98 protein-coding genes and 1 pseudogene (1 of these 99 cut by a window edge) are annotated in these 109,545 nt (G+C 62.9%); 51 read left to right on the top strand and 48 right to left on the bottom strand.

The genetic code is table 11. From position 1 onward, the window contains the following. A pseudogene (locus ACN50D_RS11395) lies at window positions 1-1,073 on the top strand (isopeptide-forming domain-containing fimbrial protein); the annotation flags it as partial. Window positions 1,074-1,152: 79 nt separating this feature from the next. Here the strand turns inward: ACN50D_RS11395 and ACN50D_RS11390 are convergent. Then, window positions 1,153-3,234, bottom strand: coding sequence for a PhoX family protein (locus ACN50D_RS11390; protein ID WP_208690036.1), 2,082 nt, complete (start codon window positions 3,232-3,234; stop codon window positions 1,153-1,155). 234 nt (window positions 3,235-3,468) lie between these two features. Between ACN50D_RS11390 and ACN50D_RS11385 the strand changes: the two genes are divergently transcribed. From ACN50D_RS11385 to ACN50D_RS11355, 7 genes are all read left to right on the top strand, one after another. Next, window positions 3,469-3,705 carry a hypothetical protein gene (locus tag ACN50D_RS11385; RefSeq protein WP_228401538.1) on the top strand — a complete coding sequence of 79 codons (237 nt, stop codon included), beginning with the start codon at window positions 3,469-3,471 and terminating at the stop codon, window positions 3,703-3,705. Beyond that, a complete protein-coding gene (locus tag ACN50D_RS11380) occupies window positions 3,702-4,640 on the top strand; it encodes an ABC transporter ATP-binding protein (RefSeq protein ID WP_007735263.1) in 939 nt (312 codons plus the stop codon). The genes ACN50D_RS11385 and ACN50D_RS11380 overlap by 4 nt, the downstream gene beginning before the upstream one ends. Then, a complete protein-coding gene (locus ACN50D_RS11375; RefSeq protein ID WP_211921819.1) occupies window positions 4,637-5,428 on the top strand; it encodes an ABC transporter permease in 792 nt (263 codons plus the stop codon). The genes ACN50D_RS11380 and ACN50D_RS11375 overlap by 4 nt, the downstream gene beginning before the upstream one ends. Window positions 5,429-5,449: 21 nt before the next feature. Then, window positions 5,450-6,592 carry a sensor histidine kinase gene (locus ACN50D_RS11370; RefSeq protein ID WP_054782137.1) on the top strand — a complete coding sequence of 381 codons (1,143 nt, stop codon included), beginning with the start codon at window positions 5,450-5,452 and terminating at the stop codon, window positions 6,590-6,592. Further along, complete coding sequence (locus ACN50D_RS11365) at window positions 6,589-7,203, top strand: response regulator transcription factor (RefSeq protein WP_003946002.1); 615 nt, start codon at window positions 6,589-6,591, stop codon at window positions 7,201-7,203. The genes ACN50D_RS11370 and ACN50D_RS11365 overlap by 4 nt, the downstream gene beginning before the upstream one ends. Window positions 7,204-7,355: 152 nt before the next feature. Beyond that, window positions 7,356-7,763, top strand: coding sequence for a YciI family protein (locus ACN50D_RS11360; RefSeq protein ID WP_003945999.1), 408 nt, complete (start codon window positions 7,356-7,358; stop codon window positions 7,761-7,763). A gap of 8 nt (window positions 7,764-7,771) precedes the next feature. After that, window positions 7,772-8,956 (top strand): RNA polymerase sigma factor, encoded by a 1,185-nt coding sequence (locus ACN50D_RS11355; protein WP_073513548.1) that lies wholly within the window; start codon window positions 7,772-7,774, stop codon window positions 8,954-8,956. Here the strand turns inward: ACN50D_RS11355 and ACN50D_RS11350 are convergent. The 11 genes from ACN50D_RS11350 to ACN50D_RS11300 all read right to left on the bottom strand — a co-directional run bounded on the left by ACN50D_RS11350 (window position 8,942) and on the right by ACN50D_RS11300 (window position 21,129). Next, window positions 8,942-9,688, bottom strand: coding sequence for an amino acid ABC transporter ATP-binding protein (locus tag ACN50D_RS11350; RefSeq protein WP_003946070.1), 747 nt, complete (start codon window positions 9,686-9,688; stop codon window positions 8,942-8,944). The genes ACN50D_RS11355 and ACN50D_RS11350 overlap by 15 nt on opposite strands. Before the next feature lie 4 nt (window positions 9,689-9,692). Then, the gene (locus ACN50D_RS11345) at window positions 9,693-11,510 is read right to left on the bottom strand and encodes an ABC transporter substrate-binding protein/permease (protein ID WP_208690038.1); all 1,818 of its coding nucleotides are present in this window, start codon (window positions 11,508-11,510) and stop codon (window positions 9,693-9,695) included. Window positions 11,511-11,661: 151 nt separating this feature from the next. Further along, window positions 11,662-12,576 (bottom strand): SMP-30/gluconolactonase/LRE family protein, encoded by a 915-nt coding sequence (locus tag ACN50D_RS11340; protein ID WP_208690039.1) that lies wholly within the window; start codon window positions 12,574-12,576, stop codon window positions 11,662-11,664. Between the two features lie 31 nt (window positions 12,577-12,607). Next, the gene (gene zigA / locus ACN50D_RS11335; RefSeq protein WP_050655935.1) at window positions 12,608-13,807 is read right to left on the bottom strand and encodes a zinc metallochaperone GTPase ZigA; all 1,200 of its coding nucleotides are present in this window, start codon (window positions 13,805-13,807) and stop codon (window positions 12,608-12,610) included. Between the two features lie 98 nt (window positions 13,808-13,905). Beyond that, window positions 13,906-14,544: a nitrile hydratase subunit beta gene (gene nthB, locus ACN50D_RS11330; protein ID WP_208690040.1), complete on the bottom strand. Its 639-nt coding sequence runs from the start codon at window positions 14,542-14,544 to the stop codon at window positions 13,906-13,908. 26 nt (window positions 14,545-14,570) lie between these two features. Then, a complete protein-coding gene (nthA, locus tag ACN50D_RS11325) occupies window positions 14,571-15,194 on the bottom strand; it encodes a nitrile hydratase subunit alpha (protein ID WP_003946052.1) in 624 nt (207 codons plus the stop codon). Window positions 15,195-15,267: 73 nt separating this feature from the next. Then, entirely contained in the window at window positions 15,268-16,833 is a 1,566-nt protein-coding gene (locus ACN50D_RS11320; protein ID WP_208690041.1) for an amidase, read from the bottom strand. Window positions 16,834-16,947: 114 nt separating this feature from the next. Then, a complete protein-coding gene (locus ACN50D_RS11315; protein WP_208690042.1) occupies window positions 16,948-18,354 on the bottom strand; it encodes a substrate-binding protein in 1,407 nt (468 codons plus the stop codon). A 44-nt stretch (window positions 18,355-18,398) separates the two neighbouring features. Then, window positions 18,399-18,767 carry an ArsR/SmtB family transcription factor gene (locus ACN50D_RS11310; protein WP_007735244.1) on the bottom strand — a complete coding sequence of 123 codons (369 nt, stop codon included), beginning with the start codon at window positions 18,765-18,767 and terminating at the stop codon, window positions 18,399-18,401. A 115-nt stretch (window positions 18,768-18,882) separates the two neighbouring features. Beyond that, the gene (locus ACN50D_RS11305; RefSeq protein WP_007735242.1) at window positions 18,883-19,944 is read right to left on the bottom strand and encodes a phenylacetaldoxime dehydratase family protein; all 1,062 of its coding nucleotides are present in this window, start codon (window positions 19,942-19,944) and stop codon (window positions 18,883-18,885) included. 204 nt (window positions 19,945-20,148) lie between these two features. Next, complete coding sequence (locus ACN50D_RS11300) at window positions 20,149-21,129, bottom strand: helix-turn-helix domain-containing protein (protein WP_047270147.1); 981 nt, start codon at window positions 21,127-21,129, stop codon at window positions 20,149-20,151. Between the two features lie 176 nt (window positions 21,130-21,305). Here ACN50D_RS11300 and ACN50D_RS11295 point away from each other — a divergent pair, with 176 nt between their 5' ends. The 3 genes from ACN50D_RS11295 to ACN50D_RS11285 are packed head-to-tail and all read left to right on the top strand — an operon-like array spanning window position 21,306 to window position 25,185. Next, window positions 21,306-21,941, top strand: a complete 636-nt coding sequence (locus tag ACN50D_RS11295) for a TetR/AcrR family transcriptional regulator C-terminal domain-containing protein (RefSeq protein ID WP_030537647.1) — start codon at window positions 21,306-21,308, stop codon at window positions 21,939-21,941. A gap of 36 nt (window positions 21,942-21,977) precedes the next feature. Beyond that, window positions 21,978-23,483, top strand: coding sequence for a class I adenylate-forming enzyme family protein (locus tag ACN50D_RS11290; protein WP_020971425.1), 1,506 nt, complete (start codon window positions 21,978-21,980; stop codon window positions 23,481-23,483). A gap of 10 nt (window positions 23,484-23,493) precedes the next feature. Further along, window positions 23,494-25,185, top strand: a complete 1,692-nt coding sequence (locus ACN50D_RS11285; RefSeq protein ID WP_211921817.1) for an acyl-CoA dehydrogenase family protein — start codon at window positions 23,494-23,496, stop codon at window positions 25,183-25,185. On the opposite strand, the gene ACN50D_RS11280 is transcribed toward ACN50D_RS11285, so the two are convergent. Then, a complete protein-coding gene (locus tag ACN50D_RS11280; RefSeq protein WP_003946037.1) occupies window positions 25,182-26,060 on the bottom strand; it encodes a LysR family transcriptional regulator in 879 nt (292 codons plus the stop codon). The two genes, ACN50D_RS11285 and ACN50D_RS11280, sit on opposite strands and share 4 nt — an antisense overlap. Window positions 26,061-26,206: 146 nt before the next feature. Between ACN50D_RS11280 and ACN50D_RS11275 the strand changes: the two genes are divergently transcribed. Genes ACN50D_RS11275 through ACN50D_RS11265 form a run of 3 tightly spaced genes read left to right on the top strand, consistent with a single transcriptional unit; the run spans window position 26,207 to window position 30,518 of the window. Next, entirely contained in the window at window positions 26,207-27,577 is a 1,371-nt protein-coding gene (locus tag ACN50D_RS11275) for an MFS transporter (protein WP_211921815.1), read from the top strand. Next, window positions 27,577-29,292 carry an acyl-CoA dehydrogenase family protein gene (locus tag ACN50D_RS11270; protein WP_211921813.1) on the top strand — a complete coding sequence of 572 codons (1,716 nt, stop codon included), beginning with the start codon at window positions 27,577-27,579 and terminating at the stop codon, window positions 29,290-29,292. Before ACN50D_RS11275 ends, ACN50D_RS11270 begins: the two co-directional genes overlap by 1 nt. Next, window positions 29,289-30,518 carry a CaiB/BaiF CoA transferase family protein gene (locus ACN50D_RS11265; protein WP_211921811.1) on the top strand — a complete coding sequence of 410 codons (1,230 nt, stop codon included), beginning with the start codon at window positions 29,289-29,291 and terminating at the stop codon, window positions 30,516-30,518. Before ACN50D_RS11270 ends, ACN50D_RS11265 begins: the two co-directional genes overlap by 4 nt. Here ACN50D_RS11265 and ACN50D_RS11260 read toward each other — a convergent pair. Further along, window positions 30,440-31,234: an LLM class F420-dependent oxidoreductase gene (locus ACN50D_RS11260; protein ID WP_030537640.1), complete on the bottom strand. Its 795-nt coding sequence runs from the start codon at window positions 31,232-31,234 to the stop codon at window positions 30,440-30,442. The two genes, ACN50D_RS11265 and ACN50D_RS11260, sit on opposite strands and share 79 nt — an antisense overlap. A gap of 280 nt (window positions 31,235-31,514) precedes the next feature. Here ACN50D_RS11260 and ACN50D_RS11255 point away from each other — a divergent pair, with 280 nt between their 5' ends. Continuing rightward, window positions 31,515-32,123 carry a ClpP family protease gene (locus ACN50D_RS11255; RefSeq protein ID WP_007735229.1) on the top strand — a complete coding sequence of 203 codons (609 nt, stop codon included), beginning with the start codon at window positions 31,515-31,517 and terminating at the stop codon, window positions 32,121-32,123. A 4-nt stretch (window positions 32,124-32,127) separates the two neighbouring features. Then, window positions 32,128-32,715 (top strand): ATP-dependent Clp protease proteolytic subunit, encoded by a 588-nt coding sequence (locus ACN50D_RS11250; RefSeq protein ID WP_211921809.1) that lies wholly within the window; start codon window positions 32,128-32,130, stop codon window positions 32,713-32,715. Here the strand turns inward: ACN50D_RS11250 and ACN50D_RS11245 are convergent, their stop codons facing one another. From ACN50D_RS11245 to ACN50D_RS11235, 3 genes are read right to left on the bottom strand one after another with little or no spacing between them, the layout of a single operon-like run. Beyond that, window positions 32,716-33,084 carry a helix-turn-helix domain-containing protein gene (locus tag ACN50D_RS11245; protein ID WP_003946041.1) on the bottom strand — a complete coding sequence of 123 codons (369 nt, stop codon included), beginning with the start codon at window positions 33,082-33,084 and terminating at the stop codon, window positions 32,716-32,718. Window positions 33,085-33,142: 58 nt separating this feature from the next. Further along, on the bottom strand, window positions 33,143-33,640 hold the full coding sequence (locus ACN50D_RS11240; protein ID WP_211921807.1) for a TIGR04338 family metallohydrolase: 498 nt from the start codon (window positions 33,638-33,640) through the stop codon (window positions 33,143-33,145). After that, the gene (locus ACN50D_RS11235) at window positions 33,637-34,461 is read right to left on the bottom strand and encodes a DUF2786 domain-containing protein (RefSeq protein ID WP_211921805.1); all 825 of its coding nucleotides are present in this window, start codon (window positions 34,459-34,461) and stop codon (window positions 33,637-33,639) included. Before ACN50D_RS11235 ends, ACN50D_RS11240 begins: the two co-directional genes overlap by 4 nt. A gap of 114 nt (window positions 34,462-34,575) precedes the next feature. On the opposite strand from ACN50D_RS11235, the gene ACN50D_RS11230 reads away from it, so the two are divergent. The 6 genes from ACN50D_RS11230 (at window position 34,576) to ACN50D_RS11205 (ending at window position 41,672) form a co-directional block, all read left to right on the top strand. Beyond that, window positions 34,576-35,649 (top strand): ABC transporter ATP-binding protein, encoded by a 1,074-nt coding sequence (locus ACN50D_RS11230; protein ID WP_003946073.1) that lies wholly within the window; start codon window positions 34,576-34,578, stop codon window positions 35,647-35,649. Between the two features lie 170 nt (window positions 35,650-35,819). Continuing rightward, window positions 35,820-37,109, top strand: a complete 1,290-nt coding sequence (locus tag ACN50D_RS11225) for an ABC transporter substrate-binding protein (protein WP_007735225.1) — start codon at window positions 35,820-35,822, stop codon at window positions 37,107-37,109. A gap of 20 nt (window positions 37,110-37,129) precedes the next feature. Next, window positions 37,130-38,305 carry a carbohydrate ABC transporter permease gene (locus tag ACN50D_RS11220; RefSeq protein ID WP_007735224.1) on the top strand — a complete coding sequence of 392 codons (1,176 nt, stop codon included), beginning with the start codon at window positions 37,130-37,132 and terminating at the stop codon, window positions 38,303-38,305. Continuing rightward, a complete protein-coding gene (locus ACN50D_RS11215) occupies window positions 38,302-39,138 on the top strand; it encodes a carbohydrate ABC transporter permease (RefSeq protein WP_003946046.1) in 837 nt (278 codons plus the stop codon). Before ACN50D_RS11220 ends, ACN50D_RS11215 begins: the two co-directional genes overlap by 4 nt. A 22-nt stretch (window positions 39,139-39,160) precedes the next feature. After that, window positions 39,161-39,370: a hypothetical protein gene (locus ACN50D_RS11210; protein ID WP_019746112.1), complete on the top strand. Its 210-nt coding sequence runs from the start codon at window positions 39,161-39,163 to the stop codon at window positions 39,368-39,370. A gap of 112 nt (window positions 39,371-39,482) precedes the next feature. Continuing rightward, window positions 39,483-41,672: a transglycosylase domain-containing protein gene (locus ACN50D_RS11205; RefSeq protein WP_054187244.1), complete on the top strand. Its 2,190-nt coding sequence runs from the start codon at window positions 39,483-39,485 to the stop codon at window positions 41,670-41,672. 24 nt (window positions 41,673-41,696) lie between these two features. Here ACN50D_RS11205 and ACN50D_RS11200 read toward each other — a convergent pair whose 3' ends face one another. Beyond that, window positions 41,697-42,995: a T3SS (YopN, CesT) and YbjN peptide-binding chaperone 1 gene (locus tag ACN50D_RS11200; protein ID WP_063315383.1), complete on the bottom strand. Its 1,299-nt coding sequence runs from the start codon at window positions 42,993-42,995 to the stop codon at window positions 41,697-41,699. A 139-nt stretch (window positions 42,996-43,134) separates the two neighbouring features. Then, window positions 43,135-44,193, bottom strand: a complete 1,059-nt coding sequence (locus ACN50D_RS11195; RefSeq protein ID WP_211921803.1) for an SDR family oxidoreductase — start codon at window positions 44,191-44,193, stop codon at window positions 43,135-43,137. Between the two features lie 90 nt (window positions 44,194-44,283). Here ACN50D_RS11195 and ACN50D_RS11190 point away from each other — a divergent pair, with 90 nt between their 5' ends. After that, window positions 44,284-44,595 (top strand): ArsR/SmtB family transcription factor, encoded by a 312-nt coding sequence (locus ACN50D_RS11190; RefSeq protein ID WP_007735219.1) that lies wholly within the window; start codon window positions 44,284-44,286, stop codon window positions 44,593-44,595. Between the two features lie 150 nt (window positions 44,596-44,745). After that, window positions 44,746-46,137 carry an amidase gene (locus tag ACN50D_RS11185; protein ID WP_211921801.1) on the top strand — a complete coding sequence of 464 codons (1,392 nt, stop codon included), beginning with the start codon at window positions 44,746-44,748 and terminating at the stop codon, window positions 46,135-46,137. Here ACN50D_RS11185 and ACN50D_RS11180 read toward each other — a convergent pair. Further along, a complete protein-coding gene (locus tag ACN50D_RS11180; protein ID WP_003946042.1) occupies window positions 46,129-46,860 on the bottom strand; it encodes an MBL fold metallo-hydrolase in 732 nt (243 codons plus the stop codon). The two genes, ACN50D_RS11185 and ACN50D_RS11180, sit on opposite strands and share 9 nt — an antisense overlap. Before the next feature lie 115 nt (window positions 46,861-46,975). Here ACN50D_RS11180 and ACN50D_RS11175 point away from each other — a divergent pair, with 115 nt between their 5' ends. Further along, window positions 46,976-47,521, top strand: a complete 546-nt coding sequence (locus ACN50D_RS11175) for a hypothetical protein (protein ID WP_307850511.1) — start codon at window positions 46,976-46,978, stop codon at window positions 47,519-47,521. Here ACN50D_RS11175 and ACN50D_RS11170 read toward each other — a convergent pair. From ACN50D_RS11170 to ACN50D_RS11160, 3 genes are read right to left on the bottom strand one after another with little or no spacing between them, the layout of a single operon-like run. Continuing rightward, entirely contained in the window at window positions 47,489-48,148 is a 660-nt protein-coding gene (locus ACN50D_RS11170; protein ID WP_007735215.1) for an enoyl-CoA hydratase-related protein, read from the bottom strand. The genes ACN50D_RS11175 and ACN50D_RS11170 overlap by 33 nt on opposite strands. Beyond that, a complete protein-coding gene (locus ACN50D_RS11165; protein WP_211921799.1) occupies window positions 48,145-48,804 on the bottom strand; it encodes a helix-turn-helix domain-containing protein in 660 nt (219 codons plus the stop codon). Before ACN50D_RS11165 ends, ACN50D_RS11170 begins: the two co-directional genes overlap by 4 nt. A 43-nt stretch (window positions 48,805-48,847) precedes the next feature. Beyond that, window positions 48,848-50,035, bottom strand: a complete 1,188-nt coding sequence (locus tag ACN50D_RS11160) for a CaiB/BaiF CoA transferase family protein (RefSeq protein ID WP_003946016.1) — start codon at window positions 50,033-50,035, stop codon at window positions 48,848-48,850. A 282-nt stretch (window positions 50,036-50,317) separates the two neighbouring features. On the opposite strand from ACN50D_RS11160, the gene ACN50D_RS11155 reads away from it, so the two are divergent. The 3 genes from ACN50D_RS11155 (at window position 50,318) to ACN50D_RS11145 (ending at window position 54,761) form a co-directional block, all read left to right on the top strand. Continuing rightward, window positions 50,318-51,433, top strand: a complete 1,116-nt coding sequence (locus ACN50D_RS11155; protein ID WP_007735213.1) for an XdhC family protein — start codon at window positions 50,318-50,320, stop codon at window positions 51,431-51,433. Between the two features lie 102 nt (window positions 51,434-51,535). Next, window positions 51,536-53,179 carry a PucR family transcriptional regulator gene (locus tag ACN50D_RS11150; protein ID WP_007735212.1) on the top strand — a complete coding sequence of 548 codons (1,644 nt, stop codon included), beginning with the start codon at window positions 51,536-51,538 and terminating at the stop codon, window positions 53,177-53,179. A 148-nt stretch (window positions 53,180-53,327) separates the two neighbouring features. Beyond that, on the top strand, window positions 53,328-54,761 hold the full coding sequence (locus tag ACN50D_RS11145; protein ID WP_136471107.1) for a uracil-xanthine permease family protein: 1,434 nt from the start codon (window positions 53,328-53,330) through the stop codon (window positions 54,759-54,761). Window positions 54,762-54,848: 87 nt separating this feature from the next. Here the strand turns inward: ACN50D_RS11145 and ACN50D_RS11140 are convergent, their stop codons facing one another. The 4 genes from ACN50D_RS11140 to upp all read right to left on the bottom strand — a co-directional run bounded on the left by ACN50D_RS11140 (window position 54,849) and on the right by upp (window position 60,286). Further along, window positions 54,849-56,360, bottom strand: a complete 1,512-nt coding sequence (locus ACN50D_RS11140) for a carboxyl transferase domain-containing protein (RefSeq protein ID WP_007735211.1) — start codon at window positions 56,358-56,360, stop codon at window positions 54,849-54,851. Beyond that, complete coding sequence (locus tag ACN50D_RS11135) at window positions 56,357-57,583, bottom strand: CaiB/BaiF CoA transferase family protein (RefSeq protein WP_030537716.1); 1,227 nt, start codon at window positions 57,581-57,583, stop codon at window positions 56,357-56,359. The genes ACN50D_RS11140 and ACN50D_RS11135 overlap by 4 nt, the downstream gene beginning before the upstream one ends. A gap of 289 nt (window positions 57,584-57,872) precedes the next feature. Then, window positions 57,873-59,570, bottom strand: a complete 1,698-nt coding sequence (locus ACN50D_RS11130; RefSeq protein WP_003946020.1) for a PucR family transcriptional regulator — start codon at window positions 59,568-59,570, stop codon at window positions 57,873-57,875. Between the two features lie 92 nt (window positions 59,571-59,662). Then, window positions 59,663-60,286, bottom strand: coding sequence for a uracil phosphoribosyltransferase (upp, locus tag ACN50D_RS11125; protein WP_007735207.1), 624 nt, complete (start codon window positions 60,284-60,286; stop codon window positions 59,663-59,665). A gap of 223 nt (window positions 60,287-60,509) precedes the next feature. Here upp and ACN50D_RS11120 point away from each other — a divergent pair, with 223 nt between their 5' ends. From ACN50D_RS11120 to ACN50D_RS11070, 11 genes are all read left to right on the top strand, one after another. Continuing rightward, complete coding sequence (locus ACN50D_RS11120) at window positions 60,510-61,619, top strand: ring-opening amidohydrolase (RefSeq protein ID WP_007735206.1); 1,110 nt, start codon at window positions 60,510-60,512, stop codon at window positions 61,617-61,619. A gap of 125 nt (window positions 61,620-61,744) precedes the next feature. After that, window positions 61,745-63,223 (top strand): amidase, encoded by a 1,479-nt coding sequence (locus ACN50D_RS11115; protein WP_211921797.1) that lies wholly within the window; start codon window positions 61,745-61,747, stop codon window positions 63,221-63,223. A 40-nt stretch (window positions 63,224-63,263) separates the two neighbouring features. Then, window positions 63,264-64,487, top strand: coding sequence for an aspartate aminotransferase family protein (locus ACN50D_RS11110; protein WP_211921795.1), 1,224 nt, complete (start codon window positions 63,264-63,266; stop codon window positions 64,485-64,487). A gap of 292 nt (window positions 64,488-64,779) precedes the next feature. Then, on the top strand, window positions 64,780-66,219 hold the full coding sequence (locus tag ACN50D_RS11105; RefSeq protein ID WP_211921793.1) for a uracil-xanthine permease family protein: 1,440 nt from the start codon (window positions 64,780-64,782) through the stop codon (window positions 66,217-66,219). A gap of 89 nt (window positions 66,220-66,308) precedes the next feature. Further along, complete coding sequence (locus ACN50D_RS11100; protein WP_042448023.1) at window positions 66,309-67,211, top strand: FAD binding domain-containing protein; 903 nt, start codon at window positions 66,309-66,311, stop codon at window positions 67,209-67,211. A 2-nt stretch (window positions 67,212-67,213) separates the two neighbouring features. Further along, entirely contained in the window at window positions 67,214-67,858 is a 645-nt protein-coding gene (locus ACN50D_RS11095; RefSeq protein WP_003946048.1) for a (2Fe-2S)-binding protein, read from the top strand. Beyond that, window positions 67,855-70,377, top strand: a complete 2,523-nt coding sequence (gene cutA / locus ACN50D_RS11090; RefSeq protein ID WP_211921791.1) for an aerobic carbon-monoxide dehydrogenase large subunit — start codon at window positions 67,855-67,857, stop codon at window positions 70,375-70,377. The genes ACN50D_RS11095 and cutA overlap by 4 nt, the downstream gene beginning before the upstream one ends. After that, on the top strand, window positions 70,374-71,045 hold the full coding sequence (locus ACN50D_RS11085; RefSeq protein ID WP_007735490.1) for an SRPBCC family protein: 672 nt from the start codon (window positions 70,374-70,376) through the stop codon (window positions 71,043-71,045). The genes cutA and ACN50D_RS11085 overlap by 4 nt, the downstream gene beginning before the upstream one ends. 281 nt (window positions 71,046-71,326) lie before the next feature. Beyond that, window positions 71,327-73,426: a hydantoinase/oxoprolinase family protein gene (locus ACN50D_RS11080; RefSeq protein WP_007735491.1), complete on the top strand. Its 2,100-nt coding sequence runs from the start codon at window positions 71,327-71,329 to the stop codon at window positions 73,424-73,426. Next, window positions 73,426-75,369 carry a hydantoinase B/oxoprolinase family protein gene (locus tag ACN50D_RS11075; protein WP_125052442.1) on the top strand — a complete coding sequence of 648 codons (1,944 nt, stop codon included), beginning with the start codon at window positions 73,426-73,428 and terminating at the stop codon, window positions 75,367-75,369. Before ACN50D_RS11080 ends, ACN50D_RS11075 begins: the two co-directional genes overlap by 1 nt. 14 nt (window positions 75,370-75,383) lie before the next feature. Continuing rightward, entirely contained in the window at window positions 75,384-76,217 is an 834-nt protein-coding gene (locus ACN50D_RS11070; RefSeq protein ID WP_125052440.1) for an NmrA family NAD(P)-binding protein, read from the top strand. 6 nt (window positions 76,218-76,223) lie between these two features. On the opposite strand, the gene ACN50D_RS11065 is transcribed toward ACN50D_RS11070, so the two are convergent. The 5 genes from ACN50D_RS11065 to ACN50D_RS11045 are packed head-to-tail and all read right to left on the bottom strand — an operon-like array spanning window position 76,224 to window position 80,648. Beyond that, on the bottom strand, window positions 76,224-77,234 hold the full coding sequence (locus tag ACN50D_RS11065; RefSeq protein ID WP_050656900.1) for a YdcF family protein: 1,011 nt from the start codon (window positions 77,232-77,234) through the stop codon (window positions 76,224-76,226). A 22-nt stretch (window positions 77,235-77,256) separates the two neighbouring features. Continuing rightward, a complete protein-coding gene (locus tag ACN50D_RS11060) occupies window positions 77,257-78,066 on the bottom strand; it encodes an ABC transporter ATP-binding protein (RefSeq protein WP_030537951.1) in 810 nt (269 codons plus the stop codon). Continuing rightward, a complete protein-coding gene (locus tag ACN50D_RS11055; protein ID WP_202426591.1) occupies window positions 78,066-78,848 on the bottom strand; it encodes an ABC transporter permease in 783 nt (260 codons plus the stop codon). The genes ACN50D_RS11060 and ACN50D_RS11055 overlap by 1 nt, the downstream gene beginning before the upstream one ends. A gap of 2 nt (window positions 78,849-78,850) precedes the next feature. Continuing rightward, a complete protein-coding gene (locus ACN50D_RS11050) occupies window positions 78,851-79,633 on the bottom strand; it encodes an ABC transporter permease (RefSeq protein ID WP_007735497.1) in 783 nt (260 codons plus the stop codon). A 10-nt stretch (window positions 79,634-79,643) separates the two neighbouring features. Next, complete coding sequence (locus tag ACN50D_RS11045) at window positions 79,644-80,648, bottom strand: ABC transporter substrate-binding protein (RefSeq protein ID WP_054781165.1); 1,005 nt, start codon at window positions 80,646-80,648, stop codon at window positions 79,644-79,646. 195 nt (window positions 80,649-80,843) lie between these two features. Here ACN50D_RS11045 and ACN50D_RS11040 point away from each other — a divergent pair, with 195 nt between their 5' ends. Genes ACN50D_RS11040 through ACN50D_RS11030 form a run of 3 tightly spaced genes read left to right on the top strand, consistent with a single transcriptional unit; the run spans window position 80,844 to window position 82,864 of the window. Next, window positions 80,844-81,620 (top strand): IclR family transcriptional regulator, encoded by a 777-nt coding sequence (locus ACN50D_RS11040; protein ID WP_007735498.1) that lies wholly within the window; start codon window positions 80,844-80,846, stop codon window positions 81,618-81,620. A 2-nt stretch (window positions 81,621-81,622) separates the two neighbouring features. Then, window positions 81,623-82,435, top strand: a complete 813-nt coding sequence (locus ACN50D_RS11035; protein ID WP_211921789.1) for an alpha/beta fold hydrolase — start codon at window positions 81,623-81,625, stop codon at window positions 82,433-82,435. 42 nt (window positions 82,436-82,477) lie between these two features. Then, window positions 82,478-82,864 carry a RidA family protein gene (locus ACN50D_RS11030; protein WP_211921788.1) on the top strand — a complete coding sequence of 129 codons (387 nt, stop codon included), beginning with the start codon at window positions 82,478-82,480 and terminating at the stop codon, window positions 82,862-82,864. A gap of 13 nt (window positions 82,865-82,877) precedes the next feature. Here ACN50D_RS11030 and ACN50D_RS11025 read toward each other — a convergent pair whose 3' ends face one another. The 9 genes from ACN50D_RS11025 to ACN50D_RS10985 form a co-directional block, all read right to left on the bottom strand. Next, window positions 82,878-84,128 carry a reverse transcriptase family protein gene (locus tag ACN50D_RS11025; RefSeq protein WP_007735500.1) on the bottom strand — a complete coding sequence of 417 codons (1,251 nt, stop codon included), beginning with the start codon at window positions 84,126-84,128 and terminating at the stop codon, window positions 82,878-82,880. A gap of 240 nt (window positions 84,129-84,368) precedes the next feature. Then, window positions 84,369-85,310, bottom strand: a complete 942-nt coding sequence (locus tag ACN50D_RS11020) for an ABC transporter substrate-binding protein (protein WP_003946000.1) — start codon at window positions 85,308-85,310, stop codon at window positions 84,369-84,371. A 41-nt stretch (window positions 85,311-85,351) separates the two neighbouring features. Further along, entirely contained in the window at window positions 85,352-86,059 is a 708-nt protein-coding gene (locus ACN50D_RS11015; RefSeq protein WP_047271865.1) for a class II aldolase/adducin family protein, read from the bottom strand. Continuing rightward, a complete protein-coding gene (locus tag ACN50D_RS11010) occupies window positions 86,056-87,210 on the bottom strand; it encodes an LLM class flavin-dependent oxidoreductase (protein ID WP_003946051.1) in 1,155 nt (384 codons plus the stop codon). Before ACN50D_RS11010 ends, ACN50D_RS11015 begins: the two co-directional genes overlap by 4 nt. Beyond that, window positions 87,207-88,316 (bottom strand): LLM class flavin-dependent oxidoreductase, encoded by a 1,110-nt coding sequence (locus ACN50D_RS11005; RefSeq protein ID WP_211921786.1) that lies wholly within the window; start codon window positions 88,314-88,316, stop codon window positions 87,207-87,209. Before ACN50D_RS11005 ends, ACN50D_RS11010 begins: the two co-directional genes overlap by 4 nt. Continuing rightward, a complete protein-coding gene (locus ACN50D_RS11000) occupies window positions 88,313-89,353 on the bottom strand; it encodes an ABC transporter substrate-binding protein (RefSeq protein ID WP_007735503.1) in 1,041 nt (346 codons plus the stop codon). Before ACN50D_RS11000 ends, ACN50D_RS11005 begins: the two co-directional genes overlap by 4 nt. Continuing rightward, complete coding sequence (locus ACN50D_RS10995; RefSeq protein ID WP_007735504.1) at window positions 89,337-90,179, bottom strand: ABC transporter ATP-binding protein; 843 nt, start codon at window positions 90,177-90,179, stop codon at window positions 89,337-89,339. The genes ACN50D_RS11000 and ACN50D_RS10995 overlap by 17 nt, the downstream gene beginning before the upstream one ends. After that, the gene (locus ACN50D_RS10990) at window positions 90,176-91,033 is read right to left on the bottom strand and encodes an ABC transporter permease (RefSeq protein ID WP_211921785.1); all 858 of its coding nucleotides are present in this window, start codon (window positions 91,031-91,033) and stop codon (window positions 90,176-90,178) included. Before ACN50D_RS10990 ends, ACN50D_RS10995 begins: the two co-directional genes overlap by 4 nt. A 4-nt stretch (window positions 91,034-91,037) precedes the next feature. Further along, entirely contained in the window at window positions 91,038-92,090 is a 1,053-nt protein-coding gene (locus ACN50D_RS10985) for an NrtA/SsuA/CpmA family ABC transporter substrate-binding protein (RefSeq protein ID WP_054187223.1), read from the bottom strand. Window positions 92,091-92,337: 247 nt separating this feature from the next. Here ACN50D_RS10985 and ACN50D_RS10980 point away from each other — a divergent pair, with 247 nt between their 5' ends. The 4 genes from ACN50D_RS10980 to ACN50D_RS10965 all read left to right on the top strand — a co-directional run bounded on the left by ACN50D_RS10980 (window position 92,338) and on the right by ACN50D_RS10965 (window position 95,786). Beyond that, window positions 92,338-93,087 carry an IclR family transcriptional regulator gene (locus ACN50D_RS10980; protein ID WP_030537941.1) on the top strand — a complete coding sequence of 250 codons (750 nt, stop codon included), beginning with the start codon at window positions 92,338-92,340 and terminating at the stop codon, window positions 93,085-93,087. 118 nt (window positions 93,088-93,205) lie between these two features. Then, window positions 93,206-93,676 (top strand): NfeD family protein, encoded by a 471-nt coding sequence (locus ACN50D_RS10975; RefSeq protein ID WP_064443446.1) that lies wholly within the window; start codon window positions 93,206-93,208, stop codon window positions 93,674-93,676. Next, entirely contained in the window at window positions 93,673-94,488 is an 816-nt protein-coding gene (locus tag ACN50D_RS10970; protein WP_003946040.1) for a slipin family protein, read from the top strand. The genes ACN50D_RS10975 and ACN50D_RS10970 overlap by 4 nt, the downstream gene beginning before the upstream one ends. A gap of 59 nt (window positions 94,489-94,547) precedes the next feature. Further along, the gene (locus ACN50D_RS10965; RefSeq protein WP_211921783.1) at window positions 94,548-95,786 is read left to right on the top strand and encodes an HNH endonuclease signature motif containing protein; all 1,239 of its coding nucleotides are present in this window, start codon (window positions 94,548-94,550) and stop codon (window positions 95,784-95,786) included. Between the two features lie 65 nt (window positions 95,787-95,851). On the opposite strand, the gene ACN50D_RS10960 is transcribed toward ACN50D_RS10965, so the two are convergent. Continuing rightward, window positions 95,852-96,559 (bottom strand): pyridoxamine 5'-phosphate oxidase family protein, encoded by a 708-nt coding sequence (locus ACN50D_RS10960; RefSeq protein ID WP_083058516.1) that lies wholly within the window; start codon window positions 96,557-96,559, stop codon window positions 95,852-95,854. A gap of 97 nt (window positions 96,560-96,656) precedes the next feature. Between ACN50D_RS10960 and ACN50D_RS10955 the strand changes: the two genes are divergently transcribed. Together ACN50D_RS10955 and ACN50D_RS10950 are read left to right on the top strand one after the other, a co-directional pair. Further along, window positions 96,657-98,042: a PLP-dependent aminotransferase family protein gene (locus ACN50D_RS10955; RefSeq protein ID WP_211921781.1), complete on the top strand. Its 1,386-nt coding sequence runs from the start codon at window positions 96,657-96,659 to the stop codon at window positions 98,040-98,042. A 59-nt stretch (window positions 98,043-98,101) separates the two neighbouring features. Beyond that, a complete protein-coding gene (locus ACN50D_RS10950) occupies window positions 98,102-100,219 on the top strand; it encodes an NAD(P)/FAD-dependent oxidoreductase (RefSeq protein ID WP_211921779.1) in 2,118 nt (705 codons plus the stop codon). A 7-nt stretch (window positions 100,220-100,226) separates the two neighbouring features. On the opposite strand, the gene ACN50D_RS10945 is transcribed toward ACN50D_RS10950, so the two are convergent. From ACN50D_RS10945 to ACN50D_RS10920, 6 genes are all read right to left on the bottom strand, one after another. Then, window positions 100,227-101,285, bottom strand: a complete 1,059-nt coding sequence (locus ACN50D_RS10945; RefSeq protein WP_223304565.1) for an isopenicillin N synthase family dioxygenase — start codon at window positions 101,283-101,285, stop codon at window positions 100,227-100,229. A 143-nt stretch (window positions 101,286-101,428) separates the two neighbouring features. Beyond that, window positions 101,429-102,532, bottom strand: coding sequence for an inositol-3-phosphate synthase (locus ACN50D_RS10940; RefSeq protein WP_003945979.1), 1,104 nt, complete (start codon window positions 102,530-102,532; stop codon window positions 101,429-101,431). Further along, a complete protein-coding gene (locus ACN50D_RS10935; RefSeq protein ID WP_003946014.1) occupies window positions 102,525-103,088 on the bottom strand; it encodes a PadR family transcriptional regulator in 564 nt (187 codons plus the stop codon). The genes ACN50D_RS10940 and ACN50D_RS10935 overlap by 8 nt, the downstream gene beginning before the upstream one ends. A 116-nt stretch (window positions 103,089-103,204) precedes the next feature. After that, complete coding sequence (locus ACN50D_RS10930; protein WP_054827438.1) at window positions 103,205-103,975, bottom strand: DUF1707 SHOCT-like domain-containing protein; 771 nt, start codon at window positions 103,973-103,975, stop codon at window positions 103,205-103,207. Window positions 103,976-103,984: 9 nt separating this feature from the next. Then, window positions 103,985-104,806 (bottom strand): DUF1707 SHOCT-like domain-containing protein, encoded by an 822-nt coding sequence (locus ACN50D_RS10925; RefSeq protein WP_050656990.1) that lies wholly within the window; start codon window positions 104,804-104,806, stop codon window positions 103,985-103,987. 9 nt (window positions 104,807-104,815) lie between these two features. Further along, entirely contained in the window at window positions 104,816-105,655 is an 840-nt protein-coding gene (locus ACN50D_RS10920) for a DUF1707 SHOCT-like domain-containing protein (RefSeq protein ID WP_211921777.1), read from the bottom strand. A gap of 128 nt (window positions 105,656-105,783) precedes the next feature. Between ACN50D_RS10920 and ACN50D_RS10915 the strand changes: the two genes are divergently transcribed. From ACN50D_RS10915 to ACN50D_RS10905, 3 genes are all read left to right on the top strand, one after another. Continuing rightward, window positions 105,784-106,203 carry a DUF5318 family protein gene (locus ACN50D_RS10915; protein ID WP_042448217.1) on the top strand — a complete coding sequence of 140 codons (420 nt, stop codon included), beginning with the start codon at window positions 105,784-105,786 and terminating at the stop codon, window positions 106,201-106,203. Window positions 106,204-106,789: 586 nt separating this feature from the next. Further along, window positions 106,790-108,940, top strand: coding sequence for a transglycosylase domain-containing protein (locus tag ACN50D_RS10910; protein WP_064689047.1), 2,151 nt, complete (start codon window positions 106,790-106,792; stop codon window positions 108,938-108,940). 39 nt (window positions 108,941-108,979) lie between these two features. Then, window positions 108,980-109,545 carry the start of a glycosyltransferase family 87 protein gene (locus tag ACN50D_RS10905; protein ID WP_211921775.1) on the top strand. It continues 1,012 nt past the right edge of the window, so the window shows 566 of its 1,578 coding nt (coding positions 1-566); it begins with the start codon at window positions 108,980-108,982; the stop codon falls past the right edge of the window.

The following is a 109,545-nucleotide window of genomic DNA, read 5'->3' as shown; positions in this document are numbered from 1 at the left end:
ATGGCACACCCGCGATCGAGGTACTGAAGTCCTCTGTTCCGTCCACCACGAACCGTGTGGTTGGTGGCCAGGAGATCACGTACACGCTCACGTTCAAGAATGTGGGTACCGCGGATGGTGAGGTCAGCTTCTACGACGATCTCACCGACGTTCTCGACGATGCAGTAATGACGAAGGATCCGGCTACCACTTCCACGCTGGTCGTTTCGGGTGTCGTCGACAACGTCTTCACGGTCACCGGAAAGCTGGCCAAGGGCGAGACCGCGACAGTGACGTACACCGTCAAGGTCAATCCTGAGATCGGAACGTTGTCAGGTCCCGGATTCACTCCGGGTGTCCTGAACAACTACCTGGTGGTTGGTGGCGAGAAGCCGCCAGTGGACTGTGTCCCGGGCGACGCTCTCTGCACCGAACACCCGATAGACCCGCCGGAGACCACCACTACGGTGCCGCCGACGACCACCACGACGCCGCCGGTCACGACGGAGCCCTGTGTTCCTCCGACGACGACCACGCGGATGGTTCCGACGACAACGGTTGCGACGACGACGGCTAGCGCGATCACTGCCGGTGACGCTGATGTGACCGGTACGGAGGAATCCACCACCGCGGAGGAGACCACCACAGAGGAGACCACGACAGAAGAAGTTGTCGCGGAAGAGATTGTGGATCCGTGTGGCGTGACGACAACGACGCCGCCGACGACAACGCCGCCGGTCACAACAGTTCCGCCGACCACGACGGTTCCGACCACGACGGTGCCGGTTACACCGACGATCATCATTCCCCCGATCGTCGTTGTGCCTCCGATCGTCGTACCGCCGACGGTTCCGGGTCAGCCGGTTCCGAGCACGGTTCCGGGACAGCCGAAGCCGCCGACAGCAAACCCGGGTCAGCCGGGTCAGCCGAAGCCGTCTGCTCCTCAGGGCGGGACGATCAACTCGGGTGGTGGCGCTGGTGAGAGTGGCGTGAACACCGGGTTGCTCGCAGCAGGTGGATTGGTTCTGCTGCTGGCGCTGGGAACGGGTGTTGTTCTCCTGACGCGTAAGCGTCGCGAGGACGGTGACAACTGATTCTCTTGAGAATCTGAGGTAAACGACGTGGGGCAGATCGCAGAGTATGCGATCTGCCCCACAGTCGTTTTCGTGTGTGTTACGAGCCGAGCCGAGATCCGTCCTTCTTCCAGGCTGCAACTACCGACGGGCGAGGCTGGGAAGAACCACCGTCTGGCCAATGGGATGCGGGGCTTTCGATGCTGGCGTCGTCGGTCTCGCCGGGGTGCTGGACGCAGACGATGACGCGCTTCTCGTCCACGATGGGGCCGCAGGTTTCGGCGCCGACGGGAACGGTGAGGAACTGCTTTGTCTCACCGCGGTTTTCGCCTTCGAGGACAACGCTGAACAGCCCGTCGTTGGACTTGAGTGCGTTGCCGTCGGTGGAGATCCACAGGTTTCCGTGCGGGTCGAAGGCAAGGTTGTCCGGGCACGAGATGGGACTGACCTTGTTCTTGTCGAAACCGCCGAAGTAGGTATCGGCTGTGGCTGGATCTCCGCAGACGAGAAGGAGATTCCAGCCGAAGGTGGTGCCGGCGTGGTCGTCGGTGATTTCGAGGACCTGGCCGTTCTTGTTGTTGTTGCGCGGATTCGCTTCGTCGGCCGCTGCGCCGCCGTCGACTCCGCGCTTGGTGTTGTTGGTCAGCGCGACGTAAACCTTGCCGCTCTTCGGGTTTGCCTCGAAGTCCTCGGGGCGGTCCATCTTCGTTGCCCCCACCTTGTCGCCGGCCTGGCGGGTGAAGACGGCTACCTCTTCGGCGCTCATGCCGTCGACCAGCGATTCGCCCTTGCCGTCTTCGCCGGTGCGCAGGATGGCTACCCACTCGCCGGTTCCGTCGAACTTGCCGTCCGACGGAAGTTTGCCGCTGCCGTCGATCTCGCCGGCGGAGTTTCCGCTGAGCTTTGCGACGTACAGTGTTCCGGCGTCGAGCAGAGTCATGTTGTGGCGCATGGCTGCTTGACTCTTGCCGTCCTGCATCTTTCGGCTGGAGACGAACTTGTACATGTAGTCGAAGCGCTCGTCGTCGCCGCTGTAGGCGACGACGGTGCCGTCCGACGTGATGTAAATGGTGGCGGCTTCGTGCTTGAAACGTCCGAGCGCTGTGTGCTTGATCGGAGTCGACGACGGATCCCAGGGATCGATCTCGACGACGTATCCGAATCGGTTGACCTCGTTGGGTTCTGCGACCAGATCGAACCGCTTGTCGAATCGTTCCCACTTGCGCTCGGAAGCGGCACCGGCAAGACCGTAGCGCTTCAGTCGCGCTGCGACCGTGGGATCGGTGACACCCTCGGCGTTCGCGAAGTACTGGTTGAAGTTCTCTTCGCCGGAAAGCACTGTGCCCCAAGGTGTGACGCCGCCGGCGCAATTGTTGAGGGTGCCGAGCACTTTGGTTCCCGTGGGATCGGCACTCGTCTTGAGGAAGTCGCTGCCTGCAGCGGGGCCGGTCACGACAAATTCCGTGGTTCCGGTGATGCGGCGGTTGTTCGATCCGATCTCCGGTACGAGCTTGCCGTTGTCGGATTCGCCCTTGACCTGGACGACCGACAGTCCGTGGCTGGCGAGGCCGATCTTGAACTGCTCCTCGGTCGGGTTCTCCGCATCGTAGCCGCGGAACATCGCCGGCTCGGTGGAGTATTCGTGATTGACCACGAGTAGGTAGGTGTTGGGCTGCCCGTCGACCGGGAGCAATCCGGCGAAGTCGTTGTTGAATCCGAACTGCAGTTCCTGCGCTGCCGCAGTCTGCTTGTCGAAGTCGAAAGCCGGGGCGCCGGCGAGAACGGCGTCACCCCAGCGAATCACGACGGCTTGATCGTATCCGTCAGGGACGGTGACCTTGTCCTCCTTGTTGGGCGCGACGGCGCCGAAGTTCGTCCCCGCTGGTGTCGATCCGCTGCTGCTGCCGCTCGTCGATCCGGTTCCCGTTTCAGCACTTGCGGATTCGTCCGAACAGGCGACGAGGGCGCTGCCCGCTCCCACCGCGAGCACTGCCATGCCGCTGCCCCGGAGCAAGCCGCGACGACTCAGCGCTGTGCGTGCGATGTCGCGGAAGTACTCGCCGCCCGAGGTGTTGGGGACCTCGTGAGAGCACGCGTTTCCGCACTTGTACTGGCAGGTGATCGACGCGCGTGCAGACACGCCGTCGTGTTTGACGAACAAGGCCAAAGGCTTGATAGCCACCGTGAACTCCCGAGATTCGATGTACGGACTTCGGGAACCGTAGAAGCTCTAAGCAAGGGTAAAGGAACGTAAAAATGAACGGCAAAACAACGAGGTGACCCTTACCCGCGGTTTACGACGCGTCCCCGCGGGGACGTCGCATGACATTTGTCATCGCTGATCCGTGACGGTGTCACCGCAGGTGATGACGCTGTGCACTGTTTTCGGCTCTGACTTCCCGCGAAGCTTGGATGCATGAGAGAACCACATGAGGGAAGCCTCCTGACGGACCTGATGGACATCGGACCCGCACCCACGATGGGCCGCGAACTTGTTGTGATCGTCGTGAATATTGCGATCATCGGAGTGCTGTTCGCGATCATCGGCTCCAATCCCGTGTTCTGGATTCTTGTTGCCGCTCTCGCTGTCTATGCGGGTATCCGATTCGTGATCGGACTGCGCGGCTGGAACCGAGCGGAGGCGCAGCGATGAAGGGCGATCCCGTGATCGACGTAGTCGGAATGTCGCGGCGTTACGGCTCCGGTAAGGAGGCGTTCGATGCTGTTCGCAATCTGGATCTGAGTGTTCAGGAAGGCGAGCTGTTCGGCCTCCTCGGAACCAATGGTGCCGGCAAGACGTCCACTCTCGAAGTGATTCAGGGTCTTTCACGATCCAGTGCCGGAACGGTGCGCGTTCTGGGCATGGATCCGGTGCGCAACCGCAAGCAGATTCGCCCGTCGCTTGGCATCATGCTCCAGAAGGGTGGCTTGCCCCAAGACCTGACTGCTCGTGAGAGTTTGGCGATGTGGGCCGGAACCTGCTCGAATCCGCTGCCCGTGGACGAGGTGCTCGAGCGCGTGGACATGCGTGACCGTGGTGATACCCGCGTGAAGTTCCTCTCGGGAGGTGAGGCGCGGCGACTGGATCTGGCGTGCGCGATCATCGGCCGGCCACTCGTCCTGTTTCTCGACGAGCCGACTACTGGTTTGGATCCCGAAAGTCGACGTAACACTTGGCAATTGATCGCAGACTTGAAAGCGTCGGGCGTCACCATCATGTTGACGACGCATTACCTGGACGAAGCCGAGTCCCTGTGCGACCAGTTGGCGATCATGCACCGTGGATCGGTGGTGCGCAGCGGAACCGTGGCGGACGTCGTCGCGGATCATCCTGCCCAGATCAAACTGCACCGCCCAGGTCTTCCGCTCCCAGCGCTGGCCGGCGCCGAGGTACGCGTCGAAAACGATCTGGTGGTGATCACCACTCGCACAGTGCAGGAGACTCTGACGGAACTGCTGCTGTGGGCACAGCACAACAACATCCTGCTGACCGGCCTGGATGCCCGCGCGGCATCCCTGGAGACCGTATTCCTCTCCATTGCAGACCAATTCGATCATCACGCAGCTCTCGAAGGAGCGTCGGCATGAACCGCATAGCAACCCTGTCTCGTTCGGAGTTCACGCTCCTGGGACGAAATCGACTGTTGCTCTTCAACGCAATCGTCCTCCCGTTGATCTTTCCCGTGGGGATGCTGTACCTCTCACGCGATGGCGGGTTGTCCGACAAGTCGGTGTCGGCAGGCCTCGAGGTGTTTGCACTCTTCCTGCTCGTGTTCGTAGTCTTCTACAACCTCCTGTCGGTGTACGCGACGCGTCGTGACGAGTTGGTTCTCAAGCGACTACGGACAGGGGAATGCAGCGACGCCGAGATCCTCGCGGGCCCGACAGTGCCGTCGTGGGTTCTCACCGGCCTGTTGACGGTGGTGATCGGAATCGCCGTGATGGTTCTGGGCGGTAGTGCTCCGGTCAATCCGGTCCTGGTGCTGGTCGCGGTGATCGGCGGCGCCGCGCTCTTCACGGCGCTGGCGTTGATCACTTCGGCTGTCACGCGAAATGCAGAGGCGGCGCAGATCACCTGCATGCCGATTCTGATTCTGGCGACGGCAGGTATGTCCTCGATCAGGAATGTCGTGCCGGACAACGTTGCTCGCATTCTCGATTTCACTCCGCTGGCCGCAGTAGTGGACCTTCTCAATCTCGGATGGCTGGGGCGGACCACTGGCGAACTGGCTGATCTGGGCGATGCGCCCGGTGCGGCAGCGGGATTTGTCGACACCTTCGGTTCGGCTGTGCAACCGTTGTTGGTCATGCTGGCGTGGATCGTCGGTTCGGTTCTGATCGCGAACGTCCACTTCCGCTGGGAACCGCGTTCGTAGAACTCTGAGAAGGTAGTGGGCATGATCGCGCAGAACTTCGGACGCTGGAATCCGAGACGGACGTGGCGAACCGCGTCGAACGTCGACAAGGTTCGCCTCTACACGCGGCAATCGTTCATCATGGTCGCAGTGGTTTTCGGTGGCTTCGGTGCGGTCACCGAGGTCGTTGCGGATCGGTACCTGTCGGGTGTCTTCCTCGGAATCAGTGCCGTTGCGTGCGTCATCGCCGTGTCTCGGATGCCTGATCTGGGCGGAGTCGTGGCCAAGCCCGTCCAGATTCCTCTTGCCGTGATGACGTTGTCGGCGTTCTGCTCGGCGGGAATTGCCTTGGGAAGCAATGGCGAGAACGGCCCGTACTTCTGGCTGGCGGCAATCCTTGTCGTGCCCCTTGCGGGGTTGACGTCGTTGCGCTGGCTGATCGTGGGCTCGGTGGCCGCCGGGGTTGTACTGGGACTGCTTGCGGGTCCGGAAAGCGGCGTGTCCGTCGGAATCGTCGCCGCCTTCATGGGGCTGACCGTCTACATGTCGGTGTGGCTGCTGCGGATGGTCACCGAATTGGACGAGGCACGCGGAGCCGCTGCCGCTCTGTCCGTCGCCGAGGAACGGTTGCGATTTTCACGCGATCTCCATGACGTCGTCGGGCGGGCACTGTCTGCAATTGCGGTGAAAAGTGAACTTGCAGCTACTCTTTCACGACGCGGCGACGATCGTGCCGCCGCGCAGATGGACGAAGTACGCGAACTTGCGCAAGATTCACTCGACGAAGCGCGCGAGTTGGTTCGGGGATACCGGTCCATCGCCTTGGCGTCCGAGCTGGCCGGTGCGCAGTCTCTGCTCGAGGCCGCCGGAATCTCCACTGCGATACGTGGATCGGCAGATCAGCTGCCGGTGGAACTGGCCGAAGCTGCCGCCTGGGTCGTCCGTGAAGGCGTCACCAACATTCTCCGGCACTCCAGTGCCGAGAATTGCAGCATCGAAGTGTTCGCGGACGGCGTCGTGATCGCCAACGACGGCGCACGGATCGCAGAGCCGAACAACGGAACCGGCCTGAACGGATTGCGCGAGCGCGTCGGCGCCGTCGGAGGAATTGTCGAAACCGTGCAGGACGAAGATCGCTTCACCCTCACCGCCCACTTTCCGTCCCGAACGAAGGAGTCTCGGTGACCGAGCCGATCAAGGTACTGCTGGCCGACGACGAGAACCTGATCCGCTCGGCTCTGGCCATGATGTTGTCGCTCGAGGACGACATCGTTGTCGTCGCGGAAGCCGAATCCGGCGAGGATGCCGTGGTCGCTGCTGCAAAACATCAACCTGACGTAGCCGTGCTCGACCTTCAAATGGCAGGTATCGACGGCATCGAGACGGCGCAACAGATTGCGCAGACGGTCTCGGGGTGCGTCTCGATCATCGTGACGAGCCACGGGCGTCCCGGGTATCTGAAGAAGGCACTGTCAGCAGGCGTCCGAGGATTTCTGCCGAAGACGACGCCTGCGGCGACGCTCGCCGAGGTGGTCCGCAGCGTCCACGCGGGCGGGCGGTACGTCGATCCGTCGTTGGCTGCCGAGGCAATCGGCGCCGGCGACTCACCGCTTACTCCGCGCGAGGCGGACGTACTCGAATACGCGGCCGACGGGGCATCCATCGAGCAGATCGCTTCCCGGGCACACCTCTCGGCAGGAACCACCCGGAACTATTTGTCGTCAGCTGTCACCAAACTCGGTGCTGCCAACCGGCACGAAGCAGCGGTGATCGCCCGCCGGCAGGGGTGGATTTAGGGCCTTCGGCCCCGTGCGCCTTTCTGGTTGCGGGCACTACCAAAAAGGCGCACAGGGCCGAAGGCCCCGCAATGTCGAGAATCCCCGACTTGCTTCGTCCCTGTAGTGAAGTGCGACCAGAATGGGTGGCACCGACACAGAGGAGATTCACGATGGCCAAGTACTTGCTGCTCAAGCACTACCGCGGCGCTCCGGCTGCAGTCAACGACGTGCCGATGGACCAGTGGACGCCGGACGAGATCACTGCCCACGTGAAGTACATGCAGGACTTCGCGGATCGGCTCGAGAAGGCGGGCGAGTTCGTCGACGGTCAGGCTCTCGCTCCTGAGGGCACCTTTGTCCGGTACGACGGTGAGGGTCGCCCGCCGGTCACCGACGGTCCGTTCGCGGAAACCAAGGACCTCATTGCCGGCTGGATGGTGATCGACGTCGACAACTACGACCGTGCCGTCCAATTGGCCGGCGAGCTCTCGGCCGCGCCCGGCGCAGGCGGGAAGCCGATTCACGAATGGCTCGAACTGCGCCCGTTCCTGACCGAGCCGCCGACCATCACGGACTGAAACCTGTCATGGACGACGCCCTGCTTCGGAGTCTGACTCCGAGTGTGCTCGGCATCCTCGTCCGCCGCGGAGCAGATTTCGCGTCGGCCGAGGACGCCGTGCAGGACGCTCTGCTCGAGGCGGTCAGGGTCTGGCCGGACAACCCGCCGCGGGACCCGAAGGGCTGGCTGGTCACGGTGGCCTGGCGGCGGTTCCTCGACGGGATCCGGTCGGATGCGGCTCGCCGTAAGCGGGAGTTTCTGGCTGACGAGCAGCCAGGCGAGCGGCCGGTCAGCGGGTCGGTGCCGGGCGTGGACGACACACTCCAGCTCTACTTTCTGTGCGCGCACCCGTCGTTGACGCCGTCGTCCGCCGTCGCACTCACGCTGCGCGCTGTCGGCGGGCTGACCACCCGCCAGATTGCGCAGGCCTACCTGGTGCCCGAGGCGACTATGGCTCAGCGCATCAGCCGAGCCAAGCGCACGGTCTCCGGCGTCCGGTTCGAGCAACCCGGCGATGTCGCCACCGTCCTGCGTGTCCTCTATCTGGTCTTCAACGAGGGGTACTCCGGCGACGTCGACCTGGCTGCCGAGGCCATCCGGCTCACCCGGCAGTTGGCGGCCGCGATCGATCACCCCGAAGTCGCAGGGTTGCTCGCACTGATGCTGCTCCATCACGCTCGTCGAGCCGCGCGAACTGCCGCGGACGGCAGTCTGGTTCCGCTAGCCGAGCAGGATCGCAGCCGGTGGGACACCGATTCGATTGCCGAAGGAGTCGCAATCCTCCAGTCAGCTCTCGCCCGCGACCGGCTCGGTGAGTTCCAGGCCCAGGCCGCCATTGCCGCACTCCATGCCGACGCTTTCACAGCAGACGAGACCGACTGGGTGCAGATCGTGGAGTGGTACGACGAACTCGCAGCCCTGACCGACAGCCCGATCGTCCGGCTCAACCGAGCGGTGGCGGTCGGCGAGGCGGACGGGCCACGCGCCGGCTTGGCAGCTCTTGCAGCGCTCGACGATTCACTTCCACGCCATGCCGCAGTCGAGGCCTATCTCCGTGAACGCGACGGAGACCTGGAGACGGCGGCGAGGTTGTATGCCGATGCAGCGCACAAGGCATCCAACCTCGCCGAACGCGACCATCTGATGCTTCAGGCGTCCAGGATCAACGCCCGTCGATCTCCTGCAAGCGCCCCTGACTCAGAGAACCTGTGAGAGGAACGCTTGCAGTCGATCTGTTTCGGGATCGTCGAAAAGCTGTTCCGGAGTACCGGTTTCGACAACGGCGCCGCGATCCATGAACAGCACCTTGTCGGAAACGGAACGCGCGAAACCCATTTCGTGCGTCACGACGACCATGGTCATGCCGGACTTCGCGAGATCGGCCATCAATGCCAGAACACCCTTGACCAGTTCGGGGTCGAGAGCTGACGTCGCCTCGTCGAAGAACATGACCTCGGGCTTCATCGCCAGGGCGCGGGCAATGGCGACGCGCTGCTGCTGACCACCCGAAAGGTTGCCGGGCCGCGAGTCGGCCTTCTCCCTGAGCCCCACCAGATCCAGCTGCTCGAGCGCGAGCGCCCGAGCTTGCTCCTTCGACAAACCCTTGAGCTTGTTCGGCCCGAGTGCGATGTTCTCGGCGACGGTCTTGTGTGGGAACAGGTTGAAGTGCTGGAACACCATGCCGATCCGCTGGCGTAGCTCGTCGGGGTTGTCCTTCAGGACGGACTTCCCGTCGAGCAGCACGTCACCCTGCTCGGGCTCGTGCAGACGGTTCAGCACGCGCAGGAGCGTCGACTTGCCCGAACCGGAGGGCCCGATGACGGTGACGGTGTTTCCGGCGTCGACGTGCAGGTTGACGCCGCGAAGCACCTTGTTGGTGCCGAAGGACAGATGCAGGTCCTTGCCGGTGAGCGATACGGACTTCAGTTCAGAGCTGGTGGTCATGTCCTCAGCCCCTTTCCACGACGATGGCCTGCTCGAGCGGATCCAACGTGCCTGAAGTGTCGGCGCGTCCGGTCCGGAGTCGGTTGTCGATGTAGTTGACGAGGTGCGTCAGCGGGATGGTCAGAGCAAGGTAGAACAAGCCTGCCGCAACGAGCGGGGACAGGCTGCCGGTCTGGGCGTTGAGATCACGTCCGACGGCAAAGAGTTCCCGCTGGGTGACGAGGAGACCGAGGAAGTAGATCAGCGACGAGTCCTTGATCAGCGAGATGAACTGGTTCATCAACGCCGGCAGAACGCGTCGTACACCCTGCGGGATGACGACCAGCGACATGGACTTTCGGTAGCTGAAACCGAGGGCACGTGAAGCCTCGAGCTGCCCGGACTCGACGCTCTGGATTCCGGATCTGAAGATCTCACCGATGTATGCCGACGCGAGCAGGGACAGCGCCGCGACACCGAGCCAGTACGGATTGCTACCGGTGATTCCCTTGACGATCGGTCCGACGCCGAGCCCGATGATCAAGATGATGACGACTGCGGGCAGGCCACGGAAGATGTCGGTGTAGACGCGGGCCGGCCAGCGCAGCCAACGGGTGCGCGAGATACCGGCGACAGCGAGCAGCATGCCGAGGATCGTGCCGATGATGCCGGACGCGAGCGCAAGGATCAGGGTGTTGGGAAGACCGGTCTTGAGGAGATCGGGGAATGCCTTCTTGTACAGATCCCAGTCGAAGAACGTGTCCTTGAGCTGTTCGAGCGTCGACTTCGGTTGGTACGACGCGGTATCGCCACCGTCGCCGTTTGCTGCGTTTTCCGCGGCAATGGCTGCGAAGTCGGGCAGTTCCGGAGTGGCCGCGGCCTTGGATCCGGGCTTCCAGCCTTCAGGGAGTTGGCGCGGTACCCAGTCGGCGTACAGCTGAGACCAGGTTCCGTCGTCGATGACTGCGTCGAGGCCGGAGTTGAGGGCGTCGATCAGCGGCTGGTTTTCCTTGTTCACCGCCCAGCCGACGAAGTTGTTGACCGAGAAGGTGTTCTGGATGATCGAGGTCGGGTCACCGGGAGCGATTGCACCTTCGGCCTGCTGAGACGGAGCTACCCAGGCGTCGATCTGTCCGGACTTGAGGTTCGCGTACGCCGTGGCGTAGTCGGGAAACTTCACGGGATCGAGCTTGAGCGTGTTCACGACGTAGTCGTCCTGCACGGTTCCCTGCACGACGCCGATGCGCTTGGAGGCATCCAGGTCTCCGAAGCCGGTGATCGGGCTGCCGTTAGGCACGACGAGGGAGAAGTATCCGAAGTCGTAACCGTTGGTGAAGCCGACGGTGTTGCGACGGTCGTCCGTGGTGGTGATGGACGACGAGCCGACGTCGAAGCGTCGACCGGCAACCTGGGCGAGAAGCCCGGCGAACTCGGTGCCGACGAACTCGACCTTCAGGCCCAGCTTGTCCGCGACGGCCTTCAGGAGTTCGTTGTCGTAACCGGTGTACTGGTTCTCGGAGTTGACGCAGATGCTCGGGGGAGCGTCACCGAGCGTGCCGACCGTGATGACTCCGGGTTTGATCAGATTCAGCTTCGAGGTGTCGATCTGATTGACCGGGGTGACGGTGGCCGTGGTGTAGCGGTCTTCGGCGCCCGCACCCGCTGCCGCATCCAGGTTGGTGGGCGCCGCGGTTGCGGCTCCCACTCCTGGAGGTGCACACAGGTCTGTGGGGGCTGCCGACGAATCCGAGCCACTCGAGCACGATGACAGAGTCAGCGCCAGGAGGGCAGTGAGGAGCAGTGCCACCACCAGGCGGATCTTCGCTGCGACGGAAGAAAACATGCGTGCAGCGTAAACCTAAGGGTAGCCATTTCTCCGTGTAGAACTGTTGACAGTTTTCGGACAAGGGGCCGTTGCGCTGCGGGCATGCCTTCAAATCAGCGTGATTTTAAGTATCGCCAGGTCGGGGAATCTCGTGCCGAAGAGATCGGCATCAGCGGACGGGTGCGAGTTCGACGCCCGACGGAGGTACCAGGCGACGCAGCGTTCCGTCGAAGCCGGTGACGTAGAGCGCCCAGCCGTCGCCGTCCTGTCCTATACGTACTGAACTCGGCCCGTTCCACCCATTCGACAGACCCGAAGCGACGACGCAGGAAGTGCCGGTTTCAGGGTGTACGCGATAGATCGAGCCTTCGACGTGAGCAGCGGCGTAGAGCATTCCATCCTGCGACATGGTCAGATCGTCGAGGCCGGGTATCAGGCTCGGGACCGTCGCTACAACTGTCCACGCGTCAGGGGTATCCAAGGGCACTCGAATGATCTGACCGGTGAACAGGTCATCGGTGTACACGGCTCGATGATCCGGACTGAGCGCGAGTCCCTCCGAACGCGGCACTGTCGACCAATTGGGCACGACGGCTCCGGAGTCGTGCAGATAGCGCGAGACGCCCTTTGGCGGACCTCCTTCTGTTCCGACCCACGTGGTCAGCAGATCGCCGTCGGGAAGCCGGAGCAGGCCGTTGCCCGCGAAGTCGACGGGTGCGGACAGCTGATCCGTCGAGGTGTCCAGGTGCAACAGCTTGCCGTCCTGTCTGGTGAGGAAGGACAGCCTCGAACCGTCGAGTTGCAAACCGCCAGGGGCAGCCATGTCGTCGAGGACAGTTCGTACCTGTCCTGCGGCGTCGACGTGATAGATCTTCGACTCGCCGGAGAGGTAGAACCCGCCGTTGTCATCGGGCTCGAGGTTTTCGAGCTGTTCCAACCCTTGCGCTACGGTTTCGACCCGCCACTCGCCGCACATCGGCGCGACTGTCCAGGTGGCCCCCGCCGGCGTAGCTGCGGCCACGGTCCCGGCTGCGATCGCCGCGACGATCAACAACGCCCGAGTTCGGTTGCGTGATACCCCCATTGCGCACAACTTACGGCAAACCGGACCAATATCAAACGGTCTGGTCGGTATAGCCGACGCCCAGAGGGTCGCTCCAGGTGGTCCACACGTCTGGCCCGAGTTCGATCTCGGCTGTGGTGAGTAGACACGCGTCGAGTTCTCGGTGCAGTCGAGACGGGTCGATGGCTTGGCCGATGAAGACGAGTTCTTGTCGGCAGTCTCCGACGGGTTCTTCCCACTTGTCGAGGATTCCGTCACGACGGTAATCGTCGGCCGGCCACTCGTCACGGGGTAGAAACTTCCACCAACGGCCGACGTATCCGTGGCGAATGAGATGACCGGCCTGAGAAATACTCCCGATCTCGGTGAACCGACCGGCATTCCAGTAGTAGCCCTTGGCTCGAAGCAACTTTCCGTTGGTCCACTCGCTGCTTAGGAAATCATGCAGGCGTTGGGGGTGGAAGGGTGCGCGCTCGCGGTACACCACCGAACTGATTCCGTACTCTTCGGTTTCGGGGATGTGTTCACCTTGGAGTTCTTGTAACCATCCGGGGGCCTGTGCAGCCTTTTCGAGTGAGAACAAACCGGTGTCGAGAATCGTGTCGAGTGGGATGCGACCGAGCGTCATCGGAACTATCGCAGCGGATGCGTTCAAAGAGCGCAGGACTGCGGTCAATTCGACCAGGTGCTGGTGCGAGACGAGATCGGCCTTGCTCACCAGGATGACGTCGGCAAATTCGATCTGATCGACAAGCAGATCCGCGATGTCTCGTTCGTCTTCCGGGGCATCGGCTTCGACGCGGCCACCAGCCGTGTAGTCGCGCAGAAAACTGTGGCCGTCGACGACGGTGACCATGGTGTCGAGTCGGGCGACGTCGGCGAGGGCGTGGCCGTCGGTGTCGATGAATGTGAACGTCTCTGCGACAGGCAGCGGTTCGGAGATGCCCGAAGATTCGATGAGTAGGTAGTCGAATCGGCCATCGGCGGCCAAGGCACTGATCTCGGAAAGAAGATCCTCTCGCAGAGTGCAGCAGATGCAGCCGTTGGTCATCTCGACCAGTTTCTCTTCGGAGCGACTGAGCGAGATCTCACGCTCGACTTCTGCACTGTCGATGTTGATTTCGCTCATGTCGTTGACGATCACCGCGACCCGCCGACCCTCTCGATTTCGCAGGATCTCGTTGAGTAGTGTCGTCTTCCCGGCGCCCAGGAAACCTGACAGCACCGTGACCGGAAGTCGTGTGTCGACCATGATTTCCAGTGTCCTTCCGAATGAGAGAATTGCTGTGATCAGGCGGCGGTCACGCGAAACGCTGTGATCGCGTGACCGCCGCCCGGAATGTTGGACGATCAGGCCGCAGGCTCGAGGTAACCCTCGAAAAGGTCGACTACGACGCTGCCGCCGTCGGTGTCGCTACCGAACAATTCCTCGGCGTCGAACTTCACGTGGTACGTCGGTTCTTCGCCGGCGTCGTTGCGCCCGTGGCCGATTGCGTCGGGAAACGGCCACTTCTCGCTAGTCCGATGAGAGATGGTTCCCACTCGTCCGCGGCAGTACGCAGGCATTCGAATATGCCCCGGAACGTACTCGTCGCGCACGCGTACTCGCTGACCGATTTCGAAGGTGGTCGTCTCGACGGGTGCCGGACGCCCTTCGGATTCGCTGGGCCGCGACAGTGGGAACGGTCCCCCTGCAAGGCTTTCGAGTTCATCCTGCGTCAGGATCCCCTTTTCGACCATCAGTGTCGCGACGCCGATGACGTACCTCTCGTAGTACGGGGTCATCATGTAGTGGCGTGGTTCCATCCGCTCGACGACGTATCGAACTTCGTCGACGCTGAATGCCCCGAGTTCGGCGACACCGGCGAACATCAGGCTGTACGGCAGGTGTTCCCACTCGGCGTGGAAGGTGGGGCCGATGTCGGCGTTGACGGTATGCGGGACTTTGCCGAAGCCTTGAACTCCGGCAAGATCGTGTACTCCATCCATGGTGTGCTTCTTTCTTGTCGGGGTGATCAGACGGTGGGGACCTGCGGGACTGCGACGCCGATCAGGCAGTCCTTGGTGACGATTTCCTGCAGTTGTTCCTGGCTCCAGCCTTCGGTGCCTGCGGGACGTTGCGGGAGAACCATGTAGCGAGTTTCGGCGGTGGTGTCGTAGACGCGGATCTCGACGTCCGACGCGATCTCGGTTCCCATCTCGGAGAGAACCTTCCGTGGCTCACGCACCACTCGCGCACGGTATTCGAAACTCTTGTACCAGGTAGGGGGCAGGCCGAGAATGGGCCACGCGGTGCATGAACACAGCGAGCACACGATCACGTTCTTGAGGGTCGGGGTGTCTTCGACTGCCACGATGTATTCGCCCTGGGGGCCCAGATATCCGTACTGGGCAACCGCGGCGGTACCGTCGGTGAGAAGCAGTTGCCGGAAATCGGGGTCGGTCCAAGCCCGCGCGACCAATTCCGCTCCGCGCCTTGGACTGAAGTCCTCCTCGAAAGTTTTCTTCCATCCTTCGACGTAACCGTCGGGTACCAATCCCTTACCGTCGAGTGCGCGGAACAGGGCCCACGCGCGATCGGAGACCGGCGCCTGGGCCGGTGCGGCGTTCTCCGTTGTGTGGTCGATCGTTACTGACATCTGGTTCACCTTTTCTATGCGGGCTGATCATGTGTGAATCGGTGGAATTTGTTGTGCAAGTGCGGATACAGAACTAGGTGAGGCTGAGTTGTGGTGCAGAGTCGGAGATGTGGTCGGCAGGCGTCGGAAACGCGCCGCGAAGCTTTTCGAATGCGCGCCCGACCCGGAGGACCGTCGCATCGTCGAAGGTCTTGCCGGTGATCATCATTCCGACCGGAAGCCCGTTCACCAGGCCGGCGGGAACGGACAGGGACGGATGTCCGGTCACGTCGAATGGTGCTGTGTTGGCGATCATCCCGAGAGCTTTCGTGATGAAGGTTGCACGATCCACGTCGTTCGCCGGCAACTCGGATGCGACGTAGGGCAGTGTGGGCATCACCAGGACGTCGAATTGTCTCAAGGCAGTGTCGTAGGCGGCGCGGGCGAGCGGTACGAGGTTCCGGGCTTTGCCGTAGCTCGCGCCGCCGAGGGTGGTGATGCCGTGGTGGCCGGTCAGAGCCACCAGTTTGACGGTTTCGGACAGAGCGTCGGCGTGCTGAAGGCGTCGAGAAGCAAAGTGTGCCATCAGTTCCGGATCGTACAAACCTTCGGCGTTCATGCCGTATCCGTTGCCGTCCAACATCTGGTAGGCACCACCGTCCGTGGCGATCACGTTCCAGATGTGGAAAGCATGTAGGTGCCACGGGATGTTTACTTCCTCTACCGTGCAACCGATTTCGGCCAGACTATGTGCCGCTGCGCGGACTGCGTCGTCGACCTCGGGTTGTGAGACCGCGTGCCCGAAACCTTCTCGAACGATCCCGATTCGCAGACCATCCACATCGGAGTCGAGGGTGGACAGATAGTCACCTACTTCGACGCTGTCGGCTTGGCGTGGGTCGTTACCGTCGCGACCGGCGATGACCGAGAGCATCAGTGCGGCATCGTGGACCGTGCGTGTGATCGGGCCGAGATGGTCGATTGTTCGCTCGATGGGAAATGCCCCGGTATACGGGACGAGCCCGAACGTCGGCTTGTGTCCGACGACGCCGCAGAATGCCGCCGGGATCCGGATCGATCCGCCCTGATCCCCGCCGATGGCAAAATCGACGTCACCGTTTGCGACGAGAGCCGCACTGCCACCGGATGATCCACCTGCTTCACGCTGTGGGTCCCATGGATTGCGGACCGGTCCGCTTGCCGGTGTGAAGCTCGAACCGGAGAAACACAGGTCCTCACACACAGCTTTGCCCGCGACGGTTGCACCGGCCGCCAGTAGTCGAGTGACCACAGTCGCGTCGCGAGACGGAGTGAACCCCTCTACTGTCCGAGACCCGTTCATCATCGGAACTCCGGCCACGGTCACGTTGTCCTTGATCGCCACGCGTCGGCCGGTCAGGACGCCGTCCGACGTCGGCGGGATGCTTGTGGTCACATACCAAGCGCTCAAAGGATTTTCGCTCGCTGTTGGCACCGTGTGCTCACGTGACGTGGTCGGCGGGGTTGCCTCGTCGGCGTACAACTGGTCGACGACGTCGTAGGAGCCCAGTGCTCCGTCGATCAGTGCCGGCCACTCGAGCCGGGCTGATTGGTCGAGAGTGATGCCGTAATGCCTTGCGGCGGTGTCTATTGCATTGTCGTCAGGTCGGATTGTCGCCATGAGAAGTGTGCTCCTGATGTGATCGGCTTCACTTGTCTTTCAGACTAGGGCCGGATCCATAATTGCGTCAATAGGTATCGACATATTGACTCGTTAAGTTCGGGTTACGCGCGCTCAGAGAGAGCGGGGGTACAGGCGCCCACGGCGTGATTCAGCGAGCAGAATCGGTCGATGCAGTGGAACACCGTTGTTCGTAGAGCTTTTCGATGTCGTGACAAGCTGCCGAAGTACTGTTTCCGGATCGCCTGCCGACGTTCGTTCGACGGCGCGTGCGTAAGCGACGATCGCTTCGTACGTTGTCTCCGACAGGGAACTGAGCGGAGGCAGGAGTTCGTTCGAGCTCGCGCTGTATCGCTTTTCGAGGTCGTGATCGCCGGCTGCGGATTGAAAGTAGCCGAATGCCGCCCAGACTCCGTCGGCATCGGAATTGCCGATGAGCTGCTGAGTGGCCTCGTCGAGGACCAATGCAAACGTCCGCGTGGTGGCCCGCAGTCCGTGCTGGGCGCATTGTCGTTCGAAGAAGACCTCGTCATGGCCCACCAGGGTGGAAAGAATCAGTTCGGCCCCGGAGTCGGCTATCGACTCGATGATGCGTGAGAAGTCGGTTGTCCCCAACGGTACGTAGACTTCGCCGGCCACCGAACCTGTGGATTCGGCGATCACACGCCGGGCCGCCCAATGCGCTCCGAACGACCACGAATACTGCTGGCCGACCAGGAACCAAGTGCGAGAACCGGTCTCGGACATCATTGCGGGTATACCCGCTCGCGTCTGGTCGAGTGGGCGCTCACCCAATCGAAGGACTCCCGGACGCGATCGACCTCCCTCGTTGAGAACTGTGTGCACCAACAGCACACCGGTGTTCTGCAATGCAGATGCAGCGGCATTGAAGGTCGACGATGTCACGCACGCGAAAACGGCGCGACATCCGCTTTTCACCAATCGCAGTGCGGTCGCCGCTCCGGCCGCCGGGTCGGAAGCGTCATCGCCTGTCACCAAGTCGACGAGAACGCCGCCGATGCCGCCGTCGGCATTGATTTCTTCCACGGCCAGGGATGCGAGTGTTTCTGTCGCCTGGGCGAATACAGCTGCCGGGCCGGATTTGCTGACCAGCAGCCCGATCCGATGTCGGTCGGAACGCGGAGGTTCGGGTGGAGCGAATCCGCGCTTGTTGGCAAGCCAGGAAATGCCGTCCTGATCGAGGCTGGACTCGAGAACGATCCGGGTCCCGGCGCCGTCGGGAAAGAACCGGATCGTCAGGCGGCCGCGCCACGGTTGGTGGTGCACGATCACGACCGATCGGCCCCGCTTCACGCCGGCGACGTATCCCAACAGCGTGATCGGCATTCCGGCTGGCTCTGCGCGTGCGCCGTCGCCGACGGGAAGGGAGATGGCGGCAGCGGCCCCGACCGTCAGTTGCTCACATTCGAGTTCGAGCAGTTGCCCCGTTTCGAGGCGCTCGAAGGCTGACCCTGGTGGGTCGGTCGTCACGATCTGTGCCGTTACGGAGAGACCTGGCACGTTCTACTTCCTGCCTGAAATAGGTGCTGGGGCTCAACAAGGCCTCACGCTCGGCGACGCACCGATGCGACGTCTGAATCCTCAGTCGCAGTGGCCGGCAACTCGGAGGCGTTCGAACCTGCTTCCAGCGCTCGCCCGAGGACGTCGCGCAGGAACTGGAGTGCATCGTTGGCGGGCCCCGATGGATCTATCGAGAACAGGCGATGACGTCCTTGACGCCGTTCGACGATCACGCCGGACAACCGCAGCGCCTTGAGATGTGTGGATACCGTGGTGCGACCGACCGTCGAAATTTGATCGCTGATGAAGCCCGCGTTGCACTCGCCGTGTGTAGCCAGCGTGTCGAGAATCTGTCGACGCACTTGGTCGGCCAGCACAGCAAACGCCAACTCTTCGTTTCGTTGAGTAGTCACTGTCTGCTGTCCGCGCTTCCTCGATGGTCTCTACTGAGATATGTCGACACCCGTCAACATATCTCGAGTTGCCTCCGAGGGAAAGAATGTGGCCGAAGATTGCCGGCGACTTCGGTCAGTGCTCGGCGGTGATCACCGCGTCGCGCAGCATTCCGGTCCCGGGATGGCAATTGATGTACTCGTAGAGCTGATCGGCGGCATCGAATACCGAGACCTCATGGTAGAGACGCAATTTCGACAGGCCCTCGGCCACCCGGAAGAACGTCGTGAAGATCCGTAGATGGGTCGGGTGGGATTCCGACCACCGTTCGAGTTGGTCGAGGGAGGCCCAGTGGCCGATGTTGTAGCTCAAGTCGAGGAAGTTTCCGTCGATGTCGATATTGCGTACGAATCGGTTGCTGTAGCACCCGACGGCCGGGCCGTTGTCGCGGAGGAAGTCCATGCCCGATTGAAGAGTGGGCAGGATTTCGTCCAGGTAGAGGCTGCGCTCGTCTGCTTCCGCGTCGGCCCAGTCCTGCCCGGACCTGATCAGTGCGATGTTGTCGTGTCCCCGCACTACTACGCGTCCACCTACGGCGGGGTCACCGGCGACGACCCGCAGTTCGCCCGAGGCCTGCATCCAGTCGGTTTGGGAGATCGGAAACCGCTCGCGCATCGAACCCCAGTAGCCGTGCTCGTTGATTTCGCCGCTGACACCGTCCATGACAGCTCCCACCCCGGGGAGGTCGTCTTGGAACGCGTAGAGCGTTTCGAATTGTTCGGCTCTCGGTGCCACGATCTCGCGGAAGAACCCCAATCCGTCCGACAGGCGGTCTTCGGACTCCCACCAGGAGGACACTGGAGGTGATGTGCTCCAACGATGTTGGGAAGAAACATCTTTCCAGTAACCGACCACGATCAGGTTCTCGTAGCCCTGGTTGTCGATGTGATGGGTGAGATCGTGGTGTGCCGGTCCGTCCGGCAAGTCGAAGCCGGCGACGATATCCCGCATCGCCCGCAGTGCTGCCGGGCGCTGATCCTCGCCGCGGAACTGCACGCCGAGATAGCCCATCACGACCTGGTGCAATGTGTCGTCTGCGCGCCCGACCCACATGGGAAACGGTGGCGTATAGGTATCCGGGACCCGCCTGGTCAGAGTGCGCGGGCATTGAAGGTGTTCGCCGATTGCAGATTCCATGAGTGCTCCCTGTGATGTAGGTGGTCGAATCGGGTGCCTGGCACTTGGCAACGCCGTGCCGAAAATCTACGCCCGCTCAGCCGAGCAAACTTGGCCGTCAGCGCCCGATGCTTGGCCTACCGTGCCAAGAATTGTGGATACGCTTCGGCGACAGAAAATTTTGAACACCATGTTCAATGGGTAAGTGTCCGAAGATGTTACAGATCAGCGGGTAGTACTTGTGGGGGCCGCTGCTTGCGACCGGTACCGCCGCGGGCTGATCCCGAATTCCGCCTTGAAGGCTCGACTGAAGGCGGCCAGGTCGGTGAATCCCCAGCGGTGAGAAATCTGGGTCAGCGACCGCTCTACTCCGTGTCGTTGCACGATCTCACGACGGCAACCGTCGAGTCGACGGCTGCGAATCGACCGTGACACCGTCGTGCCGTGTTCGGCGAAGGCTCGGTGCAACTGCCGAATGGAGACTTTGACCGATCCCGCGATGTCCACCGGAGACAGGGCCGGGTCTGCGATGCGGGCGTCTATGACCGACAGGGCGGATTCGTAGAGGCTGGTTCGCCGCGAGGTGATCGGTCGCGCAGTTGTGTGAAGAACGGACTTGACCAGGTTGCCGATCTCGTTGACGACTTCCTCTTCGTCTCCGCTTGCGTCGGACGTCATGCGGACGGAGGCAAGATCGTGAAGAAAGCGACCAAGCAGGCCACTCAGGCCCGCGTGTCCGTCGAAGGCGATGGCGGTCAGGCTCGTGACCTCCGCGTCGCTGAGCGACAGGTACGACCGTGGCCAGGTGAACACCTCGAGTCCCCAGATGCCGTCGTGTGCGTGTCCCTCGATCTGCCAATCGAAGGGGCGCGTGGTGTCGTACAGGACGTAGTCGCCACGTCGCAGGACGCATTCGCGGTCGTCTTGGCGCACTACCGCGCTACCGCGGCGGATCATCCCGATCTGCAGATAGTCCGCGCCGTCGCTTTTGATGAGGCTGTTGCTACGGACTATTCGTTGTTCCATCGATTGAACTGCGGATACCCGAACGTGTGCGAGTTGGGCCGAGTGGACGGCCCCGCTGAATCGATCGCCGTCTCCGATATCGGATACGTCGAGCGCGACAAAATGCTCGCGCAACAAATCTGCCCAGTCGCCCGTGAGAGTCGTGCGTGTGGGCAGGGAGAAGCCGGATCGCGCGAGCATTGCAGGGCGCCTCCTCGCAGAAAAGCCGAAGTTCTCGGGTGCTCGATGTTCAGAGAGTAATCCCGCACATCAGACATGTCGATAGAAGTCGACATGTCATCGCGTCGGGAAGAAATTGTTTGCCATACAAACAACGCCGAGTTATTGTTTGTCGTACAAACAAGTAGGAGTTCGTGATGGCCACCGAGGCAGTTCCCGCAGCGCGCGCGACGCGTGAGTCGGGCAAGCAGACGCGCATGGCGCTGTTCAACGCCGCAACCGAGCTGTTCCTCGAGCACGGCGACAGCGTCTCCATCGCGCAGATCTGCACGGCCGCCGGCGCCCATCCCAACCAGGTGACCTACTACTACGGCTCCAAAGAAAAGCTCTTCGTCGAGGTGGCGTGCGCGGCCGTTCTGCGCGCAGGCAAGCGTGCCGAGGTCGATGCCGCCGACGCCGACACGGTCGGCGATTACACCGAGAAGCTGGTCGGATCCCTCCTGGGCTCGGGCGCTCCCAGCGTCGAACTCTTCGTGGAAGCGATGATGATGACGGGTCGTCGTGGTGAACTCCGCGACCTGATCTCCGAAACGCTTCGCACTCTGCACTCCTCGGGCGAAACCGCCCTCCTCCGTACCTTGATCCGCACCGGCTGGCAGCTGCGCGCGGGCATCGACGTCGAGTCCAAGGCCTTCTGGTCTGCGATCTTCGGCCTCGTCATCCAGAAGACTGCCACCGGCGAGAGCTTCGGCTACTCCCTCGAGGAGGCGGTTGCCGTCATCTTCGCCACCCTCCAGATACCCGACGCCGTACTCAACAGCTCGATGGAATGAACTCTCTTCGAGCGTGATTCTCCGACAAGGACTTCGATGAATATCGTTCGCGTATTCGACAGCAACGTCACCAAGACCCCGGACAAACCCTTCCTGATATTCGATGGTCACGATCACACGTACTCCCAGGTTCAGGACGGAAGTCGACGCGCCGCAGGCTATTTGCAGTCGCTTGGCGTGCAGCCGGGCGACCGCGTCGCGCTGATGTGTTACAACACTCCGGGATTCGTGTACGCGATGCTCGGTGCCTGGCGCTTGGGCGCCGTCGTGGTCCCCATCAACCACAAGATGCAGACTCCGGAAGTTGCCTACGTGCTGGGACACGCGAAGGTGTCGGTGTGCGTCTTCGACGGTGAGTTGGCGCCGGTTGTCGGTCGACTGGAGACAACGGCCAAGCTGATCAGCACGGACTCTGTCGCAGACGGTTTCGACTTCTTCGACGACGCCATCACCCGCCAGGAGGGCGTCGACGGTATCGACATCGACGAGAACGATCCGGCTGAAATCCTCTACACCTCGGGGACTACCGGCTCGCCCAAGGGCTGCGTCCACAGCCACCGCAACGTCGTCGGTGTTGCCGTCACCGCGGCCCTCGCCGTGTCGACGACTCGGGACGAGCGACTGCTCATGGCCGTGCCGATCTGGCATGCTTCCCCGCTCAACAACTGGTTCATGTCCACGCTCTACATGGGCGGAACCGTCGTGCTGCTGCGCGAGTACCATCCCGTCAAATTCCTGGAAACAGTTCAGGAACAACGCATTACCCTCTGCTTCGGCCCGCCGGTCATCTACACCACTGCACTCAACCTCGTGCCGAACTTTGCCGACTACAACCTCGGAAGCGTTCGTGCGTGGTTGTACGGCGGGGGACCGATCGGCGCGGATGTCGCTCGGCGACTGGTGGAGTCGTACGGCACCACCGAATTCCGGCAGGTCTACGGCATGACCGAGACCGGGCCAGTGGGCACCGTGCTGTACCCCGAAGAGCAGTTGAGCAAGGCGGGCTCGATCGGCCGCGTCGCGCTGGCCGGCGTCGACCTGCGCCTGGTTGCCGATGACGGCACCGACGCGGAGCCCGATCAGATCGGTGAGATCTGGCTGCGCGCCGACACCGTCATGCAGGGGTACCTCGACGACCCCGCTGCCACGAAGGCTGCATTTGCCGACGGCGGTTGGTATCGCACCGGCGATCTGGCGCGCAAGGATGCGGACGGCTACCTCTTCATCGTCGACCGCGCGAAGGACATGATCATCACGGGCGGTGAGAACGTCTACTCCAAGGAGGTCGAGGACGTGATCTCCGGCCACCCGGACGTCGTCGACGTCGCCGTTGTCGGAAAACCCAACGAAGAATGGGGCGAGACCGTCGTCGCGCACGTCGTCTGGCGTGAACCGGATGTCATCAGCGCCGACGACATCAAGGACTACCTCTCGGACAAGTTGGCGCGCTACAAGATTCCGCGTGAAGTGGTGTTCGCGACGATTCTTCCGCGTACACCGACCGGCAAGATCCAGAAGCACCTCATCCGCGCAGCGAGCTGAAAGGCCTGTCATGACTGATATTTCCGAGAAGACCGTCACCCACCCGGCTCCGCATCGCACCCATGCAGTGCTCAACCAGTCGGTACCGCGCACGGACGTCAACGAGTTCCTGCTCGATACGGTCCTGGCCGAAGGCGTCGCGCGTCACGACGCCGATTGGGCCACCAGTGAACTCACCGATATCGGTGAACTGGTCGGCAGTGCCGGGTTCCAGCACGACGCCGAGCTGGCCAACACGGTGATCCCCGAATTGAAGACCTTCGATCGCTGGGGAAACCGCATCGACGAGGTCGAATACCATCCGTCGTATCACCGGATCATCTCTGCCGCCGTTGCGCACGGTGCTCACACCTCTGCCTGGGCTGACCCCAAGCCGGGTGCCAACGTGGCTCGGGCCGCGGCATTCATGCTGTTCTCCCAGGTCGAACCGGGCCACGCGTGCCCGATCTCCATGACGCACGCTGTGATCCCCTCGCTCGAGCTGCAACCCGATGTAGCCGCCATCTGGACCCCGCGTGCCCTTTCTCGGAGTTACACCCCCGAGTTGGTTGCTCCCGGAAAGGCATCCGCGATCTTCGGAATGTCGATGACGGAAAAGCAGGGTGGCTCCGACGTGCGAGCCAACACGACCATCGCCAAGCCGGCCGGACGTGGCGGCCCGGGTGCGGACTACCTCCTCACCGGACACAAGTGGTTCTGCTCCGCGCCGATGTCTGACGCCTTCCTGGTTCTCGCTCAGGCCGAAGGTGCTGCCGGCGAGGGACTTTCCTGCTTCCTTCTCCCCCGCATCCTGCCTGACGGCACACGCAACGTCTTCCGCATCCAGCGTCTGAAGAACAAGCTGGGCAACAAGTCCAACGCGTCGTCCGAGATCGAACTCGACGGCACCGTCGGCACCATGATCGGCGAACCGGGACGTGGTGTGCGGACCATCATCGAAATGGTGTCCCAGACGCGACTCGACTGCATTCTCGGCAGCACGGCGGGTATGCGTCAGTCGGTGGCCGAAGCGGTGTGGCATGCACGGCACCGCAGCGCTTTCGGTGCCGTCCTGGCAGATCAGCCCGCAATGACGTCGGTGCTCGCCGACCTGGCTCTCGAATCCGAGGCCGCGACCATCACCGCACTGCGATTGGCCCGTGCGCAGGACGAGGACGCGAATGAGCAGGAAAAGGCGTTCCGCCGACTCGCGACAGCTGTTGCGAAGTACTGGATCTGCAAGCGCGGCCCGCACCACTCCTACGAAGCCCTCGAGTGCCTGGGCGGCAACGGTTACACCGAGGACTTCCCGCTTGCCCGTCGCTACCGTGAGCAGCCCGTCATGGCCGTGTGGGAGGGGTCGGGCAACGTCATCGCGCTCGACGTCCTGCGCGCGATGACCCGTGAACCCGACTCCGTTGCCGCCTTCGACCACGAGATCAACCTCGCCCGCGGCAACAACCCGGTCCTCGATCAGCACCTCGATCGGGTACGACGCCAACTCGGTGAGCTCGCCACGATGGCACCCGCCGACGCTCAGCTCCGCGCTCGGACCGTCGTCGAGGCTATGGCGTTGGCGCTGCAGGCTTCGCTCATGGTGCGCCACTCCCCGGCCGCCTCGTCCGATGCGTTCATTGCCGCTCGCCTCGGTGCCGACCGTGGTCACGAGTACGGAACTCTGTCTGTGGGAACAGATTTCGCCGGAATTCTCGCGAGAGCCTAAGGCTGCTCCCTCAGTACCCTGGTGACGGTGTGTACTGCCGGCGTCGGATTGTTCGGTCGCCATGCCATCGCGATTTTCAGCGTGGGCGTGGCCCCGGCGATCGGCAGGTACACGACCCCGTCCATGGACAGATGCGCCGTCGACTCCACGACGACGGCGATCCCGACCCCCGCTCCGACCATGGCCAACAGGCTGTACGGATCGGGGGCTTCGTGCGCGACGGTGGGCGTGAAACCTGCTGTGGCGCACACGGACAACGTCGCATCGCGCACCACCGAGCCGTGCTCGGCGGGATACATCACGAATCGCTCGGTTGCCAGGTCTTCCGGTGACACCGAGTCATGCGCACCGAGGTGATGCCTGGCAGGAACCGCGACCATCAAGGTTTCCTCCCGCACAGTGTGAGTCTCGAATCCGCGCGGAATGGGCAGGCCGACTATGCCCATGTCCAGTGCTCCGCGTCGGAGAGCGTCGAGCACCTCACCCGAGTACATCTGCGGCCGTAGTTCCAGTTCGATTCCCGGATGGGAGTCGGCCAAGGACCGTGTGAGGGCCGACAGGACGGTGTAGCCGCCCGTTCCGCCGAAACCCACTGTGACACGGCCCGTCTCGCCAGTCGACGCGGCCGATGCGATTTCTCGTACCACGGCGATCTGCGCTTCGATGATCCGTGCGGGCGTGACCAAGGCTTCGCCGGCGGCGGTCAGTTGCACTGATCTGGTGGTCCGGACGAACAGGTCGGTGCCCAGTTCACGCTCGAGCGCCCGAATGGTCTGGCTGAGCGGGGACTGCCCGATGTGGAGTCGCTCGGCGGCCCGGCCGAAATGAAGTTCGTCGGCGACTGCGAGAAACGCGCGCAGTTGACGCAGTTCCACGTCGCTCCTCCCGGGTTTCATTATGTGGTTCTCCCACATAAATAAGTCGAACTAAGTCTTGGACTCTACATGGATTTCGGACGATAGTGATTCACGCCTCACATTGCATCCCTTGGTGATGCCCGACGCGAGAATCAGGGAGAACCGTGGATCAACACCCAGGTCAAGACACCAATCCGCCTGAATACAACACCAAACAGGCACGCAAGGCCGGAATCACGGCGTTTGTCGGAACGACCATCGAATGGTTCGACTTCTACATCTACGGAACCGCATCCGCCTTGGTGCTCGGCCCGCTGTTCTTCCCGGATGCGTCGCCGGCGGTGGGGACACTCGCAGCCTTCGCGACTTTTGCCGTGGGATTCGTGGCTCGTCCGGTCGGCGGAGTGGTGTTCGGTCATTTCGGAGACAAGTTCGGTCGCAAGAACGCCGTGATCATCACCCTCGCGCTCATGGGGTTGGGAACTGTCGGTGTCGGTCTCCTCCCTACGTACTCCCAGATCGGGATCTGGGCACCGATACTGCTTGTGGCACTGCGTGTTCTCCAGGGCATTGCCATGGGCGGCGAATGGGGTGGCGCCGTATTGATCGCCACCGAGTTCGCTCCCCCGAAGAAAAAGGTGCTCTACGGTGCGTTTGCGCAGCAGGGTTCACCGGTCGGCAACCTGCTCGCGACGCTGGCCTTCCTCGGCCTGACGTTGATGTCGGATTCCGTGTTCGAGTCGTGGGGTTGGCGTCTGCCGTTCCTCGGATCCGCAGCTTTGGTGATCGTCGCTCTCTACATCAGGTTGCACATCTCCGAGACACCTGAGATGAAGAAGGCTGTTGCGGCACAGGAACGTACACGGATGCCGCTGGTCGAAGTGTTGCGTTCGCATCCCGTCGAACTTGCTCTCGGCGTCGGCGCTGTGGTTGCCGGTGTTGCCATCACGTACGTCAAGACAACCTTTGCGCTCTCATGGGCGACAAAGGATCTCGGCTTCGAGCGCAGTGACTTCCTCCTCGTGATCACCGTCGCACTGGTAGCCCAGGCGCTCGTACAGCCTTTCGGCGCTGTGCTGGCCACGCGGATCGATCCGTCGAAAGCGGTCCGTTGGATGCTGCTTCCGGAGATCGTGCTCCTACCACTGATGTTCGTGCTGGTTCAGACGGGTTCCGTGCCCTTGGCGATTCTGGGTATGGTCCTCGCGACGGCGCCTCACGCAATGTATTACGCCGCGTTGGCCGGCATCCTGGCGCAGGTTTTCCCCACCAATGTTCGGTATACCGGCATCTCTCTGTCGTACCAATTGTCGACCGCCGTTTTTGCCGGAACGGCCCCGATGGTCAGCCAGTATCTGCTGACGCGAACCAACTCGATCTGGCCGGTCGTAGCTCTCGGGCTCGTGTATGTCGTTCTCTCCCTTGTCTGTATGACTGCTTTGTTGCGCAGGAGTGCGCTGCACGCGCAAGGGCTGGAATCGACGAGCTCCTCGAACATGACCGATGTTTCCACCCTGAAAGGCGTTGACCACTGATGAACTTTGCACACACCGACCCCGCTCTGACAGCGGTAGTGGACAGATGGACCGCCGGGGCGGACCGAGAGACGTTGAACGGATTGCTCGACCGGCTGGGCCGAGATGCAGCCGGCCGTTTGTCCGAGCTTGCCGACATCGCAGACAAGAACCCGCCGGTGCTGCAGCAATTCGACAAGGCCGGTGACCGCGTCGACCGGATTTCCTATCACCCGGCCTACCTGGAACTGTGCCGGGCGGCGTACAACGAGTACGGCCTGTCCGCCATGTCGCACCGAAAAGGGTTGCACGGATGGGACTCCGTGCATCCGCCACTCGCGAAGTACCTCGCGTCGTACATCTTCGTGCAGGCCGAGTTCGGGCTGGCCTGCCCGGTGTCGATGACAGATGCTGCTGCGCGGACCCTGCGTATGTTCGGTGATCCGGCCGTGTTCGCGCCCTGGATCGACGCGTTGACGTCGACGGACCCCGAGCAGGCGAAGACGGGTGCGATGTTCATGACCGAGATTCAGGCAGGAACCGACATCGCCTGCACCGAAACACGCGCCGAGCGCGACGGCGACGGATGGGTTCTGACGGGCAAGAAGTGGTTCGCCTCCAACCCGGATGCCGATGTGATCATCACCCTCGCAAGATTCCCGGGCGGACAGGATGGTTCGACGCGTGGAGTCGGAATGTTCATGGTGCCCAAGACCTTGGGATCCGGCGAGCGCAACAACCTCACGATCGATCGTCTCAAGGACAAGCTGGGTACGCGTTCCATGCCGAGCGGCGAGGTGACGCTGAACCGGGCGCACGCACTCCAGGTCGGTGAACTCGATCGAGGGTTCCGCCAGATGGCTGAAATGGTCAACACGTCTCGCCTCTCCAATGCGATGCGTTCGAGCGCTCTCATGCGCCGAGCAGTCCGTGAAGCCGTCGAACATTCGAAGAGCCGAGTCGTGTTCGGTAAGAGGCTCTTCGACCAGCCGCTGATGCGGGCGACACTTCTTCCCCTTGCACTCGATGCCGAGGCTTCGCTGGCCCTGGTCGCGTACAGCGCACAGTGTCTTCAGGCAGCAGACGGCGGCGACGAACAGGCGCGCGCACTGATCAGGGTACTGACACCGATCGCCAAACACTTTGTCTGCAAACGCGCGCGGGTGGTCACCGGCGAGGCCATGGAGGTGCGCGGAGGAAACGGCTACATCGAGGAATGGGCCAACGCGCGACTAGTGCGGGATGCCCACTTGGGCTCGATCTGGGAAGGGTCGAGCAATGTCATTGCGCTGGACGTACTTCGGTGCCTGCGCAAGTTCGGCTCGCACCGCACCGTCGCGGGAGCGATGACGGACATCCTGTCCACCGTCGGACCGGACTGCGAGGCCGGTGCCGGAGTTCTGTTGCGGCGCTGGGAGGAACTGGTAGAGGAAGGAGATCGTCTGATCTCCGGATCTGACGATGCCGCCCAGGCCGCCAGCGCAAAGTATGCCGACGAGCTCGCTCGTGCCGTCATGGCGACCCTGCTTTTCGATCTTGCAGACCACGGCATCCGACACGGTAATGGGTACCGGTCACTGCTGGTGGCGAATTCCTACCTGGCCGGTCTTGTGGGGAAGGTGCCGTCGGCTGCACTCGGCAATCTCGACGTGATCACCGACGGCGGTGACGTCGAGCTGGATGATGCACGTGACGTCGTAGCCGAGTTCCTCTCCGTAGCAGGGGTTCACCAGTGAATTCTCCAACAGGCCCCACACCCTTGGCTGGTGTCCGCGTGCTCGATCTGTCGAAGATCCTTGCCGGGCCGTACGCAACCATGTCGCTTGCCGATCTCGGAGCCGACGTCACCAAGATCGAACACCCTGAAGGCGGCGACCCCACGCGTTCGTGGGGGCCTCCCTTCGTCGGCGTAGATGCCGCCTACTACCTCGCGATCAACCGCGGCAAGAAGTCGGTCACGATCGACCTCAAGTCCACCGAAGGACAGGAGATCATCCACCGCATGCTCGAAGAGACCGATGTGGTCGTGGAGAACTTCAAGCCGGGCAGCGGATTACAGAAGATCTTCGACTACCAGGCACTGTCCGAGCGATACCCGCATCTGATCACCCTGCACATCTCTGCCTTCGGTGAAGAAGGACCGCTGCGCGACGAACCGGGGTACGACATGATCGCGCAGGCCGCGGGTGGGCTCATGTCGCTCACCGGTGAACCCGGCGGCGCTCCGATGAAATCCGGGTTTGCGTTGGGAGACTTGGGCGCAGCGCTTTTCGGACTGGTCGGTGTCCTGGCTGCATTGGTCGAGCGAGGCCGGACCGGGCGCGGACAGTACGTGACCACGTCGCTGTACGAGTGCCAACTCGCGATGCACGTCAACTGGGCGACCAGTTACTTCGTCACCGGTGAGCGCCCGACTGCGTTGGGCTCCGGTCATCCGAATCTTGCTCCGTATCAAGCATTTCCTGCCAGCGACGGGTACTTCGTCGTCGCTGTCGGCAACGACGCGATGTGGGCGTCGCTGGCCGAGGCCATCGGAAGGAGTGAACTGGTCACCGATTCGCGTTTTGCCCACAACCGCGACAGAGTGGAGAACCGCGAGAGTCTGGAACGAGAACTCACCAGCGCCTTCGCATCGGCGACCGTCGAACACTGGTGCGCTCTTCTCGCCCAACGCGCCGTACCGGTCTCACCGATCCGGCATCTCGACGAGATCTACTCCGATCCCCACACCGCCGCGCTCGGCATGGTCGGAACCGTCGACCATCCGACGCTCGGACCGTTGAAGCAAGTGGCCTTTCCGGTCAACTTCTCCGGCCAGAGGCCACGTCTGACGTCGGCGCCGCCCGTTCTCGGCGCCGACAACGACGAAGTCCTTGGTACCGCTCAGGCCAGCCCGCTCAACGCAGGCGGCGTGTTGTCGTCGCGCCAACCGATGGCCTCGGCAAGCGTCGTGAGGTCGTAGTCCGGTCCGCTGACGCCGACGGTGAAGAGTGAGACACCGTCGGCGACCAGGTCGGCTGCATTTTCGAGCCCAGGCCACGGAACCGAGTGCTCTACTTCCAGCGGGTTCCGGCCCACGTCGGCGCAGTGGTCGGAGAGGATGTCTGACTTGCGCAGGTGTGTCTCACGGTCGCCGAAGCTGTGCCAGACGTCGGCGTACTCGGCGACCAAGCGCAGGGTCTTCTTCTCGCCGCCACCGCCGATGAGGACCGGGATGTTGCGCGTCGGCGGCGGGTTGCCCTTCGCCAGGCGCCCCGTGATGCGGGGGAGGTATTCGCCCAGCAGTTTCAGCCGTGAACCGGGAGTGCCGAAGTCGTATCCGAACTGGTCGTAGTCCTTCTCGAACCAGCCGGCACCGATGCCGAGGATCAGGCGTCCGCCGCTGATGTGGTCGACGGTTCGCGCCATGTCGGCCAGCAGATCCGGATTGCGGTAGCCACCACCGGTGACCAGGGCGCCGATCTCGACGCGTTCGGTCTGCTCGGCCCAGGCACCGAGCATGGTCCAGCATTCGAAGTGTGCGCCGTCGGGATCGCCGGTCAACGGGTAGAAGTGGTCCCAGTTGAAGACGATGTCCACCCCGGCGTCCTCGGACCGCAAGACGGCGTCGCGTATCAACCCGTAATCGGGTGCGTGCTGGGGTTGGAGTTGAACACCGATGCGTACCGGACGAGTCATGCCACGCTCCTGACGAGAGGAATGGTTGTCTTCTCCCATCATGGCCGGGTGTGCGCGGTACCGCTACCGCCGCCGTCGGTGACGGGTTTGCCCGATCTTGTGCCCACCCCTGTTCGAGCGAACGGTACTTTCGGCGCCTTAGATCGACTGAACGTGCCGTTCGCTCAAACAGGGGGCAGTCAAAGGGGGGCAGGCAACAGGGGGCGGGTAAAAACAGGGGTGGTCTGCCCACAGCAGACAAGCGGGGCCGCGGCACTGCCGCGCCGGTAGGAATGGATTCATGACTACTGAAGCTCCCACCGATACCGGCTACCGTGACCTGTTGACAGACAGGCTCTTCCGACAGCGAACCATTCTGCTCACCGGCGAGGTCAACGACGCCATGGCCGAACGTGTGTGTTCGGAACTGGTGCTCCTCGCCACCACCGACCCCAAGCGCGACGTCGTGCTCTACATCAATTCACCTGGCGGATCGGTGTTTGCCGGCCTGGCCATCTACGACACGATGAAGCTCATCCCCAATGACGTCGTGACGGTCGCGATGGGCTTCGCGGCCAGCATGGGCCAGGTGCTCCTCTGCTCCGGCACCCACGGCAAGCGAATCAGCCTGGCGCACAGCCGCATCATGATGCACCAACCTTCGGCAGGTATCGGTGGCACTGCGGTGGACATTGCGATCCAGGCCGAGAGCCTCGAGCTGATGAAGCGTCAATCGCAGGAAATCCTCGCCGCCGAAACGGGCCGGACCGTCGAAGAGATCGAGACCGACAGCGATCGAGATCGCTGGTTCACCGCCGAGCAGGCGCGCGAGTACGGAATCGTCGACCGCGTCGTTACGTCCTTCGCCGAGATCGCACCGCAAGCCACCTTCCCCAAGATCGGATTGTGACGTCATGTCCCAGTACACGATTCCCAGTGTCATCGAGCGAACACCAACGGGTGAGCGATCTTTCGACATCTTCAGCAGGCTGCTCAACGAGCGCATCGTCTTTCTCGGCACAGAGATCGACGACGGCGTCGCCAACGTCGTGATGGCTCAGATGCTGCATCTGCAAGCCGACAACCCGGATCGCGAAATCGGTTTGTACATCAACTCTCCCGGCGGTTACACCACGGCGATGCTCGCGATCTACGACACCATGCAGTTCTTGAAACCGACGATTTCGACGTACTGCATGGGTCAAGCGGCTTCGGCTGCTGCAGTGCTTCTGGCCGCCGGCACTCCAGGCCATCGGCATGTTCTTGCCCATTCGCGGGTGCTGCTGCACCAACCGTCGACGCAAGGTAGTGGCACCATCTCGGACCTCGCGCTTCAAGCAGCCGAGATCCTGAGAATCCGGGAGCAGACCGAGGCGATTCTGAGTAAGCACACCGGTCAGAGCGTCGAGCGGCTCCGTAAGGACACCGATCGCGACAGGATCTTCACTGCCGACGACGCTATCTCCTACGGACTGGCTGACACCCTCATCGAAGGGAACTGACTAGGCCGCCATCAGGACGGGACCTGAGATCGGTGCGGGAGAGTGCCCGAAGGTGAGGGAGTTGAGCGCAACGATCCGGTTGCCCGCTCGGAACAGCAGATGCTCGAGCGGCATCCCGAGCGCTTCGCAGATTGCGCGCAGAATTTCCGACGACGGTTCCTTCTTGCCCCGTTCGATCTCGGAGAGGTATTGCTTCGACATCCCGACCTTTGCGGCTACGTCGTCGAGAGTTCGGTCCTGATCGCGTCGAACCTCCCGCAGCACTCGTCCGTAGGCTTCACGAATCAGTGGGGGTTTGCGCACGGCAACAGCCGGATCGGGGAGTTCCGACTCACCCTTGACCAGGACCAGTCTGCGCGGCGCATCCATAGGCCGAGTATTCCAGCCGACCGGTACGGACACCACCGGGTTCGCCGAGGGCTGACATCTAGTCCGTTCGAACACCACCGGCAAGAAACATCGCTCGAAGAACGAAGGCCGCCTCGGGTCCGATGATCTCGCCGACAAGGCTCGTGTAGCGGTCGACGAACTCGGGCCCGTGGGAAGCCTCGTCGGAGGCGGGGTCGCCGATGTGGTGCGCAAGTTCGTGCAAGACAACGAATTCGCGTAGCGCCCACCGGCCGTCACGGTCGTCCGGGACGGCGATGACGTCGTTCGAGTAGTGAGCGGCGGCATTGCCGCCGCGGGAGCGTACGGACACCGGAATGGTTGCGCGAGTCCAGGTCTCCCGTACCCAATTCAGCCCGAGTAGCTGATCGCAGTACGCCTGGACCGACTCCACGGAACCGAATTTGCGCTCGACCGGCAAGGTGATGGTGGAACCCATGACCTCGACGCTCCGAAGTCCACGCTGGTCGGCGCGATCGAACATGGTGCGCACCAACGTCTCTGCCTCGTAGACGGCGCTCCGCTGCGTATCCCTCACGAGTCCAGCTGCCCGCGCACCCCGCCGATCTCCGGAAGGTTCCCCAGACGTGCGGAGCGCGCAGCCCGATCACCCGCTCGTCGAGCATGCGAGGAATGCCCGGCGCTTGCGCGGCCGCCGCCCCGCCACGTCCCACGCGCTTTGGAGTTGGACGAGTAGTAGTCCTTCAGCTCGATTTCCTTGTTACGCAGCACGAGTGCGGTTTCGGAAGACGACGTGGCAGATTCTGCGATCGCGGTCTTCTCCGTCTCCTGCTTCGTCCCGGCCAACCGAGCGCCGATGCGGGACGCGTACGCCATCTGGAAGTTCAGGCGTGCCGTCACTCCGGCCACCGGCTTGCGGACCTGCGTGCTGACGCGTCGTCGTCCACGAGTTTCGACGACGGTCCGCACGGACGTTTCGCCTCGGTACGCCCCGGAACGCACGTAGGCATCGGAGTCGCGCACCATCTGGAAGAGCAGGCTCGAATACAGGGCCTCGCACACGTCGATGTCGCCGGCGAAGCCGTAGGCGTAGATGACGGCCGACGTCTGCGCGATGTCGCATTGCACGTCGTTGGCAGCGGCGATGGCGATGAACAACTGGGCGTACGTTCGCAGTCCGCGCTTGCCCGGTTCGCCGATGGTGATGAGCCGTTGAGTGGGCGTCGCACGCTTTTCCGAAGACGCGGTGTGCGCACGCGCGACCGCCAGGTCGATCGCGGAACTGGTGGCCAACCGCTGAGCGGCAGCCATGAAGGCTTCACCTTCGTGTGGATTGTCGGTGGACTCCGCTTGGCGAAGCAGCGCACCGATGCGGGTCAGCATCTTCTCCGAACTCACCGTGAAAGACTACGCTCGCGCGCCGACACGGACGTTTATGCTGCTAGCGCACACGCTCACCCTCGACTTGGATCGTCCGGCACGTTCCTGCCGGTAGAAGGGATCAACCCCGTCATGGCTTCAGTGACTTTCGAGAGCACCACCTGCCTGTTCCCCGGATCGAACACTCCGGCAGTGGACAAGCTCGACCTCGAGATCGAGGACGGCGAGTTCCTCGTCCTCGTCGGACCCTCCGGCTGCGGAAAGTCGACCACCCTGCGCATGCTCGCCGGGCTCGAAGACGTCCACAGTGGACGCATCCTCATCGGCGACCGCGACGTCACCGGTCAGGAGCCGAAAGAGCGCGACATCGCGATGGTCTTCCAGAACTACGCGCTGTACCCGCACATGTCGGTGGCCGAGAACATGGGTTTTGCGCTCAAGCTCGCCGGAACCAACAAGACGGAGATCCGCGCCCGCGTCGAAGAGGTCGCGAAGATGCTCGATCTCGAGCCGTACCTCGATCGCAAGCCCAAGGCGCTGTCCGGTGGCCAGCGTCAGCGAGTGGCGATGGGCCGCGCCATCGTTCGCCAGCCGCAGGTCTTCCTGATGGACGAGCCGCTCTCGAACCTCGACGCAAAACTCCGTGTGCAGACACGTACGCAGATCGCTCAGCTGCAACGACGCCTCGCGACGACGATGGTTTACGTGACCCACGACCAGGTCGAGGCCATGACGATGGGTGACCGCGTCGCCGTCCTCGAAAAGGGAATCCTGCAGCAGTGCGCCTCGCCGCGCGAGCTGTACAACAAGCCGAAGAACGTTTTCGTCGCCGGCTTCATGGGTTCACCCGCGATGAACCTCTTCACCCTCCCCGTCGTCGACGGCGGCGTCGCATTCGGTGACGGGATCGTTCCGGTTCCGCGCGAGACGATGAACGGCGTCGTCGAAACCGAGGTTGTTCTGGGTATTCGCCCCGAGCACCTCGAGATCGCAGCCGAAGGCCTGCCGATGGAGGTCGACGTCGTCGAGGAACTGGGCTCGGACGCCTACGTCTACGGCCGGACCACGATCGGCGGACGGTTGCAGCAGATCGTCTCGCGTGGTGACTGGCGCAATCCGCCGCAGAAGGGCGAGCGCGTCAACCTGCGCGTCGACCCCGAGAAGGTGCACATTTTTGCCACCACCGACGGGCGTCGCCTGGGTTAGGTGGACCTGTCAAACGACACATGACCGATTCAGGTTCGGCGTAATACCCACAAGTAGGGGTGTCTCGTGCCACAGTAGGGGCCGATGCCGGGAGCCGGCACTCATGGCGCATGCCGTGAGCAGGCTCTCGGTGACCGTCTATTTGTCATACACATACGGGGAGCGAATCCATGGTTCTGAACTCGAAGGCGATGCGCCGCGCTGCAATTGCAGCCACGGCAGCGTCCATGCTGGTACTGGCAGGCTGTTCGTCCGATTCGGACAAGGACAGCGGAACCAGCACCACGGCCGCATCCGGGGGATCGTCCTCGAGCGAAGGCCGCGGACCCATCACGATCGTCGAGGGGCAGGATGCCCTGAACGAGGCGCTCGAAAACATCATCTCCGACTGGAATGCCGAGCATCCGGACGAGAAGGTCACGCTCAAGCCGCTGGCGAAGGAAGCCAACGCGCAGGTCGACGACATCACCCAGCGCATGCAGGCCAAGAGCGACGAGTACGACCTCATCGGCGTCGACGTCGTCAACACCGCCCAGTTCGCCGCAAACGGTTGGCTGCTGCCGCTCGAGGGTGACCTCGCGATCGACGAGTCCGGCCTCCTGCCGTCGACCGTCGCTTCGGGCACCTACAACGGCAAGCTCTACGCAGCGCCGAAGAACACCAACGCAGCGTTCCTGTACTACCGCAAGGACCTCGTCGAGAAGGCCCCCACCACGTGGGCCGAGCTCAAGGAAAACTGCCCGAAGGCTGTCGAAGCCGGCATCTCCTGCTACATCGGTCAGTTCAAGAACTACGAGGGCCTGACGGTCAACACCACCGAGATCACCAACGCCTTCGACGGACCGTGGGTCGGCCCGGACGGACTCACCCCGGCCATCGACGACAAGACGAAGGCAGGCGTTCAGTCGATCGTCGACAACTTCGCCGACAACACGATCCCGCAGGAAGCGCTGACCTACTCCGAGGGCGAGTCGCAGACCGCGTTCGGCGACGGCAAGGCACTCTTCATGCGCACGTGGTCCGGCTTCTCGGTCGACGGTGAGAAGACCTCGGTTGCCGGCAAGTACGGCTACACCGTTCTTCCGGGTGTCGACGGACCGGGCGCTTCGACCGTCGGCGGCTACAACGTCGGCATCAGCGCGTACTCGGACGCACCCGCCACGGCTCGTGACTTCCTCGAGTTCATGCAGACCAAGAAGTCGCAGACGTACTTCACCGAGGTCGGCGGCGCACCCGTCCTCTCGGCTGTCTACGACGATCCGGCAGTGCTCGCTCAGTTCCCGTACTTCGCGACCCTGAAGGAAGCACTCGCCACCGCTCAGCCGCGCCCCGTCACGCCGTACTACACGCAGGTGTCGAAGTCGATCTCCGACAACACCTACGCTGCTATTCGCGGCGAGAAGACCGTCGAGCAGGCCTTGGCGGACACCAAGGCCGGCATCGAAACCGCCGGTAACTGATCTACCAGGAGCAATAAGCAATGGCAGAACCGCAGGATCCTTCCGCGGCTGTGCCTACCAACCCCACGGTCGGGGCCGGTTCAACCGGTCCCGACCGTTCGGGCGTTGGTGGGAGACACCGTGCACCGGAACCGCTAGAAGAGCCGTCGGCATCCGAGGCAGCAGGGACATCCCTGACCAAGGTTCTGCCTGACCTTGCAGCTACTCCACCCCCGCCGACCTCGCCCCCGCCTGCGTCGGCCGACAAGCCGAAGAAGCGTCGACGAGTTCCGGTGTGGGCGTTCGTCGCACCGTCGCTGATCGTTCTCGCCGTCATCATTCTGTATCCGCTCGGACGAGCGATCTGGATGTCGATGCACAGCGACGGCAAGAAGCTCGATCCCGAGACCGGCATGTTCGTCACCGGTCAGTTCACGTGGTTCGACAACTACAAGAACTGGATCACCCAGTCCTGCAACACCGCCAACGGCTCGATTCCCTGCCCGCCCGGCACACTCGGATCGCAGTTCTGGCAGTCGATCGGAAATACGTTCGGCTTCACCGTCGTCACCGTCCTGCTCGAGACGGTGATCGGTCTGTCGATGGCGTTGATCATGGCCAAGACGTTCCGCGGACGCGGTTTGCTCCGCGCTTCCGTGCTGATTCCCTGGGCCATCCCCACCGCCGTCACCGCGAAGCTCTGGTTCTTCATCTTCGCCAACGACGGCATTGCCAACAAGATCCTCGGCACCAACATCCTGTGGACGGCGGACCCCTGGCCGGCGCGATTCGCGATCGTCGTCGCCGACGTCTGGAAGACCGCGCCGTTCATGGCGTTGCTGATCCTCGCGGGTCTTCAGATGATTCCCGCCGACGTCTACGAGGCCGCCAAGGTCGACGGTGCGACGGCGTGGCAGCGGTTCCGCATGATCACGCTTCCGCTGGTCAAGCCCGCACTCATGGTGGCGGTGCTCTTCCGCACGATGGACGCGCTGCGCATGTACGACCTGCCCGCGATCATGATGGGATCCAATCCCGCCACCTCCACCATCTCGGTTCTGGTGGTCGATCAGATGCGCGTCGGCGCCAATTCGGCGTCGGCACTGTCCACCATCACGTTCCTCATCATCTTCGCTGTGGCCTTCATCCTGGTCCGATTCCTCGGAGCCAATGCGGTCAGCACGCAGGAAAAGCAGCGGAAGGGGGAGCCGGTATGAACAAGGCACTACGCGGCAAGATCGGCACCTACATCGGCGTCGTACTGATCATCGTGTGGGGACTCGCTCCCTGCTACTGGATGATCGTGACGGCGCTGCGCGACCCCGCGGACACGTTCTCGACGTCGCTGTGGCCCACCAATCTCACTCTGTCCAACTTCACCGCGGCGCTCGATCCCGATGCCAAGGTGAACTTCACCCGTGCACTGATGAACAGCCTCATCATCGCGGGCGCGACCACGCTGATCGCCTTGGTCATCGGCGTGTTCACGGCGTACGCGCTCTCGCGTTTCGATTTCCGTGGCAAATACTTCGTCACCGGAATCATCCTCGGCGCGTCCATGTTTCCGGTCGTCGCCCTCGTGACCCCGCTGTTCCAGTTGTTCACCGACATCGGCTGGATCGGCAGCTACAAAGCGCTGATCATCCCGAACATCTCGTTCGTGCTGCCGCTGACGGTCTATACGCTGACGTCGTTCTTCTCCGAGCTTCCGTGGGAGCTCGAAGAGGCGGCGCGTATTGACGGCGCCACCCGTGGCCAGGCCTTCCGTCTGATCATGCTTCCGCTCGCCGCGCCGGCACTGTTCACCACCGCGATCCTCGCCTTCATCGCAACGGTCAACGAGTACCTGCTCTCGCTCCAACTCTCGAGTGACAAGACCGCACCCGTCACCGTGGCGATGGCCAAGTTCTCCGGAACGGACCCATTCGTCACGCCGTACACCTCGATCATGGCCGGCGGAACCCTCGTGATGGTCCCGCTGGTCATCATGGTTCTCATCTTCCAGCGACGCATCATCGCCGGTCTGACCGCAGGCGGCGTCAAGTCGTGATGCGCGCTTGCGCACGGTTTCGATGAGGCGGGCTTCGCGCGCCCAGCGTATGGAGCTGATTGCCGGCTTCATCTCGGTCTTCGCCCTCATGGCGTTGATCGGCGCTGTGGTCGCGATCGTCAAGGGAGACCCCGGCGTGATGCCGTCTTTGGTGCTGCTCGGTTGCGTCGTCGCTCTCGGGCTCGCGTTCCGCGGATATCGGAACGCGGTCCGAGCAGAACGTCGCGAGTAGCCAGCCCGGTAGGGTGACATTTCGGTATCGCAGTTGCCGGGAGTTATCTGATCGAGATATCACCCTGGTGGAATGGTGCCGGTAAGTCCGGATCCACGACCGGGAGTGTTGAGTGAGTCCATCGAACAGATCGAGTGCGACGGGTGGCGATCAGTCGTCGGCTCGATCGGGCAAGTCGGCTAATTCGCCCCGGTCGAACAAGTCGGCCAAGCCCGCGAAAAAGCAGCGCTCGAAGTGGCGGTACGTCCGGCGGACCATCTACGTGCTCGTGCTCCTGATGGTCATCGTGCCCGCGTCGGTTTTTGCTGTCGCGTACAGCCGGACCGACGTCCCGCGCCCCTCTGACATGCAGACCAATCAGGTGTCCACCATCTACATGGCCGACGGCACGACCGTGCTCGGCAAGGTAGTGCCGCCGGAGGGAAACCGGACCGAGGTCGCGTTGTCGGCCATCCCGATTCACGTCCGCGATTCGGTGCTCTCGGCGGAGGATCGTAACTTCTACACCAACCCCGGGTTCTCGATCTCCGGATTTGCTCGCGCTGCCCGCGACAACGTGATGGGCAAGGAAAGTGCCGGCGGTGGCTCGACGATCACTCAGCAATACGTGAAGAACGTCTTGGTCGGTGACAAGCGCAGTATCGACAGGAAGCTGCGTGAGCTCGTCATCTCCGCCAAGATGGCGCGCGAATGGTCCAAGGACGACATTCTTGCCGCGTATCTCAACACCATCTACTTCGGTCGCGGTGCGTACGGCATCGCCGCCGCGTCGAACGCGTACTTCGACAAGCCGGTCAGTGAGCTGAGCGTCGAGGAAGGCGCAGTTCTCGCGTCCGTCATCCAGAGCCCGTCGTTCCTGGACCCCGAGACCAATCTGTCCGCGCTGCAAGCGCGCTGGGACTACGTTCTCAACGGCATGGTGGAACTGGGCAGCCTGACCAAGACGGATCGCGACGCGATGCAGTTCCCGGCCGTCGCCCCCGCCAATCGGCCGACCGATCTGAACCAGGCGCCAGGACCCGAAGGCCACATCAAGACCCAGGTACTCAAGGAACTGGCCGAGGCCGGTATCAGCGATCAGACGCTGAACACCGCTGGTCTGCAGATCACGACGACCATCGACCCGGTTGCGCAGGAAGCTGCGCTGAACGCCGTCAGGCGGAATCTCGAGGGCGAGCCGGAAGACCTGCGGACCGCAGTAGTGTCCATCGACCCCAAGACCGGTGGCGTCGACGCCTATTACGGCGGTGACGACGGAGCCGGCTTCGACTACGCCCAGGCGCCGCTGCAGACCGGTTCAGCGTTCAAGGTCTTCGGTCTGGTCGCAGCATTGATGGAAGACATTCCGCTGTCCGCACGGTTCGACAGTTCACCGCTCACGATCAACGGCGTGACCATCGGAAACGTCGGCGGCGAATCCTGTGGTCGATGCACCATCGCCGAGGCACTCAAGCGTTCGCTGAACACCAGCTTCTACCGGTTGATGCTCTCGATGGAGAACGGTCCCCAGAAGATCGCCGACGCCGCCCACCTGGCCGGCATCCCCGAGCACATTCCCGGACTCGACTACCCGACGCTCACACAGGAGGGTGGTCCGCCGGAGAACGGAATCGTGCTCGGCCAGTATCAGTCTCGCGTTATCGACATGGCGTCCGCTTACGCGACGCTCGCCAATTCCGGTGTGTACCAGCAGCCGCACTTCATCCGGAAGGTCGTGACGGCCGAAGGTGAAGTCCTGCTCGATCGCCCGGTCTCTCCCGGTGAGCGTCGTCTCGATGCTGCCGTTGCCGACAACGTCACGCAGGCAATGCTCCCGATCGCGTCGTACTCGAACGGTCACGCGCTTGCCGGTGGACGCCCGTCTGCTGCCAAGACCGGCACCGCGCAGTTGGGTGACACGGGGCAGAACAAGGATGCGTGGATGGTCGGTTACACGCCGTCGCTGTCCACCGCGGTGTGGATCGGAACTTCCGACGCTCAGGCCATCACCAACTCCTACGGTGGTTTGATCTACGGCTCCGGAGTGCCTGCGGACATCTGGAAGAGCACGATGGACGGCGCGCTGAAGGGATCCGACTGGGAGAGCTTTCCGTGGCCGGACCCCATCGGCGGGCAGGCCGGCGTTCCCGCGAACTCCGGCGTGACCTCGGGGGACGGGACGGGCACGCCCACGACGGGCGCGGTCGCTCCCCCGGCGCCCATCGAGGTGCCCGGCCTACCGCCGATCGAAGTACCGCCGCTCCCCCAGTTGCCGCGTCAGATCGAGATCCTGCCGGGCATCGTCATCCCACTACCGGGCTGACAAGCAGCGCCCGATTTCCGGTTCTCAGGCCTGATCGTCGAAGAGACCGAGTTGGGTGGGCGCTGCATCCTTGGCGGGCAGTACGACGACGCGCAGTCCGCGCCTGAGGTTGCGGATCGCGTGCGTCCACGCGCGCTTTTCGCCCGCACACAGGTCGGTGTCGTCGTCCTTGCGGCGGATGGACTCGGTCAACGCCTCGTGCCAGGCAGTCTCCTGCTCCTGGCTGATCCGCAGGTAGTCGAGAATGGTGTCGCGGTCGTGCTCACAGATCACGGCAACCTCTTCGGCGCTGAGCTCGCCCGTTCCGTCTGCGTCGAGTTCGAGGAGCGCCATGAGAGCCGGCGGAAATTCGTGGCACTCGTGTGACTCGTATTCGGCACCGGGATCTTCGTGCTCGGAGGCCATGCCGTCGTTGAAGGCGGTGTCTCCGGTTGCGCGGATGGGTTGCCCGCCCAGTTCTTCGGCGAGTTGGTCGGATGCTTCGGCCAGTTCGGCGAACGAGCGCAGAGCCCGCAGCAGGTGCTCGGCGACGAAGGGTGCGCCGTCCACGCGGACCACGCCCAGCACACTCTGCTCGACGAGAATGAGCTTGATGGTCGGCCATTGCCGATTGAGCTGAGCAAGAATTACAGCAGCGTTCTCGGGGTTCTCCACCGAATGCACGACCCGCGAGAACACCTCTACGTACTCGTCGTCCTCGAGGACACGAACATAGGTGACCTGCTCACCGCGGACCAGCGGGATATCGCCGTCGTCGTCACGCTTGGGCGGATGACCGAGAAGGCGCTCGACGGCCCCGTCGACCAGGATCCGCAGCATGTCGCCCGAACCCGAGGGAGCGTGAGACGGCGTCGTGGCGAACGCGGGCGTCGACTCGCGCCCACTGGTGCTGGCACGCAGGAACGACGGGTGCGCAATGCTCCACATTTCACGGAAGACGCGCAACACCTTTGTCACCAGCTCCTCGGGACGAGCGCGGTCGACGTCGATGTAGAAGGACATGGACCCATTGCCCTCGGGTTCGTGCTCGCACAGATCGGGAGCGTTGAACCCCATGTCGAGCAGCGCTGAATGGTCTTCCGGTTCGAGCATCCGCAGTGGATGCAGAAACCTGTTGGAAGGAACTTCACAGCGCACGGAGGTCTGGTTCCATGCGAAGAACTGGATGCACGCGGGCGCGTCGGCCAGTTCGTCCATGCTGTCGTAATGCGACTCCACCACGAGGGTGTCGTCGTCCTCCATCACGGAGATGTAGCGAGCGAGATGAGTCTCGAAAGTAGTCCAGGCACTCAGGATTTCCAGATCGAAAGTATTGTCCGACATCGTCGCTCCTCTGGTCCGGGGGCGCATGGGGCCCTACCGACGACTCGCCGAAACCCCTGCTTTTCAAACCCCGCCTACGACGTTAGTCGTGGGGTCCGACAGTGACAGTGTTCGTAGGATCCGGGTGACCGTGTTTCAGTCAGGGGATTATCTTCCGAGCCTGCAGATTGGCGAAGATGCCGAGGAACATCGCTTCGGTGTCGACGTGGCGGTGAAATCCGAACCGCCGAGCTTTCGATCCGTCAGCGAAAAAGTCGTAGTCCCATCCGAATACGAAGTCACCGAACCCCCAGGACGAGACATCGGAATACGGGGTCCGAGCAAGGTGGTGTTCCTCGACGAGCGCATCCCACACCGACTCCTTGTCCGCCATTGCGACGTCGAGGGACATCGGGAGCGGAGGTGCGACGTCCATGCCGAAGAAGGCTGCGATCTTCGGCCACATCTCCTGCCAGCGGAACAGGTCGCCGTTGTTGATGTTGAACGCCTGATTTGCGCACTCGGGGTTGGTCGCGGCCCAGACCGTCGCTTCGGCCAGGAGTCCGGCGTCGGTCATCTCGATCAAGCTGGTGTACGCGCCGGGTTTGCCGGGGAATCGGAGTGGGACACCCAGTTTCTTCGAGATGGTCGCGTAGACGGCGATGACCATCGCGAGGTTCATCGGGTTACCCAGTGCGAATCCGGAGACGACCGAGGGTCTGATCGCCGACCATGTCCACGACTTGCCGAGCTGCCTGCGTTCGAGGAACTGCTGTTGGTCGACGTTGAACTCGGGTGGCATGTGCGGTGGATCGCTCTCGCGGGCCGGAGTTTTGAACGGTCCGAGGTGTGCCCCGTAAACCTTGTAGCCCTGCATCAGGCTGACGTGCTCGAGTCCGCCCGCAACGGGCTCGATGGCGTCGAGAGTGTTGACCAGCATCGCCAAGTTGGGCGGAACCAGCTCGGCCCATGTCGGGCGGTCTTGATAGGCGGCGTAGAAGACGTGAGTGACGTCGCCCAGTCCGCTCAGTGCCGCTGCAGTCCGGTAAGGATCGAGCAGGTCGACTGCGATGTGTTCGACCCGGTCGGTGTCCGTACCGCCTCGCCGCGAGAGTCCGATGATCTTCCATTCTCCGGTCGACTCGAGGTGATCGATCAAGTTCCCACCGATCACGCCTCGGGCTCCGACCACGAGTGCCACTTTGTCGTGCTGCACCATTTCAGCCCCCATTGGTATATCGCGATGTTGCGATATAGAGAGTGAACCACACATATCGGCATTTCGCGATCTAGCGGTATGCTCACGAACATGGAAGACGCAACAACCGAGTGGGAAACGGCGTTCAAGGCGCTGGCCAACCCGATGCGTGTGCAAATCCTGCAGTGGTTGAAAGACCCCGGGAGCTTTCCCCCTCAGCTCGAGCCTGCTGAGGAGGTCGGAGTGTGCCTCAAGCACATTCAAGCGAGGGCGAAGGTGTCGCAATCGACGGCGTCTCAGTACATGGCCGCACTCCAGGCCGCGGATCTGGTGACCACCACACGAATCGGTCAGTGGCGGCATTACAAACGAAACGAGCAACAGATCGAGAAGCTTGCTGCATTCATCAGGCAGGGTTTGTAGATACCAGCACCTGACCGATCCCTCCGGGGCCGCCAACGTTGTGGCAAAACCTCACATCGCTGGCGCCGTCGGTATGTGCATTGTGGTCGTTTCTCGGGTTGCTCGTTGTCCTTACGCTCGGCAGAGGGTACTGGCAAGGAGAGGCGTGCGATGAGTCGTGAGAGCTGGGTGGGCCGTGATGCCCGATCCATCGCCGAAGCCGTGCGGTCGGGTCAGGCGTCGGCGCGGACCGTCGTCGAAGACCACCTTGCACGGGTCGACGAATGCAATGACGAACTCAACGCACTGGTCACCGTGTGCGCCGAGGAGGCTCGCACGGCCGCGGATGCCCTGGACGAACGACGCCTTCTCGGCGAGACACTCGGTCCCCTTGCCGGGGTTCCGTTCACGGTCAAGGACTTGATCGCTACTGCCGGCGTGCGTACCACCGCCGGTTCTCGAACTCTGGCGGACAACGTCCCGGCCGTCGATGCACCGGCCGTTGCGGCGTTCAAGGCTGCCGGCGCAATTCTGATCGGCAAGACCAACACCCCGGAATTCGGCGCGTGCGGCCTGACTCGCAACGAATTGTTCGGAACCACGGCCAGCCCGGTGCGACCGGACGGCGTCGTCCGGTCCCCCGGCGGATCGAGTGGCGGCGAGTCCGCGTCGGTTGCTGCCGGAATGAGCGTGCTCGGACTCGGTACGGATTTTGGTGGCTCGGTGCGTTGGCCCGCCCACTGCACCGGCCTCACTTCGGTTCGCCCGACGCTCGGACGTGTCGATCCGGAAGGTCAGTATCCAGGCGTGCTTTCGGATGGACGGGTACTCGCCAACCCTGCGACGATGCACGGCACGATCCAGACCATCGGCCCACTGGCCCGCAACCTCGGTGATGCGGCGCTTGCGTTGCGCGTCCTGTCGAAGCCGCATTTCTCGTGGACCGAGCCTGATTCGGTCGACGTCGACGACCTCGACATCCGCTGGGCCACCGGCGAGGGAACGATTCCCGTCGACGAAGAAATCCGGTCAGCGGTTCGGACGGTGGCGATCAGCCTGGACGCGAGCGAGTACGACGGTCTGGCCCTGTCGCGGGCCAACGCGCTTTTCGGTGCGTTGCGATCGGTCGAGACCCACGCGGACATCTACTCTCTCGCAGCAGGTTCAGCGCACGCTTTCGACGCGGACATCACCGCCATGCTTGCGGCAGGCCGTGATCGCAGTTCCGCCGAGGTGGAAGCGCTGTGGGCGGATCGCGCGGTGTTGATCAGCGAATTCCTCGGCGAGATGGGAGACGCACTGATCCTGCCGGTTGCGTCGGTGCTCGCTCCGCCGCTCGGTGTGGAGAGCTTCGAGGTGGACGGTCGCAAACTCACATGGATGGATGCGCTCGCGAGTTGCCGGGCGATCAGTGTGCTCGGTCTTCCGTCGGTCGTGGTTCCGGTAGGACTCTCCCGCAACGGTTTACCGATCGGGGTGCAGGTGGTGGCGAGACCGTTCCGCGAGCACGTTGCGCTGTCCGTGGCGGCGCGAATCACGTCGAATGCGCAAGCTCTAGTCTGACTTCCATCTTTCGGTTTCGGCTGCGAAACGTGTTGCGTACGAGTCGGCCAGGTCGTGAAGCGTGGTGACGCAGTCGCCGTAGTACGTCGGTGCATGCATGGTAGCCAGAATCCGCGGCTCGAGGTCGGCCAGGGCGCGGATCGTGGGTTCGAGATCCGGGGTGAGGCAGGTGGCGTGGCCCAAGTCCTCGGCTTCCAAAGCGGGACCGACGATTTCGTGCTCGGTGGTCGCGGGGTGGTGCCCGAACGCAGTGAAGAGATCTCCGCAGAACAGCGTCGACGTCGTCTCCTCGAACATCAGACCCGCGTCCCAACCGTGTGGGACGTGTGGGGTGTCGATGTGCCGGACTCGGCGGCTGCCGGTTTCGAGTACGTCGCCGTCCTGCAAGGGAAGTGGCGCCCGATCGGCCAGATCGTTGACCTGGACGAAGCACCCCATCGCACCGTGTGCAACTTGCGCTTCGGGGGCCGCCGCAAGCCAGGAGTTCATGGACCCGCATTCGTCGGCCTCGACGTGACCGAACGTGATCCATTTCAGACGGTCGATGTCGATCAGCGTGGAGAGTGCGTCGGAAGCCGAGGTGAACAACGCTCGCTGCCCGGTGTGGAAGAGCAAGGGTTCCTCGCCGTCGACGAGAAACTGGTTCATCGTGAGGTTCGCTTCGTCCACGAAGGTCGACAGTCGGTAGATGTCCGGCGCGATTTCGGTGATCGTGGTGGTCATCGCTGTGCTCCGATCAGGGCTGTTGTACATGTCGAGCTGTCTTCTCCAGCCTTCTCGCCGCCCCGCGCCTGCACAAGGTTCTGGACGTGCTTACGGCTCTGCAATAGTGGAGGACGTGTTCGTACTGCTGCTGACAGGCCCGCCGGGCGCGGGGAAGAGTTCCGTGCTGACCGCGCTTCACGATCGACTCGGCGAGGCCGGGGTGAGCAACGCGATGATCGAGGTGGACGAACTCGAGCGGTGCTATCCGCCGCTGGGGGCCGAACGGGCAATCTCACACGTCGGGATGCTGTGTGCGTCGTACCGGGACGCGGGGTACGGACTCCTGTTTCTCACGGCGACCGTCGAAGACGACGACTACGGGCGCGCCCTGCTGGCCGCGACCGGCGCCGAGGGGCACCTGCTGGCGCGCCTCGAGGCCGATCCGGATACGTTGCGTACCAGAATCATCGAACGTGAACCGGCCGGCTGGGCCGGGTTGGACGAGTTGGTGGAGGCGTCACAACTGCTGGCCGGTTCGATGCCGACGCTCAGTGGAGTCGACGTGGTTCTGAGCACCGCAGGCCGCGATCCCGAGAGTGTTGCCGACGATCTGGAAGCGGCTCTGCGAGAACACAGTCCGTCGCTTCTAGCCGTCGGTGTTCAGAGCGGTGACCACTGAAGCGAACATCGTCGACTTGATTGCCCCCAGTGTGCCCGCATTCTTCGGGCCGATCGGTGCAACCATTTCGATGGCCTTGGCGGTCAAAGCGTCGACTGATGCGGTGAAGTCCACCAAACCGGCTGCGAATGCGTCACTTCCGCCGTATCGCCGCCCCGTGGTCATGGCGACGATTGCCGACGCCGGGCTGAGTTTGGCCTGGATGAGAGCTGCCATTCCTTCGGTGAAGGGGATGTTGATGTCCACCTCCGGGAAGCAGTAGTAGCCGCGATCATCGCGCATGACGCGGTAATCGTGCGCGATGCCGAGCATGGCGCCGGCTCCGAAGGCGTGGCCGTTGATCGCCGCGACGGTGGGCATCGGGAACGTCAGCATCCGAGCGAACAGCGACTGCACCTGCTGCACATACCACTTCGCCTTGTCGCCGTTCGCGCCCAGCCAGTCGAGGTCGAGTCCGTTGGAGTAGAACTTGCCCGTCGCCGTGGTGACCAGGGCATGTGCGCTTTCGCTCAAAGCCTGGTCGAGTAGCTTGTCGACGGAATCGAGCCACTCCGGCGAGAATCGATTCTCGTCCTCGCCGAGATCGAGAACGGCGATCTTGTCTTCGAAGCGCAGAGTTGCGGTCATGATTGGCCTTTCCTGTTGCGTGGCTTGGGCAGTGGTGGGTCGAGATGCAGAACCGCTCGAACGGCGGCATCCAACCGCGCGCGTGCTGCGGCGTCGGGGACTCGCCAACCGTCGGCGCGTTTGGCGGGATGAATGAGTAATCCGGTAGGCAGGCCGACAACACAGGCCTCGATTGCCTCGACGGCTCGGCCGTCCTTGCGGCCCCAGAGCGCGGTCGACAACCGGATGAACAACTCGACCAGAGACCGGTCGAGTTGTGTGAGTTGCTCGGCGATGTCGGCAGGGATGTCGGTGCCGAGCAGTTCGTCGCGCTGGATCGTCAACAGCAGCAACGCGGATTGTGGGTAGTCGAGCGCGAAGACAGCCGGAACTTCGGCGGCTGCGACGACGGCGGAAACCGCCGAAGTCGGCGACGGGTCCGCGAGAGCGTCGTCCACTCTCGATTGTTGAAGCGCGAGAAATCGTCGCGCAGCACGCAGCCACGCGCTACCGACCAGTCCACTGCGAGAGCCGAATGCGTGATAGATCGCCCCGTTGGATACACCGGTGGCGTCGGAGACTGCCCGGACCGTGACAGCGCTCGGCCCGGCAGTGGCGGCAAGTTTTTCGGCAGCGTCGAGCAGGGTGTCGAGGTCGTGGACGCGTGGCCGAGGCATGAACGCACAGTAACAGAGCGTCTGCTCTGTTACTCGTGTGCAGTCAGATCACCGAATTTGCGCGAAGATCCTCGATCTCCTCCGGGCGCAGGCCGAAGTCGGTGAGTACGTCGTCGGCGTCACCGCCGAGAGTCATGGGTGGCGCATTCCTGACGGGAAGGGTCTTGCCGTCCACCCAGAACGGTCCGCGGACAACGGGAATCGACGTTCCGTCGGCGCTCTGGGTCTGCTCGACCATCTGCAATGCCTCGACCTGCGGGTCGGAGAACACCTGATCGATCGAATGGATGGGGCCGCAGGGGATTCCGGCACCGCGGATCTCGGAGATCCATTGCGCTGCGCCCTTCGTGGTCAGTAGGTCCTCGAGTTCTTTGGTCAGTTGGTCTCGGTGCGCCAAACGTTCTTTACCCGTGGCATATTCGGTACGGAAGGCGAGCTCGGGGTCACCGAGTACCGAGCACAGTGCGATCCAGTGCTTGTCCGAGCCGGTGGCAATGTTGATCGGGAAGTCGGCAGTGTCGAAAGCGCCGTACGGCGTGATCGTCGGGTGCGTATTGCCGTTCGGCGTCGAAACCCGCCCGGTGCTCAGGTAGTCCTGCGCCTGGAAGGTCATGATCGAGATCGCGGATTCCAGCAACGAGGTCTGCACGCGGTGCCCACGACCGTCGCGTCCGCGCGAAGCCAGTGCCGCCGTGATTCCCAGTGCCGCGTAGATGCCCGAGACCGTGTCGATGATGGGGATACCGACCCGCATCGGGGTCTGTTCCCCGGCACCGGTGACCGACATCAGCCCGGACATGCCCTGGGCCACCTGATCGAGTCCGGGCGCGAACTGGTCAGGGCCCACCGGGCCGAAACCACTGATGCTCATCACGACGAGCCCTGGATTCTCCTGCTCGAGCGAGTCGGGATCGAGCCCCATGTCGGCCAGTACTCCCGGACGGAAGTTCTCGACCAGCACATCCGCGTCGAGGGCCAGGCTGCGAAGCAGTTTCCGCCCGCGGTCACTGCGCATGTCGATGGCGATCGACCGTTTGCCGCGGTTCACGGAAGCGAAGTAGAGGCTTCGATCGCCGTCGAACGGCGGCCACTGACGCGAACTGTCGCCGGAGCCACGGGTTTCGACCTTGACCACGTCGGCGCCGAAATCCGAGAGTAGTGACGTGCACAGAGGCCCCGCGAGAGCACGGGTGAGGTCGAGAACTTTGATACCGCTGAGCAATTGGTCCATGGGAGAAACCTCGGTTCTGTGGTGTGCAACGTCGCCCACTCGATCCGTCGCACCATCTGCGTGAATTGCCGCTGCAGTGATCGTCGGAGAGGGGAAGAATGAAGGTCAGGCCTGCTTTCGGCTGGGCTCGGTGACAACACTGGTCGAGAGCGCAAGGTGATGCGACGGCGACATTGCACAACTGCAGGGCCCGGATTTAGGCGCATTGTGTGACAGGCAGGATTGCGGTGGGCCGATACCGTGAACTCTCTACGGACGGCGATGCAAGCGGGAGGCGAGGCGATGCGCGACATTTCCACTCAGCTGGCGCAGTGGCACGCCCGCGGCGAGGATTTTGCACTGGCGACGGTTGTCCGTACCTGGCGATCCTCACCGCGCATGCCCGGTGCTTCGATGGCCGTCTCACGCTCCGGCGAGGTGGTCGGCAGCGTCTCGGGTGGGTGTATCGAGAGTGCACTGTACGAGATCGCCCAGGAGGTTCTCGCCGACGGCACCAGTCGCGTCGAGGTCTTCAGCGTCTCCGACGACGACGCCATCGGAGTAGGGCTGACCTGCGGCGGAACCATCGAAGTGTTCGTCCAGGCCGTCGGAGCCGATTTCGTCGAGTTCGGTCAGGTTTGTGAACGGATCGAGGCCGATACGCCCGTCGTCGTGGTCACCGAAGTGCGTCCGGGAGCACCGGCACGGCACCTCGTCGTCGAGCACGGCCGACGCAGCGGAGATCTGGATGCCACGGAGGACGAGGTGTCCATCCTGCTGCGCACGATGGACACCGGTGAGTCCGTCGCTTTTGTCGCGCCGGCGGGAACTCTCATCGATTCGCAGCACGACCTGCTGGTCGAGATCTTCGCGCCACTACCGCGGATGTACGTGTTCGGGGCCATCGACTTCGCGGCCTCGATGTGTACGTTGGGCGCCTTTGCGGGTTATCGCGTGACCGTCGTGGACGCACGGCCGGTCTTCGCGACACGGGCGCGCTTCCCCGACGCCCACGATCTGGTCGTCATGTGGCCACACAAGTTCCTCGAAACCGCACCGATCGACAACAAAACCGTCCTGGCCGTGCTCACGCACGACGAGAAGTTCGACATCCCCCTGCTCGAGATCGCGCTGCGTTCGCCGGCTGCGTACGTCGGCGCGATGGGAAGTCGTGCGACGCATGAGCGTCGGGTGGCGCTGTTGAAGGAGCGAGGCGTCACCGACGCCGAGTTGGGGCGTCTGCACTCACCGATCGGGTTGGATCTCGGCGCGAGGACACCGGAGGAGACTGCAGTGTCGATCCTCGCCGAGATGACCAAGACCCTTCGCAATGCCTCCGGTTTGGAACTGCGGGATCTGCAGGGGCCGATCCACCCGCCACCTCAGGAGAATCCGACCGCCCTGCATCGAACGGCCTGAGTCGACTGCGCTGAATTCGGACATCTTGTGTTCGGTGGGGATAGGATCGTTTCTTTCGTGAACCATCTTCCGTGATCCGAATGAAATCGAGGTGCCTGCCAAGTGGCAAACCCGGCCGTACCGGCATCCGAGGTGAATGCTGTTCTCTCCGAACTTCTTCGAACCCAGCTCCTTCCTGGTGTTCGAAAGGTCGCCGGCGGCTGCGAAGACCCGACGGTAGCCCGGGTGGGATTCATGGCGGTTCCGGACATCGGACCGTGGCTGCGGCACGGACAGTTGCTGATCACCACGCCGGAAACCCTCGCCAGGGTCACCGAAACCTTCAAAGCATTTGTCGGACGGTTGTCGACGCGAGGTGTTGCGGCACTTGCCGTCCAATTCGGCGCAGACGGGGACACTCTCGCGCCGGAGCTGGTCGACGCGGCCGAAAGCGCCGGCTTCCCGCTCCTGGTTTTTCACGGTGCGTGTGATCACCCCGCGGCGAGAGACCGTGAGCAGACGGAGTCGGCCCAGATCGACGCCATGTTCGGGGCCGAGCGCTTGCGACGGCTGCTGGTCGACGTCGTGATGGGCGGCGGCGGCCTCCCGCAATTGACCGAGGTCATCGCACGGGAGATGAAGGGCGCCGCCCTGATCACCACCTCGGACGGACGCGAGATCTGCCGCGCCGGGGATGCCGCGGAGCGCAAGCATCTGTCTGCCTGTCCCGCCGTCGATTCCACCGGTCGTCTGCGGACCGACACCGTCGAGGGCGGGTTGGGTCTGCACGAGTTCGACGGTCAATTCATCGCGGTGTCCGCGATTTCCGCCAATCACATCGACCACGGGCGTCTCGCGTTGTTCACCGGTGAGCGCGTGATGACGAGTTACGACCAGTACCTGGTCGAGCGAGCGGCGTCGGTGTGCGCGTTGGTCATCACCCGTGAGCAGGCCGTGGCGTCGGTGGAAGAACGCCATCGCGCCAACTTCGTTCACGACCTGCTCCTCGGCCGGGCCGGGGACCACGATCACGTTGTCTCCCACGCCAAGACGTTCGGTTGGGACTTCGATCGCCCGCTGGTGATCGTCTCGATCGAGCCGGACCCGATCGACGAACCGGCCTCGGCGGCGCCCGCTCGGCTGCCCGTCGTCGATCGCCAGGCGATGGCGTTCTCCGGGGCGATCGCCCACCGCGATCCCGGTGCGGCGGTGACCGCGCTGACGGGCGAGACGGTGATCGTCATGGGCGTCGGCACTGACACGATGGCATTGGTGCGGGACCTCGTCACGGTCGTTCGCGGTGAAGGTGGCGGCGGGAGAAGGCCGTTCAGTGTCGGGGTGTCCCGGCCGACAGCGGCGATCGACGCAGTCCCCGCGCTCTACAGTCAGGCGCGCACCGCACTGACCGTCGGGCGACGGATCTCCGGTCCGTGGACGGTGACTCAGTTCGACGATCTCGGTGTGTACAGACTGCTCAGTCTGGTCGAGGACGAAAACGAGCTGGAGACGTTCGCGCGGGAGACACTGCGGGAACTGACGGAGGAAACTGCCGAAGCGCAGGACATGCGCAAGACATTGGAAGTCTTGCTCGCGACCAACATCAACATCGCCGAGACAGCGCGCAAGCTCCACTTCCATTACAACACACTGCGTTACAGGGTCGTTAAGCTGGAGAAAATGCTGGGACCCTTCACGGCGCAACCCGAGCTACGGCTGGATCTGTCTCTAGCACTGAAGATAACCGCGATGCGCGGCATCAATCACTAATATTGCCAATCCGAGTCCGTGGGTTCTGGCAGATTGTCATCACGTCGATACCCCTGCGCTGTAATAGCGTTTCACTCCAGTCACGGTGTTTTGTGAGCTGGAGCACACTCAGCGTTCGGACACCTTCCTCTGCACGAAAGGTCCCATCATGCCGATTTGGACGTTGCACGGAGATGGAAAGAACATCAAACCGGGTGAAGTGGTCGCTCCCGGCGAGCGGCTCAGCTGGGGAAGAACCATCGGGCTGGGCAGCCAGCACGTGGTGTCGATGTTCGGCGCGACGTTCGTCTTCCCGATCATCATGGGGCTCAATCCTCAACTTGCCGTGATGATGTCGGGTTTCTGTACGCTCTTCTTCCTGCTGGTGGTCAAGGGACGCATCCCCAGCTACCTCGGTACGTCGGCGGCCTTTGTCGGTGGTATCGCCGCCATTCGTGCCCAAGGCGGAACATCCGCAGAGGTGACCGGCGCGATCCTGGTGTCCGGACTGGTCCTGGCAGCCATCGGTATCGCGATCCACTTCCTCGGTGGCCGGGTCGTATTCAAGGTTCTTCCCCCGGTGGTGACCGGCGCAGTGGTGATGCTGATCGGATTCAACCTGGCACCCGTCGTCGCGGGGCTGTACTGGCCACAGGACCAGTGGGTGGCTCTTATCGTCATGGTGGCCCTGATCGTCATGAGTATCGCGCTACGCGGCTTTATGGCGCGCATCGCCATCTTCCTGGCGCTGATCTTCGGCTACGTCCTCTCCTGGGTCCTCGACCGGGTCTCGGGGACGATCACCTCCTACGACGCAGGCACCGGTCAGATCACCGAGCACTTCCGCGTCAACTGGGATTCGGTGCAGTCGGCGTCGTGGTTCGGGCTTCCTCCGTTCTCGGACGAGGCCAACGGAATCGTCGGCATCCACGCTCCGTCGTTCAGCCTCACGTTCATCATCCTGGTCCTTCCGGGTGTCATCGCGTTGATCGCGGAGAACGCGGGCCACGTCAAGGCCGTGGCCGAGATGACCGGGGACGACCTCGACCCGTACATGGGACGTGCGCTCGCCGGTGACGGTTTCGCCACCGCTATCGCCAGCAGCGTCGGCGGTTCGCCCACCACGACGTACGCCGAGAACATCGGTGTCATGGCAGCGACCCGTGTGTACTCCACCGCCGCCTACGCGGTTGCCGGCATCGTCGCCATGATGCTCGGCTTCTCCCCCAAGTTCGGTGCCGTCATCTCGGCGACGCCCGGCGGTGTTCTCGGCGGAATCACTGTGGTGCTCTACGGCATGATCGGTCTGCTCGGCGCCAAGATCTGGAAGGAGAACGGCGTCGACTTCGGGAATCCGCTCAACCTCATGCCGATCGCGGCCGGCCTCATCATCGGTATCGGCGACACCGCTCTGAAGTTCAGTGACACGTTCTCGCTCAGCGGCATCGCGCTCGGCACCATCGTCGTGATCGGGATGTACCACCTGTGCCAGTTCATCGGTTCGAAGAACCCGGAACTGAATGCGAAGAATCCGGAACCGAACAAGCCGGATTCGAAGACTCCCGGCGGCGATCGGGAGGAACCCGCCAAGCAACTCACGTGACGCTTGGCTGAGTGTGCTCGATCGACGAAGGCCGGACATCCTCCGCGGAGGATGTCCGGCCTTTCCGGTGTTCTGGGTACTGATCGATCAGACGGAGGTACTGGCTTCGACCAGGCCGATACGGTCGATGCGTTCGGTGCGGGTGTTGAGCCGTTCAGTCGCATCGGTAGCACTGAGCACGCTCAGCTCGTAGTGCAGTACCGCTCCGACGCGAGTGCAGAAGGCGGCGGATTCGTCCGCGGCATCGGGAAATTCGGGGATGACCCGATCGACGATGCCGCCCGCGAGCAGATCGAAGGACCTGATCCCTTGACTGGCTGCCATGTCCGGCGCGTGCGTGACGTCGTGGAACATGATCGCGCTCGCACCTTCGGGAGGTAAGGGCGAGAGCCAACCGTGGCGGGCCGCCAGCACTCGATCGGCCGGAATCAGTGCCAGGGCGCCGCCGCCCGTGCCCTGCCCGAGCAGGAGGGAAATGGTGGGGACCTCGAGTGAAATCATGTCGGCTATGCACCGAGCGATCTCGCCCGCCAGTCCACCTTCTTCGGCCTCCTTCGACAGTGCCGCGCCCGCTGTGTCGATGATCGTCACCAGCGGCAGGTCGAGTTCTGCGGCCAGCCGCATACCTCGCCGAGCCTCCCGCAGAGCGCCGGGGCCGAGTGGGGAGTGAGCAGTCTGTCCGCGCCGGTCCTGTCCGAGAAGGACGCAGGGCATGTCGCCGAAGCGAACGAGCGCGAGCATGATGCCGGGATCGTTCTCGCCTTGGCCGGTTCCGTTGAGCGGGAGCATGTCCGAGGCGGAATTGAGCAACACTTCCCGTATCCCCGGTCGGTCTTCGCGCCGGGATGCGACGACGGATTCCCACGCCGACGTATCGGGTGGGCAATCGTACGAGCACGGGTCACTGGGCAATAAGTACCCACGATGCGCCCCGGTGATGATGCGCAATGCGCGTTCGACGATTTCGGCGAGCTGGTCTGGCGGCCTCACTGCATCGATGAGTCCGTGCTCGTGAAGGTTCTCCGCTGTCTGGACACCGGCGGGGAAAGGTGAGTTGTACAAGGCCTCGAACACTCGAGGGCCGAGGAATCCGACGAGGGCCCCCGGTTCCGCGATCGTCACGTGACCGAGTGATCCCCAGGACGCGAATACGCCTCCGGTGGTGGGGTTTCGGAGATAGACGATGTAGGGCAGGTGCGCTTCTTTGTGCTTGATGAGCGCCGCGGTGATCTTGACCATCTGCAAAAACGCCGTCGTCCCCTCCTGCATACGCGTTCCCCCGGACGTGGGAAGCGCAAGAAGGGGCAGCTGCTCTTGGGTGGCTCGACGGATGGCGACGACGAGGCGTTCTCCCGCCGCCACGCCGATCGAACCACCGAGAAAACCGAACTCGCAGACGATGATTGCCACACGGCGGCCTCGGACGGAGGCGCTTCCGGTCAGGACGGACTCGTCGAGCCCGGTCTTCTCCTGGGCCCGCAGAAGTGCTTCGGCGTAGTCGGAGTCGGTCGCGACGGGAATCGGAGGGGTATCCCACGATTCCCAGGTGCCGGCATCGATCACCAGATCGAGCAAGTCGCGAGCCGTCAGGCGGTTCATCGGGTGAATCCTTGTAGCCACGACATGATTTCGTCAGTGTCTTCACCGAGAACCGGAGGTGCAGTGTGGCGGGTCTCCGTCACTTCGGTTCCGTCCGGATCGAAAAATCGTAGCGGTGGACCGGGCAGTGTGATGTTTCCGAGCGTGCTGTGGTCGACGTCGACGAGCAATCCCTGTGATCGGGTCTGCTCCCATTCGTACACTTCGGAGATCGTCCGAACCCGTCCTGCCGGTACTCCGATGCGGTCGAGTTCGGTCAGAAGCTCGTCACGCGAGTACGGCTTGAAGGTACGTTCGATCAATTCGACGACCTGGAAATGATTTTCGACGCGTTCGGCGTTTGTTGCCATACCCGGGGCGTCAGGGTCGAGGTCGAATCCTTCGCAGAATCTTCTCCACAGGCTTTCGCTGCCGACCGAGATCTGTACTGCGCCATCGCCGGTACGAAAGAGTCCGTACGGTGCGATGGAGGGATGGTGGTTGCCCTGCGCTGTGCCTACCTCACCGGCGACGGTCCACTTCGTTCCTTGAAACGCGTGAACACCGACCACGCTGGCCAAGAGCGACGTTCGGACAACGCGGCCTCTCCCCGTCTGCTCGCGTTCCTTCAAAGCCGCGACGACACCGAACGCCCCGTACATTCCGGCGAGAAGATCGGCGATCGGAACTCCGACTCGTTGAACGTCGTCCGGACTCGAGCCGGTCAGCGACATGAGTCCGGCTTCCCCCTGGGCGATCTGGTCGTAGCCGGCGCGACCGCCTTCCGGGCCGTCGTGGCCGAAACCGCTGATGGACAGAACGATCAGTCGAGGATTGAGTTCGGCCAGCCGCTCGGTCGAGAATCCGAGTCGATCGAGAACTCCGGTGCGGAAGTTCTCCATGAGAACATCGGCGCGGCAGACGAGATCTTCGAGGGTCGCGCGCCCACTGTCGGATTTCAGATCGAGCGTGATCGACTTCTTGTTCCGGTTCGTGGACAGAAAATACGTCGATTCCCGTTGCGTGTTCGGTGGTTCCAACGTGGGCTCCACAAAAGGCGGCCCCCACCCACGGGTGTCGTCGCCGCCGTGAGGTGATTCGACCTTGATCACGTCGGCACCCAGATCGCCGAGCATCATTGCCGCGTGAGGACCCGCGAGTGCGCGCGTGAGGTCGACGACTATCACGTCGTGTAACGGACCACTACGAGCACTTGTGTTGTGAGGCTTCGAAGTCGAGTTCATGTCGCACCGCCGTGTTCTGGTGTAATTGGCTGAGCCAGTTGGTGGTTGAGGCCTCCGTAGTTCGGTCGACTCCGGTCCGCTGGACCGAGAAACCGGCCAGGGCCACTGAAGGAGGTATGTGCGGCCCGTCTTTCGAACCGTAAGCGGGCACCGGTGAACGGCACATGGGTAACCTTGCCGACGACGGGTGTCAGTGGTGGGTAAGAAGTGACGAACGCTCACCGGGCGGCGCGATTGCGGTTGTATCGAACCGTTATCGGGACGTTCTGTCAGCTCATATCGTGCGAAGTCATGACATTTCGTGCATCTTCATGACCTGCAGGGCGAGTGAGACGTTCAATCGAAGGACGGGGTCGTCGGTGAACGATCCGACGACGCTCTCCAGCTTTCCGATTCTGTAACGCAAAGTGTTGTAGTGCATGTGCAGCGCCCGGGAGGCCTCGGCGACATTGCAATTGCAGTCGAGCAGGGTCTGGAGTGTCAGACGCAGGTCAGCGGCTTCGGCGTTGTCCGCCGACAAGGACTTCAGAACGTCATCGGTGAACGAACGCAGTTCGCTCTTGTCCGTCTGGAGCGAGAGGAGTCGGTGTACACCGAGTTCGTCGAAGTGTGCGATCTGCCCCGGCCCGTTGATACGTCGGCCGACGACCACGGCTGTACAGGCTTGGTCGTAGGCCGCGGGTAGATCGGCCAGGGAGTAGATCACCCGGCTCACTCCCGTGCTGAAGGATCGGCGGCCGCTGGTGCGATCGCCGGCAACCTTGCGCACCAACCCTTCGATGTCCCGAACCGCACGGTCGGTGCTGGTCGGGAAAAGCGTGACCACCTCGTGTCGAAACCCGACGGACGGCGCCGTCCGCTCGTGTGTTCGTACCACTTGTTGCCAGCCGTCGCTGAGTCGATCTTGGTCCGTGCGAGTGGAATTCGCGTGCTGGGATTCCGGGTGATCGACGTCGAGTTCTGCAACCACAACGGCAAGTGGACGAGTGACATCCCACCCCAACTGGGTGAAGTGCGCGCTCACTTCCGCTGGCGAGCCGGCTTCGCCTATCAGTGCGTCGCGGAGGAAGTCGCCGCGGAACTTGGATTCCACTGCCGCAACTGCCAGCTGTTTGGTGACGGCCAGCGCGGCAACGGTGGCCGCTCGCTCCAGCGCTTGAACGACAACTGCGCCGAGTTCGTGGGTGCCGGCGTACGCCACCATTCGGCCGTGGTCGGTGCCGCCGGCCACCACCCGGGTGAGCGCCAACTGGCCGGGAAATCCTTTGGGCGCGTTCTGTAAACCGACAGCGACCCGTTCGGTCAGGAACCGACCGGTGCTTTCGAACAACGGAAGCGCGTTCAGCGCGGCTGAATCTCCGGCCTCCGTCAACACTCTTCCGTCCGGCGAGCAGATGAGAACGCTGACGTCGAAAAGCGCGGCGAATTCTGCGGCAATCTGAGGTAGATCGCCACCTTCCAAGACGATCGACGTCAACGAGCGGTGAAGTCGATCGGCAATGTCGAGTGCCGCGGACTGCTTCGCCACCAACTTGGTGAAGACCTCCGAGATCACCTCGTCGAATCCCGCGGTGACGGGAAGAACCAACAGCGGAAGCCCTCGCTGCTCTGCCATGTGCAGCATCGCCTCGGGCAGCTCGTCGAGATAACGGCCCGTTTTCACGGCAAGTGCCGCGACTCCTCGACGTGCAAGACCGTCGACGAGGTCACTGAGATCTGTGTCGTCGAGAAGCTCGCCGGTTCGCCCGTAGCGCAGCGGGAACCCGGTTGTCACCAACAACTCGTTCGGCTTCACCCAAGCGAGGATGTCCGGTACTTCCATCACGTTCACCGATTGAACGAGGTGGCGCAAGCCCCCGTGCCCGGCAAGGACTTCGGCTCCACGCAGACTGGGCAGCTCGAGGACATCCCGAACTGTGAGTCTGTAGTCGCCACCTTCTGGCAAATGTTGAAGCTCTTCGCTCGAATATTTGGCAGATCTATCCATGTCGCGAGACTACGCTCGATCTCACAGTGAACATTGTCAACAGTTGACGAAAATAGCCTCTCGGAATGAGCGGTTCTCCGTATGTCTGCCAACTACCGCGGCCCGAATTGGCGATCGCCCGCGTCTCCGAGTCCAGGTATCAGGAAAGCATTTTCGTTCAGGCCGTCGTCGATGCTCGCTGTGAGGAGCCGGACCGGATGTCCGGAGTTCTTCAGTGCTTCGATCCCTTCCGGAGCCACGACGACACATATTGCAGTCACATCGGTGGCTCCGCGTGCAATGAGCAGATCGATTGTGCGGACGATGGATCCACCGGTCGCCAACATCGGATCGAGGACGTAGACGGGGGTGCTCGACAGATCAGCAGGCAGGGACTCCAGATACGGAACCGGCTGGTGTGTCTTCTCGTCTCGTGCCATTCCCACGAAACCGACGCCTGCCTGCGGAATGAGGGCACTCGCCTGTTCGACCATGCCGAGGCCCGCTCGCAAGACCGGGACCAGGAGTGGTGGATTCGCCAGCCGCACCCCCAGCGTCGGAGCAACTGGCGTCTCGATGTCGAACTGTTCCAGTTCTGCGCCGCGCATGGCCTCGTAGACCAACATATGGGTCAGTCTGCGCAAGGCGGACCGGAACGTTGCGTTGTCGCTGCGAGCGTCGCGCATGGTCGTGAGCAGCGATGCCGCCAGCGGATGGTCGACAACAGTGGTGTCCATGGTCGAATCGTAAGTGAGAACCGATGGGGCGGCGCACAACCGGTGATTCGGAGTCGAAATAACCAATCGCGGTTTTCGTTTGGGCAAGTATTGACGATGCCGATGGGTTCGAGTCGTCATAGCGTGGTCGACACGGCAGTTCCGAACCGCTCGGCTGGACTGGGCGCCCGGAGCTGTCAAGGCCCAATTTTGCCTCCACGATTCCCTATACAAGGAGATGCCAATGCCCGAAGCAATCGAGGTCCGTAAGGTTCCGCTACACAGCGTCTCCGACGCCAGTGAGCTCGCCAAGCTGATCGACGACGGTGTCCTCGAGGCCGACCGCGTCATTGCAGTCATCGGCAAAACCGAGGGTAACGGCGGCGTCAACGACTACACGCGCATCATCGCGGACCGAGCGTTCCGAGAGGTTCTCTCCGCCAAGGGTAATCGCAGCCCCGAAGAAGTGGCGGAGGTGCCGATCGTCTGGTCCGGCGGCACGGACGGCGTGATCAGCCCGCACGCGACGATCTTCGCGACCGTGCCGGCAGACAAGGTCACCAAGACCGACGAGCCGCGCCTGACCGTGGGTGTCGCCATGAGTGAGCAACTGCTGCCCGAGGACATCGGCCGTACGGCCATGATCACCAAAGTTGCTGCGGCAGTGAAAGACGCGATGGCCAATGCCGGCATCACCGATCCCGCCGACGTGCACTACGTACAGACCAAGACTCCGTTGCTGACAATTCACACCATCCGTGACGCCAAGAGCCGCGGCAAGACTGTGTGGACCGAACAGACTCATGAGTCGATGGACCTGTCCAACGGCGGAACGGCTCTGGGGATCGCGGTTGCGCTCGGCGAAATCGACATGCCGACCGACGAGGATGTCATGCACAGCCGCGAACTCTTCTCCTCTGTCGCATCCTGCTCGTCCGGCGTCGAGTTGGACCGCGCGCAGATCGTCGTCGTCGGTAACGCACGCGGCGTCGGCGGACGCTACCGGATCGGCCACAGCGTGATGAAGGATCCGCTCGACCAGGACGGCATTTGGGCGGCGATCCGTGACGCCGGACTCGAACTTCCGGAGCGGCCGCACTCGAGCGACCTGGACGGTCAACTCGTCAACGTGTTCTTGAAGTGCGAGGCCAGTCAGGACGGAACGGTCCGTGGCCGTCGTAATGCGATGCTCGACGACTCCGACGTGCACTGGCACCGCCAGATCAAGTCGTGTGTCGGCGGAGTCACGGCAGCTGTCACCGGCGATCCGGCAGTGTTCGTCTCGGTATCGGCAGCGCACCAGGGTCCCGAGGGCGGCGGCCCAGTCGCTGCCATCGTCGATCTCGGTCAGTAGTAGGCAAGAACCTCGCTGGAAACCTCGACAGTCGCGCCGCCACCGGCAATTCGTCCTCGAATCAGTTGCCGGTGTCGGCGAGTCCGCCGCGGCGTACCCCACTTCACTGCTTGAAAGGATTCACGATGGTTCATGCTGCTGACCCTGTCGACGAGAGCGTTTCCGGTGCGCCCGAGAATCGCGAACTCGTCATGGCCGATGCGGTCACGCTCAGTGGTCTGATACGCAGGCGTGAAGTGTCGTGTGTCGAGGTGATGGACAGCTTCCTCGATCAGATCGAATTACATAACCCGGCGGTGAACGCGATCGTCGCATTGCGGGATCGGGAAGCGTTGACGGCGGAGGCGCGCGAGCGTGATTCGCAGTTGGCGAGTGGGCAGTATCTCGGTTGGATGCACGGGTTTCCGCATGCGGTGAAGGATCTTTCGGCAGCCAAGGGTCTGCCGTTCACGTCCGGGTCGCCGATGTTCGCGGATCGAATCGCCGAAGATGACGAACTGTTCGTCAAGCGGATCAGGTCTGCCGGTGCCATTGTGATCGGCAAGACGAACACACCGGAGTTCGGGCTCGGATCCCAGACGTACAACCCGGTGTGGGGTACGACGGTGTCGCCGTACGACAATTCGCGCACTGCCGGCGGTAGCAGCGGTGGCGCCGCAGCGTCGTTGGCGCTCCGCATGTTGCCGGTGGCTGACGGAAGCGATTACATGGGTTCGCTCCGAAACCCGTCGGCATTCAACAACGTTGTTGGGTTTCGACCATCCTGGGGTCGGATACCGGAGACGGGATTCATCGCTCAGGGCGCCGTTGTGGGCCCGATGGGCCGAACCGTCACCGACGTGGCTCACCTGCTTTCCACGATGGCGGGGCCGGATGCTCATGCACCGTTGGGGATTCGTGAGGATCCCGCGGTATTCACCGAAAGCCTCGCACGTGATCTGAAGGGCTCTCGGATCGCATGGGTCGGTGACTGGAACGGTTACCTGGCAACCGAACCTGGAGTTCTCGAGTTGTGCGAATCCTCGTTCGAGGTCTTCGAACAGTTGGGGTGCCGCGTCGAGGCGGCGCTTCCCGACTTCAAACCCGAGGACATCTGGCAACTGTTCTTGCGGTGGCGTTGGTGGGCACAGCTCGGCTTGATCGATCAGTACAACGATCCGAGCTTGCGCGAGTTGATGAAGCCCGAACTGTTGTGGGAACTCGAGCACGCGGTCACACTGTCGGCTCTCGACGTGACCAAGGCCGCGGAGGCCCGCAACGGCTGGCTGTCGGCCATTACCAAGATGTTCGAAACCTACGACTACATTCTTGCGCCCAGTGCCCAGGTGTTTCCTTTCGACAAGAACACTCACTGGCCCGAGACCGTCGACGGCCGATCGATGGACACGTATCACCGGTGGATGGAGACGGTTGTTCCCTGGACGATGGCCGGGGTTCCGGTTGCGGGGATGCCGGTCGGCTTCGACGATCGTTCGCTTCCCATGGGTATCCAGATCATCGGTCGGCACGGAGCCGACTTGGACGTACTCCAACTCGCCTACGCATTCGAGCAGGCAACCCAGTGGGTCGAGCGGGTTCTTCCGCCCGCACTCCGCGTGAACTGACCGATCTATTTCGAACGTATCCAGTTGGGAGAGAAAGACGATGGCTTCGGCATTGTGGCACGGATTCGCGGACATGGGCGCTGTGGAGAAGAACGGCGCGTTTGTCGTCTCTCGCGGTGAGGGCGCGTACATCTGGGACCGCGAGGGCACTCGGTATCTGGATGCGACGGCGGGCCTGTGGTTCACCAATGTCGGGCACGGCTGCACCGAGATCGCGGATGCGGTGGCGGCTCAGTTGTCGAAGATCGCTCATTTCTCGAATTTCGGTGATTTTGTTCCCGAGACCACGCAGGTGTTGGCCGAGCGTCTGGCGGCCATCGCGCCGGTTGCCGGGAGCAAGATCTTCTTCACCTCGGGTGGTTCGGATTCGGTGGACACTGCGGCGAAGCTGGCTCGTCGGTACTGGCACGAGGTGGGGCAGCCGGAGAAGGCGATCATCGTCGGACGCCAGAAGGCGTATCACGGAATGCACGTTGCGGGAACAGCTCTGGCGGGTATTCCGGTGAACCGTGAGGGGTACGGCGAGCTGATGGCGGATGCGGCGACCGTCGGCTGGGACGATGCGAAGAGCCTGCTCGAGTTGATCGAGAAGATCGGTGCGAACAAGATCGCGGCGTTCTTCGCGGAGCCGATCATCGGTGCGGGTGGGGTGTATCTTCCGCCGGAGGGGTATCTGGCGGAGGTGCGTGACATCTGCCGCGAACACGACATCCTCTTTGTCGTCGACGAGGTCGTGACCGGTTTCGGCCGTATCGGCGGCGAGTGGTTCGCGTCCACTCGTTTCGATTTGCAGCCGGACATGATGACCACGGCAAAGGGTTTGACGTCGGGTTACGTTCCGATGGGTGCGGTGTTCATCGCGCCGCGGGTGGCGGAGCCGTTCTATGCGGGTTCGTGGTGGCGCCATGGGTACACCTACGGCGGGCATGCCGGTGCTGCTGCGGCGGCGATGGCGAACCTCGACATTCTCGAGCGTGAGAATTTGCTCGCGGAGTCGAAGCGTTTGGAGGCGTCGTTGCATACGCATCTGCAGCCGTTGGCGGAGCATCCGCGGGTGGCGGAGGTTCGTAGTGGGCTCGGTGCGGTCGCGGCAGTGCAGTTGGCTGATCCGGCGGAGGCGTTGCCGTTTGTGAAGACGCTTCGTGAGCATGGTATTTCGGGTCGCGCCGCGGGTCAGGGTGCGATGCAGATTTCGCCGACGTTCGTCATGACCGATGATCAGGTCGCGGAGATGGCAGCGGGAATCCTCGCAGCCCTCGGCTAGGTACCTCGTTTTCCGTTGACAGACATCGTGTTACGGAATCATTAAGCCGAAGAAAATGTTTGGGCCCTTTGTGGCGTGGTCCTCATCTCGGTCGAAACTGCCTCCAGCACTGACGATGACCCCTGCCCGCATCATCTGCCACCATTGTTGCCAATCTCGGTGAGTGGGTTCTGGCAGATTGTCATCACGTCCAAATCTCGGTCCTGCATTAGCGTTTCACTCCAGACACGGTGTTTGTGAGCTGGGGCACAAAGCATTTCGAACACCTTCCTCCTTTGCGAAAGGTCTCGTCATGCCGATCTGGACGTTGCACGGAGACGGAAAGAACATCGGAGCCGGTGAAGTGGTCGCTCCCGGCGAGCGACTCAGTTGGGCGAGAACCATCGGGTTGGGCGGCCAGCATGTCGTGTCGATGTTCGGCGCGACGTTCGTCTTCCCGATCATCATGGGCCTCAATCCTCAACTTGCCGTGATGATGTCGGGCTTTTGTACGCTCTTCTTCCTGCTGGTGGTCAAGGGGCACGTCCCCAGCTACCTCGGAACATCCGCAGCTTTTGTCGGTGGCGTTGCCGCCATTCGTGCCCAAGGTGGAACGACGGCCGAAGTGACCGGTGCGATTCTGGTGTCGGGGTTGGTTCTGGGATTCGTCGGCATCGCCATCCACTTTCTCGGCGGTGGCGTCATCAGTAAAGCGCTACCGCCGGTGGTGACCGGCGCTGTGGTGATGTTGATCGGCTTCAACCTGGCGCCTGTGGTCGCGGGGTTGTACTGGCCGCAGGATCAGTGGGTGGCACTGATCGTGATGGTTGCACTGATCGTGATGAGCGTTGCGCTACGCGGCTTCCTGGGACGTATCGCCATTCTCGTCGCGCTGGTTTTCGGCTACATCTTCTCGTGGGTCCTCGACCGGCTCTCCGGTCCGATCACGTCCGCCAGTGGTAGTGGCGCACCCACCGAGCACTTTCGTGTCAACTGGGATTTGGTGCACTCGGCGTCCTGGTTCGGGTTGCCGCCGTTCTCGGACGAAGCCAACGGGATCGTCGGTATTCATGCTCCCTCGTTCAGCCTCACGTTCATCGTTCTGGTGCTTCCCGGTGTCATCGCACTGGTCGCGGAAAACGCCGGACACGTCAAGGCGGTCGCCGAAATCACGGGCGACGACCTCGACCCGTACATCGGACGCGCCATTGCCGGTGACGGTTTTGCCACCGCCATCGCCAGCGCAGTAGGCGGCTCCCCTACGACGACTCATGCCGAGAACATCGGTGTCATGGCTGCCACGCGGGTGTACTCGACCGCCGCGTACGTGATTGCGGGTTTCATCGCGATCCTGCTCGGCTTCTCGCCCAAGTTCGGAGCAGTCATGGCGGCGACGCCCGGCGGCGTCCTGGGCGGAATTCTTGTGGTTCTGTTCGGCATGATCGGTCTGCTCGGCGCCAAGATCTGGAAAGAGAACGGCGTCGACTTCGGGAACCCGCTGAATCTGATGCCGATTGCCGCCGGTCTGATCATCGGTATCGGCGACACGGCGCTGAAGTTCAGTGACACGTTCTCGCTCGGAGGTATCGCGCTCGGCACCATCGTCTTGATCGCGATGTACCACCTCTGCCGGCTCGTGGGGTCCTGGAACCCTGAACTGAACAGGCCGAAGTCCGGGAGGCGGCCGGGCGCAACGCCGGGGGCGAATGCGTCAGATGACGAACTTGAAGAGCCCGTGGCGCAGCTCACGTGATGCCAAGTTGAATGTATGCCAGGTATGACCCGTGACCGTTGTCACATCTGCACAAAACGTGAAGTGACTCATAGAGGCAGGATTGAGTAATGAAACCGTCGCCGCTGACTTATCACCGACCGTCCTCGGTCGAGGACGCGTGCCGAATCCTCTCCGAGGTCTCTCACGAGGGGAAGGTGCTCGCCGGTGGGCAATCGCTTGTGCCGCTGCTGTCCATGCGCCTCGCCGCGCCCGCCCACATCGTCGACATCGGATCGATCCCGAACCTCGCTTCGGTGACCTCGTCCGAAGACGAAGGAGTGCGGTTCCAGGCCCTGGCCACGCACTCGGTGCTGGCGGCCGACGAAGGTGCTCGTCGAGTCCAGCCTCTGCTGAACCGTGCTCTGCAGTTGGTAGCGCACCCCACGATCCGTAACCGCGGGACGAGCGTCGGCTCCATCGTCCATGCCGATCCGTCGGCGGAGATGCCGGCAGTCCTGACGCTGCTCGGGGGCAGCGTGACCGTCCAGTCGGTGCGTGGCACCCGCGAGATCGCGTCGACGGATCTCTTCGCCGGCCCTCTCGAGTCGAGCCTGGAATCAGACGAGATCGCGGTGTCGGTGTCGGTGCCCGCCGCCGAACCCGGCGTGGGAACCGCCATCGACGAGATCGCGCGCCGTCACGGTGACTACGCACTGGTCGGTGTCGTCGCACGGATTCGCGTGGTCGACGGTCTGGTGGCCGAAGCGCACATGACGTACGTGTCCGCCGGAGAGCTGGGACAGGTCGTGGACTACACGGACGTATTGGCGGGGGCGTCGGCGACGGATCAGCGGGATCCGCGGTGGCGCACTCTCGGAGAATGCGCCCGCGCGCAGATAGATACCGAGGCAGACATTCACGGGACGGCGGCGTACCGCTCGCAGTTGGTGTCCGCGCTCACCGCGCGGGTCGGCTTCGCAGCGGCAACGGATGCTCTCAGTGAGAACGCAGTACTGGCAGGAAAGTGGTGACAATGTCCAAAAACGATCGCTCCATCGATGATCAACTTGCCGAGCTGGCAGCAGACACCGGTGAGCACCATGTAGCTGTCACGTTCACGCTCAACGAGGTGACGAACACCGTCGTTCTTCCCTCCCGCACTCTGGCTTCGGATGCCATTCGTCACCACCTCCGTAAGACGGGCACGCACGTGGGTTGTGAACACGGCGTGTGTGGTGCGTGCACCGTGCTGCTCGACGGAAAGCCTGTTCGATCCTGTCTCGTCCTCGCGGCCAGCCTCGAAGGTCGATCGATCACCACCGTCGAAGGCCTCGTCGAGCCGGACGGCACTTTGCATCCGGTTCAGCAGGCGTTCAAGGATTGTCACGGTCTGCAGTGCGGATTCTGCACTCCGGGATTCGTGACGACCATCGCGGCATTTCTCGAGGAGAACCCCAACCCCACGCGGGAGGAAGCTACCGACGCGATAGCGGGAAACCTCTGCCGTTGTACGGGGTACCAGAACATCAGGGCGTCGGTTTTGCGCGCAGCCGAGATCAAGCGTGAACGGGCCGGGCAGTTCCCGCTCGGAATCGACGACGCGTCCACTCGGGAGGCGTTGGATCGCAAGGTGCGGGGAACAACGAATCCTGTCGGAGGACGGGCGGGTAAGGCATGAGTACTCCGGTCAAACCAGCAAAGCGCAACGGGGCGAAGCACCCCGCTTCCGATCATTCGACGGCCGATCATTCGGTTGCCGACGACGGCAAGTTCTTCGGTAAACCGATTCCGCGCGAGGAAGATACGCGTCTGCTCAGCGGTCAGGGGCGATACCTCGACGATCTGGGCCACAACGCGCTGATCGCGGCATTCGTCAGGTCGCCGCACGCTCATGCGCGAATCATCGACATCGACATCGACCAGGCGCTGGAAGTGCCTGGTGTACATGCCATCTACACCTACGAAGATCTCCTGGCCGACACGCCGGAAATGGCGGAGAACCTGCCACTGCTCATTCCGCATCCGGGAATCATCGCTCCGCGCAACGGGTATCCCCTCGCGAAGGACGAGGTGAAGCATGTCGGAGAAGCCATCGCCATGGTGGTCGCGGACAACCGGTACATCGCCGAGGACGCTTGCGCGAAGATCGACGTCACCTACGAGGCGCTGAAGCCTGTAGTGGGGATCGACGTCGCTCGCACCGCCGCGAACGCCGTCCACGCAGACGTTCCGGACAACGTCGCCGCTCGCCTGCAGCACGGGTTCGGAGATCTGGATGACGAACTGGCCGCCGCGCCGCACCGACTGACGCTGGATCTCGAAATCGAGCGTTCGGCTTCCATGCCGATGGAGGGCAAGGGCGTCTACGCACGTTGGGACGGTGACGAGAACACCCTCACGTTCTGGACCTCCACCCAGACGTCCACGTCCGCCCGCGCCGCAATCGCCGCGCGATTGGGGATGGCGCTGAACAAGGTTCACTGCATCGCTCCTGACGTCGGCGGCGGATTCGGCGTCAAGATCGTTCACCCGTGGCCCGAAGAAGTCATGATCACGTGGGCCGCTCGACGCCTCGGCCAGGCCGGTATCTCCTGCGAGGTGAAGTGGGTCGAGGATCGCCGTGAGCACTTCATCTCGAGCGCACACGAGCGCGGGCAGATCCAGAAGGTCGACATCGGATTCGACGACGAGGGTCGTCTGTTGGCGTTCGACTTCACGTTCTGGCACGACAACGGTGCCTACCTGCCGTACGGGATCATCGTCATGATCAACACCGCGACGCAGGTTCTCGGGCCGTACAAGCCGAAGTCGTTCCGGGTCAACGCCTATTCGCTGTACACCAACACCGTGATCGTGACCCCGTACCGCGGCGCCGGACGTCCGCAGGCCGTGTTCGCGATGGAGCGATCCATGGACGCCATCGCCAAGTACCTGAAAAAGGACAAGATCGCGGTGCGGGAGGCGAACTTCATTCGCCCCGAGGACATGCCGTACGACTTCGGCCTGATGTTCCAGGACGGACGCCCGTTGATCTACGACACGGGCGACTACCAGGCGGGCATCGACAAGCTCAAGAAGCTCATCGACTGGGACGGATTTCCCGAGTACCAGAGGAAGGCTCGCGCCGAAGGTCGGTCGGTCGGCATCGGTATCGGCGCGTACGTCGAGGGAACCGGACCCGGACCCTACGAGGGTGCGCACGTCGTGGTCGAGACGTCCGGAAAGGTCAAGGCCGCAACAGGCTTGACGACGCAAGGCCAAGGCCATCAGACCGCGTTCGCCCAGATCGTTGCGGACGACCTCGGAGTCAAGGTCTCCGACGTCGAGATCGTCACGGGTGACACCCGCCGGTTCGGTTATGCCGTCGGCACTTTCGCCTCGCGTGGTGCGGTCATGTCGGGTTCGGCCTTCCATGTCGCGGCGCAGATGGTCGCGGAGAAGGCGAAGAAGATCGCGTCCGGAATCCTGGATCTGCCGGAAACCGAACTGGAACTCCGGGAAGGCCACGTGTGCAAGATCGGCACCGAAGCCGGAGTGGAGGGTACGTCCGTACCGCTGAGTGTTGTTGCCGTGCTGTCGAACCCGCTACGATATGCGTTCGACCGTGAGTCGAAGCTGGCCACCGGTTTCGCCAAGACCGACACGGACATGTCGAAGCCGCCGATTCCCGAGGGTGAGCAGCCCGGTCTGGAAGCAACCGGCTACTACTCGCCGCCCAGTTCCACCTTCGCTTCGGGAGTGCACGCGGCGATCGTCGAAACCGATCCCGTGACAGCCGAGATCACGGTCCGTCGTTACGTTGTCATCCACGACTGCGGAAACGTGATCAACCCCCGCATCGTCGAAGGTCAGGTCATGGGCGCCGTCGCGCAAGGTATCGGCGGCGCACTCTACGAGCGGATCGTCTACGACGAGCACGGGCAGATGCTCAACGCGTCGTACATGGACTTCTTGATGCCGTTCGTCACCGAGATGCCGGATTCGCTCGAGATGGATCACACCGTGACGCCGTCAGGGCTCAACCCACTCGGAATGAAGGGTGCCGGTGAGGCCGGTGTGATCCCCACCAGCGCCGTCATCGCGGCTGCCATCGAGGACGCCGAAGGAATCTCGATCACGTCCATGCCCATTTCACCGTCCGAACTGTTCGAACTTCGACTCGCACATGCGGGTTCGTCATCAGAGGAGAATGCATGAGAATCGCCGGCACCGCGCAGCTGACGGCACCTCGCGAAGAGGTCTACGACAAGCTCCAGGACGGTCGTGTACTGGCCGCGACCATTCCCGGTGTGCAGTCGCTCGAGCAGCTCACGGACAATCACTACAAGCTCTCCATCATGGCGGGGGTCGCGTCGATCAAGGGCGTCTACGACGGCGAGGTTGTTCTGTCGCAACAGAATCGGCCTAATTCGTTTGTCATGACGGCTTCGGGGGCGGGTGCTCCCGGCACGGTGAAGGCGGACGTCACGGTCACCTTGACGGAGAACGAGGGTGGCACGCTGCTTTCGTATGACGCCGACGCCGTGGTCGGCGGGATGGTCGGCGGCGTCGGGCAGCGCATGATCACCGGTGTAGCCAAGAAGATGGCCGGGGTGTTCTTCAAGAGCATCGACGGCGTCATTGCCAACGGCATCCCCGAGAAGGTCACTGCCGCCGTGGCGGCGGCGGTACCGGCAGTGGCGGTCGAAGGCGCGCCGGTAGTTTCCGGAGCTGTCGCGGCACCGGCGGTTCTCCCGGCCGCTGCACCGACAGCGGGCGGCACAGATGCTCGCACGGTGATGGTCAGCGCCGTCGTCGGCGCAGCCATTGCTTTGTCAGGTGTTGCTATAGGCGGATTCCTGGCGCGTTCTGGTTGTCGCGAGTAGTTCACTCAGGTGTCAACAGCTGATTTGCGATGAGGGAAACGCCCCGAACCGACCAGGTTCGGGGCGTTTTTCACGTCCGCGTAACCCACGGGGGCGCCGGCGAAGATCCGCTCGTGATCGTGCGCCGAACCTTGGTCCCCCGATTCGGCGAATTGTGACAAAGAATCCGCTCTTCCGAACCTGTGGAATAGCTCTACACGTCAGGTACGAGCCACTTACCGGCTAGGCCGCAACCGTCGATCGGTACCAGACGAGACGAGCCAAAGATCTCAGGAGGAAGCGTGGAACCCAGGAAGATTCGGGTCGGTATCGATACCGGCGGAACGTTCACCGACATCGTGGCAGTGGACGACGAAACCGGCGCCATCGTCACCACCAAGACCCCGTCCACCCCGGCGGACCCCGCCGAGGGCTTTCTCGCCGGTATCGAGAAGGTACTCGCCAAGCTCGGTGAGAGTGGCGACTCCATCGGTGCGGTCAGCCACGGCACGACCGTAGCGACGAACAAGCTGCTCGAAGGCAAGGTCGAGAACCTCGGCTTCATCACCACCGAGGGCTACGAGCACGTTCTCGAGATCGCTCGTCAGTCGGTGCCGGACGGTTACGGCAACTCGTACTTCTGGGTCAAGCCCGAACGCATCGTCCCCGCCGATCGTGTACGCACCGTCGGTGGACGCCTTTCCTTCGACGGCAGCGAGATTCGTCCGCTCGACGAAGAGAGCGTTCGCAGCGCAGCGCAGTTCTTCAAGGACCGCGGGATCCGGACCATCGGCGTCTGCCTCATGCACTCGTACGCCGATCCGACGCACGAGGAGCGCGTACGCGACATCCTCTTCGAAGTTTTCCCCGATGCGACGGTGAGCATCTCGAGCCAGGTGCTGCGTGAGTACCGCGAATACGAGCGGTCCATCACCACACTCGTGGACGCCGCGGTCAAGCCGAACATCCGCAACTACGTGAACAACATCGCGAATCGTCTGCGTGAGTTCTCGACCACCGACGGTGAACCCCGCGACATCCCGTTCTACGTCATGAAGTCCAACGGCGGTGTCCTGTCGGCCAAAGAGGTTGTTCACCAGCCTATTACGACAGTCCTGTCGGGACCGGCCGCCGGAGCCCTCGGTGCTGCGCTGATCGCCGACGCCGCCGGCGTCGAGCAGGTGTTGACCTGTGACGGCGGCGGAACGTCGACGGATGTCACCGTCGTGGTTCGCGGCGAGCCCGCGCTGACCACCGAAGGGCGAGTAGGCAACTACCCGTCGAAGATCCCGATGATCGACGTCGTGACCGTCGGCGCCGGTGGTGGGTCGATCGCGTGGATGACGCCGGAACACACCCTCCGAGTCGGCCCTCAGTCGGCCGGCGCCGATCCCGGACCGTTGTGCTACGGCAAGGGCGGCAGCGAACCGACCATCACCGACGCGCACGTCCTGCTCGGTCGCATCCCACCCCACCTACTCGGTGGCGAGATTCCTCTCGACACGGAATTGGCACGCAAGGGCCTCGAAGAGCTTGCAACACAGCTCAGTCTGGGCTTCGAAGAGTGCGCGGTCGGCGTCCTCGAGGTCTCGGCATGGAACCAGGCCAACGCCCTGCGTCAGATCACCGTCAAGCGTGGCCTCGACGTTCGCGACTTCACCCTCGTGACGTTCGGCGGCTCCGGCTCCCTGCTCGCCTGCCGTCTCGTCGACATCCTGGGTCTGAAAGACGTTCTCGTCCCGCTCAATCCGGGTAACGTCTCCGCGTTCGGTCTGCTGACGGTCGATGTCCGCAACGACTACGTCCAGACGCACGTCAGTCGTCACGACCGGTTGAAGGCTGAAGACCTGCAGAGCCAGTTCGACGCGCTGGCCGGCGAAGCCGAGATCGCGCTTGCCGAAGAGGGTTTCGACGAGACGCAGCGCAAGTACTCTCGCACTGCGGATCTGCGTTACCTCGGTCAGGCCTTCGAGGTACGCGTCCCGGTGGCGGAAGGTACCGTCACGACGCAGATCATGGACGACGCGGCCGAGGCGTTCCACCAGGCGCACCGCGAGCTGTACGGCTACGACTTCCGGGGAGACCCGTCGCAGCACGTGGAATGGGTCAACCTGCGCGTGAGTGGCATCGGCCCGATCAAGCGTCCGACGCTCAAGGAGATCCCGGCCGGCACCGGCGCCGACACCGCTCGAACCGGTTCGCGTCAATCGTATTTCGACAGCTGGGTCGAAACGGCCACCTACGATCGCACACTGCTCGGTGCGGGTGACGTCATCGAAGGACCGGCCGTGATCGAGGAGTTCAGCTCGACTGTCCCGATCCATCCCGGATTCTCGGCACGTATCGACACCTTCGGGAACATTCGTATCTCGAAGTCTTCCGACTCGAACGGAGTGAAGTGATGACCGCCATTCTCGATGCTGCTGCTGCCACCGCGGCCAAGCCGTACCGACTCACCGCTACCGACGGCGCGTCACCTGATCCGATTTTGGTCGAGATCGTCGCCGGTTACCTCGCCAGCGTGGAAATGGAGGTCGAGACCTCCATTTCGCGCACCTCGCGCTCACCGATGATCCGTGACGCTCACGATTTCCGCGCCGGTATTCACGACCGGAACCTCCGCAAGCTCACGGGCCGTTCGTATTCCGCGCTGGTGCATCCGATCGCCCGGGACTTCCCACTCGAGACGATGAAGCCGGGAGACGTGTACTTCCACAACGACGTCTACCTGTCCGAAGGTGGCATCGGCCATCTCCCCGACCTCTGCGTCACGGTGCCTGTCTTCGCCCGCGTCACTCCCGATGCCGAGCCGAAGGTTGTTGCGTTCGTTCAGGCATTCGGTCACCACGACGACATCGGCGGTTGCTGCCCCGGCTCCATGCCGTCCGGCGCCACCACGGTGTACGAAGAGGGACTGATGGTTCCGCCGATCAAACTGTGGGACCAGGGAGTTCCCAACGAGGCGGCGCTGCGCATCATGACGCGTAACTCCCGCATGCCGGACGCCCTCGCAGCTGACCTCGACGCCGAGTGCTCGGCGTGCCTGATGGGTGCGCGTCGACTCACCGAATTGTTCGAGCGCTACGGCGTCGACACCGTCGAGTCGTGCTTCGACGCGATGATGGACGCGACCACCGAGACGTACCGCCGCGAGATCCTCAGCAAGATCCCGGTCGGTGAGTACACGTGGGAGGACTACGCCGAGCACGACGGCGTCGACGAGCCGATGCTCCACATCCAGCGCATCACGCTCACGAAGACGCGGCCGGAGGACGAGGGCGGCGAGCGACTCATCCTGGACTTCAACGGAACCGGACCGCAGGCAAAGGGCCCGATCAACCACTGCGGTGACTACGCGGACGGAAACTTCCTCATCAAGTGGTTGGCCCCGATTCTGCGTAACCTCGCGGACACCCCGGAGCGCATGGCCGAACTGGATGTCAACGAGGGCGTCGTACCGCTGATCGAGATGAAGTTCCCCGAAAAGGGAACACTGATCACCCCGATCTTCCCTGCCCCCACCAACGCGCGCACGTTCGTCATCCTCCGTCTGCTCGGAGTGCTGGCCGGCGTCGTCGCCAAGGCTGTGGACGGCAACATGCCCGCCGATCAGGAGACCATCAGGTACACCGGCGTTTACGGTGAGGACTTCGAGGGTCACTCGTACCTCATGCGTGAGGTGCTCGGCGGCGGTTCCGGCGGACGCTACTACGCCGACGGCGAGGACACGATTCACGTCGTTCCCGATTCACGGAACCTGCCGACCGAATTCACCGAGAGCCGTTTCCCCTTCATCGTCGAAAAGCTCGGTCTGGCCATGGATTCCGGCGGAGCCGGACGCTACCGGGGCGGCCTGGGATACGAGAAGCACATCCGCATGCTCAAGGATGCTCACTTCATGTCCATCGCGGACCGTTCGATCCTCGCCTGCTGGGGAGTCAAGGGCGGCAAGGCCGGTCGGCCGTTCTCCGTCGTCCTGGATCCGGGTGGACCGAACGAGCGTGAGTTCGACGCGCTGACCGATGCCGAGCCGATCAAGGCCGGCGAGGTCGTACGGATTCGCACCACCGGTGGTGGCGGTTGGGGAGATCCACTGGAGCGCCCGACCGAAGAGGTCTTGCGAGACATTCAGTGGCGCAAGGTTTCCGTCGAGGGTGCACGCGACGACTACGGCGTTGTCGTCATGATCGAGGGTGACGAGCCGACCGTCGACGAGGCTGCTACCACGGAGTTGCGGGATCAGTTGCGCTCGGAACGCGGTGAGAACGAGCCCTTCTTCGATCGGGGTCCGGGCTACGCGCAGCTTTCGGGTGGCGCCACCTCAGCGGTCTACGACTACGTCTAGGACGGAAAACTCTCATGGAGAACGGAATTGCTCGCGGCGCCGACATCGCGGTGATCGGCGCCGCGGGTAAGACCGGTGAGGCCGTCGTCGCCGCACTGCCGCCGAGCGTGACAGTTCGGCGACTGGTGCGAAAGGCGCGTGTCGACGGGGACTTCGAGGTAGAACTGGAAACCGGAAGCGGACTGCGCAAGGCGCTCGCCGGGTGCCGAGGCGTGTACTTCATTGCCCCGAACGTCCATCCCGACGAGCCCGCACTGCTTCGCAATGCGCTGACGGCAGCGGCATCGGCGGGAGTGGAGCACTTTGTCTATCACTCCGTCGCGTGGCCGTTCAGCCCGTCCATGCCGCATCACCTGGACAAAGCCAGGTGTGAGGACGAACTGCATCGTTCACCCTTGAAATGGACTGTGCTGCAACCGTGTGCGTACGCGCAGAATTTCGAGGCGGTACTCACGGGCCGATCTGACACCATCGTCCTGCCGTACAGCGCGGAAACGAAGTTCTCGTTCGTGAGTCTGGCGGACGTGGCGGCTGTTGCCGCGGTCGTACTGAGCGAGGGCTCGGGTGAACATCACGGAGCGACGTACGAGGTGGGCGGCCCGCAAGCTCTAAGCGTCATGGAGGTGGCACAGATGGTGGAAAAGCAGACGTCACGGACCGTCGCGATAGATCAGATCAGCGTGGATCAATGGCGCGAACAGATCGGCAGCAGCCTTGACGTCAACGCCAGCTCGCGTCTGGCGGTGATGTTCGAGTTCTACAACCACCACGATTTTCTTGCCGGCAGCGCGGCCGTCGAACTGCTTCTGGGTCGCCGACCGATGGCCGTCGAGAGCCTGATTCGCTGAATCCGGCTACGAAATGCCTCCTGCCGCCCAGACCACCAGTGGGGGCAGGGCGGCCAGGATCAGGCAGACCGTTCCGTTGAGCCACTTGTGCTCCACGGTGACGGCGGCGAACTCGCGCAGAATGGCGCTCGGCAGGTAGTACCGGGCGGTGTGGGAACCGATGACTTCCGCATCCAGATCGAGGCTTCGGGCAAACGTCGCAGTTCGGAGGATGTGGAAGTTGCTGGTGACCAGCACCATTCGAGGCTTCGTGGTGTTGGCACGGAGAAGGTCCCTGGTGTACTCGAGGTTCTCGAGCGTGGTGGTCGAGCGGTCCTCGAGAATCACGCTCTCGCGCGGTATCCCGTGATCGACGAGGTAGACGCACATTGCCTCCGCCTCGCTGACCACCTCGTCCGAACCCTTCCCGCCGCTCACGACCAACAGTGGTGAACGTCCTTCGCGGACCTCGGCGCGAAAGACGTCGGCCGCCTTGTCCAGACGGCTGGCAAGCAGGGGCGTCACGTCGGCGCCCGAAAGCCCGGCGCCGTGAACCACTATCGCGTCCATTCCGGGCTGGTACTTCTGGCGTCCGTAGACGTAGGAGTAGAGCAGAAAGCTCGTGAACAGAAACCCCAGGTACGACGCGACCAGGCTGAACGAACCGAGAACGACTGCGAGCCAATATCTCTGCGTCAGCAGCGCTGATGCGAGCAACACGTAGGGAACGAGCAGGCCGAGTCCGGCGACGAGTGAGAGCAGATTCGCGACGCTGAATCCCTCGCGCCGCAGCATCGTGACTCCGTTGACGATCAGGAATCCTGCAAGCATGAGCACCAGCAACGGCGAGAGCAGAGCGATCGTCGCGATGACGAACGACGGGACCTCGGTTCCCGGCGCACCCGACTGCAACATCCACAGACCGGTGAAGATCAGTCCGAGAAGTAGGTAGACGCCGTTGCTCAGCCTCCGTCGATCCTGCCTGAACCGGTAGCCGCAGAATCCGAGCAGCGCGAGGCCGATGAGGAGAAGGATCACGGAGCCAGCCTAGGCGAGGCGCTTACGACACGGGCGCCACCACCTTCGACTGCTGGATCGCGGACAGGACCCTGGTACGGCACTCGATGAACAGTGGGTCTGCCTTGGTGGTCAGTTGATCTCGAGCTCCGGTCAACGGGACGTCGACGATGTCCTGCATCAATGCCGGAGTTCCGCCGAGGACGACCACTCGATCGGACAGGTACACCGATTCGTCGACGTCGTGGGTGACGAGGAGGACGGTGATGCCAAGATCACGCTGAAGCGTCAGCAGCAGGTCTTCGAGTTCCGCGCGGGTCTGCGCATCGACCGACGCGAAGGGTTCGTCCATGAGGAGTACCTGCGGCCGATAGGCGAGAGCGCGAGCTATCGCCACTCTCTGCTGCATTCCGCCGGACAACTGCCAGGGGTAGGAACGCGCAGCACCGCCTAGACCGACAACGGCAAGTGCATCGCTAACCCTCTCGTTCTGAACCTTCCGCGCCAGACCGTTGCCCCGTAGCGGCAGGCGAACGTTCTCGCCCACTCGAAGCCACGGCATCAGTGTGCGTCCGTAGTCCTGTGACACGAGAGCCAGCGTGGCCGGCGGTGCATCGATCGCGATCCCGGCGATGCGGACCTCACCGGTGGTCGGCTTCTGCAGACCGGCGATGCAACGAATCAGCGTGCTCTTGCCGATGCCGGAATGGCCGACGATGCAGACGATTTCTCCGGGTGCAACGGACAGATCGATGCCGCGGAGCACTTCGCGGCCGGTGGGACCGCCGTAGGTCACCCCGAGGCCGCTCAGTTCGACTGCGGGTTTCGATGCCGCAGATTCTGTGGATGACATCAGTTTCCTTTCACTGCGAGAGCGTCGTGGGTCCGCGGCTGCCATCTGAGCAACCATCGTTCGATCACGCCGTATCCGAGGTTGAGCACGTATCCGATGATTCCCAGCAGGAGAATTCCGGACCACATGTCGGCGATCGCGAAGGTCTGTTGCGCGACGATCACGAAGTGACCGATTCCTGCAGTGGAGACGTACATTTCGCTTCCGACCATGATGACGACACCGATCGCGAGACTGGTGCGGATACCGACTGTTATCTGCGGCATCGCTCCGGGGAGGAGTACCTGCGTCACCAGGAGGGGTGTACGGATCCGGTAGCTGCGCGCCACCAATCGGATACTCGGGTCGATGGAGCGAATGCCGTCGAGGGTGTTGAGGAGTATCGGCCAGACCGCGCCGAAGGCGATGGCGGCAACGTTACCCGTCGAACCGGTTCCGAAAACGATGAAAAGTGCGGGTAATACGGCCAGCGCCGGAATAGCGCGGAAGAACTGGAGAAACGGATCGGCAATGTCGGCAGCCAGCGGGAACAGTGCCAGCAGGAGACCGGCACCGACGCCGACCGCCAGTGCCACGGCGAGACCGAAGGCAAGGTTGGTCAAGCTCGGTACGACGTCGTGGGCGAATCCCGGACCGAACCAGTTGTCCACAAACGCTTTCCAGATACGTGACAGCGGCGGGAAGTAAGGCGACTTGCTCGACTCCGAACCGAAGTACCATACGACGACGATCAAGATCGGCAGCCACAACTCCCACGCGAGGAGTCGAAGTCCTGACATCATCTTCACGTCGTCATCCTCCTCGGGATGTAATGCCAGGCAAGTAAACGATTCTCGATCGCCATCACGGCGAAGGCGAGCAGCATTCCGAGTAGTCCGGCGACGATGATCAGTGCGAACATTCGATCGGGAACGGATTGGCTCAGCAGGATCTCCTTACCGAGTCCCGGCACGCCGGCGATCAATTCTGCACCGATGGTCAGCAGCAAGCTCAGTGTTGCCGAGATGCGAATCCCGGTGAAGATGTAGGGCATCGACGCCGGTGCGACGACGAGAGCGAGCCTGCGCCACAGTGGAAGTCGGAAGGATCGTGCGGTGGCCAGCAGTTCCGGGTCGACGTTGCGCACACCGTGAATCGTCTGGAGCAGAATCGGCCACACACTTACTGCCACGATCAGTGCCACCGCCATCCGTTGCGTCGGGCCCATGATCAGCAGAAAGAGCGGAATGATTGCGAGCGGCGGAACGGTTCGGCAGAAGTCGATGACGAAGCGGGAGGAGACCGTCAGGAACGGGTGCGCGGCGAGCAGCAGCCCTGCCGGGATTCCGATCACCAGGCACAGCGCCAATCCGATCGCCGTGGTGGTCACCGTTTGTCCCAGTGATGTCCACAACGAGGACGTGCCGAGCTCGTTCACAAAGGCCACTGCCACGTCGCTGAACTTCGGAATACCTTTGACGTCCTCGTCGCCGAGCATTCCGAAGATCTGCCAGGCGGCTGCCAACGCGAAGAGCGTCAGCAGCCGACCGAGCAGAACCTGCCTGCGGCGAGTCTGCAGGGTTGTCAAGGCGGACAACTCAGTTGGCCGGGGTCAGCAGGGATTCGGCCTCGACCGAATCCGTCAGTACCCCGTACTTGACCAGCAGTTCGATCTCCGTGCCGAGAGCACCCGGTTCCACTACTGCGACGAACTGAGGATTCTTGCTGTTGGCCAGCATTTCGAGCGGAATCTTGGCTTGTGTCGAGAGTGCAGCCTTGACCGCGCCCGGATTCTGATTGGCGTAGTCAACTGATTTGGCAAGCGCGGTACGGAATTTCGCGAGTGAGTCAGGGTTCGCATTGACAAACGATTCCGAAGCGACCAGCGAGGTCCCCGGTACACCGGGTGCGGCCAAGGGGAAGGGGTGGCCGAGGATCTTCAGCCCCGAGTCGGTTGCTTTACTCAGGAACGGATCGATGAGGAATGCCGCGTCGGCCCCGCCGGTGGAAACCAGGTCGCCGAGGTTGGGCATGGGCGCCTGAATGAACGAGACCTTGTTCGCTGCTCCGCCGGATTTCTCCACCGCGGCAGAGATGACTGCTTCGCTGACGGACTTCAAACCGCTGATCGCGACGGTCTTGCCTTCGAGGTCACGGAAGCCGCTGATGGAACTGTCCTTGGCGACCACGAGACCGGACTGGTCGACGCTGTCATTTGCGGCAAAATTCGTGAGCCCGCCGACAATGGTGACGGGCATGTTCTGGCTCCGTGCCTGAATTGCGGCAGCGGCAGTCGTGGCTGCCATATCTGCATTTCCGCTGAGCAACAACGGAATTTGAGCCGAGGAACTAGCGCCGCCCTCCACGAGTTGGATGTCGAGTCCCTCATCGGTGAAGTACCCCTGCTCCATGCCGAGCCAAATCGGTGCGAAGTCCGCGATCGGCTGAGGTGCGATTCGAATCGTGGTGGTCTGGGTGCCCCCGTCGTCGGAGGCCGTGGCGTCGCTCGAACAGCCTGTCAGTGCCAATGCCGCGGTCGCGACCGCGGCTAGGGCAACAACTCTGAACCGTGGTGTCGACCGAAGGGTAAGTCCAACCGTCATGTCCGAAAACCTCTCGCTGGGAAAGATATGACTTCCTTGCCGGTAATCCGGTGGGAAGGTGAAGAAGCTCAAAGAATTCCGTACGCCGGAACGATTGTTGTGACTATAGTAATTTCCAAGACGAATGCCAAGGGTTTTCCAAGAACACGAGATTTCGGATCGCCGGGTACATCCACGGCACCGGGAGGGGATCGGATGACGAAGGGTTCTGCGTCCGCCGTCGACAAAGCGTTGGATCTACTCGAGGCCATCGCGCGCTCGACCACGCCGATGAAGCTCAGCGAACTGGCAGAAGAAGTCGGGATGCTCCGCCCGACTGCGCACCGAGTGCTCGGAGAACTCGCGAACCGTGGTTGGGTCTTCCGCTACGACGGTCGCTATCTCCCCGGCCCGGCTGCACTGCAGGTTTCCCACGAAGCGGCAGCGCATTCGTTGGCGGCCTTGTGCGATCCGACCATGCGGGTGCTGTCCGAGAGCACGGACATGATGGTGAATCTGCAGGTTCTCGAGAGCGGCGGGACGCGGATCATCGCGGCGCTGCGTCCCGAGAGACTCAAGATGATCACTCGGATGCTCGGGGATCTGCTTCCGCCGCACCGGTTCGCGGGTCCGCTCGCGTTGGTGGCGGCACTCGAGGACAACACCCGGGCGCCCTACCTGGCGATGGTGGAGAAGAGCGGCTATCCGCTGGAAGGACCCACCGGCTTTCTCGCCGACATCGCCGAGACGCAGAAAACCGGATTCGCCGTTGTCCACAAACGATCTCAGGACATCATCGGTTCGGTCTCGCGTGCAGTGTCTTCCCGCAAGGGGTCTCCGCTCTGTGCGTTGACGGTGATCGGTTTCGATACCGACTTCGATGCGAAGACGACGCGAATGGTCGAAGAACACCTGCTGCGGGCCACCGATGAAGTGCAGCAACTCCTCACTGACCACACTTCGGGCAAGCGCCCGTCCGACACAGGAGAATAAGGATGATTTCACGGACCGAGGGCTTCATCACCGTCGCAGACGGCGAACGGGTCTGGTACGAGACTGCCGGCGAGGGCCCGGATCTGATTCTCACGCACGGTCTCGGCGGAAATGCGGCCGTCTGGTACCAGCAGGTGCCCTACTTCGCTCAGCACTATCGGGTGATCAGCTGGGATCAGCGAGGATTCGGCCGCTCTACCAACGAGAACGGCAACCACGGCCCGGTAGCGGCAGTCTCTGATCTGATCGAAATCATGGACCTGTTGGCGGTTGATCGAGCGCACGTGGTCGGCCAGTCGATGGGCGGTTGGGCCGCATTGGGGACCGCGATCGCTGTTCCGGACCGGGTGGAGTCGGTAGTCCTGGCCTGCACGACCGGCGGCATTCCCGTCGGATTCGGTCCGGACAGCGCACCTCCCCTCACCGCAGTACCCGTCACCGCGCGGCCCCTGGGGGAGCATCCCGCTGTGGGCGGACGGTTGCCGAGCTTGGACATGGCGAGGGCATACCTGTACCAAGCTCTCGGCACCTTCGGCCATCGCCCACCTGACACCGAGTTCTTCCGAATTCTCAAGGCCCACAACTATTCGGTGGCCGAACTCGCGGCGGTGGCTGCGCCGGTTCTCCTGATCGCAGGTGAGCTGGACGATTTGATGACACCCGAGCGGATTCGCGGCGCCGCCGAGTTCCTGCCTCACGCCGAAGTGGTCGAGCTTGCCGACCGCGGCCACTCCCCCTACTTCGAGGACCCACACGCGTGGAACGAGTTGGTGGCGCACTTCCTGGCCGATGTTCGTGCGCGCCCAGTGCACTGAAACGCCAACTCGTCACGCATATTCCAACTCCGAGGAGATCTAATGGATTCATCTCAGACCGTCGAGTTCATCCCATCCGCTTTCGATACGCCGTTCTCCACCGGAGTGCGCGTCGGAGACGTTCTGTATCTGTCGGGTCAGATCGGCATGCTTCCCGACGGGACCTTGGCAGACGGCTTCGAAGCGCAGGCTCGCCAGACGATGGAGAATATCGTGGCTTCGCTGATCGCCTACGGTTCCGGTGTCGAAGCGATCTTCAAATGCACTGTCATGCTTGACGACATGTCACGTTGGCAGGAGTTCAACAAGGTCTACCTCGAGTACTTCCCGGCGTCGAGACTGCCGGCCCGCAGTGCGTTCGGAACAGACGGACTGGCGCTGGGTGCGCACATGGAAGTCGAATGCATGGCCTACACCCCGCGGGTCTGACTGCTCGCGGGCACTAACCGTCCCAATCCACACGTTCAGCCAGGCGCAGCAATGTGCGTCGGCGTGTCGTGCTGGTTTCGCCGATGTGCGCGATCCGGCCGTAGATGTGGGCGCGGAAGTTCTCCACGCCATCCCGATTCTGTTCCTGCGCAGAAGTAGTGGCGGCATTGTGCAGCAGGGCGCGCAAGCGATCGTAGTCGTCGCGCGGATACGAGGGTTGGTCGTTGATCACCAGCCCGGTGAGGTGTTGGCGTCGATGAGGGCGCATCACCTTGGTCTTTCGTGGATGGATGGCAAACCCTTCGTCTCTGGCGATCTGCTCGACCGTCCAGAGGAGGGTGCCGACGTCGGCTACTTCGATTCCGGAGAACGCGAGGTCGTCGGCGTATCGGGTGTAGGTGAGCCAGTTCGCTTGTGCGAGTCCACTCAAGCGGATGTCGAGTTTGCGTGCGACGAGATTCGCCAGTGCAGGAGAAGTGGGTGCGCCTTGCGGAAGATGCGCGGTGCGTAGCTGTGATGCCTGTGCATACGGTAGGCCGCGCAGGGTATCGGCAGGCGTTGCAACAGTGCACAATCCGGTGAGAACGCCTGCCACTGCGGGTGGATAGCCGAGGGCGGCGAAGACGGCATGAACGCGGCTGCCGCTGATCGAAGGGAAGAACTGCGCGAGGTCCGCGCCGATCACGATTTCCGACTGTGCGTGCGGCGCTGCAAAAGTCAGAGGGCTTCGACCACGGACAAATCCGTGTGCCGCGTCGTGCGGGGGCACCAGGTCGAGGATGCGGCGCAGGATCTTCCGCTGAATTTCGCGCAATCGGGGTTTCGGTACCTCGAGGAGGCGAGCGCCGGCCTTCTTGCTGATCTGCATCGGCCGGTAGTGGCGTAGCGGTCGGGGTTTCGTGCGGAGCCATTCCCCTCGGTCGGCGAACCACTCGAGTTCGGAGATCGTCAGATCCAGTGAACGAGCCAGGTCCACACTGGTGTTGTAGCGGGGAACGTCGAACCGCCACACCGAGGTTTCATTGGTGTCCAGTGAGAGAGGAACAGGCCGCAGGCGAGGTAGTTCGCGAAGCAATCGATACAGAGTCTGCGGTTCGAACGGTGGAGCGGGCATGAGGTCGAGAACGCGCACGGCCAGGAGCGTCGGGGAAACGCCGAAGACGGTTCCGAATGCCTCCTCGAGGCCGCTGAGGGTCCACGGAGCGTCAGCGGCCGCAACGGCCAGACGACGCGCCAACTCGGGATCGAGCTCGAAGTCACGCATGATTCGACTCCGGGATGCGACGGGGCGGGGTGACCAAATCCTTTGTCCGGTGCGGCGGCAAGCACGCGGAGCGTGCCGAACGCCGGTGGACGCAGTATCCAATTCTTCTGGCCGACCCAGGGGTTACCCCTGAGACTGGTCGCGTGGACCAACTCTCACCCACGCGCCGCCGCATTCCTTCACAATGGCAGACCGTTCGGTATCTGTCACGTGTGAAGCGGATCTGTCAGGAGTGGGTCCTCAGATCGACGAACGATCCGAACCGACGAACTCGCTGATCCACGGCACGACTGCTTCGCGGACGGTGACCGCTTTCGGCAGTAGTCCGTTGCTCAGCAGGAGATCGGCCGCGCGCTGCTGCTCGTCCAGGAACTCGTCGGTGACAGGGTTGACGCCGAAAGGACGTCCGCGCAGTGCAGCTTCCCAGGCATCGAGGCTCGCGGACCCGCCACGCTTCTCGACGTCGTCGACGAAGACCTGGGCGGCTTCGCGGGGGTTGGCTTCGATCCAGGCGTCGGATTCCTGCAGGGCCTCGATGATCGCCTGGAGGGCCTCCGGGTTGGTATCCGCGAAATCGCGCCGGGTGAACCACAGTGAGGGGTGGCTGAAGAGTCCGTCGGTGGCGATCAGCGTGCGCAGTTCGTGGTTCGCTTCGATGTCCGTCAGCCCCGGGTACGCGCCAACCCAGGCATCGATGGTGCCGTCGACGAGGTCCGCTCCACCACCGCGTACGTCGGTGTCGACAGGGACGATGTCGGACCAGGTCAGCCCCGCCTGATCCAAGGCGAACAACAGAAGTGTGGTCTGCCACGATCCGTGCGCGATGCCGACGCGCTTGCCACGCAGGTCCTCAACCGTGTTGATCTCGGACTCTGCCTTGACTACCAGGCGCCCGTTCTCCACGCGGGGGCCGGAGATTCCGATGTAGACGAGATCGCGGCCCTGGGCCAATCCGGTGACGGGCGGCGTGAATCCGGTTCCGATCACGTCGTATCCGCCCTCCTCGAACAGCCAGTCCGAGTGCAGGGTCGGCAAGGCGTTTTCCGGGTTCACTGCAGGCTTGGCGGGAAGCTCACGCAGGTCCACCCACTCGACATCGGGGAGACGGCGTTCGAGGATTCCGGTGTGGCGCAGTACGAACAGCGAATTGTTGTGTGGGAAGTATCCGACGCGAACGGTCATGAGATCTACGGTTTCCTGTTCTGAATCAGTGATGGGGGTGTCTAGATGAGGCCGCGTCGACGCGCCTCGTCGGCGAGTCCGCTGCGGCCCCACTGCACGGCGAGGTTGGACGGATCGAATTCGACCGAACCGCCGAGGGATTCGGCGATCGCCTGGAACTGTGCGCCCTCCTCGAGGAGGACGACGAACTTCGCGAGGTCGAGCAACCCGCTGCGGCCGATGACGTTGACCCCGCCGTTGGCTTCGAAGATCGCCACCAGATCGGGATCGTGTTCGAGACGCTCGAGAATGAAATCGCCTGCAGAACGGGACCGATCGATGTGCGGCGGAATCTCTCGGGAGAGCGTCAGCCTCTGCGAAGCCGCATAGCGGATGGGTAGCGTCCGATGTGTCTGTGCCCAACCGCCGAGCCACGGTGTGTGGATGTGGACAACGCTGGTGATTTCCGGATGCTGACGGAAGACCGATGCGTAGCCGGTGACAAATCCGGCCGATCCGTTGCCGGACAGCACCTCTCCATCGAAGGTGGCGACAACCGGTGACACCGACGGATCGTTCGCCCACGGTCCCGGATCGTTCAGGGCGACCGCGATTTCGGTGCCGGGTACTCGTTCGACGAAGTTGACGGTCCCGTTGGCTGCAACGGTTCCGGTCTTGCGGAAGACGTCGAATGCTTTGTCTGCTGCTTTGCGAGCTTCTTCGACGAATGCTGCGGTATCGGTGTCGAGTCGAGTTTCGGTGGTGGTCATCGAGTCTCCAGTCCAGAAGGTGTGATCGGGGTGCGCTGCAGGAGGGGAAGAACTTCTTCGCCGACGCGGTATGCCTCTTCGAGATGCGGGTTACCGGCGAGGATGAAGGCGTCGACGCCCAGTTCGCGCAGCTCGTCGAGTCTTTCGGCGACCTGCTCGTAACTGCCGACCAGTCCGAACGCCGGTCCGCCGCGGATGAGGCTGAAGCCGCACCACACGTTGGGTTGCACTTCCAGATCTCGGTAGCCGGTGATGTGTTCGGGTACCCAGCCTTTGATGCGGGCGGCGCCCACCGAGTCACCCTGGGCTGCACGGTCGGCGGCCCCCTTGTCGACGAAGGCCCAGCCTTTCTCGATCTCGGCCCACGCGGCTTCTTCGGTGTGCCGGGCTACGACGTCGATGCGTACGGCGAATTTCGGCGTGCGTCCCAGTTTGGCCGAGTTCTCCCGCACGCCGTCGATCTTGGCTCTCAGATCGGCGTACGGTTCCAGCCAGGAAAGGTAGTAATCGGAGTGCAGTCCGGCGGCGGCGACGGCTGCGGCCGAAGATCCGGAGAAGTACACCTCGGGAAACGGTTGGCCGGCAAGCCCGGGTGGCAGTGCAGCGCCGTGGGTTTGGAAGAAGCGACCGTCGAAGTCGAAAGGTTCACCGTCCCACACACCTTTGAGGACATCGAGGAACTCGGACGTCCTGGTGTAGCGATCGTCGTGGTCGACTTTGTCGCCCCACCACAGCTGAGGCGCTCCGCCTCCACCACTGATGATGTTGTAAACCAGACGTCCGCCGGTTGCTCGCTGCAGACTGGCCGACATCCGCGCTGCCTGGACCGGGTGAAGGAACCCCGGTTGGAACGCAACCATGAAACGGTAGGTGGTGGTCTCGGCGGCCAACGCTGCTGCGGTCGCCCACGGATCCTCGGTCATCGGGAAGGACGGCAGAAGTCCACCGAGGAACCCTGCGGACTCGGAAGCCTTTGCCACCGCTGCCATGTGGTCGATGTAGCTGTATCCGTCCAATTCGCCGCCGCGGATCGCGGGAGCAATGTTGCCCGGCCCGTATCCACCGGCATCGCCGCGGTTGTAGCGACGCGGAGTACGCAGCGACGCGTGGTCGCCTTCCATCCCGATCCGCCAATAGAAATCGATGCTCATGCGGTGGCCTTCTCTTCTGTGGTGGCCTTCTCTTCCTTGCGAATCCGACCCTCGGGATCGACCAGGTGCAGGAGATGCTCGCCCGCCCGGTGCAGCTCTTCGATGTGTGGCCGACCGGACAAGACGAAACCGTCCACACCGATATCGCGATACGACGACAATCGCTGCGCCACCTCCTCGTAGCTTCCGACGAGGCCGATACTGTGCTCGTAGCCGATGCGGTCGAATCCGGACCACAGGATGCCGCCCCGATCGATCTCGAGTGCAGCGGAATCGGCTTCTCTCAGTTGCCGTTCGACGCGAGCCCAGGCTTCGTCCGCTGTTTCCCTCGCGATGATCGGGATGCGCAGGACCTTCTCGACGGTCCTGCCGAGTTCGGATGCTCGGTCGTCGAGGGTGGTGATCCGTGTCGACAACTCGTCGCCGGCAAGGGTGAACTGATGGACATCGGCATGGTGGGCCGAGAGTTCCAGAGCTTCCGGCGAGTCCCCGGTCAGATGTACTCGGGGAAAACGGAGTCCCGACAAGATGCCTCGGAATCCGCCGCCGAGTACGTCGTAGTATTCGCCGTCGAAGTCGTAACCCGTACCGCCGAATCCGCCAGGGAGAATCTGCTCCTCGTTCCATACGCCACGGGCCACGGTCAGGAACTCCGCGGCGCGCGCGTAGCTGTCGGCTCCTCGAACCACGTCGCCGCGAGCAGCGGCGTCTTCGGGGTCCGTCTCTACCTTCACTCGCCATTCGAGACGACCTGCCGACAGGCGCTGAAGTGTCGCCGACATTTTGGCGGCGTAGACGGGGGTGCCGAAAGTGGGGTGAAACTCCACGACCACTCGCGAATGACGCGTCTGACGTAGGGCGGCGGCTGCAACGATCCAGGATTCTTCGCCATTCGGATCGTACGGTGCGACAACGCCGTCGACGCCCGACAGTTCGGCGGCGAGAACGATCTGTGCCAATTCGTCGAAGGGCCCGAAGTTTCCGGGACGAACATCGGTCGCGACGGTAGTCGGTCGCTGCGGCCCGAAGCCGCCGCGACTGTTCAGTGCGGCCACCGCCCGGCGTCCGTCACCGCGAGACGGTAGCTCCCAGTAGACGTCCGTCATTCTGCTGTGCCCTTCTGCGCAACAAGGTTGCGTGCCTGTTCCAGTGGTTCGTGCGCCACCCAGGACTGCAGGTCGAAGTCGGCGGCAAGGAAGCCGTGCGCATACAGGAATTGTTTCTGCACGCCGAGCAGGTCCACACGCTCGTCAGACAGGCTCAAATGCAGTCCGGTGTGGAAGTTCTCGCCGTACGCTGCCACCACACCTTCGGGCCCCGACTGTGTTTCGGTTTGCAGAACGGCTCGGACCTCGTCGATGTTGGCTGCGGCCCAGTCCGCCGCTCTCAGGCTCTCGGCAAGGAAACCCACGACGATGTCCGGGCGCTGTTCGAGTAGATCGGCGTGAACTGTGATCGGTCGTGGGGTGCCGTTGTTGACGCGATCACGCAGGGAAGCAGTGGAATCGAGATCGACGGCCACCGCGAGACCGTGTTCGCGGGCAACTTCCTGGGCTCGGGCGCCCTTGACGTAGATTGCGTCGACGTCGCCGCGTAGCAGGGATTCGACGCCCCACGTCGTGTTGCGGGTGGACGAGGCGGTGCGGACCTCGGGGGCCGCCGTCGTCGCAACCTCGACGAGAGTGACGTCGGCAAAACTCAACTCGCCGAGTCGAAGTGCGGAGGCGAAGCCGTGCAGGGCCATGGCACGGGGGAAGCTCCTGGCCTGATCTGCCGCCCAGGCCGGGATGCCGATCCGAGCGCCTGCCAGAAGACCGGCTTCTCGGATGTCGGAGTCTCCGCGCACCAGGATTGCCTGGGCCTCGTCGATCCAGGTGAGCCCGATGAGCCTCGTCGGAGAACCACTGGCACGCGCGGCCAGTGCGGGGACGTTGCCGCCTTCGCGAATGAGTCCGGAGAGGTGGTGATCGAAATGGCGCACTGCCAATTCCGGTCCGGCATCTTGCAGTACGCCGAAACGCACTCCGGATTCGTTTGCCGTCCGGTCGAGCCAACCGAGACTGTTGGCGAGGCCGCTGGCGGTGGGAACGGGGCAGCGGGTGTACCAGAGTGTGTCGATTGCGGAATCAGCGATCAATGTCATGACTGTCCTGTCCGTCGGGGAAGGTGCGACCGACGCCGAGTTCCTTCAGGAAACTCGCTCGGTAGCGCAGAGATTCGGGATCGTTCCGATCGCGGGGGCGTGGTAGGTCGATGTCGACATCCACGGCAAACCCGCCCTTGTCGAGGATGAGCACACGGTCGGCAAGTCGTACGGCTTCGTCGACGTCGTGCGTGACGAGCAGTACTGCCGGACGGTGGCGGGCGACCAGATCGCCTACCAAGTCTTGCATTTGGAGCCTGGTCAAAGCGTCGAGGGCTGCGAACGGTTCGTCGAGCAGTAATAGTTCAGGTTCGCGAACCAGAGCACGAGCCAATGCGACGCGTTGGGCCTCGCCGCCGGAGAGGGTGGCCGGCCAGGCGCGGTGCTTGTCCGCGAGGTTGACCTCGGCGAGTGCGTTGCGTGCATTGTCGGTCACCTGACGTGACCGTTTCTGTCCGACTGTGACATTGGCCAGAACTCGCTTCGACGGGATCAATCGCGGTTCCTGGTAGACAACCGTGCGGTCGCGCGGAACCAGCACCTCGCCGCTGTCCGGTGCTTCCAAACCGGAGAGCACTCGCAACAGGGTCGTCTTGCCGGTGCCGCTGGGGCCGAGGAGAACGACGAACTCGCCGCGCGTGATCTCGAGGTCGATACCACCTAGAACAGTCTTGTCACCGAACGACTTACGCACTCCGGTGAGCGAGACCGCTACCGGTGATCCGGCACGTCGCTCGGCCGCGGTGGTGCCGGTCCGCTCACGGGCTGCCAACGGCGGCAGAGGTGCTTCGGTGGATGGCAGCGAGCCGATGGTTGTATTCGTCATCGCGCCACCGACAATCTCCGCCACGGCATGGAGTACCGCTCGATCAGTCTGACGATTGCGTCGAAGATGAGTCCCAGTGCCGCGTACATGACGATGCACAGAACCATGTAGTCGGTGCGGTTGTATTCCTGCGCCAGGGTGACCAGATATCCGATGCCCTCACGTGTGCCGACCTGCTCGGCGGCGATCAATCCGGTGATGCTGAGCGACAGGCAGATTCGAAGCCCCATCAGAACACCGGGGAGGGCGGTCGAAAGAATTGCTCCGAACACCAGTCGCCAACCCGTCAGGCCGAAACCTTGTGCCGCTTCCACCATCTTGCGATCGACTCCGCGCACTCCCAGGTAGGTGTACGCGTACATGGGGGCGACGGTCGCGACGGCGATCAGGACTACCTTGAAGGTTTCGTCGATACCGAACCAGGCGATGAACAACGGAACGAGCGCGAGGAACGGAACCGCGCGGTTGATCTGCATGGTCGAGTCGATCAGTTCTTCGCCGAGCGAGGAGAGACCGGACAGAACCCCGAGCACCAATCCGACGATCACACCGACCGAAACACCGAGTGCGGCACGTTGAAGCGACGCGAGACCGAAGTCGACCAACTGACCCGACTGGTACAGCTCGGCGAATGCCGTCCACACCGCCGGAGGTCCGGCCAGGATCTCTTCGCGGATCAGTCCGGTAGCGGATCCGATCCACCATCCGGCAACCAGCAGCGCGGGCACGAGGAAGCGGAGTGGGATCGAGACCCACTTGGGCCTGCTGCGATTGCGGCGGTAGCGGGGCGTTTCGAGTTGCGGATGCTCCACTGACGGCGACGCAGTTCGTGCGGGCCGGGTCAGCGTCACCATCGGGTCACTTCCCCTCGGTGGTGGGTGCTGCCGCTGCCGAACCTGCCACAGCACCCTGGAGGTCGAAGATCACGTCACTGCCCTTGATCGGCTGCTGGATCACCTTGTTGTCGGCGAACAACGTGGAGATCGATTCGAGGTCGGTAGCGTCGGCTGCAGTCGGGTAGCGGAAGTTGGTGATCTGGCCGCCCAGGGTGATCGCGTCGTCGAGTCGCTGTCCGGAGAGTGCGCGCGGACCGGTCTGTTCGAAGACGTTCTCGAATGCTGCCGGGTCGGCCTGCTGCTTCGCGGTGAGTTCCTGGGTGACCTCGAGGAACTTCTGGACCACTTCGGGATGCTCTTCGAGTACTACGGTGCGGCCGGCGATGATGGTGCTGTCCACGGAGTCGATGCTCGCCTCGGTTGCGATCTCGACCGCGCCCTTGGCCTTGGCCTCCTGATACGGAATCAGGAACGATGCCCACGCGTCGACCTGCCCGGTGGAGAACGCCGACGCCGCGTCAGCCTGTTGCAGCGGAACACGTTCGACGGAATCGATCGGCACTCCGGCCTGCGTCAGGGCCTTGAGCGTGATGTACTCGCCCTTGCCTGCAGGGTTGACGGCAATGCGCTTGCCGGCCAGATCTGTGACGGTCTTGATGCCGGACTCCGGAGTGGCGATGATGCCGGCCTGGTCCTTGTTGTACGGGTCGGACGTGGCGAAGATGCGGACACCCACGTCCTTGGACAGTGCGCCGACGACGGGACTGTATGCGCCGGTTTGGATGTCGAGTTCACCGCTGTTGAAGAGTTTGAGGTTGGAGCTGAATCCCGGTGTGGTCTTGACCCATTCGATCTTTGCGCCCAGCGGTGCCAGAGCCTCGTCGTAGGTTCCGTCACGCTTGCCGACGGCGATGGCACCGGAGTTTCCGGGATCGAAGACCTTGAGCGTGAAGTCTGCGCTGGAATTGCCTGCGGCGCTGTCGGAATCGGAAGACCCACACGCCACCGCCAACCCGGCCAGCGGGATCATGGCGAGCGCAGCGGCAGCTCGTGGCAGTCGGCGGAAGCGGGACATGTATGTGGCTCCTTCAGGCGTTGAATCGTCAGAACTGACGACGATGACGCTATTGGGTGCCTGTCCGTTTTACCCCCGTTTGTTTTCTGGAGATTGGAAATCTTGACAACATCGGAAGTCTGTTCATCTGGGCTTTTGTAGGTCCACGTTTGGTTCCTTTCCATCTGATGGAAAGGATGGCCGGACTGCTGGGTCCGTGTTAGCGTCCGATTCTCAGGTCGATCAGGCCACAGCGAAAGGATCGTTCGTGACGGACGCACGCGGCGCGGGAGTTCAGACGGTAACCCGTGCCCTGACCATGCTCACATGTTTTCGCAGTGGCGAAGAACTGGGAGTCTCGGAAGTTGCGCGGCGACAAGAGCTTGCGGTCAGCACCACGCATCGATTGCTGCAGTCGCTCGTCGACGCGGGATTTCTCGAGAAGGACGACGCAACCAGTCGGTATCGCATCGGCGCGGCGCTGGCGGCTTACGGACAGGTCTCCTACCGGCAGCATCGGATCTATCTGTCCGAGCCCTACTTGGAGCAATTGGCCGCGACGACAGGAGCATCCGCTTCCCTGGCAGTGCGAAGCGGAAGTGAGGTGGTGTTGCTCGGATTCAGTCGGTGGCGCGAGGCCGACGGGCACGTGCTCCAGGGTGTTCGCCTTCCCTTGCATGCGAGCGCACTGGGGAAGGCCTTTCTGGCTTGGTCCGATGTCGACGACTCCGAACTTGCTGCTCTGCCACGTGAAGCGACCACCCAGCGCGCGATCACCGATGTTGCCGGTATCCGCCGGGAACTGGAACTGACTCGCGAGCGAGGATACGGATTCAACGACGAGGAGTTGACCCCGGATTTCCGAACGATCGGAATTCCGATCATCGATGGATCTGGCACTGTGCGTTACGCTCTCGGGCTTCGTGGTCCGGTCGAGCTGATGATCGACGAACGGATTCCGTTTCTCGCCGACCTTGCCAAGGTGACTGCACGACAGATCGGTGAGGTCCTTCTCTGACGTGATGTGAAAGCGCTTGTGGCAGATCCGGCCGAACGTGATTACCGTTGAAGTCGAGGGCGCGATCACACAATGGCTACGCGACGTGACCGCGTCCTCGCGAGCGTGGAGACGAGTGATGACGACGATCGGTGTCGTTGCCCTGTTGCTGGGCGTCCTGTTGGTCGTGGTCGAGGCGCATGCCCCAACCGCGGGGGTGCTCGGTGCGCTTGGAGCACTCATGATCGGTGCCGGCGTGTGGATGCTCTTCACGTCCGACGGTATCGGGCAATTGATCGCGATCCCGGTGACGGCGGGGGTCGCGGTAGTCGGCCTGGGCGTGGTGGCGGTAGCGAGTCGAAAAGCGCTTACCGCGCGCCGCGCTCCCGTGCGTACGGGGACGGAATCTCTTGTCGGCTCGGACGCGACCGTTCGCAGTTGGACCGGTGCGCAGGGTCAGGTCGAGCTCGACGGCGGATTATGGCGTGCTCGAATGGAATTCGGGTACGACGATTCTGTGCCTGCCGTGGGCGAATCCGTTGTCGTAGAGCAGGTTCGAGGCCTGACTCTGAAAGTGCGCCGTCGTGAACCGTGGGAGCTGCCGCTATGACCACCGTGCTTGTCGTGTTGTCCGTGTTTGTCGTGCTGATTGCAGTCCTTGTGGGCATGTCGGTGAGAGTTCTGCGCGAGTACGAGCGCGCGGTGGTGTTCCGCCTCGGTCGACTGATCACCTTGAAGGGTCCTGGTCTGGTGATTCTGGTGCCGGCGATCGATCGCATGGAGCGGGTCAGTCTGCGAACCGTCACGCTGAAGATACCGGTCCAAGAAGTGATCACTCGCGACAACGTCCCCGTGAAGGTCACCGCCGTCACGTACTTTCGGGTCGTCGACGCTGACCGTTCGATAGTCGAGGTCGAGGATTTTCTGGCCGCCACCTCACAGATCGCCCAGACCACACTGCGCTCCATTCTCGGTAAAGCTGAGTTGGACTCGCTGCTCTCCGAACGTGAACGCCTCAACGAGGACTTGCAGAAGGTCATCGATCAGCAGACCGAGCCGTGGGGAGTCAAGGTCACGACCGTCGAGATCAAGGACGTCGAGATTCCGGCCAACATGCAGCGCGCCATCGCCAGGCAAGCAGAGGCCGAACGAGAGCGGCGAGCCAAGATCATCAACGCCGACGCCGAGTTTCAGGCTTCGGCCAAGCTCGCCGAGGCGGCCGAGGTGATCAGCCGCAATCCGACCACCCTGCAGTTGCGTTATCTACAGACGCTTCACGAGATCGGTAGTGAGAACAACTCCACCGTTGTCTTCCCCTTGCCGCTGGATCTTGTCCGGCCCTTTATCGGTGGCGGAGTTGCGGCAACTCCCGCGACCCAAGAACCTGCCCGTTTCGCCTGGAATGCGAAAGTTGTTGATTAGCATCTAGTTTCGGGTCTCCATCCCTTGTATTCGAAACTATGTTCGATTAGACTTTCGGCATGGGCAGTCGGGAAGCGTGGCAACTGGATGATGAGGGCCTCAAGGGTGAGGTTCTGGATCTGGTGCGTGTCCGGCACGAGTTGCAGTCGCGGATGGTGTTGCTGATCGTGGAGATGTTTTCCCGGGAGGTTCTCGGCGGGAAGGGTTTTCGGGCGATCGCGCAGTGGTTGCATGGTTCGACGAATCTGGAGATCGGTGAGTGCAGTCTGCTGGTCGGGTTGGCGCGGTTGTTGATGCTCGAACCCGTGGTGGCGGATGCGTTTCATCGTGGTGATGTTGATGCGTTGAAGGCGCGGCAGGTGGCGTCGTTTTGTCAGCATCCGCCGAAGAACATGACCCTGGCGGATGTGGACAAGGCTCGCGGGATCTTGCTCGGTTTGGCGTCGAAGAACATCGCCGATTGTGATGCGGTGCGGGCGGCGATCCGGCGGATCGAGAAGCAGTACGGCAAGCGTGAGGACGGGGTCCCGGTGGGTGAGGATTCGGAGCGTAACGAGTTCTACGCCTCGAAAGGCTTGTACGGGCGGGTCACTGTGAAGGGTGATCTGGATGCGATCAACGGGGCCCGGTTGATCACGTTGTTGTCGAGTCTGTCGGCTCCGACGCCGGAGAAGGGCGGCGTGAAGGACACCCGTACGCCGGCATTACGGCGTGCGGACGGGTTCTGCGAATTGTTGCGGCGGTACGAGCGGGCGGGGTTGGGTCCGATCGAGGGCGGGGTGAAACCGCACATCACGGTGACTGCGTCGGCGAAAGACATGACGGACCTGCAAGCGTTGAAAGACCTCTTGCCGTCGACTCAGGAACTGGGTTTCGCGTGGACGGATTGGGTGGGCCCCATCAGTATCGATACCGCGCGGATGTTGGCGTGCGACTGCACCGTGACGCGAATTTTGTTGGATGAGAACGGTGTTCCGCTCGACTGCGGCAAAGAAGCAAGGACCGCGACGGTACCCCAGCGGCGGGCGTTGGCGGTTCGTGATGGTGGGTGTGCGTTTCCGGGATGCGGGACACCGTCGGGGTGGTGCGATGCCCATCATATTGTTCACTGGAACGATGGTGGCCCAACAGATCTCGACAACCTGATCTTGTTGTGCGGTCACCATCATCGGACACTGCACCACACCGAATGGCGGGTCGAGATCGGCCCCGATCGAAAAACGGTGTTCTACCCACCGATGTCGATCGATCCGTATCAGCATCCGATCGGCGGGAACAGCCCACCCACAGCAGCCTGAACGGGCGCAACTGAATACGTACACACCGGGGCTTAGCCATGCCCCGGTGTGTACGGCGTGTGCGGTCAGAGCATCGTCGAGATATGGTCCGGCAGCGCGACACCGGAGTCGAGATCCTCGGACGGGATCGGTTCACCGAAGTGCGTAGCTGCGGGAACTACTCCAGCCCAAACGGTTTCGATACCGATGTCGGCGGCATCGTCACCGGGGCCGCCGGTGCGAGCCTTGACGGAAGCCTCGTACAACGGCAGCGCAAGAACGATGGTTGCCGCCATTTCCTTGCGCGTGTGATCCCGCAAGTGTTGGGAACGTCCGGGAACCACCTGGTCGACGATCAGATTCAAAGCCTTCACGCGTTCGTCGCCGTCGGTCACGACTCGAGGTGATCCGATGATGACGCCGCTGCGGTAGTTCATCGAGTGGTGGAAGCCCGACCGAGCCAACACGAGCCCGTCGAGGATCGTGATGGTGATGCAGATTTCGCTGTCGGGAGCCAAACTCCGTGAAGCGACTGAACCGTGAACATAAATAGATCCGCCGCGGTCGGGGCCGTCGAGGTCGAACCCGTAGGCGGTGGGAAACACCATGGGAACTCCGCCGACGGTCACACCCATGTGGCACAGCTTCGCGGACTGCAAGACGTCGACGAGTGCCGCGCGTTCTGCGACGCCGTGGTGGCGGGCGCGCTTGTGCGTCGTACGTGCTGTCGGGGACAGCGGAATAGGTGCAGTGGGGGCAGGAGCAGGGGCAGCAAAGACAACGGAATCTGTCATGCAGACAATGCTGGTGGCAAAGTGGCTTCAAGTCATGGTCCAATCAGTGGAGACTTCGATAGGCCACTTCGATTTGCCACTTCCGGGAGGGTTCTGAATGTTTCTGCCTTCGGCGGTAGCCGTCGTCCTCGACCGGACAGATCGGCGGGCGCTCCCGATCCAGATTGCCGACCACCTCAGAGCTGATATCCGCAGTGGTAAGGCGGCAGTGGGTCTGAGGTTACCCAGTTCCCGGAAGCTGGCGGCGGAGCTCGAGGTGGCGCGGGGCGTCGTGGAACGGGCGTATGAGCAGTTGATCGCCGAGGGTTGGCTTGTCGCTGTGCACGGCTCAGGCACCTTCGTTGCCGAGGCGCCCTCCCCCATGGTCACTCCCACGACTACACCGAAGAATGCCGCCGACAAGATGTCGCCCAGGGTGCAGCTCCGGCCGGGCGTGCCGTGGACGCCGCCGCGTGCATCGGCAGCGTGGCGGCGGGCGTGGCGTGACGTCGGGTCCAAACCGCCACCTTTCGAGGATCCCGATCCTGCGGGTGACTACGAATTGCGTTCGGCACTATCGGAATTGCTGGCAAGAGCCCGCGGAATGTCGGTTGAACCCGAGAGAATCCTGATCACCTCAGGTGCCACGCATGGTCTCGGCCTCGCCCTGTCGGCTCTGCGTACCCGTGGTGCTGTTCTGGCGATGGAAGATCCCGGATACCGGTATGCGTCCTCGGCCGCTACAGCCTGTGGATGGTCGCTGCTCGACGTGCCCGTCGACGCTCATGGTCTCTGTGTCGACCAACTCGAAACTGCGTCGGAGAGCGTCCGTGGCGTGTATGTGACACCGTCCCATCAGTATCCGACGGGTGGGCTGCTTCCGGTAGGTCGGCGCAACCAGTTGATCGAGTTCGCCCGCGTCCGCGACGTCGTCCTGTTCGAGGACGACTACGACTCCGAATTCCGTTACGACGTAGCGCCTTTGCCTGCGCTTGCCCAGTTGGCTCCTGATCGGGTGGTGTATCTCGGAACAGTTGCAAAGACGCTCGGCGCCGGAATTCGATTGGGCTGGTTGGTAGCTCCCCTCGACCTGGTCGACCGCATAGCAGTACACCGCAAGCGAATCGGCGACTTCCCGTCGGTTCCGCTGCAGCAAGCACTCCTGTCCCTGCTCCGTGACGGCGAATGGGATCGAGCGGTGCGTACCGCCCGGCGCAGGTACCGGGAGCGTGATCGGGCGGTCGAGGAAGCGCTGTCATCGTTCGGTGAACTGCGGGGTCTCGGCGCCGGCATGCACACGACGCTCATGCTCGACGCGGATCTGGCAGCGACCGTCGCTCGCGAGGCGCTCCTGCACGGCGTCGAAGTGCCCACCCTGGTCGAGTCCACCCGAACGCACGGAGACCCCGGCGGATTGGTCATCGGCTACGGACGGGTGGAATCCGCGGACCTCGAATATGCGCTCGAGGTGATAGCCGAGTGCCTCGCACGTCACAGCGCTTGAAGTCTCGTTGATCGGGAGTGCGGCAACGGATGGGCGTGGTCCGGTTCTAGCGTCTGCTCGTGACGATCCGAAGCCAGACCTTTCCGCACCTGCTCGCACCAGGCACCATCGGCCCGATGACCGTGCCCAATCGCGTGGTTCTCCCTGCGATGGACATGAACCTGTGTGAAGACGGGGAAATCGAAAAGGGCGACATCGACCACTTCGTGGCGCGTGCAGCTGGTGGAACGGGTCTGATCATCACCGGTTGCTGCGCTGTTGCGTATCCGCTGGGCTGCACCAGCCGCAAGGAACCGGGGCTTTCGGAAGACCGGTTCATCCCCGGTCTCAAGGCGTTGGCCGACGCAGTCCACGACGCGGGCAGCAAGCTCTGTGTGCAGATGACACACCACGGCAAGGTGGCGCGCATCGATACCCTCGACGGCCGACCCCAGTTGGTCCCGTCCACACCGAAGCCGCCGGGTGACATGAGTGCGATGGCCGATTGCACGCCAGAAGAACTGGGCAAGATGGCTGCCATCAACGAGGGCAAGAGGGCTACGTACCACGAGGCAACCAAGGAAGATCTTGATTGGCTGGTCCGCATGTTCGCCGAGGCTGCCGGACGGGTGAAGGCGGCGGGCGGCGACGCCGTCGAGATTCACTGTGCCCACAACTACGTCCTCGGAGCGTTCCTGAGTCGGTACACGAATCAGCGCAGCGACGAGTACGGAGGTTCCATGGAGAACCGTGCTCGCCTCGCTTGTGAGGTCATTCGGGCGGTCAAGGAGGAGGTCGGTGGTGCGCTTGCCGTCATCGTGCGTCTGGCCGGTCAAGAGTACGGCGAAACCGACGGGCTGACGGTCGACGAGGCTGCTGCGGCCGCGAAGATGTTCGAAGAGGCCGGAGCTGACGCCATTCATGTCACCGGTACCGCGCTGAATGCTTTTGCCAACTTCACCGACGGCCCCCTGCCCGACAAGGTCGGCTACTACACCGACAATGCAACGCGAATCAAGCAGGCGATATCGATCCCCGTGATCACCGTCGGACGTATGCTCCCCGAGGTCGGCGAGAAGATGATCGCGGAAGGTCGCACGGACTTCGCCGCAATGGGCCGCCAGCTCCTGGCCGATCCACAGTTGGTGAACAAACTCAAAGACGGTGTACCCGAGCGGGTTCGGCCTTGCATCAATTGCTACGTCTGCGTGCAGGAGAACTTCTGGGACGAGACCCCGCTGTGCGCGGTGAACCCTGCCCTGGGCAACGAAGCGCTTCTCCCCTTTGTTCGGACCAGCACTCCGAAACACATTGTTGTGGTCGGAGCGGGCCCCGGTGGTCTCGAAACGGCTCGCGTGGCCGCTGAACGTGGGCACCGAGTCACGGTGTTGGACAAATCCGATCGTCTCGGCGGCACCCTGTGGTTCTCGAGCCTCACTACCCCGGACAACGGGCGTCTGCTCAGCTGGTTGAAAGTGGAAATCGAGCGTCTCGGTGTCGATGTTCGACTGAAGACCGAAGCCTCGGTTGCCTCGATCCGGGCACTGAACCCCGACGCCGTAGTCGTGGCCACCGGTGCGGTTCGTGAGCGGCCTAGTGTTCCGGGCGGTGATCTCCCGCACGTGCACACCGGTGATTCGTTGCGCGCGTTGATGACCGGAGCGGGAGACGTCTCACAGGTACCGCCGTTCCTGCGGACGATGGCCAAGTTGGGCAAGCTGTCCGGTATTACCAAGAGCCCCGCGGCGATCCGAGCTGTGACCCGCAAGTTCCTGCCCATGGGTAAGGACGTTGTCGTGATCGGTGGTTCGCTTGTCGGACTCGAGCTTGCAGAGTTCCTGGCCGAGCGAGGTCGCAATGTGACGCTGATCGAAGAAGGCCAGCAGTTGGGTATTCCGATGGCGATGCCGCGCCGCTGGACGGCGGTGCGCCACGCCAAGTATGTCGGTGTGGACATTCACCGCAATTCAACGGTGCAGCGAATCACCAAGGAGCACGTCGAATTCCGTTCCGGTGACAAGACACGGACCGCTCCAGCCGACATGGTTGTCGTCGCGTCGGGAGTGTCGGCGCAGGCGCCACTGGCCGATTCTCTGATCGGTGTCGTGTCCGACGTACATGTGGTCGGTGACGCGGTGAACGTCGACTACATCGAGGGCGCGATGCACACGGCGTGGAAAGTCGCGATGGATCTGTAGTTCAGCATCAGGTAGCGCTTTGTGCCGCAACGATGTCCGGCCACCAGCGGGCCGCGACATCGGGGTGCGCACGTAGTCGACTCTTGAGGGCATTCGCCCCGTAGGAATCGTGTATCGGGTTGTTCGCGTCCACGGTGACGCCGGTGGCGCGCGCCGCCAGCTCGGGCGGTAGGTCGAACTCCGGGATCTGCGCTGCGTAGTTCGGGTTGAAGAAGAACGGCACCGAGATACGTTCGCCGTCGCCCTCGGGTGAAACTACCCGGTGCACAGTCGCTTTCAAGTATCCGCCGGTAGCGACCTCGAGCAGTTCGCCGATGTTGACCACCAGCGCCCCGTCGATCGGCGGCGCGTCGATCCAGTCGCCGTCGTGCTCGACCTGCAGACCGCCTTTGCCCGGTTCGACATAGAGCAGAGTCAGCACACCCGCGTCCTTGTGTCCGCCGACGCCCTGGGAGCCGGCACCTTTCGGGCGGCCCGGGTAACGCACCACCTTGATGAGGATCGACGGATCGTGAGCGAACGCGTCGTCGAAGATGTTTGCGTCCTGCCCCAGGGCTACCGCCCATTCGCGTAAGAGGCTCAATGCGATCGAGGTGAGCGTGTCGTTCCACTCGGTGATGACGTCGCGAAGTTCGGGAAGGGCGTCGGGCCACTGGTTGGGGCCCTGCAGGATCTCCCAGGCCGGTGAGGTGTCGGTGCGCTCGGCCGCGGGCTGTTCGGCCCCGATGTCGATCTGCTCGCGCCAGTCCTGCTTGCCTTCGGTCAGTTCGCCGCCGAGCCGGGTGTACCCACGGAAGTGCGGGCTGCGGACGTTCTCGATCGCGAGCTTCTCGGCAGTCGGTAGCGCGAAGAACTCGCGGGCGACGTCGAGGAGGCGTCGCTGCAGTTCGTCGGGAATTCCGTGGCCGACCAGGTAGAAGAATCCGACCTCGTGGGTGGCCTCGCGGAGCTGAGTGCGGAACTGCTCGGCGGTGTCGGGGTTCTGCGCAAGCGACAGATCGAGCACTGGCAGCGACGTAATCGACATGGGGTCCTCGATCCGTGTGATGGTTCTGATGTCCATCATTCCACGCTGAGCGGCACCCGGACCCGCACGGCAATTCGGCAGCCGCAGGCGTGATTACCCGCGCGGATGCGGAAACACCCTGCGGATAACAGAATCGGGGCCTTGCGCCGTTGGCGCAAGACCCCGAATCAGTGTGAGTCGAATTAAGCTTCGTCGGCGCCGATGATGAACGCTTCGAGCTCGATGCGAGCCTTGTCGTCGGCCATCTGGACCGGCGGGGACTTCATCAGGTAAGCGGAAGCCGGGTAAACCGGTCCACCGATGCCGCGGTCCTTGGCGATCTTGGCTGCGCGGACGGCGTCGATGATGATGCCGGCAGAGTTGGGCGAATCCCAGACCTCGAGCTTGTACTCCAGGTTCAGGGGAGCGTCACCGAAGGCGCGGCCTTCGAGGCGGACGTATGCCCACTTGCGGTCGTCGAGCCACTCCACGTAGTCCGAGGGACCGATGTGGACGTTGCGGTCGTGAACCTTGCCGGCAAGTGCGCCGGTCAGGTTGGACGTCACGGCCTGGGTCTTGGAAACCTTCTTGGACTCCAGGCGATCACGCTCGAGCATGTTCTTGAAGTCCATGTTTCCACCGACGTTGAGCTGGTAGGTGCGGTCCAGCACGACGCCGCGGTCTTCGAACAGCTTCGCCATCACGCGGTGGGTGATGGTGGCGCCGACCTGGCTCTTGATGTCGTCACCGACGATCGGGACGCCGGCGTCCTTGAACTTGGCAGCCCACTCCGGGTCGGAAGCGATGAAGACGGGCAGAGCGTTGACGAATGCCACGCCTGCGTCGATCGCGCACTGTGCGTAGAACTTGTCAGCGTCGTCGGAACCGACGGGCAGGTAGGAGACGAGGACGTCGACCTGAGCGTCCTTGAGTGCCTTGACGACGTCGACGGGCTCGGCGTCGGACAGCTCGATGGTCTCGGCGTAGTACTTGCCGATGCCGTCGAGGGTCGGGCCACGCTGAACGGGAACGTCCAGGGGCGGGACGTCGGCGATCTTGATGGTGTTGTTCTCGCTCGCGAGGATCGCCTCGGAGAGGTCGAAGCCGACCTTCTTGGCGTCGACGTCGAACGCAGCGACGAACTGCACGTCGCGGACGTGGTACTTACCGAACTTGACGTGCATGAGGCCGGGGACCGTCTGGGTCTCGTCGGCATCCTTGTAGTAGTGGACGCCCTGAACCAGGGACGAGGCGCAGTTACCCACGCCCACAATGGCTACGCGCACCGCGGTGCTGTTCTCACCCATGGTCGGGTTCTCCTTCTTTCCGGGATGTTCCTGTTGTCGATTGCTCGGCTGCGATCAATTCGTTGAGCCAACGCACTTCGCGTTCACTCGATTCGAGTCCGAGCTGATGGAGCTGACGGGTATAGCGGTCCAGCGATCCGCTGGCCCGACCGACGGCCTCGCGGAGCCCCTCACGGCGCTCCTCGACCTGACGTCGCCTGCCTTCGAGGATCCGCATCCGCGCTTCTGCGGGGGTGCGGCTGAAGAAGGCGAGGTGAACGCCGAAACCGTCGTCGGTGTAGTTCTGCGGCCCGGTGTCGGCGACCAGTTCGGTGAACCGTTGCCGACCTTCCGGAGTGAGCTGGTAGACGCGACGCGCCCGACGCTTGAGCGTGCCGGTGGCAGTGTCGACGTCTTCCGAGATCAATCCGTCGGCTTGCATGCGCCGCAGTGCCGGGTACAGCGATCCGTACGAGAACGCGCGGAATGCGCCGAGCAGACCAGTGAGCCGCTTACGCAGCTCGTATCCGTGCATCGGTGACTCGAGGAGCAGCCCGAGGATTGCGAGTTCGAGCAACTGACAAACCTCCCGAGTCGTTGAACCTAACCGCTTGATGCGATAACCAACTATATCGCGCCGATATATAAAACCACACTGCGGACCGATACGTGTACCAGGGTGTCACGGCTAGATCAGGGGGTGAACGGGTAGATCGACATGATTTCGCCATCGAGGGCAGCGGTCAGGTACCCGCTCTCGTCGAGGTCGTTGCCGACGTGAATCTGGATGGTCGGAACATTTTCGGTGCTATCGACAGAGACGTACCGAGTGGTCGGATTTTGCACCGACGTCGTTGTTCCGGCGCCGTCGAGCAGGGCGATCACGATGCGAGGATCGAGCTGTCTGACGTCGATCTGTGTCACGTCGGGTTCGCGTGATCCTCCTGAAGTCGTGTCCTCGAGGTCGCCTCGGTAGTAGCTGTCCAGGCTCTTGCGCGGCGCGGCAGGATCGGCGCGCGTTACGCGTGCATAAGTGGGATAGATGGTCATCTCGTCGACCAGTCCGCTGCCGTACTCCGTTTCGATGGCATGGAACATCGCCCCCAGGCCGTCGACGGTGTGTAACTGTGGCTCGGGGCTCGAGAAGATCGTGACGTCGGACGCGGCGTATTTGATTCCGAAACCGACAGCCGAGACCAGTGACAGCGCGATGATCACAACGGCGATCCAACGCGTGTCGAGCGAAGGTTCTTTCCGAAGAATGGGTAGGGACGCCTCGGTCTGCAGATCGGACGTCAAATCTTCGAGATCGCCGAGAGTGACTGCCACCGCGGCGAGTTCGGTCAATTCGTCGTGCTCGGTCGCCGTGAGTTGTCCGTCGGCGAAGGCGGAGTCCAGCACTGCGCAGGTAGCCTCGCGATCGGCATTGCGAGCGCGGGTGGTCCTGGTCAGATCGTTCGGCATGTCCGGGGCCTATCGAGGAGTGAAGGGAGACAAGCGGATCGGGCGGCCATCCGGGGTCAAATCCATTGAGCCGCTCGCGCCGAGGTTGTTGCTGGCGTAGATGGAGACGCGTGGATCGTCGCTCGACGAACTCATGCTGATGTGTGTGATCTCGGCGTCGGGGACGTTGAGATTTGCGGACACTCCTGCCAGATATCCGGCGAGTTTGTCGATGTCGACGGCAGCGAGGTCGAAGGTGACGGTGCTGGCTGCTCGAGTCGACGTGCTGTCGCGTGGTGTGAAACCGCCTCGAAAGTCGATGTCTTCCTCCAGGTTCGGCGAGACAGCGGCGGCGCGAGTGACGCTTGCATAGCCGTCGTAGAAGTTGGCGGAATCGATTATCGTCGTGCCGTACTTGGCGCTGTATCTGGTGATGAATTCCCCGATCCCGCTTGCGGTGACCGTGTTCAACGTCGAACTCACAATGGGGGCAAGCGGTTCGACGTTTTCGGCTGCCGCCGGTGGAGGCGGTGGGGGTGAAGGGTCGGCGGACAAGGTGAGGTACCCGATCAGGCCGGCGAAGATAGTCGATGCGGCTGCGAGGTACCAGATCTTGTCGATACGGCGAACTTTGGCGACGGCGTTGCGCAGCGTTGCTTTCTGCAGATCGCGGACCAGCAGATCGAGCTGTCCGAGCGTGGTCGCGGTCATGGCCGCAGCCGTCCGGTTCGCGTGCTCGTCGACCGTGATCTGGCCGTCGGACAGAGCCGTATCGAGAACGGCGCAGGTATCGGAACGGTCGACGTCGCGCGCACGGGTGCGCGTAGAGGTAGTAGTCGGGGACCCACTCACCGGCTCACCCTAGCTCCCGTACGGGTAGGAACGAGAGATCTCGCCCCACGGCGTGACCTCGATGCGTCCTTGGTGGCCGAGTCCGTTCTCTGCATAGATCGCGATCTCCGGGACGCCGTAGTTCGCGTTGAGGATCACGGCGGTGATCGTCGCGTCCGGCACTTTGATGAATTCGCCGATGTTTTCCATGAACGGCGTGAGTTTGTCGATCTGGATGGAGCCGAGGTCGAACGTCGGCTGATCGCTTCTGCGAGGGGTGTTGTTCGGCTCGATCTGGAATCCACCCCAGAAGCTGATGCGCTGGGTCTGAGCCGGTGCACCGGGTGCTGCGCGTTGGACCGAGGAATGCTTCTCGTGGAAGCTCGCGCCGTCGACGAACATGTCGCCGAACTCTTCTCGATACCTCTCGATAAATGCGCCGATACCCTCGGGAGTCAATGTGTCGATGTGTGCGATCAGGATCGGTTCGACGGTCGGCTCCGTCACCAGGGTTGTGGTCGGCAACGGTGGCGCGAGGGAAGTAGTGCTGGCATAACTGGCGGTGATGTCTTCCGAAGGCGTCAATGGTGAGCGACTCCAGGCCACCGCGGCGACGGCGCCGACGACGATCAGAGCAGCGCCGCCGATGTACACGGCCTTGCGCGTCACCGACGTCCGAGGCGCCGTTGTGGTATCGATCTTCGGCACCTGCAGATCGTTGACCAGGCGCGCGAGCTCGAGCAGGGTTTTCGCGGACCTCGCCTTTTCGGTCCGTTCGAAGTAGTCCTCCGCGCTCAACTGCCCTTCGGCGTACGCGGCGTCCAACACATTGCACGTTTCGACGCGATCAAGATCACGAGCACGCGTCATCGGAGAACGAGAAGACTTCACAGGAAGTGATCGTAATGGCTGGTCGCCATGCCCCCAGCCCCCGAAATGTGTTCATCGTGACCCTCCCGAACCGTCCGTCGCGGCACGGACGCACGTACGCTGGTCAGGTGCGGATACAGCGGCAAGTTGTGGACTACGCGCTCGCGCGTCGGTCTGTGCTGGCCGAAGTGTCTGCGGGTCGGACCGACGTCAAGCAGGTGTGTGACGCCGATCCGTACCTACTCAGAGCCGCGAAGTTCCACGGCCGGGGCAGCGACGTCGTCTGCCCCATTTGCCGCAAGGAACAGTTGACGCTCGTGTCCTGGGTGTTCGGCGACAAGCTCGGTCAGGTTTCGGGATCGGCCCGAACCTCGGACGAGCTCGCTCGGCTTGCGGAAACAGCAGAGGAGTTCACGGTGCACGTTGTAGAGGTGTGCCGTACCTGCAGTTGGAACCACTTGGTGCAGTCCTATGTGCTCGGCGCAGTACCTGCGCCGCCGCGACCGCGGCGAGCACGCCCACCAAGCCGGCGCACCGCCAGCGAGTAACGCCACACCCGAAGAAGGGCCCGATCGAAGTCTGCACGTGATCGGTCCGTGACCACTGGAGATTTGATTCGTGAGTTCCCCCAGCAACAACAACCCGGGCGGCAACAACCCGGGTGGCCGTCCCGTCGGTCCCAACCGTCCCGCCGGACCTCCTCAGGGTCGTCCGCCGCAGGGACGTCCCATGGGCCCACCACCGCAGGGACGCCCTCCGATGGGTCCGCCCCCTCAGGGTCCGCCCCCTCAGGGTCGTCCGATGGGACCCCCGCCCCAGGGTCGTCCGCCGCAAGCCCGACCTTCGGGCCCGCCTCCTCAGGGCCGCCCCGCCGGTCCCCCTCCTCAGGGTCGTCCGCCGCAAGGCCGACCTGCCGGCCCGCCGCCTCGAGATCGCGCCGTAGGCGCTCAAGGAGATCGCGCCTCCGGCGCTCAGGCAAACGAACCGACCCAGCGCGTCGCGGCAGCAGCAGCGACCACCCGTAGCAACGCGGGCACCCGCCCGCCGGTCGGACCTCCACCGACGAAGCCGCCGACAGGTGGCTCCGGTGGCGGTGGCAACGACGGACAACCCCCGAAGGGAAGAAAGAGCACCGTGAAGAAGAAGTCCAAGTGGCGCACAGTTCGCCGCTCGGCCTACGTCTTGGTGGCGCTCGGTCTTGTTCTGCCCGTCCTTGCCTTCATGGCCGCGTACATCGTGCAGGACGTCCCCAAGCCCGGTGACCAAAAGACCAATCAGGTGGCGACGGTCTTCGCCGCCGACGGAAGCACCGTGATCGCTACCGTCGTCCCGCCGGACGAAGGTAACCGCGTCGAGGTCTCGCTCGATCAGGTACCGATGCACGTTCGTAACGCCGTTCTGGCCGCAGAGGACCGCGATTTCTACTCGAACCCGGGCTTCTCGATCTCCGGTTTCGCACGCGCAGCCCGTGACAACGTCCTCGGTCGCGACAGTGCCGGTGGTGGATCGACCATCACTCAGCAGTACGTGAAGACCGCGCTCGTCGGCTCGGAGCGTTCGCTGACGCGAAAGATGAAGGAACTCGTTCTCTCCTCGAAGATGGCCAACGAGTGGTCCAAGGACGACATTCTTGCCGCATACCTGAACACCATCTACTTCGGTCGTGGTGCGTACGGTATCGAAGCCGCGTCCAAGGCTTACTTCGGTAAGCCCGTCGACCAGCTGTCCATCGAAGAAGGCGCCGTCCTGGCGTCGTCGATCCAGCTTCCGTCGCTCCTCGATCCCGAGACCAACCCGACCGGCGCGAAGTCCCGTTGGGATTACGTGCTCGACGGCATGGTGTCCGCCGGCACGCTGGATCAGGCCGCGCGCACGCCGATGCAGTACCCCGCCTACATCCCGCTCGCCCAGGTCGACAACAGCAGCCAGGGCTCGACCGGCCCCGAGGGCCTGATCAAGCGTCAGGTGCTCAAGGAGATCGGCGACGCTGGAATCAGCGAGCAGTTGCTCAACACCGAGGGCTTGCAGATCACCACGACCATCGACCCGCAGGCTCAGGCCGCAGCGGTCGAGGCAGCCCGTTCCAATATGGAGGGCGAGCCGGAGAACCTGCGTACCGCAGTTGTCTCGGTCGATCCGAAGACCGGAGCCGTCAAGGCGTACTACGGCGGTGAGGACGGCGCGGGATACGACTTCGCGAATGCCGGACTTCAGACCGGTTCCTCGTTCAAGGTGTTCGGCCTCGCAGCCGCCCTGGATCAGGGAATCCCGCTCTCGCAGATGTACGACAGCTCACCGCTGACCGTCAACGGCATCTCCATCGGCAACGTCGAAGGTGAAAGCTGCGGCACCTGCACCATCGCAGAGGCGCTCAAGCGTTCGCTGAACACCAGCTTCTACCGTCAGATGCTCAGCCTCGACGGCAACGGCCCGCAGGAAATCGCGGACATCGCTCACAAGGCAGGCATCCCGAAGGACATCCCGGGCGTCGGCCCGTCGCTCACCGAGGCCGACGGTTCCGGCCCCAACAACGGCATCGTGCTCGGCCAGTACCAGGCCCGCGTGCTCGACATGGCGTCGTCGTACGCGACACTCGCCGCGTCCGGTACGTATCACGCACCGCACTTCGTGCAGAAGGTCGTCGCGGCCGACGGCACCGTGCTGCTGGACCGCGGCGCGCCCGCCGGTGAAGACCGCATCGACGCTGCCGTGGCGGACAACGTGACGGCTGCGATGCAGCCGATCGCGGCGTACTCGCGCGGTCACAACCTGGCCGGCGGACGTCTGTCGGCGTCGAAGACAGGTACTGCGCAGCTCGGTGACACCGGAGCCAACAAGGACGCGTGGATGGTCGGCTACACGCCGTCGCTTTCGACCGCGGTCTGGGTCGGAACTCCCGACGGTGAAGCGATCACCAATTCCGGTGGCGCGATGATCTACGGCTCGGGTCTGCCTTCGGACATCTGGAAGGACACGATGGACGGCGCCCTCGAGGGCACCGACAACGAGAAGTTCCCGACGCCGGGCAAGATCAACGGTCAAGCCGGTGGTGTTCCGGAGTACACGGCCCCCGCACCGCCCAAGACGTCGGCGCCGCCGACCACCGCACCGACGACGACGGAAACCACTCCGCCGCCCGTGGTGACAACGACGCAGGTCGAGGTTCTGCCGGGCATCACGATCCCGATTCCGGGCATCTCCCGGCCGACGACAACCACGCCACAGGTACCAGGGGCAGGGGAGACCACCGAGGAAGAACCGGCAGGTGTGAGCCCCGGCCAGTAGTTGGAGGGTGGTCGGTTCGAAAGACGGTAACCTCGCGGAGTGGCCGCGAATGCTGATGATGCCGAACCGACCTCCCCCGCTCCGCTGGCCGAAGATCTTCGTTCGGCGGATTGGCGGGACGTTCCCAGTCGCAACGACGCGATGGTGTCTGCGCTGTCGGGAACCGTCGGCGGTCCGGTAGGTCGTCACGCACTGATCGGGCGCACTCGCTTCTTCACACCGATGAGAGTGATCCTTCTGCTCGCCGTGGTGTTCTTGGCTTTCGGCTGGTTCGCGAAGGCTGGCTGTATTCAGCAGGCGCCGGTCGGCGAGAGCGGGCAGGTCGGCCTCGACTGGAGTGGCAGCCGTCAGTACGTGGCGATGTGTTACTCCGACACCGTTCCGCTGTACGGAGCCGAGCGCCTCGATCAGGGAGCATTCCCGTACAAGACGTCGTGGGAAGAAGTACGCGGCGACGGTTCGATCCAGATGCGGTACATGGAGTATCCGGTCATCTCGGGGCTCTATCAGTACGGCGCAATGAAAGTCGCGAAGGCGTGGGATTCGATCACCTGGCTGCCGGGCGCGATTCAGGTGGCGCTCTATTTCAACGTCGTGGCGTTCGG

Source organism: Rhodococcus sp. SB1D (assembly GCF_048573875.1).
In the GTDB taxonomy this organism is placed as follows: Bacteria; Actinomycetota; Actinomycetes; order Mycobacteriales; family Mycobacteriaceae; genus Rhodococcus_F; species Rhodococcus_F qingshengii.
This window is presented reverse-complemented; position numbering and strand designations above follow the sequence as displayed.

Excerpts from the sequence above, each read along its gene's own strand:
- ACN50D_RS11345 (WP_208690038.1), bottom strand. The coding sequence starts at position 11,510 with ATGTTTTCTTCCGTCGCAGCGAAGATCCGCCTGGTGGTGGCACTGCTC.
- ACN50D_RS11305 (WP_007735242.1), bottom strand. The coding sequence starts at position 19,944 with ATGGAATCTGCAATCGGCGAACACCTTCAATGCCCGCGCACTCTGACC.
- ACN50D_RS11155 (WP_007735213.1), top strand. The coding sequence starts at position 50,318 with ATGCGCGACATTTCCACTCAGCTGGCGCAGTGGCACGCCCGCGGCGAG.
- ACN50D_RS11255 (WP_007735229.1), top strand. The coding sequence starts at position 31,515 with ATGACTACTGAAGCTCCCACCGATACCGGCTACCGTGACCTGTTGACA.
- ACN50D_RS11025 (WP_007735500.1), bottom strand. The coding sequence starts at position 84,128 with ATGCGTGACTTCGAGCTCGATCCCGAGTTGGCGCGTCGTCTGGCCGTT.
- ACN50D_RS11045 (WP_054781165.1), bottom strand. The coding sequence starts at position 80,648 with ATGACGGTTGGACTTACCCTTCGGTCGACACCACGGTTCAGAGTTGTT.
- ACN50D_RS11060 (WP_030537951.1), bottom strand. The coding sequence starts at position 78,066 with ATGTCATCCACAGAATCTGCGGCATCGAAACCCGCAGTCGAACTGAGC.
- ACN50D_RS11145 (WP_136471107.1), top strand. The coding sequence starts at position 53,328 with ATGCCGATTTGGACGTTGCACGGAGATGGAAAGAACATCAAACCGGGT.
- ACN50D_RS11210 (WP_019746112.1), top strand. The coding sequence starts at position 39,161 with ATGAGGCGGGCTTCGCGCGCCCAGCGTATGGAGCTGATTGCCGGCTTC.
- ACN50D_RS11120 (WP_007735206.1), top strand. The coding sequence starts at position 60,510 with ATGCCCGAAGCAATCGAGGTCCGTAAGGTTCCGCTACACAGCGTCTCC.
- ACN50D_RS10920 (WP_211921777.1), bottom strand. The coding sequence starts at position 105,655 with ATGACGCGTGCTCGTGATCTTGATCGCGTCGAAACGTGCAATGTGTTG.
- ACN50D_RS11220 (WP_007735224.1), top strand. The coding sequence starts at position 37,130 with ATGGCAGAACCGCAGGATCCTTCCGCGGCTGTGCCTACCAACCCCACG.
- ACN50D_RS11115 (WP_211921797.1), top strand. The coding sequence starts at position 61,745 with ATGGTTCATGCTGCTGACCCTGTCGACGAGAGCGTTTCCGGTGCGCCC.
- ACN50D_RS11200 (WP_063315383.1), bottom strand. The coding sequence starts at position 42,995 with ATGTCGGACAATACTTTCGATCTGGAAATCCTGAGTGCCTGGACTACT.
- ACN50D_RS11190 (WP_007735219.1), top strand. The coding sequence starts at position 44,284 with ATGGAAGACGCAACAACCGAGTGGGAAACGGCGTTCAAGGCGCTGGCC.
- ACN50D_RS11165 (WP_211921799.1), bottom strand. The coding sequence starts at position 48,804 with ATGCCTCGGCCACGCGTCCACGACCTCGACACCCTGCTCGACGCTGCC.
- ACN50D_RS11300 (WP_047270147.1), bottom strand. The coding sequence starts at position 21,129 with ATGCTCGCGCGATCCGGCTTCTCCCTGCCCACACGCACGACTCTCACG.
- ACN50D_RS11375 (WP_211921819.1), top strand. The coding sequence starts at position 4,637 with ATGAACCGCATAGCAACCCTGTCTCGTTCGGAGTTCACGCTCCTGGGA.
- ACN50D_RS11105 (WP_211921793.1), top strand. The coding sequence starts at position 64,780 with ATGCCGATCTGGACGTTGCACGGAGACGGAAAGAACATCGGAGCCGGT.
- ACN50D_RS11360 (WP_003945999.1), top strand. The coding sequence starts at position 7,356 with ATGGCCAAGTACTTGCTGCTCAAGCACTACCGCGGCGCTCCGGCTGCA.
- ACN50D_RS10940 (WP_003945979.1), bottom strand. The coding sequence starts at position 102,532 with ATGGGTGAGAACAGCACCGCGGTGCGCGTAGCCATTGTGGGCGTGGGT.
- ACN50D_RS10995 (WP_007735504.1), bottom strand. The coding sequence starts at position 90,179 with ATGACGAATACAACCATCGGCTCGCTGCCATCCACCGAAGCACCTCTG.
- ACN50D_RS11100 (WP_042448023.1), top strand. The coding sequence starts at position 66,309 with ATGAAACCGTCGCCGCTGACTTATCACCGACCGTCCTCGGTCGAGGAC.
- ACN50D_RS11230 (WP_003946073.1), top strand. The coding sequence starts at position 34,576 with ATGGCTTCAGTGACTTTCGAGAGCACCACCTGCCTGTTCCCCGGATCG.
- ACN50D_RS10985 (WP_054187223.1), bottom strand. The coding sequence starts at position 92,090 with ATGTCCCGCTTCCGCCGACTGCCACGAGCTGCCGCTGCGCTCGCCATG.
- ACN50D_RS10975 (WP_064443446.1), top strand. The coding sequence starts at position 93,206 with ATGACGACGATCGGTGTCGTTGCCCTGTTGCTGGGCGTCCTGTTGGTC.
- ACN50D_RS10945 (WP_223304565.1), bottom strand. The coding sequence starts at position 101,285 with ATGATGGACATCAGAACCATCACACGGATCGAGGACCCCATGTCGATT.
- ACN50D_RS11320 (WP_208690041.1), bottom strand. The coding sequence starts at position 16,833 with ATGGCGACAATCCGACCTGACGACAATGCAATAGACACCGCCGCAAGG.
- ACN50D_RS11075 (WP_125052442.1), top strand. The coding sequence starts at position 73,426 with ATGACCGCCATTCTCGATGCTGCTGCTGCCACCGCGGCCAAGCCGTAC.
- ACN50D_RS11085 (WP_007735490.1), top strand. The coding sequence starts at position 70,374 with ATGAGAATCGCCGGCACCGCGCAGCTGACGGCACCTCGCGAAGAGGTC.
- ACN50D_RS11130 (WP_003946020.1), bottom strand. The coding sequence starts at position 59,570 with ATGGATAGATCTGCCAAATATTCGAGCGAAGAGCTTCAACATTTGCCA.
- ACN50D_RS10960 (WP_083058516.1), bottom strand. The coding sequence starts at position 96,559 with ATGACAGATTCCGTTGTCTTTGCTGCCCCTGCTCCTGCCCCCACTGCA.
- ACN50D_RS11185 (WP_211921801.1), top strand. The coding sequence starts at position 44,746 with ATGAGTCGTGAGAGCTGGGTGGGCCGTGATGCCCGATCCATCGCCGAA.
- ACN50D_RS11000 (WP_007735503.1), bottom strand. The coding sequence starts at position 89,353 with ATGACATTGATCGCTGATTCCGCAATCGACACACTCTGGTACACCCGC.
- upp (WP_007735207.1), bottom strand. The coding sequence starts at position 60,286 with ATGGACACCACTGTTGTCGACCATCCGCTGGCGGCATCGCTGCTCACG.
- ACN50D_RS11180 (WP_003946042.1), bottom strand. The coding sequence starts at position 46,860 with ATGACCACCACGATCACCGAAATCGCGCCGGACATCTACCGACTGTCG.
- ACN50D_RS11015 (WP_047271865.1), bottom strand. The coding sequence starts at position 86,059 with ATGACCACCACCGAAACTCGACTCGACACCGATACCGCAGCATTCGTC.
- ACN50D_RS11010 (WP_003946051.1), bottom strand. The coding sequence starts at position 87,210 with ATGAGCATCGATTTCTATTGGCGGATCGGGATGGAAGGCGACCACGCG.
- ACN50D_RS11350 (WP_003946070.1), bottom strand. The coding sequence starts at position 9,688 with ATGACCACCAGCTCTGAACTGAAGTCCGTATCGCTCACCGGCAAGGAC.
- ACN50D_RS10930 (WP_054827438.1), bottom strand. The coding sequence starts at position 103,975 with ATGCCGAACGATCTGACCAGGACCACCCGCGCTCGCAATGCCGATCGC.
- ACN50D_RS11160 (WP_003946016.1), bottom strand. The coding sequence starts at position 50,035 with ATGGACCAATTGCTCAGCGGTATCAAAGTTCTCGACCTCACCCGTGCT.
- ACN50D_RS11380 (WP_007735263.1), top strand. The coding sequence starts at position 3,702 with ATGAAGGGCGATCCCGTGATCGACGTAGTCGGAATGTCGCGGCGTTAC.
- ACN50D_RS11035 (WP_211921789.1), top strand. The coding sequence starts at position 81,623 with ATGATTTCACGGACCGAGGGCTTCATCACCGTCGCAGACGGCGAACGG.
- ACN50D_RS10955 (WP_211921781.1), top strand. The coding sequence starts at position 96,657 with ATGTTTCTGCCTTCGGCGGTAGCCGTCGTCCTCGACCGGACAGATCGG.
- ACN50D_RS11285 (WP_211921817.1), top strand. The coding sequence starts at position 23,494 with ATGACTGATATTTCCGAGAAGACCGTCACCCACCCGGCTCCGCATCGC.
- ACN50D_RS10965 (WP_211921783.1), top strand. The coding sequence starts at position 94,548 with ATGGGCAGTCGGGAAGCGTGGCAACTGGATGATGAGGGCCTCAAGGGT.
- ACN50D_RS11260 (WP_030537640.1), bottom strand. The coding sequence starts at position 31,234 with ATGACTCGTCCGGTACGCATCGGTGTTCAACTCCAACCCCAGCACGCA.
- ACN50D_RS11030 (WP_211921788.1), top strand. The coding sequence starts at position 82,478 with ATGGATTCATCTCAGACCGTCGAGTTCATCCCATCCGCTTTCGATACG.
- ACN50D_RS11135 (WP_030537716.1), bottom strand. The coding sequence starts at position 57,583 with ATGAACTCGACTTCGAAGCCTCACAACACAAGTGCTCGTAGTGGTCCG.
- ACN50D_RS11270 (WP_211921813.1), top strand. The coding sequence starts at position 27,577 with ATGAACTTTGCACACACCGACCCCGCTCTGACAGCGGTAGTGGACAGA.
- ACN50D_RS11215 (WP_003946046.1), top strand. The coding sequence starts at position 38,302 with ATGAACAAGGCACTACGCGGCAAGATCGGCACCTACATCGGCGTCGTA.
- ACN50D_RS10990 (WP_211921785.1), bottom strand. The coding sequence starts at position 91,033 with ATGGTGACGCTGACCCGGCCCGCACGAACTGCGTCGCCGTCAGTGGAG.
- ACN50D_RS11340 (WP_208690039.1), bottom strand. The coding sequence starts at position 12,576 with ATGGGGGTATCACGCAACCGAACTCGGGCGTTGTTGATCGTCGCGGCG.
- ACN50D_RS11095 (WP_003946048.1), top strand. The coding sequence starts at position 67,214 with ATGTCCAAAAACGATCGCTCCATCGATGATCAACTTGCCGAGCTGGCA.
- ACN50D_RS11070 (WP_125052440.1), top strand. The coding sequence starts at position 75,384 with ATGGAGAACGGAATTGCTCGCGGCGCCGACATCGCGGTGATCGGCGCC.
- ACN50D_RS11385 (WP_228401538.1), top strand. The coding sequence starts at position 3,469 with ATGAGAGAACCACATGAGGGAAGCCTCCTGACGGACCTGATGGACATC.
- ACN50D_RS11110 (WP_211921795.1), top strand. The coding sequence starts at position 63,264 with ATGGCTTCGGCATTGTGGCACGGATTCGCGGACATGGGCGCTGTGGAG.
- nthB (WP_208690040.1), bottom strand. The coding sequence starts at position 14,544 with ATGGATGGAGTACACGATCTTGCCGGAGTTCAAGGCTTCGGCAAAGTC.
- ACN50D_RS11055 (WP_202426591.1), bottom strand. The coding sequence starts at position 78,848 with ATGATGTCAGGACTTCGACTCCTCGCGTGGGAGTTGTGGCTGCCGATC.
- ACN50D_RS11290 (WP_020971425.1), top strand. The coding sequence starts at position 21,978 with ATGAATATCGTTCGCGTATTCGACAGCAACGTCACCAAGACCCCGGAC.
- ACN50D_RS11295 (WP_030537647.1), top strand. The coding sequence starts at position 21,306 with ATGGCCACCGAGGCAGTTCCCGCAGCGCGCGCGACGCGTGAGTCGGGC.
- ACN50D_RS10970 (WP_003946040.1), top strand. The coding sequence starts at position 93,673 with ATGACCACCGTGCTTGTCGTGTTGTCCGTGTTTGTCGTGCTGATTGCA.
- zigA (WP_050655935.1), bottom strand. The coding sequence starts at position 13,807 with ATGGTCGACACACGACTTCCGGTCACGGTGCTGTCAGGTTTCCTGGGC.
- ACN50D_RS11245 (WP_003946041.1), bottom strand. The coding sequence starts at position 33,084 with ATGGATGCGCCGCGCAGACTGGTCCTGGTCAAGGGTGAGTCGGAACTC.
- cutA (WP_211921791.1), top strand. The coding sequence starts at position 67,855 with ATGAGTACTCCGGTCAAACCAGCAAAGCGCAACGGGGCGAAGCACCCC.
- ACN50D_RS11040 (WP_007735498.1), top strand. The coding sequence starts at position 80,844 with ATGACGAAGGGTTCTGCGTCCGCCGTCGACAAAGCGTTGGATCTACTC.
- ACN50D_RS11355 (WP_073513548.1), top strand. The coding sequence starts at position 7,772 with ATGGACGACGCCCTGCTTCGGAGTCTGACTCCGAGTGTGCTCGGCATC.
- ACN50D_RS11020 (WP_003946000.1), bottom strand. The coding sequence starts at position 85,310 with ATGACCGTTCGCGTCGGATACTTCCCACACAACAATTCGCTGTTCGTA.
- ACN50D_RS11140 (WP_007735211.1), bottom strand. The coding sequence starts at position 56,360 with ATGAACCGCCTGACGGCTCGCGACTTGCTCGATCTGGTGATCGATGCC.
- ACN50D_RS11195 (WP_211921803.1), bottom strand. The coding sequence starts at position 44,193 with ATGGTGCAGCACGACAAAGTGGCACTCGTGGTCGGAGCCCGAGGCGTG.
- ACN50D_RS11225 (WP_007735225.1), top strand. The coding sequence starts at position 35,820 with ATGGTTCTGAACTCGAAGGCGATGCGCCGCGCTGCAATTGCAGCCACG.
- ACN50D_RS11250 (WP_211921809.1), top strand. The coding sequence starts at position 32,128 with ATGTCCCAGTACACGATTCCCAGTGTCATCGAGCGAACACCAACGGGT.
- ACN50D_RS11005 (WP_211921786.1), bottom strand. The coding sequence starts at position 88,316 with ATGACGGACGTCTACTGGGAGCTACCGTCTCGCGGTGACGGACGCCGG.
- nthA (WP_003946052.1), bottom strand. The coding sequence starts at position 15,194 with ATGTCAGTAACGATCGACCACACAACGGAGAACGCCGCACCGGCCCAG.
- ACN50D_RS11170 (WP_007735215.1), bottom strand. The coding sequence starts at position 48,148 with ATGACCGCAACTCTGCGCTTCGAAGACAAGATCGCCGTTCTCGATCTC.
- ACN50D_RS11370 (WP_054782137.1), top strand. The coding sequence starts at position 5,450 with ATGATCGCGCAGAACTTCGGACGCTGGAATCCGAGACGGACGTGGCGA.